Genomic DNA, 115,343 nt, shown 5'->3' on the forward strand with positions numbered 1-115,343 from the left:
TTGAGTTTGCGGGCAGCGCCATTGCCTCGCTCTCTATGGAAGGCCGCATGACCGTTTGTAATATGGCCATTGAAGCGGGTGCCCGGGTGGGTTTGATTGCCGTAGACGATACCACGATTGATTACCTTGGCCAGCGCCCCTTTGCCCCTACCGCGGAGCAGTGGGAAGCGGCCGTGTCTGACTGGCGCCAGTTGGTGTCCGATAAAGATGCCGCATTTGATAAAGTCGTTACTCTGAAAGCTGAAGAGATTGAACCCCAGGTGAGCTGGGGCACCAGCCCTGAGATGGTCACCGGTATTTCTGGCCAGGTGCCTGACCCGTTCGCCGCGCAAGATGAAACCGTTCAACGTAGCCACACTCGCGCGCTGGAGTACATGGGGCTGCACGCCAACCAGAAAATCACCGATATCAAGCTGGATAAAATCTTTATTGGTTCCTGCACTAACTCGCGTATTGAAGATCTGCGTGAGGCCGCCAAGGTTGCCCAGGGCAAGAAAGTGGCTAGCTCGATTAAGCTTGCTATGGTCGTGCCGGGCTCTGGTTTGGTAAAGCGTCAGGCAGAAGCCGAAGGCTTGGATAAAATCTTTATTGAAGCCGGTTTTGAGTGGCGCGAACCGGGTTGCTCTATGTGTTTGGCCATGAATGCGGATAAGTTGGGTGCTGGGGAACACTGTGCATCAACGTCTAACCGCAACTTTGAAGGCCGCCAGGGCTACGGTGGCCGCACTCACTTGGTCAGCCCCGCTATGGCCGCTGCAGCGGCCATAGCGGGTCATTTTGTTGACGTGCGCACCTTGCCAGCCAATGACGCCACTCACGCTCAGGAGGCCTAAGCCATGAAAAAGTTTACCCGTTTTGAAGGTGTGGTCGCGCCGCTTGATCGCGCTAACGTCGACACCGATTTGATTATTCCAAAGCAATTTTTGAAATCGATTAAACGCACCGGCTTTGGCGTTAACCTGTTTGATGAATTGCGTTATCTAGATGAGGGGCAGCCAGGGCAGGACTGTTCGCAGCGCCCGCTGAACCCTGATTTTGTGCTGAATCAACCACGCTTTAAAGGCGCTGAAGTGCTGCTGGCACGGCGCAATTTCGGCTGCGGCAGTTCTCGCGAGCATGCGCCTTGGGCGCTGGAAGATTTTGGTTTTAAAGTGGTGATTGCGCCCAGCTTTGCCGATATCTTTTATAACAACTCGTTCAAGAATGGCATTTTGCTGATCACCTTCCAAGAAGATGTGGTAGACCGTCTGTTTGCCGAGCTGGACGCCAATGAAGGCTATCAGTTGGATGTAGATTTAGAAAACCAGCGTGTCGTTACGCCCAGCGGCGAGGTTCTAGCGTTTGAAGTGGATGATTTCCGCAAACACTGCCTGTTGGAAGGATTGGACGATATTGGCCTGACGCTAAAAGACGAAGATGCTATTCGCGCCTTTGAGCAAAAACATAGGGCTGCGCGGCCCTGGTTATTCCGTGATACCGCCTAAGCCTGACGTTTATCGATTTTATTGTTAAGGAATCTGCATGACACATAAGGTCTTGTTGTTACCGGGAGATGGTATTGGTCCCGAGATTGCTGCCCAGGCGGCGCGCCTATTAAAAGCGTGCCAAGAAGCAGGTTTGGATATTGAAGTAGAAGAGGGTTTAGTGGGCGGTTCTGCCTACGACGTTCACGGCGACCCGCTGCCCGCGGAAACGCTGGCTAAAGCCAAAGCGGCCAGCGCTATCCTGCTAGCCGCAGTGGGCGGCCCTAAGTGGGATAAAATTGAAGATCTCTCTAAGCGTCCTGAAAAAGGCTTACTGGGGCTGCGTAAAAACCTTGGTTTGTTCGGCAACCTGCGCCCAGCCATGCTTTATCCGCAGCTAGCCAGCGCCTCTAGCCTGAAGCCTGAGCTGGTAGCTGGGCTTGATATTATGATTGTGCGCGAGCTCACCGGCGGTATTTACTTTGGCCAGCCTCGTGGCATTGAAGTGCGCAACGGCGAACGCGTGGGCTTTAATACCTATATTTATTCTGAAAGCGAGATTGAGCGTATCGGTCGCGTGGCATTTAAAATGGCCCAAAAGCGTGGCAAGAAGCTGTGCTCGGTCGATAAAGCCAATGTGCTGGAAGTGACGATTTTATGGCGCGAAGTGATGGAGCGCCTGGCACCGGAATATCCGGACGTTGAGCTTTCGCACATGTACGTCGACAACGCAGCCATGCAGCTGGTCCGCGCGCCCAAGCAGTTTGACGTTGTTGTTACCGGCAATATGTTTGGCGATATTCTTTCTGACGCCGCCGCGATGCTGACCGGCTCTATCGGCATGCTCCCTTCGGCGTCGTTAAATGAGAGCGGGCAGGGCATGTTTGAGCCTTGCCACGGCAGCGCGCCAGATATCGCTGGGCAGAATATTGCTAACCCGCTGGCGATGATGCTGTCGGTTGCCATGATGCTGCGCTATTCGCTCGATGAGACCGCGATGGCAGAGCGCATAGAAGCCGCCGTAGGCAGCGTGCTGGATGATGGCTGGCGCACTGCGGATATTGCTTCTGACGGCATGCAAACCATTGGCACCGAGGCAATGGGTGATGCGGTACTCGCCGCGTTTGCCAAGCAGTAAAGTAGCGACTGCCTTAAGGGCGCCTGGGACAAGCCGTAGAGGGGGTCATTTGCCATGGATGGCCAATGTAGCGCCCAGGGACGGGTTTACAGCGCCCCCTCGAAGGCTTGTCGCAGGGACACCCCTTAACCTCCCTGCTGGTTCCAAAATTACCCTAACGATTTGTGTATAATACAAGGACTCATTCTTTGCAGGAGGACTTCATATGTTGAAAGTCGGTTTCGTGGGATGGCGCGGCATGGTTGGCTCGGTGCTGATGCAACGCATGCAAGAAGATGGTGATTTTAACGGCATAGAGCCGGTTTTCTTTACCACTTCCCAGGTTGGCCAGCCCGGCCCCGACATCGGTGTAGAGGTACCTTCGCTGAAAGATGCCTTTGATATCGAGGCGCTTAAAGCGCTGGATGTCATTGTGACGTGCCAGGGCGGTGATTACACCAAGCCTGTCTATAAAGATCTACGTAGCGCTGGCTGGAAAGGCTACTGGATTGATGCCGCTAGCACGCTACGCATGGAAGACGAAGCAACAATCGTACTGGATCCGGTTAACCGCAAGGTGATCGATGACCAGCTCGCCAAAGGTGCTAAAACCTTTGTTGGCGGTAACTGCACCGTCAGCCTCATGCTTATGGGATTGGGTGGTTTGTTTGAAGCCGATATGGTCGAGTGGATGACGTCCATGACGTACCAGGCCGCTTCAGGCTCCGGTGCTAAGCACATGCGCGAGTTGCTCAATCAAATGGGACAGCTTCATTCAAGCGTTGGCGATGAGCTGAAGAATACCTCAAGTGCGATTCTAGATATCGACCGTAAAGTAACGGCTGCTATGCGCAGCGGCGATTTTCCGACCGATAACTTTGGCGCACCGCTAGCGGGCAGCCTGTTGCCGTGGATCGACACTAAGTTAGATAACGGACAGAGTCGTGAGGAGTGGAAGGGCAGCGTTGAGACCAACAAGATTTTGGGCCTCGACAACAACCCGATTCCCATTGACGGCCTGTGTGTGCGTATTGGCGCGATGCGCTCCCATAGTCAGGCGTTCACGATCAAGCTTAAGCATGATGTGCCGCTAGATGAGATTGAAGACCGCATTGCTAAGCACAATGAATGGGTCAAATTGATTCCTAATGATAAAGACGCCACCATCGCTGGGCTAACGCCTGCTGCCGCTACCGGCACGCTGCAAGTGCCGGTAGGGCGCCTTCGTAAGCTACAAATGGGCGGTGAGTATCTGTCTGCGTTCAGCGTTGGCGATCAACTGCTTTGGGGCGCCGCAGAGCCGCTTAAGCGCATGCTTAAGATTTTACGCGAGCAGTAATTGACGGCGGTTGTACATCAGTCTAAACGGGAAGCTGTTCGCAGCTTCCCGTTTTTTTTCGTGGCAACAACGCTCACGAATGGGAAATAAGCCAATATTTAGTTAAGTTATGGGGAGGGAAGTAACGCCGCCAAGTTTAGCCGGTGGGAGAAATAAAGTAATACGCTAGGGAGCTTTATGAAACCAATACGCGCATGGGCTGTGTGTGTCTCACTGAGCTTGGTGAGTCCTCTCGCCATTGCCGTTGAGCTGGGGTACGCGAACGTCAGTTCTTATTTAAATGAGCCGTTGAAGGCTTCTCTATCGCTGCTTGGAAACAGTGATTACCCGTTGGAAGATATTAGCGTTAGGGTTGCCAATCAGACCGATTTCGCTGCTGCAGGGCTTGAGTGGACGCCGTCAGCCGCTAGCGTGACTGCCCAGGTTAAGGAACGACAGGGCCGCCGCCAGGTATATTTAAGTTCACAGCAGACCATGCAGGAGCCTTGGCTTGAGCTGCTGCTGACTCTGGAGTACCCAGGCGGGTCGCAGACCCGCGATGTCACGCTACTCTTTGATCCGCATGATTACGCCCAGCGCGTGGCCTTAAATAATTTTCCTAACGATGACCAACAGCGCGCTTATATCAATCGTGGCGACACGCTATGGAGCGTTGCCGAGCGAACTAAGCCTGCAAAGGCTAGCGTTCAGCAGATGATGGCAGCGCTTGTTGACGCTAATCCTAATATTTTTCCGTCAGGTAATGCTAACGAGATCCGAGCAGGCCAAACGCTGCGCGTGCCGAATGAAGAGCGCGTAATGGCACGCTCAAGTGTGGACATGCCGAATGCCCCAGCAGACTCTACCCAAGCTCTGCAGACAAGCGAGACTGATCTTTCCAGCGGTGCTGCTAACGCTGATGCTTTGACAGTAGGCCGGCCCGCGGCGATTGAAGAGGACATTGAGCCGCCTGAGGCTTTACTTCCCGGCGGGCTGGCCGAGCAGCTGCGCTCAAACCAGGCGGCGCTTCAACAGGTGCGTGACGAGCGCGAACTAATGCGTACCGAGTTAAGTGAGCTGCGCAGCGATATTGCCTCACTGGCGGAGGCGCTCAGCGATGCGCTCTCTAGCCAAGCGGTTGCTGCGGAGCAATCTCCTGCGCGACCCGCTGCCAGTACGAGCGAGGGGCAGAGTGCGAACACTTTCATCGCGGATTACCAGTGGCCGCTTGGGCTAACGGCCATCGTTCTACTGGTTGTGTTATTGATCTGGCGGCGTAAGCATCAAGATGAGACCTGGGACGACGCAGCGATGGCGAAGGCCGTGATAAAGCCCTCTGCTTCACCCACGTTAACGCCCGGGCCGGATAAGAAGGTCGATGATGATCACAATAAACGCCCACTGGGAGAGGGTGAAAGGGATGAAAACCCCGACCACTGGCTGGTTGATTATCATCCGCCTAACGAACAGCTTGCTACGCATCGTGCAACTGGCGCTAATCGCGCCCCTGGCTCAATCGAGGCGTCGTGGGAAATTGAGGAGGTGGCATTCAAGCCGGTTGATAACCGGTGACGAGGGCGCTCAAGGCTTGATGTAGGGAACTGCCGTCGAAATACGGCGTCTGAAATTCGCATCTCGCTTGCAGCTAAGAGGTCTCGGATCGTAAATGCTGCGAATTGACTGTCTACATACAAAGGATAGGTGTTCATGGATCGTAGAAGTGTGCTCAAGAGCGCGTTGGCGCTAGCGGCCTGGTATGGCTTGCCTTCGGCACCTCTGTTCGCCGCGGCCAGTGCCTCTAGTCGTATCGCGGATGGCGATTCTCAAGCCTTCAGTTTCGACTGGCTTCAGGATTATGCCCGCGACCTCGCCGTCAAACCCTATCAGAGCACTGTCCAGCAGTTGCCGCCGACGCTGAGCAATCTCACGCCACAGCGCTACAACGAAATCGGCTACGATCCCAACCACTCTCTCTGGGATCAGTTGAATGGCCCGCTTGACGTACAGTTCTTCCACGTGGGGATGGCATTCGACCAGCCGGTGCGGATGTATTCGGTGGACCCTGAGACCAGCCAGGCGAGAGAGATTCACTTTCGTCCCGATCTGTTCAACTATTCGGGCGCTCACGTCGATGTCTCGCAGCTCGAAGGGCAGGGCGAACTTGGCTTTGCCGGTTTTCGGGTGTTTAAGGAGCCTTCACTGACCGAGCGCGATATCGTGTCTTTTCTCGGCGCCAGTTACTTCCGCGCGGTCGATGACACCTACCAGTACGGCATCTCCGCCCGCGGTATTGCCGTCAATACCTACACCGATGAAGCCAATGAGCAGTTTCCGGCGTTTACTCGCTTCTGGTTCGAAACACCGGAAGCCGGCGCCACGACCTTCGTGGCTCATGCGCTGCTTGACTCTCCGAGCCTAGCTGGCGCCTACCGCTTCGTCATCCATTGTGAAGATAACCGAGTGGTGATGGAGATCGACAAGCATCTCTTTCCGCGAGAATCGATTGCCCAGCTCGGGCTGTCGCCGATGACCAGCATGTTCAGCTGCGGTACCCAGCAGCGCGACATGTGCCTGACCTTCCACCCACAGATCCACGACTCCGATCGTCTCTCGATCTGGCGCGGCAACGGCGAGTGGATCTGCCGGCCCCTTAATAACCCGCCACGTTTGCAGTTCAACTCGTTCAGCGACAACAGCCCCAAGGGCTTTGGCTTGCTGCAAACTGACCACGAGTTCGACAGCTACGAAGATATCGTGGGCAACTATCACAACCGTCCTAGTCTCTGGGTTGAGCCTCTGGGCGACTGGGGGCGAGGTGAAATTCAGTTGCTTGAGATTCCCACCTCTGGTGAGACCATGGACAACATCGTGGCCTTCTGGAAGCCGGAAGCGGCGGTAGAGGCGGGGCAGGCACTGCACTACGCCTACAAGCTTCACTGGAGTGCTCTTCCGCCAGTGCAGAGCGACCTAGCGCGAGTCCGCAAGACGTTTACCGGTATCGGTGGTTTCCCCGAGGGCTGGGCGCCGGGTGAGCACTTTCCGGACGTCTGGGCTCAGCGCATCGCTATCGATTTTGTCGGTGGTGATGTTAAGCACTTCCACGACAATGAGATCGGGCTTCAGACCCACCTCGACGTGCCCGAAGGCGAGGTCAAGAATATTCAGATTTTTTGGGTAGATGACTTCGAGGGCTTCCGTATTCAGTTCGATTGGTATCCTACCAGCGACGCTTTAGACCCACTCGACATGCGCCTGACGCTAAGCGCCGAGGGCGTAACCATCAGTGAGACCTGGGTCTATCAATACTTCCCGCCGATGCCGGAAGACCGCCAGTTCCCGGAGAGAGTCCCAGCACGCTGAGGTTGAATTCCCCCCCGAGCGTCAGAACGGCAACAATAGTCCCTGCTAAAAAGCTGCGCAGGCAGGCTGAGGAAGAGTGAACAATTGAAGAGGTGGCATTCAAGCCGCGAGGCCGGGATAATAGCGAACCTTCAAAATCTTTAAAATGACGTGGCTTGATGACGCTGTCCTATCACTTCGATGAGAAAATTCCGCTTACTGGCCGTTTGGCAATGGGTATTGAATACGACGGTACCCATTACTGCGGTTTTCAGCGCCTAAAGCATGCAGCTTCCGTTCAGGCGTCGTTAGAAGTCGCGCTGAGCAAGGTGGCCAATGAGCCGATCCAGATTCACGCCAGCGGGCGCACCGACTCCGGGGTGCATGCCACGCGTCAAGTCGTGCATTTTGACCCGCCGGTCGGGCGTTCAGAAAAAGCCTGGATATTTGGTGTCAATACCCATTTGCCTCGAGATATTGCCGTGCGCTGGGTAAAACCTGTGGGGGATGACTTTCACTCGCGGCTATGCGCGCTTGGCCGTCGTTACCGCTACGTGTTGCTAAATCAAGTCAGCCGTCCGGTGCTAGAGCGGGCGAATGTGACCTGGTGCCGTGACGCGCTAGATGCAGACGCCATGCATCGTGCCGCCCAGTCGCTGGTGGGCGAACATGATTTTTCCAGCTTTCGTGCCGCTGGCTGCCAGTCTAAAACGCCCTGGCGGCATATGCATTTTGTTGATGTAAAACGCTATGGCCAGCTTGTGATGATCGATATTCAAGGCAACGCATTTTTGCATCATATGATTCGTAACATTGCCGGCGCGCTGGTTAGCGTTGGGCGTGGTGCGAAGAGCGAGGCCTATATTGGCGAACTGTTAGCGCTGCAGAATCGCCGTCAGGGCGACGTTACCGCGCCAGCCTGCGGGCTGCATTTTGTCGATTCCGTTTATGATGAGCGGTTTGACTTGCCTAAAGAACCGTTGGGGCCGCATCTTCTTTCGTTTACCGGCGAGTGGACCGGCGAGCGGGAGTTGCCGGATACGCCACGTGTTGCCTATCGCCGCAGCCGCTCGCTAAACGGTGCGGCTGGCTCTGAGCAGGAGACGTCGTTTTGAGTGCTGATCCATTAACGCGCACGCGCATCAAGTTTTGCGGTTTTACCCGTTCAGATGATATCGATAGCGCCGTCGCGGTCGGCGTAGATGCAGTAGGCTTCGTCATGTGGCCAAAAAGTAAGCGCGGTGTGAGTGTTGAGCAACTGGCCGAACTGTCTGCCCGCGTTCCTGCTTTTGTAACCCGCGTTGGGCTGTTTGTGGATCAGTCTACTGAGTTGATTGAGCAGTGTTTGCCGCATCTTGATTTGCTTCAGTTCCATGGTGACGAAATGCCTGAAGCGTGCCAGCAGTATGGGGTAGCGTGGATAAAAGCATTACGTATGCGTGATGAAATAGACTTGGCGCAACAGGCTGAACGCTACCACCAGGCACAGGCGCTGCTTTTAGATGCCTATCGTCCAGGGACGCCGGGCGGTACTGGAGAGACCTTCGATTGGTCGAGAATCCCCGCAAATCTTGCAAAACCTGTTATCCTCGCCGGTGGGCTGACGCCAGATAATATTGCCGAGGCTGTGCGTCAAGTTATGCCCTATGCAGTTGATGTGTCAGGGGGTATTGAAGCCGCCTACGGCTGTAAGGATGCTGCCAAAATGGCTGCTTTTGTTCGCCACGTGGCGTTAGCCGACACGCGCTAGCCTATGTTTATCGAGCTGCGTTTTACGTTGATCCATTTATTGTTTGCCTGTTCTGGCGATCTTGTGAGGTATCTCTGTGACCGTTTCTGCGACTGGTGTTTCTAAAGCTGTACTTGAAACGAAGTTCAGCGAGCTAACCCAAATGCCGGATGCCCGTGGTCATTTTGGCCCCTACGGCGGTCGGTTTGTGTCTGAAACCCTCAGCTTCGCGTTGGAAGAGTTGGAGAAAACGTACTTAAGCTTACGTGACGACCCCGACTTCCAAGCTGAATTTGACTATGACCTTGCTCATTACGTTGGCCGTCCTTCACCGCTTTATCATGCCAAGCGCTGGTCGGAGAGTCTGGGCGGTGCGCAAATTTGGTTGAAGCGGGAAGACCTGAATCACACCGGTGCTCACAAGGTCAATAATACGATTGGCCAGGCGCTGTTGGCTAAGAAAACTGGCAAGCCGCGTATTATCGCCGAAACGGGAGCCGGCCAGCATGGTGTTGCTTCTGCTACCGTGGCTGCTCGCTTAGGGCTTGAGTGCGATGTTTATATGGGCGCTGAAGACGTAGAGCGCCAGAAGTTGAACGTTTACCGCATGCGCCTGCTGGGTGCCCGCGTGATTCCTGTAGAGTCCGGCACTCGCACGCTTAAAGATGCTATGAACGAAGCGCTGCGCGACTGGGTAACTAACGTCGATAACACCTTCTATATCATCGGCACCGTGGCAGGCCCGCACCCGTATCCACTGCTGGTGCGTGATTTCAATTCGGTAGTAGGGCGCGAGGCGCGCCGCCAGTCCCTTGAGCAGATTGGCCGCCTACCTGATGCCTTGATTGCCTGTGTTGGCGGTGGTTCTAACGCTATGGGGCTTTTCTACCCGTTTGTGGAAGACGACGCGGTGGCTATGTATGGCGTTGAAGCCGGTGGGGATGGCGTTGAAACTGGTCGCCATGCGGCGCCCCTCACGACGAACGCGCCACGGGGCGTCCTGCACGGCAACCGTACTTATTTAATGTCCGATGAAGCAGGCCAAGTGTCCGACACCCACTCTATTTCGGCGGGCCTTGATTACCCCGGAGTAGGCCCTGAACACGCGCTATGGAAGGACGTCGGGCGCGTTAGCTACGTGGCGGCCAATGATAAAGAGGTGCTGGAAGCATTTCGCGAGCTAACGCATATGGAAGGTATTATGCCCGCCCTTGAGTCGGCACATGCACTGGCCCATGCAAAAGTTTTGGCACCGACCATGCGTCCTGACCAGCATATTATCGTTAATCTTTCCGGTCGCGGCGACAAAGACATCATGACGGTGGCCAAGATTGATGGCATAGAGTTTTAAGAATCAGTCATTTTAAGCGCAGCTTTTTTAAGGGTAAGCATGAACCGTATTGATCAGCGTTTCAGTGAACTTAAACAGCAGGGCCGTAAGGCTCTAATCCCTTACATTACCGCCGGGGATCCAGCGCCGCAGTATACCGTGGGCTTTATGCATGCACTGGTGGATGCGGGCGCCGATATTATTGAACTTGGCGTACCATTTTCTGATCCTATGGCCGACGGCCCTGTGATTCAAAAAGCCTGTGAACGTGCATTGAAGCAAGGTACGCGGCTGGTTGATCTAATGCAGATGGTCAAAGAGTTTCGCCAAGCGGATACCACCACACCGGTGGTGCTGATGGGCTATTTAAACCCTATCGAGCGCATTGGCTATGAGAGTTTTGCCGATCAAGCCGCTGATGTTGGCGTAGACGGCGTTCTGATTGTCGATATGCCGCCTGAAGAAGCGGATGAAATTGGGCCGTTGCTAAAGGCTCGTGATTTAGCCGCGATTTTTCTCGTTGCGCCTACCACTTCTAACGAGCGTGCCGCTACAATATGCGCCCATGGTAATGGCTACTTGTACTATGTTTCGCTGAAAGGCGTGACAGGCGCGGCCACCCTGAACGCAGACGATGTAGCTGAGCATTTGGCGCCGCTGCGGGGGATGACCGATTTGCCACTATGCGTTGGCTTTGGTATTCGTGATGGCGCGACCGCATCCGAAGTGGCTAAAGTGGCTGATGGTGTGATTGTTGGTAGCGCCTTGGTTAACCGTATTGCTGAAAGCCTGGATGCCCCGGAAACTATCGCGGGCCAGTTGAAAAGTGTATTAGCAGAAATGCGCACGGCGATGGATGCCTAAAGAAAAATGCTTTATCGCCTATACTGAATAGATTAATGACACTCATCAAGCTTGGTTTTGCCAAGCGTTGACGTAAAACGGAAGCCTTTTTGATATGAGCTGGTTAGACAAGATCGTTCCCTCAATGGGTCGTATCCAGCGTAAAGACCGTCGCGCTAGCGTGCCCGACGGCCTCTGGCGTAAATGTCCCAAATGCGAAGCAGTTCTCTATCTCCCTGAGTTAGAGAAACACAATAGCGTTTGTCCCAAGTGCGATCACCATTTGCGCTTAACGGCACGCAAGCGCTTGGACTGGTTCTTGGATAAAGACGGGCGCGAAGAGGTTGCCGCCGATCTTGAGCCAAATGATCGGCTGAAGTTTCGCGACTCTAAAAAGTACAAGGATCGCCTGACCGCAGCGCAAAAAGACACCGGTGAGAAAGATGCCCTGGTGGCGATGCGCGGTGAGTTAGACGGCCTGCCGGTGATTGCCGTCGCGTTCGAGTTTACCTTTATGGGTGGCTCGATGGGGGCGGTAGTCGGCGAGAAGTTTGTGCGTGCTGCTACGTTAGCGCTTAACGAGAATATTCCGCTGGTATGTTTTGCGGCCTCCGGTGGTGCGCGCATGCAGGAAGCGCTCTTTTCACTGATGCAGATGGCAAAAACATCGGCGGCGCTTGAAAGGCTTAAACAGGCGGGCGTGCCGTATATCTCGGTACTGACAGATCCCGTGTTTGGTGGTGTTTCGGCGTCTCTCGCGATGCTGGGTGATTTGAATATTGCTGAACCCAATGCCCTTATTGGCTTTGCGGGGCCTCGCGTTATCGAACAGACGGTGCGCGAAACGCTGCCGGAAGGTTTCCAGCGCAGCGAGTTTTTACTCGACCACGGTACGGTAGATATGATTGTCCATCGTCATGAGATGCGCGCACGCGTGGGCAGCGTTTTGCGTAAGCTAACGCATCACGATGCAGCGCCAGTAACTTTCGATGTAGACGATGAGGCGGATGTTTCTGAGCCAATCGTTGAGGAAGCTGTTTTGGCGGACGATGCAGAAGCAACGTTGACTAAGCTCGATACGGCTAAGAGTGACGACCATTCGCGCAATGCCTGATTCTGACGCTGTGTCGCCATTGGCTTCAGAGCGACCGTCTTTAGAGCAGTTGTCTTTAAAACGGTGGTCTTTAGACCAGTGGCTTCAGCATCTGGAAACGCTGCATCCGGTCGGCATTGATATGGGCCTGAAGCGGGTGTCGCAGGTAGCTAATCGTATGGGGCTGCTTTCTCGTCCCATTGCCTCCTGCGTTATTACCGTCGCAGGCACGAATGGCAAGGGGTCAACCCTGGCCATGATCGATAGCGTAGCCCGTGCTCACGGTCAGCGGGTGGGTACTTATACCTCGCCCCACTTACTGCGCTATAACGAACGCGTCAAAATCGCCGGCCAGGAGGCCGATGATCAGCTGCTGCTAGAGGGTTTTGAGCACGTTGAACGTGCGCGCTTACAAGAGCCTGAAATAAGCCTGACGTATTTTGAAGCGGGCACGCTATGTGGGTTGTGGTGTTTGGCCCGTGCAGAGCTTGATCTCGCCGTGCTGGAAGTGGGGCTGGGTGGCCGGCTTGATGCGATCAATATTATTGATGCGGATGTGGCAGTTGTGACCACAATCGCCCAGGATCATGCTAATTTTCTAGGTACAGACATAGCTCAGATTGGACGTGAAAAGGCCGGTATCTTTCGTGCCGGGCATCCTGCAGTGCTTGGTAGCTTAATATTGCCCGAAAGCGTTGCTGAATACGCGCACACGCTGGGAGCTCCCGTATTTCGATTAGGCCAACATTTTCAGCATGACGCCTTTTCCAATGGGCTTAAAACGTGGCGCTGGCAGGGCCAGCAAGCAGATGAGACGGGCATCGTGCTGGATCGATTGCCTGATCCCGGGCTGCCGATTGATAATGCCGCCACGGCTCTGCAGGCACTTGCACTCACTGGACTCACGCTTGAACAAGGTCGCGTGCAAAAGGCGCTGAGTAGCGTCATTCTAGCAGGGCGCATGCAGTGGGTGGGTCAGTGGTGCTTGGATGTCGGGCATAACCCTCACGCTGCGGAATATATCGCTAACTACTTGCCGCTTCCGCCGGGCAATGGCCGGCAGTGGGGCCTTATTGGCATGTTGAATGATAAAGATATCGACGGTGTCATACAGGCATTGTCGGCCCGTATAACTGACTGGGTGTGTGTGACCCTAACGGGAGAGCGTGGCTGCCAAGCTCAAGCGTTGTCTCAACGAATAATTGCACAGGGAGGGCGGGTACACTTTTGCGCTGACACGCCGCAAGCAGGCGCTGATTGGTTGGCGAAGGTGTTAACGCTCAATGATCGTGTCTTGGCCACCGGGTCGTTCTTTACTGTAGCGGCTTTGTTAGCTAGGCCACTGCCAACAGGCGCAGTGTCGCTTGATGGAGACGAAAATGAAATACGGTAAAACGGAACGTATCAGCGGAATTGTGATTTTACTCGCGCTGCTGGCGATTTTTGTGCCATGGCTAATGAGTGACCCCGCGCCCAGGGAAGAACGCCCGCAGCCGAGCTTTGTGATTGAAAAGCCGACTGAAGTAGAGCGTCGCGATGTGCCTGCGCCTGAGCGACCTTCAACCGTTAACGAGCCTTCATTATCGTCAACGCCTAGCAGTGCGAATAGTGACGGCTATATACCCATTGATGTCAGTCCTCGCACGCCACAGACCGATCAAGCCCAGCGGCCTGCGGCCAGCGGCTCTGATGCGGCTACGTCCGATAACGACCCTATCGCTGATTTAATGGCTACTAATAACAGCGGCAGTAATTCCGGCAGTGGTAGTAATAGTACTAGCAATACCGCTTCACAGAACTCATCCAGCCCATCCGCTAGCCCTCAAGGGCAGTGGGCGGTGCAAGTTGGCAGCTTTGGAGAAGCGGCAAATGCCCGGCGCTTGGGTGAGCAGCTTTCCGGCGAAGGTTTTACCGTCTATCAGCGTGAGCGGGATAACAACATGACGACCGTGTTTGTGGGGCCTTATGCGACATCGGAAGATGGTGATGCTGCCATGACATCGATTAAAGAGCGCGCTAATGTCCAAGGGCTGCTTGTGCGAGTAAGAGATTAACGATGGCATTAACATGGATTGATGCCGTTTTCCTGGCCGTGCTAGCGCTTTCGATGCTGGCCGGTTTTGTAAGAGGATTTGTTCGTGAAGCGCTAGGCTTGGCCGCTTGGGTTGTGGCCCTGATGGTGGCAAGAGTGCTGGCCGAGCCGGTTGCCGAGCTAATGAGCGGATTTATTGAAAGCTTTGACGCGCGCTTGGTTCTGGCCTTTGCGTTAGTGATCTTCGCGGTTATTTTGCTTTGCGGCATTGTTATTCGCTTGGTGCATGCTGCGGTTGAGTGGGTTGGCATGGGCTTGTTAAACCGCGTCGCGGGCGCCGCTTTTGGCGTGGCTCGCGGGGCGGTTATCCTGCTGGTCGCGACGGTACTGATCACGCTAACTCCGCTTGCAGAGTTGCAGGCCTGGCAACAGGCTGAGCTGCGCCCGACCTTTATCCAGCTGCGCGACTGGGCGGTTAGCCAATTAGATCAGTGGGACCGCGAATTGCCTGAAGCGCCAGCGTCGTTACGCGATATTTCTTTACCCGACCTACGCCCCCGCGAAGGCGTTTGAAGGTCTAAGCTCGTCGCGAGCGCTAAGTAGTTAAGTTATTCCGACAGGTGATTGACCTGTTACTGAAGTCGATTCTTCGAACGTACGGGCTTGCCTAGGTAAGTGACTTAGGTGAAGCCATGGCATTAAGCGAGGTAACGTGAATGTGCGGTATAGTGGGCCTTCTGGGCAAGCAGGCGGTAAATCAGGGAATCTACGATGCCCTGACCGTACTTCAGCATCGTGGCCAAGACGCTGCCGGCATGATGACGTGGAACGAAGGACGCTTCTTGCTGCGCAAGAGTAATGGTTTGGTACGTGATGTATTTCATACCCGCCATATGGCTCGTTTAAAAGGTAACCTGGGCATTGGCCACGTACGTTACCCAACTGCCGGCTCCTCGAGTGAAGCGGAGTCTCAGCCGTTTTATGTTAACTCACCCTACGGTATCGCCCTAGCGCATAACGGTAACTTGACCAACTCAGAGCAGTTGAAGCAAGAGCTGTTTTCCACGGATCTTCGCCACATTAACACCAGTTCTGATTCCGAAGTACTGCTCAACGTGTTTGCCCATGAGCTGGGTAAGCAGGGCCTGCATCTGGAAGCGGAAGACATCTTTGATGCCGTGCGTAGAGTTCATCGTCGTTGCAAAGGTGGCTACGCGGCGGTGGCAATTATTAACGGCTTTGGGATGGTGGCTTTCCGCGATCCCTTCGGGATTCGTCCGGTTGTGTTTGGCACCCGTGAAGAAGAGAACGGCCAAGCGGTCATGATCGCCTCTGAATCCGTAGCGCTAGATGTAGGTGGTTTTGAACTTGAACGTGATCTATCGCCTGGTGAGGCCATTTTTGTCGATATCGAAGGCAATATTCATACTCAGGTATGTGCCGATCGCCCGCAGCTTCGCTCGTGTATCTTTGAACATGTCTATTTAGCGCGCCCAGATTCGCTGCTTGACGGTGCCTATGTCTACGGAACCCGCATGCAGATGGGGCGTAAACTGGGTGACCGTATTTTAAATGAGTGGCCGGATCACGATATCGACGTGGTGATTCCTATCCCTGACACGTCGCGAACCTCCGCGCTTGAAATGGCGCAGCACCTAGGAGTGACCTACCGCGAAGGGTTTATGAAAAACCGCTATATTGGGCGCACTTTCATTATGCCGGGGCAGGTTCAGCGTAAAAAGTCGGTTCGCCAAAAGCTCAATGCCATTGACGTTGAGTTTAACGGCAAGAATGTACTGCTTGTCGATGATTCGATCGTACGCGGCACTACCTGTAAGCAAATTATTCAAATGGCCCGCGACGCGGGAGCACGTAAGGTCTATTTTGCCTCGGCGGCACCGCCGGTACGTTTTCCTAATGTTTACGGGATTGATATGCCTGCCGCTTCTGAGCTCATTGCCCACGGGCGGACCGAAGAGGAAGTCGGTGAGCTGATTGGCGCTGATCGCATTTTCTATCAAAATCTAGACGATCTAAAAGCGGCCTGTCGCGAAGTGAATCCTGAAATGGAGGCCTTCGACTGCTCGGTGTTTGACGGTAACTACGTAACCGGTGATATTGACGACGCCTATTTGGCGGCGTTGGAAGCCAGTCGCAACGATTCCGCGAAAGACCAGAGCGCGGGTGATCATGCTCTGGTCGGCATGCACAATCAGGACGATGACCTGGACGATTAATGACCTGGACGATTAAGAGGTAAGCCCTATGCATGACGATAATCACCAGGACGAGTGGTCATTGGAGACGCTGGCGATCCGGGCAGGTCATCAGCGCACCTTTGAGCAGGAGCACTCTGAGCCTATTTTTCCAACGTCCAGCTTTGTCTACGAAAGTGCTGCGGAAGCCGCGCGTAAATTCGGTGGACAAGAGCCTGGTAACGTTTATTCGCGCTTCACCAACCCCACGGTGCATACGTTTGAACGGCGTCTAGCGGCACTTGAAGGTGGCGAGCGCTGTGTGGCGACAAGCTCCGGTATGTCAGCGATTCTATCTACCGCGCTGGCGCTACTCTCTGCCGGTGATGAAATTGTTGCTTCTCGGTCGCTGTTTGGTTCCACGGTGAGTCTGTTCGATAAATACCTAGGAAAACTAGGTATCAAGACACGCTATGTAGAGCTTTCCAATCTCTCTGCCTGGGAAGCTGCAATTACGCCAAAGACGCGGTTATTGTTTGCTGAAACGCCGTCTAATCCGCTTTCTGAGATCGCCGATATCTCGGCCCTAGCCGCGTTAGCTAAGCAGCATGATGCGCTGTTAGCGATTGATAACTGCTTTCTTACTCCGGCACTTCAGCAGCCGCTGGCGCTTGGCGCGGATTTAGTCATTCACTCAGCAACCAAGTACTTGGATGGTCAAGGCCGCGCAATTGGCGGCGCCGTGGTAGGTAGCCATACGTTGCTTGAAGAAGTGTTTGGCGTAGTGCGTACGTGCGGCCCATGCTTGAGTCCTTTCAATGCGTGGATTTTTACCAAAGGTTTAGAAACCTTGTCACTGCGTATGAAGGCACATTGTGAAAACGCCTTGATACTTGCACGCTGGTTACACGCCCACCCGGCGGTGACTAAGGTGTATTACAGCGGTTTGGAAGAACATCCACAGCATGCGTTGGCCAAGCAGCAGCAAAAAGGCTTTGGCGCAGTGCTAGGTTTTGAAGTGCAGGGTGGTCAAGAGGGCGCTTGGCAGGTTATTGATGCGACTCGAATGCTTTCTATTACGGGTAATTTAGGGGATGTTAAAACCACTATTACGCATCCAGCTACGACCACACATGGGCGTCTTTCTGATGCTCAAAAAGCCTCAGCGGGAATTACGCCGGGACTCATTCGCGTTGCGGTTGGGCTTGAGAGCCAAGCGGACATTCAGCGCGATTTAGCTCGCGGTTTAGATGCACTAATGGCCAAAACAGTCTAAAAGACCGATGACCTACCTAAGTGTTTTGAAACGACTCAACCCCACCAGAAGTGGGGTTGTTTGTTTTCCAGCGGCACTGGCATGATTTACGAAGCGCCACTGGATATCGGCTTGGATAAGAACCGACAGCGATCTCTATTACGAATTTCTAGACGTCAATTCAGTAAGGGCGATGTCTTTTCCGCCATTACCTTGATATTGAGCCGTTGATTTTGGGTGGCTAACCGCATTTTTTGCACCACCGCCATTCACGGCAGTTAAATCGCTTGGCGTCATGTTGCGCTCGGTAATTGTTTGGTGCTGAACCTGGGAAGTAGCGTGAGCGACTTCATTGAATTCATCCGAGCCTCTTTCTGCCAGTGCGGCACCAGAGAAAAGCGTTAGAGCGATGGCGGCGGCTGCGGTAAATTTGTTCATGATAGTTAACCTCATTGGCGTGCTTTAATATGTAATGGTGGCGATTTCGCCATGTTCGTTTTCGAACATGTTACCATTGTAAGCCTGCTAATAAAATATAAAAATTGATTTAAATTGCATTTATCATTCTATATTTTAGAATGAATTGAGTCATGGTTCTTACGATTAAGCTTTATGTCCACCCAGGTCAATGTGGCCACTGTGTTGCTGATAGCTATTGCTAGCGAGCTAATCAATGATTTTTACGAATGGTTTTTGCTGGTTTTTTCAGCAGATTCCACTAGCGCTAATGGGTATGCTAACTGCTGATAAATGATTAGCCTTCAGTAGGCACCAGTCGTCACAGTAGACAGTTGTCAATAAAGTGAGGAATAACCAATGTGGCGTAACACGCAGCGCGGCTGGGGTATTGTAAGTATTTTGCTTCACTGGTTAAGTGCTTTGGCCATTATTGGTTTATTTGCACTAGGCTGGTGGATGACGGGGTTGGGCTATTATGATTCTTGGTATAATCAAGGCCCATGGATACACCGCTCAATTGGTATTTTGCTCTTGTTCGCCACTTTAGGGCGCTTAGTGTGGCGTTTATTCCAGCCCACACCCCGGCTAGAAGGTCGTCGCTTAGAAGTGATTGCTGCCCACTTAGGGCATATCGGGCTATATGCGGCTGTGCTATTGGTCATGGTCAGTGGCTACTTAATTTCTACCGCCAATGGTCGCGGCGTCAGCGTCTTTGGTTGGTTTGAAGTGCCTGCGTTACTGCAAAATTTTCCCAATCAGGCAAGCCTTGCAGGCGACGTGCACTGGTATAGCGCCCTAACGCTGATGCTTTTAGCAGCGGGCCATACGCTTGCCGCGCTAAAACACCACTGGTTTGACCGTAATAAGACTCTGGTGCGTATGATGAATCCTGTTCACGCCCAGCGCAGCGCTCGCGGCGTAAACTGATTTGATACATTTTGGGCTGCTGGCACTCAGAAAAAAGCGCTGCCGGTTGCTATGTTCTCTAAATAATATACGTTTTTTGTAAACACGCGACGGCCTTGAGCCAACGCAGTGACTTTCCAATAAGTAGTGACTTTTCAATAAAGAGAGGAATTATCAATGATGTTTAAAAAGACCGCATTTGCATCTGCTATTGCCGCGCTCGCACTGGTGCCATTGAGCCAAGCGCAGGCTGCTGATTACCAGCTTGATACAGAAGGTCAGCATGCGTTTGTGCAGTTTAAAATTAGCCACCTGGGTTTTTCTTATCTTTTAGGTAGTTTTGAAAAATTTGACGGTCAGTTTTCTTACGATTCTGAAGACCTTGATGCATCCTCTGCTGAAATCGAAGTTCAGGTTGATAGCTTGAACAGCAATCACGCTGAGCGTGATCGTCATATCTTGAGCGGCGACTTTCTGAACGCAAGCGAGTTTCCGACGGCTACTTTCACCTCGACAGGGTTTGAGTCAACGGGTGAAGACGAAGGCGTGCTAACGGGTGACCTAACGCTGCATGGTGAAACTCAAGAAATCGAAATGCCGGTGACGCTACTGGGTGAAGGCGATGACCCGTGGGGCAATTCTCGCGCCGGCTTTGAAGGCACCACCACGTTGTTGCTGAGCGATTACGGCATCGACATGAGCGATTTCCCTGAAGCGATGCATGAAGTTGAGCTCTATGTGACTTTCGAAGGCATTCGTCAGTAATTAAGTACTGTAGTACTTGCGCCATCGCCCCTTAAAAGGGCGGTGGCGTTTTACGTTAAGTCAATGATGTATTAACGCCTGTATGTATTAACCCTCGTATATATTAACCCCTGTAGTAAGAGTAAGGAGAGACTGCTTGGTAGCCGTTATGCATCAAAAAGAGTTGGCCACAACCCTATGGCGCCAAACGTGGCCTATGGCCATTGGCGTGCTGGCGCTATTGGGTTTTCAACTGGTTGATAGCGCGTTCATTGCTCGTTTGGGAACCGCGCCATTGGCAGCTCAGTCGTTTACCTTTCCGCTGTCATTTTTGATTATTGGTATTCAGGTAGGAATGGGTATCGCTATTGCCGCGCTTATATCCCGGGCGCTGGGCTCTGGAGAAGAAGAGCGTGCCAGGCGCCTAAGCAGCCTAGTGTTGATGGCCGGCGGTGGAGTAATTGGCTTATTGGCAATCATTTTGTGGCTATTTCATGTGCCTATTTTTCAACTGCTGGGAGCGGATGAAACGACGCTATCCTATATCCGTGTCTACTGGGGGCCTCAGCTGCTATCTACATGGTTAGGTGCGCTGCTGTATTTTAGCTATAGCGTATTTCGCGCCCATGGAGACACTCGGTTACCGGGTAAAATGATGGTGCTCAGCAGTCTTATCAACCTGGTTCTTGATCCTTTGTTTATTTTTGGTGTAGGTGATTGGCAGGGCTGGGGGTTGCCAGGCGCTGCTTGGGCTACCGCGATTGCTTTCTCGGTAGGGCTGGCGATCACAGGTTTGAAACTGGCCCGCCGCCAGTGGGCATCCTCAGAAGGATTGTGGCTAGAGACAAAACAGTCATGGCGGCCGTTTACTGGGATCGCCGCTCCGGCCATGGTCAGCCAACTGATGCCACCCTTAGCGGCCATGTTGGCTATCTCTGTGGTTGCAGGCCTGGGTGAAAGCGAAGTAGCCGCCTGGGGGCTGGCGAGCCGTTTGGAAACGCTTTCGCTAATGGTGATTTTGGCAATGACAATGTCACTGCCACCGTGGCTAGGGCGCTGCTATGGAGCGAACGACTGGGGGCAAATACACCAACTGATGAAATTAGCTATCAAAGTGGCGCTGTTTTGGCAGCTAGGCCTTGGCGTGGTGCTGGCGCTTGGCGCTCCTTGGCTGGCCATGGCGTTAGCAGGCAATCCAGATGTACAAAGTGAGCTGACGCTGTTGATCCGCTTCCTACTGCCTAGCTATGCCGCTCTTGGCGTCTGCATGTTAGTGGTATCTGCCGGTAATGCCCTGGGTTGGCCGTTGCGCGCGATGCTTTTGTCCAGTGCGCGACTATTTGTTTGCTACCTACCTTGCCTATGGGTGGGGTCTCAGCTCTTCGGCTGGTGGGGGCTAGCGGCCGGTGGGGCAGTGGGAAATCTGCTGGCAGGTTTAATGGCTTGGCGAGTGCTAACGCGTATTTTATCCCGCCCACACCGGCAGGCGGGATTCGTCAATTAGCGTTTTCGAACTGACTCTTGAAACGAAAAATATAAAAATAGTAACGCCATAGCTAAGTAGCCCATTACAAATTCGGGTGCGGCGTTAAAGGTGAGTTTAGGCGCATGCATTAAGCCGATAAACGAAAAGCCTGCTGCAATAGCCGCAAAGACTGCCGCGCGTTTGAACTGATGATCGATGACTGACACCGTCATGGCGCCCAGCAAGATTGCCATAAACATAGCGCCTTGACCCATGACCACAATGGCGCTGGAAATGTCGCTAACCACTTCGCCAGCGCCACGGTTGAAGCGTGTCATCACATAGTTTGCGAAGTAGGGCAGCATGGCTAACGCAACAGCAGGATAGTAGCGTGTATCGTTGGCCTGAAACGCCGTCGCAATCATCGACATGCCCACAAAGACTAAAATAGGCGCGACCACCGAAACGGGAATAATCGCTGCCAGCGCGGCAATTAATCCAAACATAGTTGCAAGCGCATAGACGGCTCCATTGAGCAGGCTATAGCCTCGCCCTGCGCCCATCCACTTGGCGCCCACCGTTGCAATGTATACCGTGGTCGGGAACACGCCGCCAAATAGTGCTCCAATCATGGTGCCTACACCGTCCACTGCCTGGCACTCGCGTACATCATATTTGTCGCCGGCCGCTTCCATTGCCTCTACGTTATTCATTGTTTCAATAGCGTTATAGAGCGTGATGGGCAGCACTACCGTTAGTATGGCGAGCATGCTCGTTAGCAACAGCCCCAACCCTTCAAACCATGCCAAGTTAGGCAATAATGGGTAGAACCCTAGGTGAGTGAAAGCATCGCTAAAGCGCTCTGTGTCCGCATCGCCAATTAAATAGGCCATGGTCGTGCCGACGATAATCGCAAACAGGGATGCGGGCAGCTTGAAAGGCATGCTGACCCGCGCGACTAGGCCGACGATGATGATCGCTAACACCAGCAGGCCTATGATCGGCATTTCAAGCGTCTTAAATAGCATTTCACCGGCGATGAATGTGAGTGCGACACCCGCAACGGCTCCAAGCATGGCGGCACGAGGCAGGTGATGCTGCACCCAACGGCCGATAATGCTAATGGCAGCTTCGATGCCACCACTGATAAAACAGGCGGCCACGGCGACTTTCCAGGCCATTTCCGCATCGCCGGTAAGCTGCTTAGCGGGCAGTAAAACACCGAATAAAAACACGAACATAACGGGGGTTGATATGCCGTAAGACAGCGCCGTCACATCAGCGCGGTTTTCTTTATGCGCCAGCCTTGTCGCACTCCAGGCATAGTAAAAATTTCCCACCATCACGGCGACTGCGGCGCCAGGCAATACCTGTCCATAAACAATGGAGGAGGGGAATCCCATGCCTAGCATCGTAATGGCGATGATAACGAAATTGGCAATATTGTTTTGAAACAGCGCGAAGAACGCGTCGGTATCTTCTTTTTTATACCAAGGATAGTGGGTGCTAGCAGCCGCCATGATAGGCCTCTAAAGTGTGATGATTGTTTACAAGGCTTCGCTGAGTGTGCCGAGGAATTGACTAATCGGTCAGGCGTTGCGTTGCAATGAGCGCCGCACGGGCGCCCCAGGCTCTGGCGGCAAGCGCGTAATTGTACACAAGTCGATATGGCATCCCAAGATACAAAAATGCCCAGGCATTGCCTGAGCATTTAGCGCATTACAAAACGTAATGCTAGTCGTTGACGGCAGCAATAGCTTTGGCAAGGTAGGGCAGGTTCTCATTAGAAAACCCCGCTACGTTGGCACGGCCTGAACGCACCATGTAAATGCCAAATTCATCGCGTAGGCGATCGACCTGTTCCGGCGTTAGGCCAGTGTAGGAGAACATGCCGCGCTGTTCAGCAACGCACGCATATTTCTGGTCCAGCCCGTAAGGCTTCAGTGCTTCAACAAAATCGCGGCGCAGGGTATTGATGCGGTCGCGCATTTCGGTCAGCTCTTCACGCCACATCGCGGTAAGCTCTGCGTCATGTAGAATTTCGCTGACAATAGAGCCGCCGTGAGCCGGTGGGTTGGAATAGTTTTCCCGAGCAACGATTGCCGCCTGTGAGCGGATGTTGCCCATCTGCTCGCTATCTTTAGCCACCATGATCAAGCAGCCGGTGCGCTCACAGTAAATGCCGAAGTTTTTCGAGCAAGAACTGGTAATAATGACTTCATCAAGATTTTCAGCCAGCAAGCGAACGCCGTAAGCGTCTTCTTCTAAACCTTCGCCAAACCCTTGGTAAGCAAAATCGATTAGCGGTAGTAGCTTACGCTCGCGAACAATCTCTAATACTTCCTGCCACTGATCATGGGAAAGATCAAAGCCAGTCGGGTTATGGCAGCAGGCGTGCAGGACAACGACATCGCCCTGTGGAATGCTTTTTAGCGCAGCGCGCATACCGTCAAAATCCAGACGGTTATCGGGATCCACATAGGGATACTTGTGAAGCTCAATACCCGCGGCGGTGAAAATGCCGTGGTGGTTTGGCCACGTGGGGTCGCTGACCCAAATGCCTTTGCCTGGCAGCTGCGATGCGATGAAGTCAGCCGCTAGGCGCAGTGCGCCGGTACCACCCGGTGACTGGGTAGCGCTGGCACGATTGGCTTTTAATACGGAGGAGTCAGCGCCAAATACCATGGGCAGCACTACTTCGCCATAGCTTGGGGCACCGTGAGAGCCAATATACGTTTTCGTCGTTTCATTCTTGAGCAGGCGAGCTTCTGCTTCCTTCACGGCACGCATTACCGGTGTATTGCCCTGAGTGTCGCGGTAAACACCAACACCTAAATCCACTTTTTGTGGATTGGTATCTTTTTTGAAAGCTTCGATCAGCCCGAGAATGGCGTCTCCTGGGACTCGCTCAATATGCTCAAACATTTAATCGGCTACCTCGTCAGTTCTGGCGGCAAGAATGAAGTCATTTAGTTGCAGGCCTTTAATAGTATGGGTCCACCATGTAACGGTGGTTTTGGCCCACTCCGTGATAATAACGGGATGATGGCCAGCCTGCTCTGCAATATCGCCAACGCGCTGAGTGAATGCCAGGGCGCTAGCAAAATCGCGAAACTTAAAGCATCGCGACAGCTTCATGATGCCATCGTGCTCGACAATCTGCCACTGGCTAAGGCTTTTTAGCCGTGTGAATGCCTCTTTTGGACTCAGCGGTGGCACATTCTTACTGCATGGTTCACAGATTAGGCTGGCGAGCTTTTCCATGATGGAGCTCCTGCTGCTGTGAGGAAATGATGAGCGATAAGACGGCTTATTTAGCGAACTATTAGTGTCACTATCAGCGTAGAAGACGAACGCAGTCGCGGCCTACGCTTTTTGCGCTATACAGCGCCTGATCGGCTCGCTCAATGAGGCTCGTTAAAGGCTCGCCGCAGCGGTACTCGGCAACCCCTATGCTCAGCGTTACATGGCCTGCCCCATAGCAAAGTCATGCGCACTAATTTATTCGAGGCGTTATCGGTATTTAATGATAAAATTAATTACTTTTTAATATATAGAATCTAATTTTTATTCCTCGAGGTGGTTTCTTGGAAGCAGGACGACAGCACGGTGATCAGCCATATGGCTGGGTGAGTTTGGTCGGAGCCGGCCCTGGTGACCCAGAATTACTGACGCTCAAGGCCTATAAACGCCTGCAAGCGGCCGAAGTGGTGCTCTATGACCGCTTAGTTAGTGATGAAATTCTGGCGTTTATACCTAGCGAAGCGCAGCGCTACTATGTTGGCAAGGCTCGTTCGCTGCATAGCGTGCCTCAAAATGAGATTAATCAAGCGTTGGTGGCATGGGCTCATCAAGGAAAGCGCGTCGTACGCCTCAAAGGCGGTGACCCATTTATATTTGGCCGAGGAGGCGAGGAGCTAGAAGCGCTGCGGGCCGCCAAGGTTAGCGTGGAAGTTATTCCTGGCGTCACGGCAGCCTCAGGCTGCGCCGCTTATGCGGGTATTCCGCTTACCCATCGGGACCATGCGCAGTCGGTTCGGTTTGTTACCGGACACTTGCAACAGGGGGAGTGCGAGCTTGACTGGGATGCACTTGCCCGACCCGCGCAAACGCTTGTGTTCTATATGGGGTTAGGCAGCGTTAGAGTCATTAGTCAGGCGCTGATAGAGCACGGACTGCCACCAGAAACGCCGCTTGCGCTTATCGAGCAAGGCACTACGCGTCAGCAGCGCACGCACGTGGGAACCCTTTCATCGCTGCCCGATGCTTTCTTGGCGGGCGACATAAAACCACCTACGCTGCTTATAGTCGGCAGCGTGGTGTCATTACACACGACCCTTGCATGGTTTGACGTGCTGGAGGGACAGGCGTCAGGCTTTCATGAAGGTAAACATTCACCTTAGTCAGCAGCATTAGCTTTTAAGCTAAGCGGTAGCCCGGCTGTCGCATGGCTATAAGAGTTTACTAACAGACTGGCTAGATGCAGTGAGCTGTGTATGCTGAAAGGGTAGTCGTCCGCCGCTAGGGAATCACTGTTGCTAGAGCATTTCTTCAGTTTGGACACACCTTGGCTTGCCAATCTAAGCGTAGATCATAGAGGAACGCATAATGTCAGAAGACAATCATTCAGATAACCATTCAGACAATCTGCCGCCAGCCAACAAGCCGGAGCCGGAGCCGGTCAAACAAGCGGATATGAAAGCGCTCTTTCAAGACAATCGAGTAAAAGCCATTGCAGGCATCGCGGCAATCGCGGTTATTTGGGCAATCATGGCGCAGTCTAATGCGAGCACACGTCAAGATCGTGTCGATAGCCTTGAAGAGCAACTAGCAAGTGCTGAGCAAGAAAACAGTCAGATGAAACAGCGCGTTAGCGAAATTGATGAAGCCGAAACGAATCTCGCTACGTTGCAGGAAGAGCGGGATTCCTTGCAGGCACAGCAGGATGAGGCTAACGCTGCGCTCCAGAGTGCTCAGGGTGACGTCAGCGAGGTTCAGACGCGCTTAGAAGAGCTTGAAGCTGAGCGGGATAAGTTGCAAGAAGAGATTTCAGCATTGAATGAGCAGTTAGAAAATGCTGAAAACGATATGACGGGACTGCGCGAAGAGCGAGACGAAATCGCCAACACCCGTGACGAAGCAGAAAGTAATTTGCAGCAGGTTGAGGAAGCTCGCCAGAGCGCTGAGGATGCCCGTCAAGAGGCCGAAGCTGCACGCCAGCAGGCTGAAGAGCAGCGTCAGCAAGCGGTAGACGATTTAAGTGCTAAGGAAGAAGAGCTGTCTGCACTGGAAGAGCAGATTAGCCAAACGACCGAGCAGCAAACTAGCCTAAATGAGGACGTTTCCACTGCTCAGGGTGAGCTTGACGATTTGATGACGGCTCTAGACGCTGGACGCGAAGAAGTGGCGAGTGTCGAGAGTAATCTTGAGGAGCGTGAAAGTCAGCTGCAGCGTTTAGAGAGCCAGCTAGGTGAATGGCGTGATGAGCTTTCCACACTAGACAGCCGCTTAGCGGATGCAGAAAACTCAGTCAGCGAAGCCGCAGCAACTTCGCAAGACAGCTCTGATGAAGAGAATACGCCTGACAATAGCGATGAAAGCGCCAACGATAGCGACGGCGGCAGTCAAGAATCAGAGCAGAATGCTGGCTGAAACGTGACTAAGCGCTTACCCTTTATCGCTAAGCGCTGATGCTGAAAATAAGAGCGGATGCCGGGCAACCGGCGTCCGCTTTTTGCTTGTTGGTTTATGATTGTTGCGCTGAGGAGTATCATTCACTCAACGATTAATCTAAGGGGCTATTTTAATTAAGCGCCTAACAATGAAAGGAGTGCCATTGGATGGATGGGGTTAAGCATATTATTGCAGTGGCATCAGGCAAAGGCGGCGTGGGTAAATCTACCGTCACCGTTAATTTGGCGCTGGCGTTAGCCGCACAGAATTATCGCGTGGGCGTTCTTGATGCTGATATTTACGGACCCAGCCAAGCACAAATGCTCGGTGTTAAAGAGGGCGTACGCCCACAGGCCGCGGCCAATAATAAATTCCTACCGCTTGAGGCCCATGGTATTCAAGCCATGTCGATGGCTTTTATGGTTAACACCCGTGAGCCAATGGTATGGCGTGGACCGATGGTGGTGGGTGCCTTTCAGCAGATGTTGACGCAAACCCAATGGGATAACCTAGATTTTCTGCTGATTGACATGCCCCCAGGCACCGGTGATATCCAGCTAACGCTGGCGCAAAAAGTGCCGGTAGCAGGCGCCGTGATCGTCACAACGCCGCAAGATATTGCTCTATTAGATGCCCGTAAAGGGATTGAAATGTTCCGCAAAGTTAACGTGCCGGTGTTGGGCGTTGTTGAGAACATGAGTCTTTACCACTGTGAAAATTGTGGCCATGAAGCAGCTATTTTTGGTACCGGAGGCGGTGATAGCATTGCCCAAGAGTACGATACCCAAGTGCTTGGACGGCTGCCATTAACGCTTTCTATCCGTGAGTTAACGGATTCAGGCAGGCCGAGCGTCGTATCTGAGCCAGAAGGTACGGTGAGCCAAACCTTTGCAGCGATTGCCAAAAAAGTAGCCGAAGCGGTAAACATGAGCCAAAACGAAGGCCCTACCATTTCCTTTAGCGAGTGATAACGTACTAGATGAGTATCAAATCTGATAACTGGATTCGTCGCATGGCCAAAAGCGATGCAATGATCGAGCCGTTCGAGGCTGAACAGGTGCGCTATGTGAACGATCAGCGCGTCATTTCCTATGGCACATCAAGCTACGGATACGACGTTCGCTGTGCTGATGAATTCAAAGTGTTTACTAATATTCACTCGGCGATTGTCGATCCTAAAGCCTTTGACGCGAAAAGCTTCGTCGATATTAAAGGCGACGTTTGTGTTATTCCGCCAAACTCATTCGCATTAGCGCGTACGGTAGAATACTTTCGCATTCCGCGTAATGTACTCACTATTTGCTTAGGTAAATCTACCTACGCGCGCTGTGGCATTATTGTTAACGTCACGCCGCTTGAGCCTGAGTGGGAAGGCCATGTAACGCTTGAGTTCTCTAATACGACGAATTTGCCTGCGAAAATCTATGCTCATGAAGGCGTTGCGCAGATGCTATTCTTAGAGTCCGATGAAGTATGCGCTACTTCGTATAAAGATCGTGGTGGCAAGTACATGGGCCAGCGGGGGGTTACGTTGCCGCGCACTTAAGGCTCGCTATGAAAAACGCCTGACGGAATATCAATCTCCGTCAGGCGTTTTTTGTTTCAATTTTTTCAACTCAGTCCTGGCGCGTTTGCTGAACGCTATTACAGGTGCGATTCGTCGTCAGGCTCCTCATCAAGCTCTTCCGCCGCATCGGCATGGGAGAGGCGCATTCCGTATTCGGGTAGCAGCTGTCCGTCCATTTTGGCGCCATCTGCACTGAACTGCAGCCTGCCTTCTAAGAACCACTGTACCGCAATCGGATAAAGCAGATGTTCGCGCGAGCGTACCTTCTCTTGAAGCGTTTCTACCGTGTCATCAGTACTTACCTGTAGCTCGGCTTGTAATACCACCGGGCCGCCGTCTAGCTCTTCGGTCACAAAGTGGACACTGCAGCCGTGGCTTTCCACGCTGTCGGCCAGAGCCCGCGCGTGGGTATTAAGCCCCGGGTAGTTGGGCAGCAGCGACGGGTGGATGTTGAGCATACGTCCCAGGAAACGTTGCACAAAGCGAGGCGTTAAAATACGCATAAAGCCTGCCAGAATGATGAGATCCGGCTCGTGGCGTTCAATGACTTTAATCAATGCGCCATCATAGGCTTCGCGGCTGTCATATTCGCGATGGGGCAGCGCGACCGCTTCAATACCTGCTTCATGGGCTCGCTTTAAGCCGTAGGCATCAGCGATATTGGATATGACCGCAACGATTTCACCACCGCCTAAGCGGTCATGTGACTGAGCATCAATCAGCGCCTGCAGATTGCTGCCATTGCCAGAAACCAGTACAACGATACGTCGAGCACCGACAGGTTCTGGCGTTACGTCTTTAATGGTGTCGCTTTGGTAGTCCGTATTGGTCATGCCGAGAGGCTCTCCAGAATGACGGCTTCCTCTTGGCGTTTAACGATCTTGCCCAGGCGGTACACGGTTTCGCCCTGCGTTTCTAAGTAAGCGACTGCCTCATCCGCTTGTTGCTGTGAGACCACCACCACCATGCCAATGCCGCAGTTGAGGACGCGATGCATTTCGGTTTCGTTGACATTGCCGTGTGCCTGTAACCAATCAAACACGGCGGGGCGTGTCCAGCTATTAATATCAATGTGGGCAGCCAGGTCATCAGGCAGAATGCGGGGAATATTTTCCAGCAGCCCGCCACCGGTGATGTGCGATAGCGCGTGCACGGCGATATCACTTTCGCGCATTAAAGACAGCAGTGATTTAACATAGATGCGGGTAGGCGCCATCAGCGCATCGCCTAGGGTCGTACCGTCAATGTCGGTGTCGAGCGAGGCATTGCTAACATCAAGAATTTTGCGGATCAGCGAGTAGCCGTTGGAGTGCGGACCTGATGACGCAAGGCCCAACACAACGTCGTTTTCAGAGACTTTGCTGCCATCCAAAATGTCTGCTTTTTCAACGACGCCGACGCAAAAGCCTGCTAAATCATAGTCGCTACCTTCATACATCCCCGGCATTTCGGCGGTTTCGCCACCGACTAACGCGCAACCCGCCAGTTCGCAGCCAGCGCCAATTCCGGTGACAACGTCGGCAGCAATATCCACATCGAGCTTACCCGTGGCATAGTAGTCAAGAAATAGCAGTGGCTCGGCGCCGGCGACGATCAAGTCGTTGACACACATCGCGACTAAATCAATCCCAATGGTGTCGTGTTTGCCAAGATCCATGGCTAGGCGCAGCTTGGTACCGACTCCATCGGTGCCTGAGACAAGAACGGGCTGCCGATAGCCTGCCGGTATTTCGCACAGTGCGCCAAAGCCGCCAAGTCCACCCATTACTTCTGGGCGAGTAGTGCGCTTGGCAACGTGTTTAATGCGGTCAACCAGGGCGTTACCGGCATCAATATCGACGCCTGCGTCCTTGTAGCTGAGGGAAGGAGTAGCCGAAGAAGAAGAGGTCTCGGTCATGACAGATCCTGTGAAGCAAATAGCGGTGCTGGTAGTGCTGGCGACATGGCCAGTGCTGGACGATAACTGAAGCGGATTGTAACACTCAGTGGCGCAGGCCGCACCGCTGTGAAACATGTTGAAAAGCTTACGAGCAGGTTTTGCTGATATACGGCATAGTAACGCTTAGTGAAAATGATCGATTTAAATCCATATTTGAGAGGGAAGCATGCGCAATTCTTGGTGGGGTGTCCTGTTTTTGGTAGTGATAGGCGGTTCTATATATTTGCTAGATTCAGTGCTGATGCCTTTTATTGCTGGGATGATTCTCGCTTATTTGGCCGACCCGCTGGCTAATCGCTTCCAGCGCTGGGGTATGAATCGGCCCCTGGCGGTGAGTAGTGTGTTTTTAGTCCTGCTCATCATTCTAGTGGTGAGTTTGCTGATATTGATACCGCTGGTTGTTCAGCAACTTAAGCAGTTGGGAGAAGCTATTCCGAGTATTTTCAACTGGGTCGAAAACATACTGGCTCCCCAGGTGCAGGAATGGACAGGTTATGACTTGACCGCAGAGTTAACCAATGCCCGTGAAACGCTTGCTGAGAACTGGCGCGATGCGGGTGGTTATTTAGCGCAGGCACTGGGCCAGATTGGTCGTTCGGGGATGGCGTTTGCGTCCTGGGTGACTTACGTTGCATTGATTCCCGTGGTGACTTTTTATCTACTTTTAGACTGGAATCGGTTGCTCGACAATATTGCTAATTTAATCCCCCGTCAGTGGGCTGATGATACCTTTCGCTTAGCGCGCCGCTGCGATGATGTACTTTCCTCATTTTTACGCGGACAGCTGCTGGTCATGCTCTGCTTAGGGATTATTTATGCAGTAGGTTTGACGCTGATGGGGCTTAACTTCGGCCTGCTGATCGGCTTTGTGTCTGGGCTGGTGAGCATCGTACCGTTCTTGGGTTTTATTGTCGGCTTGGTGATCGCGCTTGTGGTGGCGCTCTTTCAATACGCCACGTGGTGGGCTGTGGTGGGCGTGATTTTAGTCTTCAGCATTGGTCAAATGGCTGAGAGCGTGGTACTTCAACCTAAGCTGTTGGGCGATAAAATTGGCCTACATCCGGTAGCGGTTATCTTTGCCGTGTTGGCGGGTGGAAAGCTGTTTGGTTTAACCGGGGTATTGTTGGCACTACCGGTGGCTGCGGTGATTTTGGTGCTGCTTAAAGAAGTCAAAGTACGCTATCAGCACAGCGAGCTGTACGACGATAAAAATACCGACGATCAGCCAAAAATTATCGAGGTAAGTTCGTCATATCATGATGAGTTGAGTCGTGATGATAAACGGGAGTCACCATGAGCCGAACACCGGCACAGCTTCCTCTGGGCATTGGTTTACGTGATGATGCCACGTTTAATAACTACTATGCGGGGCGTGCGAACGCTTCGCTAGTAGAGCATGTCACCCAGCAGCTAACGGTAGAGGGTGAGCAGTTTCTATACCTGTGGGGGGCGCCTGGCGTAGGGCGCAGTCACCTGCTTCAAGCGGCCTGTCACGCAGCGTCAGATGCAGATAAGCGCGCGCTGTATTTGCCGCTGGGCGACTTAGGCCACTTTCCGCCGCTGATGCTGGAAGATATCGAGCGGCTGGATCTTGTGGCTATCGATGATTTGGAGTGCGTAATCGGGCGCAAGCGCTGGGAAGAGGCCCTGTTTCACGCTTTTAATCGGCTGCGGGACGCAGGTAAAAGGCTATTGATTGTTGCTAATGCCTCTCCACGCCAATTAAATGTGCAGTTGCCTGATCTCGCTTCGCGGTTAACCTGGGGGGTTACTTTTCACGTTCATCCGCTAGATGACGACAGCGAGCGTTTGGCTGCTCTAAAGCTACGTGCCAGCGTGAGAGGCATACAGCTACCCGACGACGTGGGTCGCTATATTCTACATCGAGGCCCGCGTGAGCTAGGTGAGCTTTGTCGTGCGGTTGAAACGCTTGATAAGGCGTCGCTGACGGCTCAGCGTAAACTGACGATACCGTTTGTAAAGTCTGCCCTGGGTTGGTAAGGACTGGTTTATCAATAGGGGTAAAAAATGATTCGACAACCACTAAAACGCCACCGTAGGCAGGGCCTGCGGTGGCGTTTTAACGAGCTGGTTCACCCGCTTATAATATGGGTAAAGCGTTAAGCGGTTTTGCTCATTTTGCTAGCGGCGGTTTGCGCTTGCTTGACATTGTCTTCAGTCAATTTTTGGCTTTTCTGAATAAAATCCTGCTGCAATGACACTACTTTATCTGCATCGCCCTTAGCGCGCTCGGCCAATTCTTTAGCAACGTTTTGCTGGCTTTCCATATAGCTACGCAGGCCTTCCGCGTCTTTTACGTTCATCATCTGACGCATCTGCGCGATGCCTGTGTCTGTATAGGCTTTGCTGGCATCCATCTGAGCATTGATCATTTTTTCAGCGTAATCAACGCTTAATGTCATAAAAGCACGTGCAGGCGCCATAAACATATTGTCAAACTGCTGGGTCATTTCATTCGTATTAACAGTATTCATATCCATTCCCTCTAGGGTTGCAACAGCACGGCCAGAGACAGCACTGCTAAAATAGATTGCCAGAAACAGCCATCCAGAGGTGGGTACTGCTTACGTACTGGCATCTATACGCGTTATCTTGCCATGCAGCATAGCAAAGACTTTTGTGCGGTGCAACATTGGCTTTAAACGCATGTGCTGAGCAGTTCGTTAAGACTTTATTGAAGACGTCTTTTTTTGAAGCAGGCTTTATTTGATAAGCGTTTGGCAACCCTTGGCGAACGATATCACGGCTTTGCGCTCAGACCAGGAGGAGTCGTCATATTCATAGGAGGACCAGCAATGGCAACACGTATTGAACGCGATAGCATGGGTGAGTTGGAAGTGCCCGCAGATGCCCTTTACGGTGCGCAAACGCAGCGAGCAATTAATAACTTTCCGGTTTCTCACACGCCCATGCCCCCGGCCTTTATTCATGCGGTTGTTCGCATCAAATTAGCCGCAGCACGTGTCAATCAAGCATCGGGGGAGCTTGATAATGAGCGGGGAGAAGCGATCCAGAAAGCTGCGCGTGAAGTGCTAACCGGTATTCATGATCAGCATTTTCCCATTGATGTGTTTCAAACCGGCTCAGGTACCTCCTCTAACATGAACGTCAATGAGGTGTTGGCCAACCTGGCGTCCCGAGAGGGTGTCGACGTCACTCCCAATGATCACGTCAATATGGGGCAGTCGAGCAACGATGTGATTCCAACCGCTATTCATCTCTCGGCCGCCATTGGTGTGCATGAAACTCTCCGGCCCGCGCTGGTACATTTGCGTGACACGATTGACCGCCGTGCTAGTGAGCTAAGCCATATCGTTAAAACGGGCCGCACCCATTTAATGGATGCTATGCCGCTACGCATGGATCAAGAGCTAGGCGCTTGGTCAAGCCAGCTCAATCAAGCCATCGAGCGGTTTGATAGCGCAATGCAAAGGCTTTGCCGTTTAGCGCAGGGTGGCACTGCGGTGGGCACTGGCATCAATGCCCCTGATGGATTCGCTGAGCAGGTTGCTCAGGAACTCAGTGAGCAGACGGGGTTAATGTTTGCTCCTAACGATAGTTTTTTTGCCAGTCTCTCGTCACAAGATGCGGCGGTAGAGCTGTCAGGGCAGTTAAAAGGTCTGGCCTGTGTGATTATGAAAATTGCCAATGATCTGCGCTGGATGAATTCAGGACCGCTGGCTGGGCTGGGTGAAATTGAGCTTGAGGCGCTGCAGCCCGGCAGCTCAATCATGCCGGGTAAAGTAAACCCTGTGATTCCCGAGTCAGCCGCTCAGGCCGCTGCACAGGTTATTGGCTTAGACGCGGCGATTACCGTTGCGGGACAAAGCGGTAACTTCCAATTGAATGTCATGCTGCCGCTAGTGGCTTCCAATTTGCTCACTTCAATTAACTTGATGAGCAATACTTCTCGACTGCTCGCTGATCGCGCAATTGCGACCTTTAAGGTGCGTGAAGAGAATCTGAAAGCGCCCCTGGCACGCAACCCTATTCTGGTAACGGCGTTAAATGGTGTGATTGGCTATAACGCAGCGGCCGCTATTGCCAAAAAGGCCTACCAGGCGGGTAGGCCGATCATTGATGTTGCTGAGGAGAATACAGACCTGGATAGGGAAACGCTTGAGCGCCTGTTAGATCCGGCCGTATTGACGCAAGGCGGTATTCCCGAGTAACCCGGCCTTTGGGGGGCGTCAGCAATTAGGTTTCTTGATGTTCGGTTTTGCCTTCTTGAATCGTTTCGCTGGCCTCTTCCTGTTCCTCTGCGCTGGCTTCGGGCGTTTCATGCTCGTCTTTGCGCGAGGGGCGATAGCAAAAGGTCGCGAGGATAGGGTAGTGATCTGAGCCGAAGTAGCTTAGGCGCGGCATGCCTACCAAGGTGAAGTGCTCGGTCACGAAAATATGGTCCAGAGGCCAGCGTAACATTGGATATTTAGCGTGGAAGGTGCTGAATAACCCGCGGCCTCGGCGTGGGTCGAGCATGCCGCCAACGCGACAAAAGAGCCGTGTTGTCCGTGACCACGCTACGTCATTAAGATCGCCAGCTACTAGCGTCGGCTGTGGGTTGTCATAAATCTTCTTGCCGACGAGTAACAGCTCCGCGTCGCGCCACAAAGATTTCTCACTCTCGCTGGGCGCAGGCGGGCGTGGGTGCAGTGCGTAGAGGCAAAGCTTATCGCCGTTTTCTAACGTGACGGTAGTATGAATAGACGGAATATCGTCTTGGATCAGCCACTCTATGGAAGTATTGGTTAGCTCCAAATGCGAGTAGAGGTGCATGCCGTAAAGATTGTCGAGCGGGATTTTAACGCTATTGGGCCAGTTTTCTTTCAATGCGGGGTCTAGCTGGTCTTCCCACCACTGATCAGACTCAAGCGTCAGTACGATGTCAGGCTGATGCTTGTTTATCATGTCGATAAGCGATTGGGCCTGCCGATTTGGCGTTAAAACGTTAGCGATTAGCAGCGTAATGGTGCGGCCTTTATCTGGACTTTCTGCCGCTTGAACCTGCACAGGCCAAAGCGGTGTCCATGGCAAGATGTAATAGGCCTGAACCAAAAAGGTAATGCCTGATGCGCCTAGTGCAATCCACTGCCAGCGTCCTGAATCAACAAAGTTAGCCGCCAGTATAAAGTCCGCGAGCGCTACGCATGCAATCTGTAAGCGTGGAAATTCAAAACTGCGAATCCACCACCAGTGCAATTCGATGCGCGCAATGAGCGTGGCTAATAACAGCGCGATGGCGATGCTTCCTAGTAAAATACCGAGCATGGCTTACCTCCCTATAGATAATGGCCATCATACTAAAATACTTAGCCTGCGATGTAATAATATAAGTGCACGGGTTAGACGATAATTTGTTATCGAGTGAGTCGTGCAAAGAAGCGAAGCAGAGCAGGGAAAAAGCTTGCAATTCAGTGGTAAGGACGTACAATTCGCATCCGTTGCTTGGCACGATTGTGTCTGCGAGCAGTGCCAGTAGGACCATAGCTCAGTTGGTTAGAGCGCCACGTTGACATCGTGGAGGTCGGCGGTTCAAATCCGCCTGGTCCTACCAAATTTTACAAGCATCAATTTTAGGACCATAGCTCAGTTGGTTAGAGCGCCACGTTGACATCGTGGAGGTCGGCGGTTCAAATCCGCCTGGTCCTACCAATTATCTCAAAACACCTCGTGCAATAACGCATGAGGTGTTTTTGTATGTGTGCTAGTTAGCTTCGGCGGTGAAATTGGGTAAATCAGTTTGCTGAATAAAGATGGCAACAAGCGCTTCAATGCCAGCTTGATCTTGCTGCGTGAAGCGCCCGTGCCGTGGGCTATCTAAATCTAGTACGCCCCAGAGGTGGCCATTGACAACGATAGGAACCACGAGCTCGGAGCGTGAGTTGGCATCGCAGGCAATATGATCTTCAACTGCATGTACGTCGTCGATTCGCTGAGTGGTTTGCTGGCGCGCAGCGGCACCGCAGACACCTTTGCTGAAGGGGATCGGATGGCATGCAGGATGGCCTTGGAAGGGCCCCAGGCTGAGTACGTCAGATTGACGCTGAAGGTAAAAACCTACCCAGTTTAAATCGCTAAGCTGTTGAGCGATAAACGCGCCTGTCTGTGCGCTGTTGGTTAGCCAGTCCCGTGTGTCCAGCAGCGCTTCCAGCTGGCGGTTAAGCATCGAGAAATCGACTGTGGTTTGCATGTGGCTTCCTTGTTTAGAAACCGGATAAGACCGGTGTTTTTTTCAAAGCGCACAAAGCCGGCGCAGGGCCGGCTTAGCATATCTTTTTACTGCGAAGGAAACAGTCCTGGGCGTTACTTAGTCCAGCCGGGAACGGCCGCGCCTTTGAATAACTCTTCCGCTTTTTCAATGACTTCATCACGCTGATAGGCATCGACCAGTTGGCGAATCTCTTCGCGCTCTTCATCACCCGCACGCACGGCGATCAGGTTGACGTAAGGCGACTCAGGGCCTTCTTTAATCAGGGCGTCATCAAGGCTTAAGCCCGCTGGCTGTGCAAAGGTATTGTTGATGAACGCCATGTCGACATCGGGCAGTACGCGCGGTAGCTGAGCTGCTTCAATTTCACGGAAGCGGAAGTTGCGCGGGTTTTCAGCAATATCAATAGGCGTTGCTTCAAGGAATTCCGGGTCGTTAAGGGTGATCAGGCCTTCATTGTGCATCAAGATCAGCGCACGACCTTCGTTGGTCGGATCATTGGGTAGAGCAATTTGTGCGCCGTCAGGCAAGTCATCAATGCTGTCGTATTTCTCCGAGTAAGCGCCAATCGGATAAACGAAAGTGTAGCCTGCCACCGCGAGCTCGTAACCACGGTCGTTAATCATGGTGTCTAGGTAGGGTTCGTGCTGGTAGGCATTAGCATCTAAGCTGCCATCCGCGAGCGCAACGTTAGGTGTGACGAAGTCAGTAAATTCAATGATTTCGACATCAAGGTCGTATTCTTCTTTAGCGATGCGTGCCGCTACTTCCATTACTTCTGTTTCAGGGCCCGCAACGGTACCCATTTTGATGCTGCGAGTCTCTGCGTTGGCGACATTCACCGCAAGGGCTAGGACTGTCAGGCTACCGATAATGAGCTTTTGCATGGCGTTTCTCCAATCACGTTGTAGATAATGCCGCAATGATGCGGGAATAAAAACTCTGTGTCTAATTCGTTTTGGTTATATGGGGCCGAGTAATTATAATGAGCCAAATAAATAGCTACTTGCGATCACTTTTACGAACCAGGTAGTCGCCTAGGCTCTGGAAGCCTTGCACCATGATGACCAGAATCACGACCGTAATGAGCATAATGGTCGGGTTGAAGCGGTTATAGCCATAGCGTATGCCTAAATCGCCTAGGCCACCGCCACCGACTGCACCTGCCATGGCCGAGTAGCTCACCAGCGTTACGACGGTAATCGTTAAGCCCGTCATGATGCCGCCGCGAGCCTCTGGAATGAGTACTTTGCAAATGATCTGCCAGGGGGTGGCGCCCATTGCTTGTGCGGCTTCAATGAGTCCCGGTGAAAGCTCATTGAGCGCCGCTTCAACCAAGCGTGCAATAAACGGAATGGCGGCAATCGTTAGCGGCACCGAAGCCGCATTGATGCCAATCGACGTACCAACAAGCATGCGCGTAAAAGGAATGATGGCCACCATCAAAATGATAAAAGGGATTGAACGGCCAATGTTAGTAATGACGCTAAGCGCTTGGTTAAGCACAGGCTTTGCTAATATTTGGCGGGGGCGCGTGACGTAAAGCAATACGCCTAGCGGTAGGCCAACCAGCGTTGAAATCAGCCCCGATATGGCCACCATGTAAAGAGTGTCCAGCGTGGCCTGTAAAATAAGATCAATCATTGCGCTGGACATAGCCAAGTACCTCTACCTGCAATTGATGAGATTCAAGATACGCCATGGCCTGCTGAGTTTGCGCCGCCGTACCTAATAGCTCTGCAATCATTAAGCCCAGGGTGCGTTCCTGAATAGATTCTACTTTAGCCTGCAAAATGCTGACGTCGACACCGCATTCACGGGCAAGGCGCGAAATGAGCGGCGTTGAGACCGCGTCGCCCGAGAAGGTGAGACGGACTACAGGGTGAGTATTATGGCCGGGCGCGTCCATGAGTCGTTCAATCAGCTCTTTAGGCGGCGTTAGCTGCAGGAAATCATTGAGGAATTCTCGGCCCAGCTGAGTGCGCGGCGCGGTGAAAAAGTCGCCCACTTCAGCGTCTTCAACCAGTTTGCCGTCAGAAATCAGGCTCACTCGATGGCAAATCGATTTCACCACCTCCATTTCATGAGTAATCAATAAGATGGTAATGCCAAGCTGACGATTAATGTCACGCAGCAGCTCCAGAATTGAGCTGGTAGTTTGCGGGTCGAGTGCCGAGGTCGCTTCATCGCAAAGTAGAACCTGCGGCTTGCTAGCCAGGGCACGGGCAATGGCAACGCGCTGTTTTTGTCCGCCAGAAAGCTGAGCAGGGTATTGATCGGCTTTGTCCGCCAGGCCAACCATTTCCAGTAGCGGAATAACGCGCTCAAGCACGGCGTGACGTTTTTGGCCCATTAGTTCAAGGGGAAGCGCGACGTTGTCGAATACTGTACGTGTGGTGAGCAAATTGAAGTGCTGAAAGATCATCCCAATTCGGTGGCGTGCACGATTAAGCTCTGCGTTGCTTAGGCGCGTCATTTCTTGACCATCTACCGTAACGCTGCCACTCGTGGGCCGCTCAAGTAGATTGACGCAGCGAATTAGCGTGGACTTGCCTGCGCCGGAAAGCCCAATGACGCCATGAATTGCGCCTTTCGGAACGCTGAGGCTGGCATTTTTGAGTGCATGGACAGCGTTTTTGTCGTTGCCCTTTCTTTTGCCGACAGAGGTGTTGCTGAAGTAGGTTTTACTGACGTTGCTAAGTTCAATCATAGCGTCTGCCTTAACGGTAGGCCGAAGACGGGTGCGGGGGTGCAAATTTCAAGTGGCCAAGGGGAGGGCTGAAAATAAAAAAAGCCACCCGCCTGGGTGACCATCAGCGCTGGACACACCCTATTAGCTGCACTTCACCTAACAATGGCTTGGCCAATAAGTAGGTGGACGCCCGCAATATGGGTACAAATCGGCGTCATTAAATTTGCGACCAAAGTTTAAATATGCCGACATGCCTTGTCAATCACATCCGTCTGATTGTATGTTTTAAGCTGGAAAAATAGCGATATTTCCTGACATTGGTCACTTTTTTCGTATTTTTCACTAATCAATATGCTTGGTCATATGTTTGGCTTGACTGGGTGAGAGGTTGCTTAGCCATTCAGCATTATCGGGTTAGCAGGCAATATATTGGAGAAGAGTGCGCAAGAGCGAGGCACCAGTAGTAAGCTTGTGCCCAGAATTCCGCTAGCGCTGAAATTTAGGAGATAAGAGCTTTATGTTTACTGGCATTGTGCAAGGGGTTGCGAAGGTAGTGGCAGTGCGTGAACTGGATGAGTTTCGCGTGCACATAGTTGAAATGCCTCTCTCAATGCGAGCGGGCCTTGAGATCGGCGCATCGGTTGCCCATAACGGAGTTTGTTTGACGGTAACGTCGATCGAGGGTGATAACGTAAGCTTTGATTTAATGCGCGAAACGCTGCGTTTGACCAATCTTGGTGCCATTACGCCAGGGCAGTGCGTCAATATAGAGCGGGCGGCGCGCTTTGGTGATGAAATTGGCGGGCACTCGATGTCGGGTCATATTATTTCTATGGCAGACGTGGTGGCGATTGAAGAGGCACCTAATAATCGTCGCCTGTGGTTTGCTCTTCCCGAACGGCTTGGCCGCTTCGTATTTGAGAAGGGCTATATCGGTGTCGACGGCATTAGCTTGACGATAGGCGACGTGCGCCAAACAGAGGCCGGCGCTGAGTTTAGCGTTAATTTAATTCCTGAAACGCTGGCACGCACTACTCTTCAAGGCCGGGCGCCTGGAGATCAGGTCAATATTGAAATCGATCCACAAACGCAGGTCATCGTTGAAACTGTAGAGCGTATTCTGGCTACGCAGCCGCGGGTTTAACAGGTAGGCCTCCCATAGTAAGGCCTATAGCAGCGGTGATTATTATATTGGTGCGTTATGGAATTGACCAATTGGTTAGCCCATGGCCTGAAGATTGCTTGGCATTAAGCCGCGGGACTTTCTCGCGATTAGGGGCCGCTATGCTGGGGCGCTCGCATCACGTGGAGCGTTTCGGTAGTATGTGCGGCTTTTCTGGGCACCGGAACGCATGCTGATGCGGCGTTAGCGCTAAGGACAACAATATTCATGAAACGTCTGGATAACTACTTCAAGCTCTCCGAGCACAAAACCAATGTAAAGACAGAAGTTATCGCCGGGATCACCACGTTCCTGACGATGGCTTACATTATTTTTGTCAACCCAAGCATCCTTTCTGAAGCGGGGATGGATTACGGCGCAGTGTTTGTGGCCACCTGCTTAGCGGCGGCTATTGGTTGTTTCGTGATGGGGCTGTGGGCTAATTACCCCATCGCCCAGGCGCCTGGTATGGGATTGAACGCTTTCTTTACCTATGGCGTAGTGCTAGGGATGGGCTACACCTGGGAAGCAGCGTTGGGAGCGGTGTTCTTTTCTGGTCTGACGTTCTTTTTACTCAGTATTTTCAGAATTCGCGAATGGATTATTAATGCCATTCCGATGTCGTTGCGGCTGGGGATTGCGGCCGGTATCGGGCTGTTCCTGGCGATGATTGCGCTTAAAAACGCAGGGATTGTCGTTGCTAATCCTGCCACCTTCGTTTCGCTGGGAGATCTCTCTCAGCCGCCGGCTATTTATGCCTTGCTGGGCTTCTTTGTTATTACCGCTCTCTCTTACCTGCGGGTAACCGGCGCAGTAATGATCGGTATTTTGGGCATCACCGTACTGGCGATGCTGCTTGGGCATAACCAGTACGGTGGATTAATGTCGATGCCGCCTTCCATTGCACCTACCTTTATGGCGATGGATTTGATGGGTGCGTTAGATGTAGCGATGCTCAGCGTGATTTTCGCTTTCTTGTTTGTGGACCTATTTGATACTTCGGGCACCTTAGTGGGCGTTGCTCATCGGGGTAAGCTGCTAGATAAAGACGGCAAGCTGCCCCGCATTGGTCGCGCCATGATGGCCGACAGTACCGCGTCTATGGCGGGTGCTGCGTTGGGTACTTCAACCACGACGAGCTATATTGAATCAACCGCGGGTATTGCCTCGGGCGGCCGTACCGGTTTGACCGCAGTAGTGGTTGGCGTGATGTTCCTTATCAGCCTGTTTTTTGCACCGCTAGCCGGCTCTATTCCTGCCTACGCCACCGCCGGTGCGCTGCTATACGTTGCGGTATTGATGGCGGGTAGCTTGGCGCATGCCAACTGGGATGACCCTACCGATGCCGCGCCGGTTTTGATTGCAGCCCTGGCGATGCCACTGACGTTCTCCATTGCTGAGGGGATTGCGCTGGGCTTTATTAGCTATGTTGCCATCAAAACATTGTCGGGCCGTTTCAGCGATCTGAATCCAGCTGTCATTATTTTGTCGCTGCTGTTTGCCGCGAGATATCTATTCATGGGGTGATGACCCCCTGATTTTGACTCTTTTCTACTGTTTTTTTACTACTTTTTCTACTAATCGATGAGAGGCGCGATGAGTATCTACGGCGACTACATTAAGTCCGTCATTCGCACGGTTCCTGACTGGCCTGAGCAGGGCGTAAATTTTCGTGATATCACTCCTTTGTTACAAAATAGCGCGGCTTTTCGCAAGCTGATTGATAGCTTTGTTCATCGTTATCAAGAAATGAACCTGGATGCCATCGCGGCCATCGATGCTCGTGGGTTTATCATTGGCGCACCGCTGGCATATGAATTGGGTTGCAGCTTTGTCCCGGTGCGTAAGAAGGGCAAGCTGCCGTTCAAAACCATCAGTGAAACGTACACGCTTGAGTACGGCCACTCGGAGGTCGAGCTACATTCCGATGCTTTCCAAAAGGATGACCGCATTCTGTTGATGGATGACCTGATAGCGACCGGTGGCACGATGATGGCAGCGGCAAATCTCATTCAACGCAGCGGTGGCAACGTCGTTGAGACAGCCACTATTATTGATCTGCCTGAGCTGGGTGGTTCACAGAAAATTCGCGATGCCGGTTACAGCGTATTCGCAGTTTGTTCTTTCAACGAAGACGAGTAATCCCCATGAGCAGCGACCGTTATCACCAACACTTCACTGTTTCCTGGGATCAGCTGCACCGCGATGTGCGTGCGCTTTGTCACCAGATGATCGAGCGTGATTTTAAAGGCATCGTGGCGATTACGCGTGGCGGTTTAATTCCTGCTGCATTAATTGCGCGGGAATTGGATATCCGGCTGATCGATACCGTGTGCATTAAAAGCTATGACCATATGGATCAGGGCGGTCTGGATATTATGAAGGGCGTCGAGCACGACGGCGACGGATGGCTACTGGTTGATGACTTAGTCGACACCGGTAAAACGGCGCGGGCAGTGCGTAAAATGCTACCCAAGGCGCACTTTGTCACTATTTATGCCAAGCCGGACGGCCGCCCCTTAGTCGATCAATATCTGACAGAAGTGGCTCAGCAGTGTTGGATCCAGTTTCCCTGGGACATGGGCGTCGCTTACGTTGAGCCGCTTGTTGATCAACTGAAGAGGTAAGTATGGCCAATCCACTTCCCAACGATTGGAGTCAGTGGCTGGGTAATGAGTTTGAGGCAGATTACATGCTGGCGCTAAAGGCATTTTTAGCACAGCAAAAGTCGGCCAAAAAAGTTATCTACCCGCACTCTACGCAGTGGTTTCGTGCTTTCGAACTGACCCCGTTAAGCGAAGTGAAAGTGGTCATTCTAGGCCAAGATCCTTACCACGGCCCCCATCAGGCGCACGGCCTGTGTTTCTCTGTGCAGGCCGGTATTCCCGTGCCGCCGTCGCTGGTTAATATCTATAAAGAGTTGGCCACTGATGTCGGCTTTACGCCGGTGCGCCACGGTCATCTGGAAGCGTGGGCGAGACAGGGCGTGCTGTTATTGAATACTTCGCTCACCGTTGAGCAGGGTAATGCGGCATCCCATCGAGGAAAAGGATGGGAGCCGTTTACCGATCGCGCTATCGAGACGGTTAGCCAGCATTCGCCTCCCTGTGTATTTCTCCTTTGGGGGGGGCATGCACGCCAGAAGATCGCGTTAATTGATCAAAGCCGGCATTTAATACTCGAAGCACCTCACCCTTCACCGCTTTCAGCGTACCGAGGTTTCTTCGGTACACGGCATTTTTCACAAGCAAATCAGTTCCTGCAAGCGCAGGGGCGAGCGCCTATTGAGTGGCAATTACCGGAAACCCCTTAACCTAGAAACGGGTTGCGGTTAGAATGTGCGCAATTTTGCGCCTAATGAAAGATCTCAGGTTGCCATTCTGAATCCCCTGCAGTGAGGAAGTCCCATGAGTGTTTACGCTATTAACCATCCGCTTGTTCAACATAAATTGGGGCTGATGCGTGAAGTTGATCTGAGCACTAAGAGCTTTCGTGAACTAGCAGGTGAAGTCGCCAAACTGTTGACCTATGAAGCAACCAAAGGTCTGGAACTTGAAGACCATGAGATTCAGGGCTGGAACGGCGAGCCGATCGCCACGCGTCGGTTAAAGGGTAAAAAAGTCACCGTTGTGCCCATTTTACGTGCCGGACTTGGCATGTTGGAAGGCGTAACGGACCTTATCCCCAGTGCGCGGGTCAGCGTCGTAGGGCTTTACCGCGATGAAGAATCGCTGCAACCAGTGCCTTATTTCGCCAAGTTTGCCAACGATATTGAAGAACGCATGGCGATTGTGATTGATCCGATGCTGGCAACAGGCGGTTCTATGGTCGCCACGTTAGATATGCTGCGCGAGCGCGGTTGTGAACACATGAAAGTGATTGTGCTAGTCGCCGCACCGGAAGGCATTAAGCGAGTGCAGGAAGCCTACCCTGATATCGAAATCTATACCGCTTCCGTTGATGACCGATTGGATGAAAATGGCTATATCGTCCCAGGGCTAGGCGACGCTGGCGATAAGATTTTCGGAACGCGCTAAGCGTCCTTTTTCAGACTGCCCCTTACGTTCTGCGTTAGGGGCATTTTTTTGCACATTACAATTTAATCATCTCTAGGATATCACCGATGCGTGACGTTGCTGGCCAAACTGAGTCGTGGGCAAAAGTGCTCTTAACCGGTACGCAAATGCTCTTTGTAGCATTTGGTGCCTTGGTATTAGTGCCTCTTTTAACCGGGCTTGATCCAAGTGTCGCACTGTTTACAGCTGGTGTGGGCACACTGGTGTTCCATTCAGTCACTAGCCAAAGCGTACCGGTGTTTTTAGCCTCATCGTTTGCCTTTATTGCGCCTATTCAAGGCTCGGTAGCCAGCTTTGGTATTCCAGCTACGATGGGTGGGCTAATGGCGTCTGGTCTGGTGTATGTGGTTATTTCACAAGCCGTGCGCTTAAAAGGTACCGCTTGGCTGCACCGGCTACTGCCTGCGGTCGTGGTCGGGCCAGTCATTATGGTAATTGGTCTTGCGCTGGCGCCCGTCGCTGTGAGTATGGCCACAGGTGAAACTAGCGATAACATTGGCTATGGTGCCGCCATTTTCTTATCAATGACCAGCTTGCTGGTGACGCTGCTGCTCGCCGTTTTTGGGCGTGGGCTGCTAAGACTATTGCCGATTATTGGCGGGATTTTTACGGGCTATGTGCTAGCGCTACTAATGGGTGTGGTCGACTTTACGCCGATTCATGAGGCCGCATGGCTATCGATGCCCAGCTTTACAGCACCAAGTTTTCATTGGGCCGCTATCCTGTTCATGATCCCCGTTGCTATTGCCCCGGCGGTTGAACACATTGGTGATATGGTGGCTATTGGATCGGTGACGCGCAAAAACTATCTTGAAAAGCCGGGTCTGCATCGCACTTTACTCGGCGATGGATTAGCAACAACGGTAGCTGCTTTATTTGGTGGGCCGCCCAATACAACCTATTCAGAAGTAACGGGGGCAGTGACTCTCACGCGAGCATTTAACCCAAAGTACATGATAGTCGCCGCGATCGTCGCCATTATATTAGCCTTTGTTGCTAAGCTAGGCGCATTTTTGCAAACCATTCCGGGCCCTGTGATGGGCGGCATTATGACGCTGTTGTTTGGTTCTATCGCAGTGGTAGGAATGAATACACTTGTACGTGCTGGGCAATCGCTAACGGCACCCCGCAATCTAGTAGTGGTCTCATTGATACTGGTGTTTGGAATTGGTGGTATGCAGTTTGGGGATGGCCAGTTTACGCTGCAGGGCGTCAGCTTAGCTGCGCTAGTGGGTATTGTGCTGAACTGGCTATTACCCCAAGAGCAAGAGGGCGAATAACATTAGCGTTTTGAACACCGCGTGCATCGCTTGGATGACAGCGCGCCAGTGGTAACCAGGAGCGTCGGCAGCATGAAAAATGAACTAGCGGCACCCTTTCCCATTTTGGGCATAGCTGCTTGGAGTGGCACCGGTAAAACGACGCTATTAGAAAAGCTATTGCCACAGTTGAATGAGCATGGCCTACAAGTGGCCGTGATTAAGCATGCCCATCACTCGTTTGATGTAGATCAGCCCGGCAAGGACAGTCATAAGCTACGCTGCGCCGGTGCGGCTCCGGTGCTGGTGGCTTCACATCAGCGGTTTGCACTGATGCAGGAAACGCCCGGGCAGGCTGAGCCTGACTTGGCTAAGTTGATCGCCATGCTGGTGCCGCATCACCCCGACCTTGTGATTGTCGAAGGTTTTAAAACCTGGCCAATACCTAAGCTGGTACTGTACCGGGATGGCATTGGCGATGCGTCAATTTTGACGGGGACATGGGTGGCGGCGATAGCAGCGAACCAGCCGCCTTCAATTGATGTGACTGACGGTGTGCCCCGGCTAGATCTTGATGATATTGATGCTATCGCGCGCTGGATCGTGACCTGGGTAGATGCAAAAAATAAGGCGCTGCCTTCAGCATCCGATTCTTCAATGACCCAACCTTCAATGCCCCAATCCTCAACGACGTGGCCTTCACAAAAGCAAAGGTGATTACTATGCATCTAACCCACCTCAACACCCGTGGTGAAGCCAATATGGTAGACGTTGGCGATAAGCAAGAAACCCGCCGCGAAGCCGTTGCCTCAGGGCGTATTGTGATGCAGCCCGAAACATTAACTCTACTCAGTGACGGACAATTGCCCAAGGGTGATGTTCTGGCAACTGCGCGTATCGCTGGTATTCAGGCAGCGAAGAGAACCCATGAGCTAATACCTCTCTGCCATGCTTTAGCGCTCTCTAAGGTATCGGTTGAGTTTGAAATTGATGTGGCACAATCTTGTGTTCACGTCACATCGCTGTGTCGCTTAAATGGCCGTACAGGAGTTGAAATGGAGGCGCTGACGGCTGTCTCCGTCGCCTGTTTGACCCTTTACGATATGTGCAAAGCGGTCGATAAAAATATGCGTATCGATGCCATTCAGCTCGATAGCAAGCAGGGCGGGCAACGCGGTAATTACCAGCGTTTAAGCGAGCAGGCACCCATTGTCACCGGCGAGGGCTCTGCAGGTGAAGTCAGCGTGAGTGAGCGCTGTCCTTCGCCGTGCGTGTGCGTTAAGTTTTTAGCCGAGCTACGCGAGCGCGTCGGCGAGAGCGAGACCTTCGTGGGGCTGGATACACTTTCCAGCCGTGATATTCGCGGATTAAAAGCGACACTGGCTGCACGCGATTCGCGATACAACCTATTGGCCGATCAGCGTACGCTATGCGCGATCAATCAAGTGATGGCGAATGATGATGCGTTGGTGACCGATAACGATGAAGTAGCATTTTTTCCGCCGGTCACGGGGGGCTAAGCGTGGATATTAAGGTTGCCATTCAAGCAGCGCCTTTCTCGATGGCCTACGCATATGATGAGGTATTATCAGAGCGCACCGATATTGGTGCGGTGGTGAGCTTCACGGGCCTGGTGCGTGATTTCAATGAAACGCCCGATGTCACCGGTTTAACACTTGAGCACTATCCTGGCATGACTGAGCGAACGCTCGAGGCGATCGGTGAGCAGGCCGGGCAGCGCTGGGCGCTAAACGCTGTGCGCATTATTCATCGCGTAGGACATATGCAGCCAGGCGATGCAATTGTGCGGGTGCTTGTAGCCAGCGCTCATCGCCGTGAAGCATTCGAAGCCTGTGATTTTATTATGGACTATCTAAAAACTCAGGCTCCTTTCTGGAAGAAAGAGCATTCCGCACAGGGCGAGTATTGGGTCGCAGAGCGTCACTCTGATCAACAGGATGTGGCGCGTTGGAAAAACATCTAGCTACCCAGAAAAAAATCTAACGATTAAGAACGCTGGTCTGCTAGGACGTCTCTTGCATTTCAGCCGCGGTAATTTGCAGGTGCACGTCAGGCATGTGCTGCATATGATCTGCCAGCCAATGAATCAAGCGTGGCTGCAGCGCCTGTCGCAGATCTGCGAGTGTGTCGGCGGCAATCTGATCAAGCTGCTCATCAAGCCAATCAATAAAGCTGTCTTCATCCAGCGGGCTGGCATTTGTTGCATCTAGCATTAAGCGGCCAATACGCGCCCAGCCGTGATCGCTAATGGTCACGGGCAGTGCTAAATATAGGCTACCGCGTCGAGCCGTGGAAATGGCCGCATCTAATCCGGGGTGTGGAACAACGCTGTTCTGATTAACAATGCAGGGTGGCTGCACATGGTGTGCTTCACAGTGAAGGCCGTAGTTGTCAAAGCGTAATAAATCACCGTTGACCGGCGTTAGCGGTGCGCTAATACCCAACTGCTCAGCGATTGTCTGATGCGCCTGCTGGTGTCTTGCTTCGCCGTGAACAGGCATCAAGTGTTTAGGCTTCAGCCACTGGTAGAGCTTAATTAACTCTTCTTGAGCAGGGTGGCCGGTCGCATGCAGCTCAGGGTGATTCACCTCGTCGTAAATACGTACACCCAGCTGGGTTAAGCGCTTTTTAAGCTGATCAATAGGGCGCTCGTTACCGGGTATGACCTTGGCCGAAAAAATAACGTTATCGCCGGGCTGTAAGTCGACAGAAGGGTGGCGGCCCTGAGCCAGCCTCTGCAGCGCTGCCCGGGACTCACCTTGGCTGCCTGTCGCAATAATGACGACTTCATCGGGCGGCAGGTAGCCCAAGTCGTGATTGGGCACCAGGGGCGGTAAGTCATCCATGTATCCCAGCCCGCGCGCTACGCTGACCATGCGCTCCATCGAGCGGCCCATTAAGCTGATACGCCGGCCACACTGGTGTGCGGCGCGGCCTATAGCAAGCACGCGGGCCAAGTTGCTTGCAAAGCACGAGACCACGACGCGGCCTTCGCAGCGGCTGAGCGTTTTTGCTAACGCCCGAGCGACGTCCCCCTCGCTGCCTGAGTGACCGGGCATAGGGGCGTTGGTTGAGTCGCCGACGACTAAATCGATGGGGGCAAGTGCTTTAAATTGAGCGGCACTGATGGGCGTGCCAATCAGCGGCTCGGGATCAAGTTTCCAGTCGCCGGTATGTAAAACGCGGTAGCCACCGGCCAGCATCATCAGGGCACAGCTTTCGGGAATGGAATGCGTTAAAAGCAAATAACGTAGAGTGAATGGGCCGCTTTCTAGAGCTTCGCCAGGCTCAATGACGTGTATCGCCGCACTGCTAAGCTGATGTTCGGCGAATTTTAATCTGAGTAGCCCTGCTGCCAGCGGCGTGGCATAAATAGGGCAGTTCCACATGGGCCAGAGCCAAGCGACTGCGCCAATGTGGTCTTCATGACCATGGGTGATAAACAGTGCTTTGGGTACGATCCCCAGCGCCTTCGGCGTATCTACGTTGGGTACTTGAAGCGGTGAGTTAGGAAGATCCTGGCGAATCATCATGCCGCAATCAACGGCAATCCAGTGATTGTCATAGCCGTATAGCGTTAGATTCATTCCGATCTCACCACATCCCCCCAGCGGCAATATGCGCAGCGGTGGACGACGACGGGGACGAATTTGAACGCGTGAAGAATGCATCAGTTATGAAAAGCCTAAAAAGTAGTGACTTAACTATACGGGAAGGCAGGGGCGGCTAACAATCATCGTTGTCCTTCCGATACACTATGCAGCGTCGTTAACATGCCAAGGTGATGGTTTGTTAAGCCGGTTTATCCGGTTAGTTTTTCATTAGTGATGTTTGAAATAGGTCAAGAGTAGCCCACATGTCGCATTATTATCGTTTAGTTGTTTCTTGCCCTGATCGGGTGGGTATTGTTGCACGCGTGTCGAGCTTTATTGCTCAGCAAGGCGGGTCGATTACTGAAGCCAGCCAGCATTCGGACCTAGAGACCGGCCGCTTTTTTATGCGTTATGAAATCTTGGCAGACTCAGTAGGCATCTCGGTAGAAGCGCTGCGTGCCGCCTTTGAACCGGTAGCCCGCGAATTCAGCATGCAATGGGCATTGGTTGATACTCAAAAGCGTCGGCGCGTAGTGCTGATGGTGTCGCGAGAATCGCACTGCTTAGTAGACCTTCTTTATCGCTGGCAGTCGGGGGAGTTGGATTGCGATATTGTCGGCGTTATTTCCAATCATGACGACTTGCGTTCGCTGACACAGTGGTACGGAATTCCTTACCACCACGTGCCGGTAGACCCTGACGATAAACAGGCATCATTTACTAAGGTACAGGCTGAAATCGATAGCGCGCAGGCGGACTGCATCGTACTCGCACGCTATATGCAAATCCTACCGCCCGAACTGTGCGCGCGTTATTCAGGCAAAGTGATCAATATTCACCACAGCTTTTTGCCCTCATTTGCGGGAGCAAAACCTTATCACCAGGCCTACCAGCGGGGCGTTAAGCTGATTGGCGCTACCTGCCATTATGTCACCGAGGAGCTTGATGCAGGCCCCATTATTGAGCAGGATATCCACCGTGTCAGCCACTGCCATACGCCTACTGATTTAGTGCGCTTTGGGCGTGATGTTGAGAAAGCGGTACTGGCACGCGGTTTACGCTGGCACTTAGAAGACCGCGTGCTGATCCATGGCAATAAAACGGTGGTATTTAGCTAAGCGGCTTATCAATAAGGCTACTTTATCGCTATGAGGTGGCCGCTTTTGCGACCACCTCTATTAGGTCTGATGAAGGCATTGATAAATGACGTTATGCCTGGCTTAACCTAACGCCTGGCCATTGCCGCCGCGAATCACGCCAACGCCAACGCCTTCTATATCGAGCGACTGGGAACGTAGATCGATTTCAATCGGCGCAAAGTCGGCGTTCTCTGCGAACAGCGTGACCTGATGGCCTTGGCGCTTAAAGCGTTTAACCGTGACTTCATCATCTAAGCGGGCAACGACTATCTGACCGTCGCGGACACGCTCAGTACGGTGCACGGCCAGCAGGTCACCCTCTAAAATACCGATATCTTTCATGGATAAGCCACGTACGCGCAGCAAGTAATCCGCTTTGGGGGTGAAGTACTCAGCAGGCAGCGGGCAGTAGCGGTCGATATGCTCGGCAGCCAAAATAGGACTGCCGGCGGCAACTTCACCAATGACCGGCAGGCCCGCCTGAGCAGGCTCGATCGTGGCAGACAGCGTACTGACAGACGTGTCCAATACGTCTTGAGGCTCTTGGTTAGGCAAGCGTATACCGCGTGACGTGTTGCGAATGATGCGGATCACACCCTTGCGTTCAAGTGCGCGTAGATGCTCCTCAGCGGCGTTAGGTGAGCGAAAGCCGAGTGCTTTAGCGATCTCAGCGCGCGTCGGAGGGTAGCCAAATTCGCCCATGGTTTTAACAATAAAATCAAATACGTGCTGTTGGCGAGCGGTTAGTGGACGCGACATACCAAGCTCCAGAATTGTGAATAGACAGTCATAAAATGAAGGTAACTTAAACAGTAAGTGTTTAAGTATACAGTATGTGTCTCTGTCCAGTATATGGCCTTGTCAATACCAATATTTACCGCTCTGGGAGCTTCAATGATTTGAAACTAAGCTTTTTCTTATGCAGCTTTTCCTTATAAGTGCCGAGGCATTGTGGTGACAAATCAAGCGTTGAGACTACCCAGGTTATGGCATAGTATTTTGCGATGTTTTAAACACCTGTTTCTCTGGAGAGCATCATGGCTCAATCTGATACGGTGACCCGTATACTTGATACCGCTGAAGTGCTGTTTGCAGAGCGTGGTTTTGCTGAAACCTCGCTGCGCAACATCACTAGCAAGGCGCGCGTCAATCTTGCTGCTGTGAATTATCATTTTGGCTCCAAAAAAGCCTTAATTCAGGCTGTTTTTTCCCGCTATCTGGATCCTTTTACGCTGCGTTTTCACACTGCGCTTGATGAGCTTGAGGCTCAGCATGATGGGCAGGTGATACCGCTGGAAACGCTGCTTGAAACTATGGCAACGACGGTTCTTGCGGTGCCCGCTGAGCGTAATAGCTTGAAGGTCTTTATGCGCCTGCTAGGCTTAGCCTACAGTCAGGCTCAAGGGCATTTAAGGCGACATATACAGCAAGAATATGGGGATGTGTTTACGCGCTTCACTGAGCTAGTGCGCCAAGCAACCCCTGAACTGCCCGATGCAGAGCGCTTTTGGCGGCTACACTTCATGCTAGGCACTGTTATCTTCACCCTGTCAGGCCTTGATGCCCTGCGTGATATTGCGGAAAAGGATTACCACGAGCAGGTATCAGTGCGGGACTTAATCCGGCGCTTGCGCCCGGTAGTCGTGGCTGCGATGAATGCGCCACTACCCCCAACTTTAGAAGAAGGACACCATGCGAACGCCAAGGTTAGCTGAGCTACCCCCAACCGAGAACATCTGGCTTGAGATAGATACTACCGAGCAGCTGCTGCGCTGTTGGCGGGGGCCTAAAGTGCTGCATGAGTGCGCTATTTCTTCTGGCGTTGCCGGTGTTGGTGAGCATAATGGCAGCGGTAAGACGCCGCATGGCTGGCACTATGTGCGCGCCGCGATTGGCAGTGGCTTGCCCGAGAATGCGGTATTTCGTGGCCGCCGCTGGACTGAGGAAGTATTCTCGCCAGCGTTAGGCGAAGCCTACCCGCAGCGTGACTGGATTTTGACGCGGATTCTGTGGCTTTGTGGGTTAGAAAGAGGCGTGAATCGTGGCGGTCAGGTTGATTCGCAGCGGCGCTATATCTATCTGCACGGTACGCCTACCGATCAGCCGATGGGCGTCGCCGCCTCGCACGGATGCATTCGGCTACGCAATAGCGATTTGCTACATATCTTTGCATTGTCGTTGCCCGGCACCCCCGTTTGGTTGCACGGAGAAAGGCAGTGCTTTGACTAAACGATGCTTTGGCTAAACGACGCTGAGCGGTATTGGGGGCGGGCTTCAAATGCCCCCATCTTTGACACTGATAAACGATCGTCTAAAATCATTGCCCCTCTTATTGGACTTCTCACGATGACTCAACCTCTAGGCCCGGTCATGCTTGACCTTGAAGGCCCAGCATTAACTCGCGATGAAAAGCACTTGCTGCTTGAACCCACGGTAGGGGGCGTCATTTTATTTGCCCGTAACGTCGAAAGCGCCTACCAGGTGCGCAAGCTCTGTAGTGATATTCGCCGCGTGCGGGGGGATTTATTGATCGCGGTTGATCAGGAGGGCGGGCGCGTTCAGCGCATTAAAGAGGGTTTGACACGCCTTCCTGCCATGGCGCGCATTGGCGAGTGCTATAGCGCTAACGCAGAAGACGGCCTCGCGTTGGCAAAAGATGCTGGTTGGCTGCTGGGTATGGAAATGGCCGCCTGTGGCTTGGACTTAAGCTTTGCCCCGGTGCTTGATGTTGAAAGCGGTATATCAAGCGTGATTGGCGATCGCAGTTTCAGCCATGATCCGCAGCAAGTGGCCGTGCTTGGCGGTGCTTTTGTGCAAGGTCTTCATGAGGCGGGGATGGCCGCTGTCGGTAAGCACTTCCCAGGTCATGGCAGTGTCGCTGCCGACTCTCACGTCGCGCTGCCGGTGGATGATCGGCCGCTTGATGTGATTAAACAGCATGACTTAGTGCCCTTTTATCACCTGGCAGGTCAGCTAGAAGGGATTATGCCCGCCCACGTTATTTACAGCGCGTTTGATTCCCGACCCGCTGGTTTTTCGCCTAGCTGGTTAGGCATGCTGCGTGAGTCGATGGGCTTTAAGGGCTGCGTCTTTTCTGATGATTTAAGCATGGCGGGTGCCCACGAAGCCGGTGAACCCAAGGATCGCGCCCGGGCAGCCTTAGCCGCAGGCTGCGACATGCTGCTGGTATGCAATGACCGCGTCGCGGCACTTGAGGTAATGAACGCCTGCCAAGATATCGACGCTAAGCGTGCCGCCAAGCTTCGTTACAGCCGTGCACGACCAGATTTAGATGCACTCAGCGCGTTAGGGCGCTGGCGTCGCACCCACGCTAAATTAGAAGCGCTGGCCAACCAGTCGAATGCCAGTACTCTTTAAGCGCACTTGCTAACCTATATGACGATTTTTAAACCGCCGCGGAGTTGTTAGATGTCGAAGTTGGATAAAGAAGCGTTGGAGTCACTGGACTCAATGCGTGAGTTAATGGATAACGCCGACTGCTTAATCTCTCAGCAAGAGGTAGAGCGGGCGCTTGATCGTATGGCGGAAGCGATCACCCGAGATTTAGGCGATAAGCTACCTGTTTTTTACTGCGTAATGAATGGTGGTTTGATTACCACCGGCCACCTGCTAACCCGGTTGGGGTTCCCCCTAGAAGTGGATTACCTGCATGCCACCCGTTATCGCAATGAGCTGCGCGGCGGCGAGCTTTTTTGGCGCGTCTCGCCGGAAGTCCCTATGGCCGGACGCCATGTCGTTATTGTCGATGACATTTTAGATGAAGGCGCAACGTTAGCCGGTATCTTGGCCTACTGCCAAGAAGCGAAGGCCGCCAGCGTTACGACGGCTGTACTGGTCGATAAACAGCACAATCGCAAAGCGGTGCCCGGCTTAAAGGCCGACTACTGCAGCTTGGAAGTGGCCGACCGCTATGTGTTTGGTTTTGGAATGGACTATAAAGGCTACTGGCGCAACGCTCCGGGTATTTTTGCACCCAAAGGCATGTGACCATTCGCCATTCAATATTAGCGGGGTGAAAAGCGCCTCGCTAACCCAGTTTCGGCAATCATGCGTGTCGAAATCTCTTCAACTGAGAAGCGTGTCGCATCAATAAAAGGGATATGCATCGTGCGATATAGCGACTCCGCTTGATCTACCTCCTGCAAACATTGATCGATTGAACTATAGCGACTGTTAGGGCGCCTTTCATTGCGAATGGCGGCCAAACGACGTGGATCAATGGTCAGCCCAAACAGTTTTTGTCGATGGGGCGCGAGCGCCTTGGGAAGTTTTAGCATGCCGTCTTCATCCAGATCATCCTCGGTCAGCGGGTAGTTCGCGGCCCGAATGCCAAACTGCAGCGCTAAGTAGAGCGAGGTCGGCGTTTTACCACAGCGTGAAACCCCCACCAGAATGATGTCTGCCTTGTCGTATTGATGGGTTCGTGCGCCATCGTCGTTGTCCAGCGCGAAGTGCACCGAGTGAATGCGATCCATATACACATCGTCACTACCAATCGAGTGCGTTCGGCCAACGCTATACGATGAGTGGGTGTCCAGCTCTTGTTCTAAAGGCTCTAAAAACGTTGAAAAAATATCCACTTTAAAGCCCGACGCCTGACGAATAACGTTGCGAATTTGTTGATCAACAATGGTGTCAATGATGATAGGTCGCTGACCGTCACGACTGGCCGTTGCTTCAATAATCTCTGCCAGCGCCTGTGCTTTTTCTAGCGTATCGATATAGGGCTTTGTCAGCATGTTGATGTCAACATCGCTGAACTGGGCTAGCAGGCTGCGCCCTAAACTTTCCGCCGTAATGCCGGTGCCATCAGAAATAAAAAAAGCCGTGCGCTTCATAATAAAATCCGCCTGTGAGTGATTCACCTATTGTGGGCTGACCGGTTTAACAGCACAACGTGCGCAATGCTCCTGTCTAAAATGGCCCTGTCTAAAATCGCCCTGCAAAAAAAAGTCTGCCAAAAATAGCGCTGACTACAGAATTGGCCTAAAACGGCTTGCTGTTGTAAAAATCCTCCACTGCCTTCGCTATTAGACCAATGGCGAATGCGTGAGCGCGGTGCTACGGTGTCTCAGTCAATAATTCATGGTCCGTGGTTTTCGTGACTGTATCAGTGGTCATGTCGACGTCTAAGAGCGAGGGGGTTACGTGGAAGAGTACATTCTGTGGTTCGATCAGCTGGGTATGACGGACGTCGAGCGCGTGGGTGGTAAAAATGCCTCGCTAGGTGAAATGATTTCTAATTTGTCAGGTGCTGGCGTCACCGTGCCCGGCGGCTTTGCCACTACTGCCCACGCATATCGTGAATTTCTCTCTCACGAAGGGCTGAATGAACGCATTAATGCAACGCTTGCTCGCTTAGACGTAGACGATATTAAGGCCCTGTCCGAAGCGGGTAGCAATATCCGTCAGTGGATCATTGATACGCCGCTGCCCCCAGCGTTTGAAGCAGCGCTGCGTGATGCTTACGTTCAGCTGCAGGCGCAACATTCTCAGCTAAAAGTAGCCGTGCGCAGCTCGGCGACAGCCGAAGATTTACCGGATGCCTCCTTCGCCGGTCAGCAGGAAACTTTCCTGAATATTGAAGGCTTCGACAATGTTAAGCGCGCGGTGCATGAAGTCTTTGCCTCTTTATTCAATGATCGCGCGATTTCCTATCGAGTGCATCGCGGCTACGCTCATGAGAACGTTGCGCTGTCTGCCGGCGTGCAGAAAATGGTGCGTTCTGAAACCGGCGCAGCTGGCGTCATGTTTACTCTTGACACTGAATCTGGCTTTCGCGATGCCGTGTTTGTAACGGCCTCATGGGGCTTGGGCGAAACGGTCGTGCAGGGTGCGGTTAACCCGGATGAGTTCTATGTGCATAAAGCGACGTTAGCAGCAGGTCGCCCCGCAGTCCTGCGCCGCAATTTGGGCTCAAAGCTGATTAAGATGGTTTACGGAAAAGAAACCAGTGCCGGCAAGTCGGTAGAAACTATCGATGTTCCGCACAAAGATCGTGGGCGTTTTTGTCTAAATGATCAGCAGGTAATGGATTTAGCGCGTCAGGCAATGACGATAGAGCAGCACTACCAGCGCCCAATGGATATTGAATGGGCACTGGATGGCGATGATGGTGAGCTGTATATCGTTCAGGCCCGCCCTGAAACGGTGGTTTCCCAGCAGGAGGGCGGCAAGCTTGAGCGCTTTCAACTGCGAGAGAAAGGCCGCACGCTGATCACCGGACGGGCGATTGGGCAGCGCATTGGACGCGGTGCCGTTAAAGTCATTTTAAGCCCAGATGACATGGACAAGATTAACGATGGTGACGTGTTAGTCACGGACATGACGGATCCAGACTGGGAGCCGATCATGAAGCGTGCGTCGGCTATCGTCACTAATCGTGGCGGGCGTACCTGCCACGCCGCCATTATTGCCCGTGAGCTAGGTATTCCTGCGGTGGTTGGCTGTGGCGATGCCACGACTCAGTTGCGAGAGGGTATTGATGTCACCGTGTCGTGCTCGGAAGGTGACACCGGTAATGTCTATGCTGGGCTGCTGGATTTTGACTGCAAAATTTCCAGCGTCGATGCCATGCCGGAAATTCCCTTTAAAATTATGATGAACGTCGGTAATCCGGATCGTGCCTTTGGGTTTGCAAGTTTGCCTCACGCGGGTGTTGGCTTAGCGCGTTTGGAGTTCATTATTAACCGTATGATCGGTGTCCATCCTAAGGCGCTACTTGAGTACGACACGCTACCTGTGGATTTGCAGCAGGTTATCGATCTGCGTACGGCAGGCTATGCGGACCCTGTCAGTTTTTACGTCGACAAGCTGGTCGAAGGGATTTCAACGCTCGCCGCTGCGTTTTACCCTCAGCGCGTGATCGTGAGGCTGTCCGACTTTAAATCCAATGAATATGAGAATCTGATCGGCGGAAAGTTGTATGAGCCTGGCGAAGAAAATCCGATGTTGGGCTTTCGTGGCGCCTCACGTTACATTTCAGAGGCCTTCCGCCCCTGCTTTGAGCTTGAGTGCCGTGCGCTGAAGCGGGTGCGTGACGAGATGGGCTTTGAAAATGTCGAAATTATGGTGCCCTTTGTACGTACCACAGATGAGGCGCGTAACGTCGTTGAACTGCTGGCGGCTAATGGCTTGAAGCGCGGCGGGCCTTCCGACCTGAAAGTCATCATGATGTGTGAGCTGCCGGCAAATGCGCTACTCGCGGATGAGTTTCTTGAGTATTTTGACGGCTTCTCGATTGGCTCCAATGACCTCACTCAGCTAACACTGGGGCTAGATCGTGATTCGGGCATTGTGGCTCATCTCTTTGATGAGCGAAATGAAGCGGTTAAAAAACTACTCGCCATGGCGATTCAGGCGTGTAAAGCCAAGGGCAAGTACGTGGGCATTTGCGGCCAAGGACCTTCTGATCATCCTGATTTAGCTAAATGGCTGATGGAGCAAGGTATTGACTCTGTATCGCTCAATCCAGATGCGGTATTGGAAACATGGTTTATGCTGGCAGGTCAAAAAATCGATTAATACACAAATGCTTGTCTTTCTGTTGCGCCCGGCCAGTGTGTCGGGCGTTAATGTTTCCATAAGCTATCCTGATAGGGGTAGTTTTTGCCGTTGACTGGTAGTCTCTTTCAAAAGATCGCTATCATCAGTGATTTTTATAAGTAGCTTTTATAGATACTGTTATCGCCAGTTTGATCATTTCAAAAAAACGCGGGAGGGCGTTGTGATGTCCCCAAAACAGATGAAATTTGCACTGCCAAGTTTGCTGGTAGTGCCGATATATGGCTGGGGTTTTAGCTATGAAGCACCTTCAATCTCGCCTGAAGTCGAGTCGGGCTATGAAGAAAAGCCGGGTTGGTCCGCCGACTCATTTGCAGTCGCTGCAGCTAACCCGTTGGCGACCGACGCGGGCTACCAGATTTTAAAAGCTGGTGGTAACGCGATAGATGCCGCCATCGCAGTGCAGATGGTATTAAATTTGGTTGAGCCTCAATCCAGCGGGATTGGCGGCGGTGCTTTTTTGATGTATTACGATGGCGCAGACATTCGCGCTTACGATGGCCGCGAGACGGCGCCACAAGGCGTAACCGGTGAGCTATTCATGGAAGACGGCGAGCCCATAGCATTTATGGACGCGGTGGCCAGCGGGCTTTCAGTGGGTGTGCCGGGTACGCTTCGAATGCTTGAAAAAGCACATGCTGAACATGGTGAGCTGGCTTGGGAAGAACTATTTAAGCCCGCCATTACGCTAGCAGAGGAAGGGTTTGCTGTTAGCAATCGTCTGCATACTACCCTTGCTAGCGATGAATACCTGCGTCAAGACGCTCTAGCCAGCCAATTTTATTATGATGAGGAAGGCGAGCCCATCGCCGTGGGTGAAACGCTTAAAAACCCAGCCTTAGCAGAAATTTTCCGACGCGTAGCTGCCCAAGGCAGCGATGCTTTAAATGAAGGCGCGGTGGCAGAGGATATCGTAGCGCTGGTTCAGAGCCATCCTGAGCGTCCCGGCACCCTGACTCTGGAGGATATGAGCGGCTATGAAGCCGTTGACCGCGAGCCGCTGTGCACACCGTGGCAGCAGTGGGAAGTGTGTGGTTTTCCACCGCCGTCGTCTGGCCATCTAACCGTCATGCAGATTCTAGGCATGCTCGACCAGCAGCCGTTGCTTGAAGCGCCGTTAAATAATGGTGCTTCTAGCAGTGGGTGGTTGCATCAGTTCTTAGAAGCCTCGCGTTTAGCATTTGCGGACCGCGGTCGTTATATTGCGGACCCCGACTTTGTAGACGCACCCGGTGGCGATTGGTCGTTGATGCTGGCACCAAGCTATCTTCAGCAGCGCAGCGCGCTGATTGGCGAGATGAGCATGGGCGACAGCGCCGAGCCAGGTAATCCTGGTGAACTGGCGATAACCTGGGCTTCTCAGCCAGACCAGCCTGAATATGGTACTAGCCATATTAGTATTATCGACGAAGACGGCAATGCCGTAGCCATGACCACCACCATTGAACAAGCGTTTGGCTCACGAATTTTGTCCGACGGTGGTACAGGCTTAGCCGGTGGTTTCTTCCTCAATAATGAGCTGACCGATTTCTCATTTGAACCTGAGGTGGATGGTGAGCCGGTGGCCAATCGCGTAGAGCCGGGCAAGCGGCCGCGCTCTAGCATGAGCCCAACGCTAGTGTTTGACCAAGAAAGCGGCGAGCTAGTGGCAAGCTTAGGCTCGCCAGGTGGCGCAGCGATTATTCACTACACGGCCCGTACATTGGTTGCGCTGCGCGACTGGGGGCTCAATGCGCAAGAAGCACTGAATCTACCTCATGCGATTACCTTGGGCGGTGATGTGTTTGTTGAGGAGGGACGTTTTTCTGAAGCCACGATAGATGCGCTGCGCGAGCGCGGACACACCGTCAGCGAACGTGAGCTGACTAGCGGGCTGCAGGCCATTATGCGTCGTAAGGACGGCACGCTGTTTGGTGGTGCTGACCCGCGCCGTGAAGGCGTCGTTATGGGTGATTAGCGGTTTATTGGCGTAGCCAGTTACGCAATTTCACCAGCATTAGCGCACCGTCGCTTAACTCGCGGCGGTCGTGAATAAGCGCCGTTAAACGATCTGGGTAGTCGGTGATAATGGCATCGACACCCAGGTCGATTAAGGTCGACATTCGGGCACTGCTGTTAACCGTCCAGGCGTGTATCTCGTAACCATATAGCCTCGCTAAACGAATTTCCCCTTCAGTGATACGGTTGTGTCTTAACCCGAGCGCATCAAACTCGCGCCTATCTAGCGTTCCAGGAAGAATTAGCTGTGCCAGCAGCGTGACGCGCAGGGCTGGCGCTCGTTCATGAATATGCGTGAGTAAGGACGGCGACATGGTGGCAACGCGCGTAGCTAAAAGCGCATTGGGAAAACCGCACGCAGTGTATCCATCGAAGGCGCTTTGTTGGGTTGCCCAGCAGCGGTAGCGCAGATCACTCTCGGCATTTAAAGTATCTATCACGGCATCGGCTAATGCCTGTTCCTGACCAGGTGACGGCTTCATATCGATCATTAAGCCTGCCTTACCGCGCACAAGGCTGAGTGCTTCATCTAAGCCCGGTATGGTCTCGTTTTGAAAAGCATCGCCAAACCAGCTGCCAATATCATATTGGCTAAGCTGTTCTCGGGTTAAATCATCAAACTCACGGTTATCACCGGTTAATCTTGCCAAGCTTCGGTCATGGTAAAGCATAACCTGTTGATCTGTGCTCAAGCGGACGTCAATTTCGACATAGTCAGCGCCATCGATTAGCGCCTGATCGACGGCTGCCAGGGTATTTTCAGGCGCCACTATAGAGCTGCCGCGATGAGCAATGACGGCAACATTGTCTCGTATCTCAAAGCTATTGAGTATCCACCAGGCCTGCAGACCCGCAAAAATAAACACGCTAAGCTCAACTGCCCAGGCAAGCTTGCCTGCATTGGCATCTGTCGCTGGGGGCGCGGGACGAGGCTCATGATGAGCCAGCTGCATATAGAGGCATGCAGAAAGCAGCGCATTAGTCGCAATGCCGACAAAGGTAATGGTGAGCGTGAGTAGTACATAGCCAATTAAATACGCCAACATGGCGGGAATAAGTACTGCGCTGTGCTCGGGAAGCCACCACAACATTGGCGTGAAAAGACGGTCGAACAGCAAAGTAGCCAGGAAAGGTAGGCTAATAATAATCACTAACAGTAGAAGTACAGCCGCACCAATAGAGCGCCGCCAGCCTTGCGTTAGGCTAACACTACGCTTTAATGCCAGCCAAGGGGGACAATTTTCCAGCGCCACTAATGGAAGGGCCAGCAGCCAGCGTAGATAGAGCCACGATGCTGCCCATATCCAAACGGCGATTAGCGGCAGGGCGCATGCAATGAAATACCATAGTGCGGGTGGACGCACACGCTGTAAATAGTAGGGATCTATGCCGCTTAGCCACACGCTATAGAGCCAAGCAAGGGCTGCCATAAAGGGCGCTAGCAGAAGTAGATGCGTACCGACCTGGAGAAAGACCAGGCCCGCTAGGGCAGGCAGCCGGCGGGTGCTTAGCCAGAGTGCCTCAAGCGCGAGACGATAATGGTTGTCTCGCGGCCTGACCGCTACTTGTAGCATGCCGGCTTGCTGCCAGTAAATAATTAGAAACGTGAACCCAAGCCCAACCAGCATGCCGATAAGCCCCAGCGGGCTAAACAGCAGAGCGATCAGTTCATCGTTGGTCACTACGGTGCGATTTAGCTGGGCAAGCAAGCCACGTATCACCCAGGTAATAGCGGGCAGCAGCAGGGCCGAAGCGAGCAGAGTGAAAAATAAATGATAGGCGATCAATGGACGCAGATGATCGCGCAATGTGCGTAGTAAGGCAGAGCCAAGGTGGGTCAACGGCTGCATTGTCATTAAATGTTTAGAATGAATTACCAGAGTGGCAGCAACTGCCACGCCTGGCAAGAGGATCGTAGAAGAGCAACGTGGTTAAGCAAGCATTGGTCCGTTATGGCAAAATTCGCTTAAGATGGCGGCAGCTCGCGCTCAGCAAGGATGATGCCATTGTTATCTGCATACAGCCACTGGCCGGGTTTAAGCGTGACCCCAGCAAACACCACTGGCTCATCGCGCTGGCCTTCACCGTGTTTATTGCTTCTACGCGGATGGCTGCCTAGTGCTTGAACGCCGAGTGGAAGGTTGGCAAGAATATCAACATCGCGTACGCAGCCGTACATCACCACGCCCGCCCAGCCGTTTGCTACCGCTTGTTCTGCTAGCATATCGCCCAGCATGGCGCAGCGATATGATCCACCTGCGTCTACTACTAATACGGCACCGTTGCCGGGTTCGGTAACAGCTTGCTTAACCAGTGAGTTGTCTTCAAAACATTTGATGGTGCGGATAGGGCCATAAAAAGCGTCGAGACCACCAAAATTGGCAAACATGGGGTCAAGCACCGCAACGTCAGGATGTGCGTCGCATAGGTCCGGTGTCACGATTTGAATGGAATGGGGCATCATGCGCTCCTTATGCAAAAGAAAAAAACGCCCCGCTCTGTTACACAGTGGCGGGGCGTTCGGTCATCGACTCAGCCTGTGTGATAAGTCACGCTGGCTGTGATGGTGCGAGCATCGGCGATGGGGCGGTCAGGCTTCTTGCGAGACCGGAATCACGTTTGAGGCGATCTTCTGATACTCCTCAATTTCGTGAAAATTCATGTAACGATAAATCTCGCCAGCCATGGCGTCAAATTCACCCATATAACGTTGGTACTCTTCAACGCTGGGTAGGCGTCCTTCTACTGCGGCAACGGCAGCCAGCTCCGCAGAGGCGAGGTACACGTTAGCACCATCGCCAAGTCGGTTCGGGAAGTTACGTGTAGACGTGGACACCACGGTGCTCTTGGCAGCAACGCGGGCCTGGTTACCCATACACAGTGAACAGCCCGGCATTTCCATCCGCGCACCGGCGCGGCCGTAGATACCGTAGTAGCCTTCTTCGGTCAGCTGATGCTGATCCATTTTAGTCGGTGGTGCCAGCCAAAGGCGAGTTTTTAAACTACCTGCCGGCTGCTTTTCAAGCAATTTTCCGGCCGCACGGAAGTGACCGATATTAGTCATGCATGAGCCGATAAAGACCTCATCGATTTTCTGGCCCGCTACGTCAGATAGCAGGCGCGCATCGTCTGGATCATTCGGCGCACATAGAACCGGCTCTTTAATTTCAGCCAGATCAATTTCGATAATTTCAGCGTACTCGGCGTCTTTGTCAGCCCGCATCAGGCTTGGATTGGCAAGCCATGCTTCCATGCCTTCAATACGGCGACTAATCGTGCGCTCATCGCCATAGCCGTTGCCCATCATCCACTTCAGCAGCGTAATGTTGGACTTCAGATATTGTGTGACGCTCTCATCCGAAAGCGTAATCGAACAGCCGGCCGCTGAGCGCTCGGCAGATGCATCGGAAAGCTCAAACGCTTGCTCAACGGTCAAGTCTTCAAGGCCTTCGATTTCTAGCACACGGCCAGAGAAAGCGTTGATCTTATTCGACTTGTCGACGGTCAACAAGCCTTGTTTGATGGCGTAAAGCGGAATGGCGTGAACCAAATCGCGCAGCGTAACGCCTCGCTGGCGCTGGCCTTTAAAGCGAACCAGTACCGATTCCGGCATATCCAGCGGCATAACGCCCGTCGCCGCGGCAAAGGCTACCAAGCCTGAGCCTGCAGGGAAGGAAATGCCGAGCGGGAAGCGCGTATGTGAATCGCCACCGGTGCCGACAGTGTCAGGCAGCAGCATGCGGTTCAGCCAGCTGTGGATAATGCCATCGCCAGGACGCAGCGATACGCCGCCACGGTTCATAATGAAGTCGGGAAGAGTGTGGTGAGTGCCTACATCGACCGGCTTAGGATACGCGGCGGTGTGGCAGAAAGACTGCATGACCAAATCAGCTTGGAAGCCAAGACAAGCAAGATCTTTCAGCTCATCGCGGGTCATCGGGCCAGTCGTATCCTGTGAGCCAACGGTGGTCATCTTCGGCTCGCAATACATGCCCGGACGAACACCTTCCAGACCACACGCTTTACCCACCATTTTCTGCGCTAAGGTAAAGCCTTTGCCAGTATCTTTAGGCTGGTCGGGTAGGCGGAAAACCTCTGATGTTGGCAGCCCCAGTGATTCACGAGCTTTGCCTGTCAAGCCACGGCCAATGATCAGCGGAATACGACCGCCTGCGCGTACTTCGTCAAGAATCAACTGCGTTTTAAGCTCAAACGTGGTGACGACGTCGTCGGTACCGTGCTTGCACACTTTTCCCTGGTAGGGATAAATGTCGATAACATCGTTCATGTGCAGATTGGCTACGTCCATTTCAACCGGCAGAGCACCGGAATCTTCCATCGTATTGAAGAAGATAGGCGCGATTTTATTGCCAAAGCAGAAGCCGCCAGCGCGCTTATTCGGTGCGTAAGGAATATCGTCACCGAAGAACCATAAAACGGAGTTGGTGGCTGATTTACGTGAAGAGCCGGTGCCTACAACGTCGCCCACGTATACGACAGGAAAGCCCTGAGCTTTAACGTCTTCAATCTGCTTCAGCGGGCCCGTTGTGCCAGGCACTGCTGGCTCAATGCCATCACGCTCGTTTTTGAGCATCGCATTGGCGTGTAGCGGAATGTCGGGGCGTGACCAGGCATCTGGAGCCGGTGACAGATCATCCGTGTTCGTCTCACCCGGCACTTTAAACACGCTGAGGGTGATTTTCTCTGCTAGTGCAGGTTTAGACAGGAACCATTCAGCCTCTGCCCAGGATTCAATAACGTCTTTTGCAACGCTGTTGCCATTTTTGGCCCGCGCTTCAACATCGTGAAAGGCGTCGAACATAAGCAGCGTGTGCTTAAGCTGCTCGCCAGCTTCACGGGCTAGCTCTTCATTATCGAGCAGCTCAACCATCGAAACGATGTTGTAGCCGCCCTGCATGGTGCCGAGTAATTTGACAGCATGCACTTTATCGATCAGCGGAGACGTTGCTTCACCTTTAGCGATAGCGGTTAAAAAGCCCGCTTTGACATAGGCGGCTTCATCAACGCCTGGCGGTACCCGATTGGTGATCAGCTCGAGGATGAATTCCTCTTCGCCAGCCGGCGGTGTTTTCAGTAGCTCAACTAGTGAAGCGACTTGTTCGGCGTTTAGGGGCTTGGGCGGGACGCCCTCAGCGGCACGTTCCTCGGCATGCTGGCGGTAAGCTTCAATCACGTTGGGGCCCTCTCATTTGCTTTTTTCATTTTCATGGTAACGGTCTGCACGTTGCACGGTGTTAACTGCGCAGTGTTAAAAAGTGTGGCCGATCGCATGTAGTACACGCTTGACAAACAGCGTCTGGATGGATGGCTGAGATTCTACGACAAACTGTCGACAATGTTAAGCTGGCAAGCAGAACAGACACTTGTACTTTGTGCTGATGTTGCGGCGGCAACCCACTAAAAACATGTTTAATTAATCTTTTTAGTCTTAAATGGAGCACTTTTTTGCATTTTTTGGTGACAGCCTAGGCGTTTGGCGGGTGTGATTGTGGTTACAGCGCGTTACCATGGGTTGAGCTGCTACAGGCTATTGATGTGTTAATAAAAGACCTGGAGGCTTTTTAAGCTCTTCACTATATTAGTCATGCAAGTAAGCGTGCTAAGTAAATATCTGAGAACTAAGCGCCAAGCGCTTATGTGCTATACCATAATGATACGTGGGGTCGGTGGTTGTGTTATGTCGATACAGTTAAGTGCTTTGCAGGCCGCCTCTCATGGGCTTAGAGCCGATGATCTTCTGCCTGAAAGCCTCAATCAGTTCCTAGCCTGCGCTACGCCTGTCGCATGGCTGCAATGGGCGATCGAACATCCTGAAACGCTCTTAATTGACCATGCGCAGTGTGAAAAGAAAGCCGCATCGACGGCAATGAGCCTGCTCTATCGCTACGTCGATCAACCGCTGCTGCTGAGCAAAATGTCGCAGTTAGCGCGAGAAGAGCTGCTGCATTTTGAGCAAGTGATTTCGCTGATGGAGTCGAGAGGAGTGGCGTATCAGCATTTAACGGCTTCCCGCTACGCTGAGGGGCTTCGGCGGCATTTGCGCAGCAATGACCCTGAGCGTTTGATCGATATATTAATTATCGGGGCATTGATTGAAGCACGTAGCTGCGAGCGCTTTGCTTGCTTAATTCCCTATTTAGATGAAGAGCTCGCCAAGTTTTATCGCACGCTGGTGAAGTCTGAAGGTCGTCATTTTGAAGATTACCTAATGCTGGCTCGCCAGCAAACATCGAATGCAATCGATGATCGAATCGCTTTTTTTGTGGCGCGTGAAGCGGAGCTGATTACTTCGCCCGATACGGCTTTTCGTTTTCATAGCGGTGTGCCCGCTTAAGCCGCTACTAGCCTAGGCAGGATGTCTATCATGCGCGATGCTCGTGAGACTGATCAATTAACTCTTTTCGGCCATTTTTCGCTCACTCAAGGCGAGGATGCGCTAACTCATTTCAGCTACGACAAAGTCAAAGCCTTGCTCGTTTATCTGCTGCTGCATCGCCAGCCGGTTAATCGGGCGGCGCTAGCAGAGCTTTTGTGGCCCGACCAAGGGCTGTCCTCCGGTAGAACCAATTTGCGTCATGCGCTGCACTGTTTGCGCCAGTCGCTTGGTGAGAGCGCTGATCAGGTGCTAAGCGTGTCTCGTCAAACGATTGCCTTTCAACTGCCGGCAAACTGGCAGGTGGATTTGCATACCCTGCAGCAGCTGCTTGAGGGTCCGAGAGATTTAGACACCCTTGAGGCACTGATGTGTTGCTATCAAGGCGATCTGATTGAAGAGCTGCAGCTGTCCAGCTGTAGTGAGTTTCAGCGCTGGTTAGTGCAGGTACGTAATGAATGGCGCCAGCGCGTGGTTCGCTTTGCTGAGCAAGTGCTGGAGGCCCACGCTGACTTGCCGGGCGCTATTTTAGAAGCACTGGTGAGCCGGTTTTCCGGCTACGGTCCGTTTCACGAACGTTTGGTTCGCCAGTTGGCTGAGCAGAACAAAATGGCCGCTGCTCATGAGCACTACAATAGCTATTTACAGCTATTGGCGCTGTCAGGGCAGCAGCCGGAACCCAGCTTTGTGCAGTTGGCCAGCTTTTGGTCTGACGGCCATCACGACTCGCGCTTGATGAGTCCTCAGGGCGCTTTTTCTCGCGCACTGGCGGTTGATAGCAAACCACTGCGTGAAGATGAAATAGAGCTTCGCCAGCTTTCGGTCATGGCTATTCGGCTGCGCTTAAAAGGGGATTGGCAAGACCGTGCGGCGATGCGTAACTGCCTTGCGCTACAGCTAGAGCTATTGCGCTGGCTGGAGCAGCAGTGCCGCCACTTAGGCGGTTTCTGGCTGCCTGGCGCGACCGGTGGTTTAGGGTTAGCCTGCTTTGGCACCCATGGGCCTGCACACCAGCTTGCTGAATTAGTCGCGCTTTATGAGCATTGTCGTCAGGCGCTGCCGTTAGAAATCGTTCGTCACTGGGCGGGCGAAGGCAGTGTACCGCAATTTGAACTGGCCGCTGGTTTGCACAGCGGGCGAGTGGTGTATCTACCAGAGCGCCAATTGGCTGACCCGCTGGGCCAAGTCACGCAAACGTCGCTGGAATTGATGAGTGCGGCTGAAGGCAGTGAACTGGTTATTTCTCAAGAAGCGAGCCAGCACATGCCGCCAGCACTCGACCTTCAGCCACGATTAGTATCTCGTTTGATGGCCAGTGATGGCCGTGTGCGATTACGCGCACTGGTGCTGGGGCAAAATGAAGGCGGCCGCGATGCGCTACCGCCCAGCTTAGTCGGTCGCGAAACCGCACTGCGCACCCTGCGCGATGCGCTAGCCCGGGCCGGTATTGGCCTGCGTCAAAGCGTGCTGGTTCGCGGGCCCTCGGGCATGGGTAAATCTGCGCTCATGGTGGGTTTTCGCCAACTGGAGCTTAGCCGCGATGCGGCTATCTGCTGGCAGCCTACGACGCGTATGTCAGCACTTGATGCCTATGGCGTCGCCCGTACGCTGGTTAGCTGGTATCTAAAGCAGCCGTTAAGTGTAGAGATCATCCAGGCGCTACAAATAACGCTAGAATTAGAGCCTCTCGATCCTGATCGTCAGCATTTGTTGGAAGAGGCGCTGGGCGTACATAAAGTGCAAGAGATTACTCAGCTGGCGCAAAGCGGTGAAGCCGTAGAGCTAGTTGTCATGCTGCTGCATCGCTTAATTGAGCGCCAGGCAGAAACGCGCACGCTGGTGCTGATGATCGATGATCTTCAGTGGCTAGATGAACCTTCTTTTAAAGTGCTCTCCGGGTTGCAGGCACGTCTGCCTATCAATACCGCTTTTATGCTGGTTGCTAGTCACCATGGGCGTGATGCTCTACCGGTGAAGCTGCATTGGGATCAGAAAATTAGCTTGGGCAATCTTGATGCGCTGCAATCATCGCGGCTGCTGTCACAGCTTTCACGTCGCTACCGAATCCACCTAAGCCCGCGGCTGCGTAATCAAATTATAGAGCGCTGCGATGGCGTGCCGCTTTATATGCAGGAGATTTGTCGTCGCCTAGATATGGACCGTCGAGAAGGGCGCAGCGTCCATTTTGATGAGCTTCCCAAAGGGTTGTTGGGGCTGCTGGCTAGCCGGATTGATCAGCTAGAAGGTGATCGCGAAATTGCCCATGTCTCTGCCGTGCTTGGCAAGCGCTTCAGGCTGGACTTTCTGCTTGAGTGCAGCGGTTGGGATCAAGCGCGCCTTGGCCAGGCGCTTGAGCATATGCGGCTACTAGAAATTGTCGAACCGGTCGAGAATGACAGCGGTGTGCACGAGTATCAGTTTAGCCATCAGCTGCTTCAGGAGGCGGCCTATCTCTCTTGTCCGCGTGATGTGCGTGTCAAGCTACACCAACAGGTAGTCACTTTAATTGAGGAACGCTTTCCGGTGTGGATTAGTCGTCATCCAGGCGATTTTGCAACGCACCTCCGGCGTAGCGGTCACTATGCCCGTGGCGCACGCTATTTTGAATTGGCGTCTCGGGAAGCGCTTAAAGTGAGTGCTAATCGTACTGCGCTGCGTATGGCCGATGCTGGCTTGGCCAGTTTACGCCACGTAGATCACGAAATTGAGCGTGAAGTGAGCCTACTAACCGTGCGTGGCCAAGCGGCGTTTTCATTAGAAGGCCATGGTTCGCCTATCGCCCATGAGAGCTTTGTGCGCGCCCGTGAGCTGCTGCGCGAATCAGGCATTGATAGCTTGGAAGATCCAGAAGACTTAGAGCAGGTATTTTTAGTGAAGTGGGGGCTGTGGGTAGGGCGAAGCCAACGATATGCTCATGCGGACGCGTTTGCATTGGCTTCAACGCTTACTGATATTGCCGCACGCCTTGAAGACCCACGTTATCGTCGTTTGGCGGACTATGCGCGCGCTAACTGTGAGTATTGGGCAGGATGTATTCAGCAGGCGCACGATCATTTAGATGAAATTGATCCCCTCAATGCGCAGATGATGATTGAGTGGCTGCCTTTCTCTGATCATCCGCAGGTGTCGGCTGCCTGCTTTCAAGGCTGGGCGCTTTGTTTGCGCGGCGATTATCAACGCGCCGAGCGCCAAGTGTCTGCCGCCATTCGCTTGGCTGAAAAGATTGCTCATCCGGGTACGTTGGCAATGGCTCTACTCGTCGCCGCGGCGCTTTACCGTCAAATAGGTCATGTGCATTTAGCCGCGCGTCACGCCGAGCGGGCAGCGGCCATGACGGCCACCCCAGACCTGCAGCTGTGGCAAATTTCCGCACAGAGCATTCTTGGCTGGCAGCGAGCGCTGGTGGGAGACGCAGCAGGCTTAGTGCATATTCGCGACAGTTTGGACCAAATGGCTGAGCTTAATGGGCGCGACCGCTATCAGCGGCCGGCATTCTGGTATTCTGACGCCTGTATTGAGCTAGGCGAATTAAGCGCTGCAGACGATTATCTTGAGCAGTGCTTGGTGATTGCCCGTGAGCGTACGACGCTCTTTTTACCTGAGCTTGCCACCCAGCTGGCAAAAGTTCGCGGCTTGCTTGGCTACCCGGCTCATGAGGTGAAGGCGCTTGCACAAATGGCTATTTATCAGTCTCGAGAGCACGGCAATCGTCATCAGGAACTAGCGGCCTTAGAGCTATGGCTGACGCACATTGAACCTAATGATCAGCAGGCTAAAGACAGCTTTAGACGGTTATTGAGCGAGGTCAGCCACAGCGATGCGCCAGTGCTGACGCGCTGGGTCAGCTTATTAGACCGCCGTACGGCTATTCCGGTGGGTGCGGAAGGTTAGTGGCGAGCTTCGCCGCTTTAGCAGGTACTTTGTTCTAACCAGGTCAGTGTGGCGAGTGCCTCATCGCGGTGCTCGCCACAGACGCTGGGGTCAAAGTTAAAGCGCGTGCAAACGCTTGGGCGGCTAGGATCGCCAAATAGGCGACACAGGTTATGCTCATCCAACTGCACGCATCTTACGCCCGCCGGTTTGCCTGCCGGCATGCCGGGAATATAAGAGCTAATTGAAGGCGCGATGCAGCACGCGCCGCACCCCGCACGGCATCCTTCACTCATGGCGTAACACTGGGACTGGGCGTAGACATAGCAATAGCGCCTTTGTTAATACCTTCAAATGCCTGGATTCGCGTTGCTTGTCCGCTTTGCGTGGCAACTTGTTTCGCTAGCCAAACCGCTATATTTTCCACCGTGGTAGGGCCCGGCAATATCGTGCACTGCTGCTGAGGCAGGGTAATGACAAAATCGCCTTGAGCTGCCTGATAGCGGCAGGTAAGGCGCTCGTTATCCTGGGCGGCGATATCAGCCTCTTCGAGTAAGTAGCGGTTATTCAGCCACTCCGACCATTGCTGTTCAAGCTGTGGCTGACGTGCATTTTGCTGCCATATATACAGCCTGGAACGATGCCCGTGAGCAATGCGCTGACAGTTGCCGATATGGCGTTTGAGGCCGTGGCTATAGCCATACGAGGCACCTTCAGTGGCCTCTTCGCTTAGCGTTAGCGTAACGCTATGGACATTATCAGGCCGACGTTCGGTAAGTATCTGGCTTAAGTGCTCGGCTATACGGGGGGCGGTGATGGCAGGCCAGGGCAGTAAAGTAAATGCTTCCTTAGGGCCGCGGACTTCCATCGTGTAAGGCGCGGTAGCATTAACGCAGATACCTTCCGCGCAGTCCGTAATGCTTACGCCGGGTGCAAGCGTCGGCACTAGCAGAGTGTGATCTAACCCGCTGTCCAGCGTGCGCTTAATCCACGGTTTTACTTCACCAAAGTCAAACAGCATGCCGTCTTCGCCGAGCTCGCCATCGAGTATGGCGTCTACTTGCCAGCTGCAGCCCACCAAACCTTGCGTGGGGCACCAAAGAGAGACGTCGATATGCGTCAGTTGTTGAACGAATAAGGACATTAATCAAAACCTGCTAATTTGTGTATTTGCAGCGATAGGCGCCACTGGGGGTTGGCCATGCAATAGGCCGTCGCTTGGGCAACGGTAGACGCAGTTTTATTCAGTGGCGCAAGGTCCATGGGCTGTAGGTAGAAGTGAGTAAAGCTAAAGCCGCTAAACTGTTCTGGAGGTGCATCCGTCTGAGGGAAAACCAGCTTTAACTCATCCCCTTGCGTAACGGCTAGCGGATTGTTGCCTTTTGGGCTAACGCATAGCCAGTCGATACCAGCCGGTGGCGCTAGAGTGCCGTTGGTTTCTACCGCCACTTCAAAGCGGTGGCTGTGTAGGGCCTCTATGAGCGCCTCATCAAGCTGTAATAACGGCTCTCCACCGGTGAATACCACGTAGGGAGTCGCCTTATTATTTATCTCGGGCCACAGCGATACAATGTGTTCAGCGAGGGCGTTGGCGTCTGCAAACTTACCGCCATTTAGGCCGTTAGTACCGATAAAATCGGTATCGCAGAACGTGCATTTCGCCGTTGCGCGATCGGCCTCTCGGCCTGACCACAGATTACATCCGCTAAAGCGACAAAATACGCTCGCTCTGCCCGCCTGAGCGCCTTCTCCCTGGAGAGTGTAAAAGGCTTCTTTGACGTGATACATCAGCGCTGACCTGCTGCGACATCTGCGCTGTAGGGTAGTGGGTCCGTCACGCCATTAGCGGCAAAGGCCGTGAGTCGTTCAGTGCAGCTGCCGCAAACGCCACAGGCCTGTTCTCTACCTTCATAGCATGTCCAGGTATGGCGATAATCTAAGCCCATGGCCAAACCGTCGCGCAGAATATCTGCCTTGCTGGCAGAAAGGTAAGGAGCGTGCAGCTTTACAGGTTCGAAATTGGCAATGCCCGCTACGTGGTTCATAGCGTCAACAAATTCAGGGCGGCAGTCGGGGTAAAGAATATGATCGCCACCATGGGCGCCATAGTCGACTCGCCCAGCGCCAATATTAACCGCCTTGGCAATCGCCAACGATATCAAAATCATATTACGATTGGGCACGACGGTGGAGCGAAGATTGTTTTCGGCGTAGTCGCCCTGAGGCATGGCCTGGTGTGGATTAGTAAGCGCTGAATTATCGATCAAACCATGAATGGCGCGAATATCGACAACTTGATGAGGTAGCCCAAGCGCGTTACAAACTTGTCGGGCCGTATCTAGCTCGCGGGCATGGCGCTGACCGTAGTCGAAAGACAGCGCATGGACATTGAGCCCTTCACGCAGCGCGCGATGAAGCACGGTGTAAGAATCCATTCCGCCGGAATAGATAACAACGGTCGTGGTGCTGTCAGCAGCCACTGAGGGTGTTGATGACATAAGAAATACTCTTTGTCGGAGAATTTATTGATCGCGGGCCGTGATTAACGGCTGCGGCGTTCCGGGGTCCGGTCCGGAAGGGCAGCATTTTACGCAATCACCGCTAAACTGACCAGTTTTAGCGCATAATTATGCGAAATGCAGGGTTGGCGGGCAGCATTAATACCAACATGCTACGCTAATCGTCCATGCTGTTAGAGGGCAACCAATGGCTACCATTGAGCACAGTGAAATCGTTAATGCATCACCAGAGCGTGTGTTTGAACTGCTGCGCCGTGTGGAAGACTTTGCTGATTATTCAGATTTAATTCGCTCTATAGATACGCTGGGTGAGAACCGCTATCGGTGGCACGTTCGCGCTGTAGGTATGGATTGGGCATTTGATGTGCAGGTCACTGACATTCAGCCCCCGCATGTTCTCGCTTGGGAGTCGTTGGACGGCGTTAAGAATCAGGGCCGCTACCAGCTTAGAGGCGTGCCTGAAGGTACTGAAGTAGCGCTGACGCTGAGCTATGAAATTCGCAATCGGTTAATGGAAAGAGCCGTTAATAAAGCCGCTAAGCCGCTGGTCGGAAAAGTAAGCCGGCAGATTCTTGAGCGCGTAGAGGCAAGGCTGAATGAATAAAGCGCCGAGACATCCGTGGCGATGGGCGCTTGGCTTTGCATGCTGTGCCATGCTGGCTTATGTGTGGTTATGGTATTCGCCTGATTTGATGGCGATTAAGCAGTGGGCATCACAAGCATCGCATCACCCGGCGGTGATCGTTTCAGTGATGCTGATTATGGCAGCGACCTTAGCGATAGGGTTGCCCGGCAGTATCGGCCTATGGCTGATTGCGCCCTTTTACCCGCCGTTAATGGCCACTATGATGTTGACGCTAAGTAGCGTTGTGGGTGCATTGGGCGCTTATAAAATAGCGGCGAGGGCAGGCAAGCGCTGGAACCCCGGCGGTCTGACGTTAAAAGTCATGCACACGCTAGAGCAACGCAGTGATTTGATGACTCAGACGGCGCTGAGATTATTGCCAGGATTTCCACACTCGGTGATTAATTTTGCAGCCGGGTTGCGAGGCATTTCGCTAAAAACGTTTCTACTGGCGGCGGGGCTAGGCTTATCCGTGAAATGGAGTGTTTACAGTAGCGCCATTTACGGCGCGTTAGAGGCTATTGAAGAAGAAAATGCGCTGCAGTTTGATGTCGTGCTGCCGCTCATCGCCTTAGCATTATTGCTGCTAATAGGGGCTTGGTTCAGGCGTCGAATCGAAGCAGCGCAAGTTAATCGTTAGACAATACGTCAATGGGATTTGTGCAAAGAGGCGTCCAAGTGGTCAACCACCTCAGCCCAGTCGGCATCCTCAGCGACCGCTTCTTGCAGAAACTCTGCTTGCCCTTCATTCCAGCAGGGCGCTTCGGCAAGGGGCATTGTGCCGGGCAGCGGCGCATTACGCTGAATAAAGCGTTCGATTGAATCGGCATCAGATGCAAGGCCTAGCTGCTCGAAGAGCTCGCTGAAATGGTGAACCGGCTTTTCCATGATCTATTGCTCCTGCAAAGGGGACGTTACTCTACACCATAGCGTGAATCTCATCTTAAGCCAGTGTGCAAAGCGATCAGTGCGCTATCGTTCACCGACGAGGGGCGTCAAAAAGCGCTGGCGTTGATCGTCTAGAGATAGTGGCTGCGCTAGCAGATGCGCAAGCTTAGTGAACGCCGCTTCGGGCGTCATGTCATCGCCTGAAAGGATGCCTGCATCGCTAAGCCCATGCCCGGCCGCGTAAGCACCCAGGTGGATGCTACCTTGCTGGCACTGGCTAATCGCGGCTAATAGTTTGCCTTCGCCGCTGGCTTTGGCGAGCACGTTCAGCAAGCTAGGGTCGTCAGGCAGATTGCCAGCGCCCCATAGCTCCAGTAGCGCGCCCTTAACTCGCGAATCGCTTAGCCATGCGCCGAGTTGCCAGGCTGAAATGCCTGGCCAAAGCGTAATTCGTACGATTTCTCCACGGTCGACCAAACGGTAATCGGGTAATTCAAACCGAGGAGCGCCGCGCTGCTGCAGGCCAAGCCCGCGGCTAGGGTAATAAACGAAATCGTCGCCCACGCGCTCACCAAGTAGTGGATAGTTTGGGCTCGCAAACGCCTTCAGTGCTTGGCTGTGGTGCTTAATGGTGCGGGTGCCGCGCAAAAGCTGTCCCGCAAAGTAAATAGCCACTTCTTGTAATGCGGGATTGGCGGCGAACTGCAACGCACCGTGTAAATTATCCAGTGCGTCACTGCCGGGTGCTTCTAGTGGCAGCATAGAGCCGGTGAGAACCACGGGTCGATCCAAACCTAGGAGCTGATAAGCAAGGCCAGCAGCTGTCCAGCTCAGCGTATCGGTACCGTGAATAATCACAAAACCTGAGTAGGCCATCAGCCGCTCATTGATATCACTGGCTAGCTGTTGCCAGGTAAGCGGCGTTGCCGCACTTGAGTCAATCAAGGTAGCGTAGCTAATGACCTCATAAGACGGTAGGGCTTGGCGCTGTGCCAGAGATAGTCGGGCCAAGGCTGAGTCCATGCGGGAGGCGAAATCGCCGCTGGGTGCAAGCCCTTGCGCCTCTTGGCGCATGCCTATGGTTCCGCCGGTGTAGATAACTAAAATGCGTTCTTGACGGGGAATGTTGTCTGCAAGACGGGAGTAGGTGGCCATAGCCATCTCCTGTGGCTTTGTAGGAAATCGACGATCAGCCGGTGCGACCAACGCCCTGTGTTAGCAGTTCGCCGGTTTGATCGTCTAAGCGATGGTTGCGACCTGCCAGCAGGGCAAAACCGCAGCAAACGCCGATGAGTCCAATCAACAGCCAGGCGATGGTCGATGTGTCGGCACCGGCTTGAAGCAATACTCCGACGCCGAAAGGGCCTAAAGCTGCCAAGGTGTAACCGCCGCCCTGGACGAGGCCCGAAAGCTGCCCGGCTAGACGCGAGTTGGCGGTTCTTAACACTAATAGGCTTAGTGCAAGGCTAAAGCTGCCGCCTTGCCCAATGCCTAATATTGCCGCGCCAGGCCATTTCCACATTAACGGTGCAACCAGTAACATCCATAGGCCGACACCCGTGCACAGCAGGACCAGCAGCAGCGCAGGGCGTTGGTCGCGGCCCATTCGTGCAATCCATGGTGCGCCCAAAGCAGAGGCAAGCTGACACATAATCGAAACGGCCATTGTCCAGCCCGCATCGGCTTCGTTATAGCCGCGATCAACTAGCAGCGTCGGCAGCCAGCCAAAAACAATGTAGGCCATGGAGGACTGTAATCCCATAAACAGCATAACGTGCCAAGTGAGCGGCTGTTTAAGCAGGCGTAATGTGCCACTTTTTGAGCGAGTGGGGGAGGCTGTCAGCGCAGAGCGGGGCATTTGAAAATGCCATAAAGCGAGCGCAAAGAGTGCCAGTAGCGACCAGCTCATTAAACTTGCCTGCCAACTGCCAAGCAGCTGCGTTAGCGGTACGCTAAGCCCGGCCCCTAAGGCTCCCCCTAGGCACAGCGCCATGGTGTATAAGCCGGTGAGCAGATCTGCGCTATCGGGAAGTTCCCGCTTAACCAACGCAGGAAGTAGCGTGCCGCCAATGCCGATTGCGCTGCCAGCCATTGCCGAGCCGATAAAAAGCGCACCGGGAACGGGTAAGCCGCGCAAAATCAGTCCTGCAGCAAGTAATAGCAGCGCGGCACTAAGCGTACGTTCGCTGCCAATGCGTTTAGCTAGCAAAGGGGCAAGCGGGGCGGACAGGCCTAGGCATAGCACTGGAAGCGTTGTCAGCAACCCCGCGGCAGTAGCAGAAAGCCCTGCACTTTCTTGCAGGCGAGTTAATAACGGGGCAACCGATGACATGGCGGGGCGTAAATTCAGCCCCACCGCTACCATCAGTAAAATAAACGTAATCGAACGACGATTAGCCATTGACGAGTTACTTGAGGTGAGGGCGCAAGTCCCCGCGAACCGCATCAAGTAACGTAATGAAGTGATAGTCCTGTGCGGTATCCAGGCTGTCCACTTTAACGCTAGTGCGCATACCCTTATCCATGTGCAGCTGATCAAATATTTCTAAGGTCAGCTTGCGTGCAGGCTTATCACCGGGCGCCATAATGCCATCTTCAAGAGTGAAGGTTTCCAGCAGAGTGACCCGAACGCGAGTGCTGTTGCCTTCGCTCAGCACGCGCCGCACGAACAGCCAGCCTTCGCAAGGCAGAGCATGATCATCGTCACGCTGACGTAAAAACAGTGTGCGGTAGCAGGCACCTTCAACGGATGCCTTTTCAGCCATGCTGCGATAGGCCTGCATCACTTGCTTTGCGGAGGCCCGCGCATCTTCGAGACGCTGCACAATGCCTTGATGTTCACGGCTGAGCTGTTCTTGACGTTGAAAGGTCAGCCATTGGCGGTAGTCGGCCATAAGGTGGGATGACGCCATAATCACTCCATGAAAAATTGTTCACGCCAAAAGGCTGGAAAGAGATGCTAAAACAGCTGTTTGGAATATGCAAAGGGTTGCCCTTTACATATTCCGACAGTATCAATTAACGACGAGCGCGCCGTTTACGTTCACCGCCACCGGCATTGGCACTTTGGCCTTCGGGTTTACGTTTAGCTCGCGGCTGCCGCTGGTTACGACGGCCGTTTTCGATCGGCTCAGCCTTGATGCTAGGGTCAGGCTCAAATCCGGGTTCAATATGCTTTGGCAGCGTCTGTTTGATCAGGCGTTCGATGCTGCCCAGCAATGCGTCTTCGTCGACACATACCAGCGAAATAGCTTCGCCATTGCTGCCAGCGCGCCCCGTACGGCCAATACGGTGGACGTAATCTTCAGCCACGTTGGGTAGGTCAAAATTGACCACGTGAGGCAGTTCGTTAATATCCAGGCCGCGCGCAGCAATATCGGTCGCTACCAACACCTGCAGGTCGCCGCTCTTAAACGCCGTTAGTGCGCGAGTGCGGGCACCTTGGCTTTTATTGCCATGGATAGCCATAGCAGGAATATCTTGTTTGGAGAGCTGCTCGGCTAGGCGGTTAGCGCCATGCTTGGTACGTGTGAAAACAAGTACTTGGAACCAGCCGTTCTGCTGGATTAAATGGGCTAGCAGCTCGCGTTTTTTCTCACGATCGACGCGATAGATAGCTTGCTCAATTTTTTCGGCAGTCGTATTGCGCGGTGCCACTTCAATCAGCGCAGGGTTGTCCAGAAGCTGCTGAGCAAGCGTTTGAATCTCATTAGAAAATGTTGCCGAGAAAAGTAAATTTTGACGTTTTTTAGGCACTAAGCGTAATAGGCGCTTAATGTCGTGAATAAAGCCCATGTCGAGCATACGGTCGGCTTCATCAAGCACTAAAATTTCAACCGCGGACAGGTCAACGTGCCCCTGCTGGTGTAAGTCGAGCAGGCGGCCGGGCGTTGCGATGAGCACATCCAAACCGGCTTTAAGCGCATCGATTTGAGGCTGCTGGCCAACGCCACCAAAGATAATGTGTGAGCGCAGCGAGAGATGCTGGCCGTAGGTGGAAACACTTTCACCTACTTGAGCGGCAAGCTCGCGTGTCGGTGTCAGCACTAGCGCACGCACCTGACGTTTTGCCGGACGTTTGCCGTCGTTAAGTCGTTGCAGCATGGGAAGTGTAAAACCAGCTGTTTTGCCAGTGCCCGTTTGGGCACTGGCTAACATGTCACGACCTTCTAGTACGACAGGGATAGCCTGTCGTTGAATCGGAGTAGGTTCGGTGTAACCTTGCGCTGTGACAGCGCGTAACAAATCGGCGTGCAGGCCAAGATCAGAAAAGCTCATGCGTTCTCCGCAGCCACCTAGTGAGTCAGTACTGGTAAGTAGTGGGTGCCACTAGATGTAATGTTCAAAAAGCGAGGTTGATTCACCAGCGCGGCAGCGAAGTGTGTCAGATAATTCACTGGGCAGCGATGGTCGTTGGTTAGCCGTGTGTGACCGTGACAGGTGACATGAAAGCGACAGCGCTGAGAAGCGCTGCGGATTGATGTGCACGGACACATCAGAAAACTTACGTGTCGGTAATAAGCCGGGCAGTGTAACACGGTTATAACTAGGCAGCTTGTTTAGCTGCCTAGTATCCGTGATGACCTGATGTCACAGGTCAGTCGACGTAACCGCCTTGACGTATCTCCTGGGCGATAAGCTCAGCGGCTTGATCCCAGCTACTGCCTAGGGCGCGCACCAGCGCGGGATAGCCGTCTTCCTCAAGCCTTGTTTGTGCATAGAAGTTTTCCATTACCAGCAGCTCACCCTGGCTATCCAGCAGTTGCCACTGGCCACTCGTCACGGCAAAACCATCGAAGCGGCCTTGGAACTGATCAATATCTAGGCGTAGCGTGAGGGCATCTGACTGTGAGCCTTCGGCACGGACTACCCTGACCGTCGGCAGTGCTTGAGTTAAGCGAGCGCGCAGCCCGCGTTCAAGCTGCCTACCCAGACCCTCAGCCCACTGATGCTCACGCGCGGCGTTCAGCGTAATGTCGTCCAGCTGCATTACGATGCCGTCGACATCTAGGTAATGGGCGAGTCGTGGAGCGCTCAGCCGCAGTGTATTGCTGGGCTGGCCTGATGCAATAACCGCCTGATCGCTCGGCAGCATATAGCGGGCCGGTGGCGAAACGCTACTGGCGCACGCTGACACCAAAAGGCAAATCAGCAGTGCCGGTAGGCACCTCAGCCACGTCAACCAACTTGTCCCTATCAACATATTTGTCTCCTTTAGTCGCGTGGTGCGCGCGGAATGGGATCTTGGGTATCTAAATTATCAAACAGAAGCGCCCTTGGGTTATCGCTCAACGTGCGTGTCAATGGCTGTAAATCACGCATCAAGCGGTCGAGGCGTTCAATAGCCGCCGTAAGATCCTGATAAGCGGGTGAAGACGGGGACAATCCTTGCAGTGTGCTACGCAGCTCTTCAAGAGTGGCGTTGAGGTTGCCGCCTACGGCTTGAGTTTCAGGGTTGCTAAGCAGCTGATTGATAGAGGCACTAACGTCACGCACTTCGTTGAGAACGCTTTCAGAGGCCTGCAGATTACGATCTAGGCCGGTCAACAGGGGCTCTACTTCCAGCGAGTTGAGCTTGTCGAGTAAGTCGGTCACCTGCGCCTGTATTTGTGCAAAGCCACCAGCCACCGTTGGAAATACTTTTCGGCCAGAGAACTCTTCGCTCACATAGCTTTCGTTAAGGTCACGCTGGAAGTTTAAGTCGACAAAAAGCGCGCCGGTCAGGAGGCTGCCGCTTTTAAGCGAAGCGCGCAGGCCTAGTGAAAACATGCGATTAAAGCGTCCCTCCCATTCTGCCAAATCAATATCATTATTCTCAATACCCATGCGCTGAGGCTCAATTCTTATCAGCACAGGAATGGCAAAGCGCGACCGTGAATCTGGCTGAGGGGCGGTAAAGTTCCAAGGCACGGCTGCAACGGTACCCATGCGGACACCGCGAAACTCCACCGGTGCTCCCTTCGAAAGGCCGCGTACGGTTTCGTCTACCAGCAGTACATACTCTAAGTAGCGGTTAAACGTGCCTTCTCGTGCGGTGTCTTCATCGGCATACAAAATGAAGTGTGCGTCGGCTTCAACCGGCTGCCCCATGGGAAGCTCTTCGGGGACGCCAAAGGTCACACCTCCGCCAAGTAGCGCTTCAATGGACTCAACGTTAATGCGCACGCCATCGGCGCCTAAGCGAAAATCTACGCCGCTCGTTGTCCAAAAACGCGTGCTGTCGGTGACTAGCTGTGTGTAGGGCTCTTCGATAAATACCTTGTGCTGCATCGTGCGTGACTCAGGCTCAAAGCGATTTTCCTCGATACGGCCGACGGTATAACCCTGGTAAGACACAGGGTCGCCTACTCTCAGTGAGTTGCCTAGCTGGCTAGTGAGGCTAAGACGTAGGCCCGCTTGGCCGGCAGGTGCGACGGGGGGGATATCACTCACGGGGAATTCGCGACGCGGCGCTTCATCGGTGCCGGGCTCAAGCTGAATGTAGGCGCCCGACAGCACGGTGCCTAGGCCACTGATGCCTTCACGGCCAATACGCGGTTTGACCACCCAAAAGCGGCTATCTTGGCGTAGCATGTCTTCAACTTCAGGCTGAATGCGTGCGGTCATCACTGCATGTGAAAGGTCGTCGGATAGCCTTACGCTCTGCACGCGCCCAATTTCAACATTGCGGCTGCGAATCAGCGTATTGCCTGCTTCGATGCCCTCAGCGCTGTCCATGGTAAGCGTTACCAGGGTGCCGCGACTGGAATAATTGTCGTAAACCAGCCACATACCAATAGCAATAGCGACAATGGGCACGACCCAAATTGGCGATAGTCGCGTTTGGCGCGATGTCTTCGCCTTGTTTAAATCCGTGCCGTCGCTTGGGTCGGTACTTTTTTGGTCGGTATTTGTCGGTGTTTCATTAGCCATCAACAGGTTCCTTGGTGGCCGTTTTACGGCGTAAAAGAGAGCGGCGAGCTGGGAGGGGGGTATCCCAAATTAAGCGTGGATCAAATGTCATGGCGGCCAGCATGGTTAGTACTACTACCGAGCCAAAAGCGAGTGATGCGGGGCCTGGTGTAATCGACATTAAAGATCCTGCGCGGATTAGAGCAACTAAAATAGCCACAACAAAGACGTCGACCATCGACCATCGACCAATAAATTCGGTTAGCCGATAAAGCCGAGTCCGGCTTTGGGCATTCAGCGCATTGCTTCGTTTAACGACCAGACAAAGCCACGTTAACGCACCCAGCTTGCCCATAGGGACAATGACGCTGGCAATAAAGATCACCATAGCGATAGGCCATGAGCCCATTTGGATAAGCTGAACGACCCCGCCAATAATAGTTGAAGGCGTTGAATTGCCTAAACTCGTGGTCGTCATTATGGGGTAGATGTTGGCGGGAATATACATAATGGCTGATGCGCCAAGTAAAGCCCAAGTGCGCTGCAAGCTATGAGGCAGGCGCTGGTGCAGCTTCTCATGGCAGCGGGTACAGTGCCCTCGACCACGCCCTGAAAGTCTGTTGATAAGCCCGCAGGTTGGGCAGCCGGTTAATGCTTGGCCAGCGGCGGGCATACCTGTTTGCGTACCGTCGGGAGAGAGCGGCTCACCTTCTAGAGAAAACCACATCCAGTCGGCGTCGATGGATTGCGTGGTCATTAATAATAGCAGCGCAAATGCGCAAAACGCCCAAAACGAAATGCCCAGAGAAACATCGGCTAAGCCAGCTATCTTTATCAGGCTTACCAGGGCGCCAATAATAAATACATCGGCCATCATCCAGGGCGTTAGATGCGATAGTGAGCGTGCAATATCACGGCTAAAGGGTAGGGGGTGGTCGCGTAATAGACCAAACTGAAGCCACAGCACCCCAAGTAAATAAACGGCGGGCAGCACGACAATGGTCATGATGACGGCAATAGCGACTACGGGTTGATGAAAGCTAATAAGCGTAGTCGCGGTTTGCGATAGTTCAATGCGGTTGCTAACGCCGCTGACGCTGAAACTAATAAAGGGAAATGACACCGCTAGAATAAGAGCGGTGAGTGCTGCTAAGGCTAATGCCATGCTGCGCTGTGCTGGGTAGCGATGGCGTTTAACAAGCACGTGCGAACAGCGTGGGCAGGTGGCTTTTTCACCTGAGCTTAATGGCGGCAGTGCCGACACCCAGTCGCACTCATGACAGGCACGCAGACGTCGACGCTGAGTTCTAGTCTCAGGCGGTAAAAGGTCAACAAGTGGTGTGTTAACCGGTAACGAGCGGCGTTTAATGAAGCGTTGTGAGGGCAAAAGCCAAAACTCTCAGTGCGTATTCGTAGCAAAGCTACTAGGATGTGGCGCATTAGGCGGTCAAGCACTTATTTTAGCAATGTCGTTTGGCTAAAATGTCGTCTAAAAAGCGCAAAGAAAAAGCCTTTGATCAGAGCCTCGACGAGTGTCTCGATTGCTTCGCGATGGATCATCGACGACGTAAACAGTGGATGCGCACTGCCTAATGCATTCCAGCTTCATACAATGTCTGTCTGGGTCTGCGTATCTAAACGTAAAACTCATGAAATAGCATTTGAACATGATGCTAGTAAATCGCACTTTGTCATAGCACTTTATAGTAGTGCGTTGATAGAGCAATGCGTTGATAGAAAGCTTAGCCATATTGCCTGAAAATAGCGCCTGAAACTGAACTTGAAAATAGCACCTGAAAAGTGTGCCTGTCATTACGCCCATAAGGAAATGAAATGTTGCTACCAGTGTTAGCGGTTGCGTTCGGATTGGCGTTGCTAGTTTGGAGTGCCGAGAAATTTGTTGAAGGCGCCGCGGCAACGTCGCGCTGGCTCGGGCTTTCGCCTTTGTTGATCGGCATGCTGGTTATAGGCTTTGGTACCTCAGCACCTGAAATGATGGTGTCGGTGCTGGCCGCGATGCAAGGTAATCCAGGCTTGGCGGTGGGCAATGCCTACGGCTCGAATATCGCCAACATTGGCTTGGTGCTGGGCTCTGTGGCACTTATTGCGCCGCTGGCAGTGCACTCCAGCGTTATTCGTAAAGAAATGCCGCTGCTAATGTTATGTACTTTAGTCACTGGATGGATGTTGTTAGACGGCATAGTGACGCGCTGGGAAGCGCTATGCCTGCTGTTAGTACTGGTTGTGTTCATTGTTGTCAGCATCATTCGTTCGCGTAATCAGTCCAATGATGCGCTTGTCGCTGAGGTGACAGAAACCCTTGAAAACAAGCCCATGTCCCGCGGCAAGTCCATCATGTGGACGCTGTTAGGCTTGATTTTGTTGGTGGCAAGCTCGCGATTGCTAGTGTGGGGTGCGGTTGAAATTGCCGTGCGCTTTGGCGTCAGTGACTTGATTATTGGGTTGACCGTTGTGGCCGTCGGCACGTCTTTGCCAGAGCTTGCATCCTCTATTAGTGCTTTGCGCCGCAAAGAGCACGATATGGTGCTGGGTAACATCGTGGGCTCTAACCTGTTTAATAGCTTGGCAGTGGTCGGGATTGCTGGCTTGATCGCGCCCATTGAAACAGGGCGTGAGGTGTTGGTGCGCGATTGGAGCGTTATGACGTGTATGACGCTGCTTATGATTTTATTTGCATTCTCGTGGCGGGGGCGCCCGCGTCGAATTAATCGTTTAGAAGGCGGTATCTTGCTGGCGCTCTTTGTGGCTTACACCGGGTATATGGTGAGTATTGTGGTGATGTCTAGGTAAGGGAACATTGATATAACAGAAAAAAGGCGGTGCTATGCTGTCCGGTGCGTCAATGCGACTCATCTTGGCCGCGTAGCACCTGTTATATAATGTTTGCCTAAGAGGGCGCTTGAGAAAGGCCATATTAGTGACTAAATAAGCTTAGTGAGTATAGCTAGAAGCCTTTTATCGACTAAGCTTTAGCTAGGCTTGTGTTAGCCCATTAACGGGATGCCGATTCAGGTTTTGGGGGAGTGACATGGAACTAGATCCACTATTGTTATCACGATTGCAGTTTGCGTTTGTGATCTGTTTCCACACTATCTTCCCGGTGTTTACCATCGGCCTCGCTTCCTACATTGCGTTGCTTCAGGGGCTGTTTTTCAAAACGCATAATCCTGCCTGGGATCGTTTGGCTCTGTTCTGGACGAAAGTCTTTGCTGTCGTTTTCGGCATGGGCGTAGTGTCGGGCATCGTAATGTCGTTTCAGTTCGGTACGAACTGGAGTAATTTCTCGATGGCGGCCTCTAACTTTTTAGGCCCCATGCTCAGTTATGAAGTCGTGACAGCCTTTTTCCTAGAAGCTGCTTTCCTGGGGATATTGCTTTTTGGGCGCGGCAAAGTTCCTCAAGGAGTTCACTTGTTTGCGGCCATCATGGTTGCGGTGGGCACCTTTATATCCGCTTTCTGGATACTGTCAGCCAACAGCTGGATGCATACGCCGGCTGGCGTAGAGTTGATTGACAACAGATTTCACATCACTTCCTGGTCTGAGGCAATTTTTAATCCCTCTTTTCCGTACCGCTTTGTCCATATGGCCCTGGCGTCGTTTATTACCGGTGGGTTTGTCGTTGCCGGCGTGAGCGCTTGGTTTTTAGTGCGTGGTCGCGACCCCGAGGCCAATCGTCGTGCGCTATCTATGTGCCTCTGGTTACTGCTGTTTTTAACCCCAGCGCAGGCGGTGGTGGGTGATTTCCACGGTTTAAATACCCTAGAGCACCAGCCGGCTAAAGTCGCCGCTATGGAAGGTCATTGGGAGACTTCCACTAACGTCCCGCTGCTGTTGTTCGCTATTCCTGACCAAGAGGCGCAAGCCAATAATTTTGAGCTCGGTATTCCTAACCTGGCCAGCATTATTTTGACGCACTCGCCTGACGGGGAAATACCCGGCCTCAATGAAGTGGCTGTCGAAGAGCAGCCGCCAGTGATTATTGTGTTCTGGGCTTTCCGGGTCATGGTCGGCATTGGGCTATTAATGATTGGTGTATCGCTGATAGGACTGATGTTGCGTCGCAACGAGCGTATTTATCACCAACGATTATTTTTAAAGGCCTTAACCGGCATGATTTCCCTGCCTTTTATCGCGGTGCTGGCGGGCTGGATAGTGACAGAGTCTGGTCGTGCGCCGTGGTTGGTTTACGGCATGATGACGCATGCAGAGGGTTTAACGCCGTCGCTCACCGGCTCCATGGCATTGTTTTCACTGATTGGTTATATCCTGGTATACGCCGTGGTGTTCTATGCAGGGATTTATTATCTCACGCGGGTCGTTCGCAACGGTATGTTGCCGGAAGACGATCGTGAAACGACAGATATGAATGTCCATCGTCCTATGCGGCCACTATCTGCTGCGAATACCCCTTTTGACGATGATGTTGACCCGGTGAGGAACTGAGCATGGAAATGTTTGATCTGACGTTAATCTGGGCCTTCATCATTGGTTTCGGCATCATGATGTATGTGCTGATGGATGGGTTTGATTTAGGGTTGGGGATTCTCTACCCCTTTGCGCCCGATGAAGATGCTCGCGATGTAATGATGAATTCGGTCGCGCCGATATGGGATGGCAACGAAACGTGGCTAGTGCTGGGTGGTGCTGGCCTGCTAGGCGCATTCCCGTTGGTTTATTCAGTTTTCTTGCCAGCGCTTTATATCGGCGTTTTCTTGATGCTGGCTGGTTTGATATTTCGCGGCATTGCGTTTGAGTTTCGCTTCAAGTCACGGCGTAACCGGCATTGGTGGAACCGTGCTTTTTGCTGGGGATCGGCCATTGCGGCCTTTGCTCAGGGCGCCGTGGTCGGTGCCTATATTCAAGGCTTTCCGGTTGAAGATTTCGTCTATGTTGGCGGTGCATTTGATTGGCTGACGCCTTTCTCTGTGTTGACTGGCCTTGGCTTAATGGCAGGCTATGCATTGCTAGGCGCCACTTGGCTGATACTCAAATCTGAAGGCCACGTTCAAGACTGGGCGTATAAAATCACCCCTATGTTACTCGCGCTAGTGCTGTTCGTATTTGCGGTGATTAGCCTTTGGACACCCTTTGTAAATCCACGTGTTTGGGAGCGTTGGTTTGGTAATATTCAGCTAATTTGGATATTTCCGGCGATGGCGCTGGTGTGTTCCTTTATTGTTTATCGCACGGTGCAAAAGCGTCGCGAACTTGCCCCTTTTCTCGCCACGATTGGTATCTACTTTTTTACTTACTTAGGCCTTATTGTCAGCAAATGGCCGGTTATCGTGCCGCCCAATTACACGCTGTGGGACGCCGCATCCGCTCCAGAGTCTCAGCTGTTCCTGCTGGTAGGGATGGTGTTTGTTATTCCTGTCATCTTGGCTTATACCGCCTGGACGTACTGGGTGTTCCGCGGCAAAGTACGTGTAGGTGAGGGATATCACTGAGCACATGGTAACGAAAGTGGCAGTCTTAACGCCGCGTAGTTGGCTGAAAGAATTGGCTTTAACGCAACGCAACCGCTTGCTCGGTGCGGCGCTTTGCGGAGTGCTGGCGGGTAGCCAAACTATTGTTTTAGTCGTGGGGCTTGCATGGCTTATCGAGCAGTTGGTAGTGCAGGATCGCTCGCCGTTAACACTACTGCCCGTGTTTGGTTTGCTAGCTGGCTGTGTAATGCTGCGAGCCTTGTGCCAGTGGTGCTATGAAACGCTGAGTTTGGAAGCCGGTCTGCGTATTCGTCAGCTAGCCAGAGCGCAGCTATTGGACAAGCTTTCTGCACTAGGCCCTGTATGGCTAACTAGTCAGCATAGCGGTTCTCTAGCCAATCAGGTGGTTGAGCATATCGATGCCCTGGAAGGCTATTTCGCCCGATTTTATCCTCAACTGCTAATTACCCTCTTTCTACCTCTCGTAATATTGATAGTAGTGGGGTGGCTGGATTATTTAGTGGCCATTTTTCTACTTCTCTCAGCGCCGTTAATTCCTCTTTTTATGGCGCTTGTGGGTATGGGGGCTGAGCGTCTTAATCGCGACCAGTTTGTCGCCGTATCCCGACTATCTGCCTATTTTATTGACCGCGTGCGCGGCATGACAACGCTACAGCTATTTGGTCGTACGGGTGCCGTGCAGCAGGATGTTTGGTATGCCACCGACGATTATCGGCGCCTGAGTATGCGCACTTTACGCCTTGCCTTTCTCTCTTCAGCGGTACTTGAATTCTTTGCTTCCGTCGCGATTGCTGTTGTGGCTATGTACGTGGGGTTCGGGCTGCTGGGCTACATTGAATATGGGCCTTCACCATCTTTGACGCTTTTTACGGGCCTAGCCGTACTGTTGTTAGCACCTGAGTTTTTCCAGCCCTTGCGTACGCTTTCACAGCATTACCATGACCGCGCAGCGGCTCTTGGCGCCGCTGAAAGCGTAGTGAATATATTTAATGTACCCGACATGGTGAGTGCCAACGAACATGCGAGGCCATTATCAGGCGCATCGGCTATCGAGCTAACGGCTGCTTGTGCTGCTTATCCCGGGCGTGGCCAGGTAGTAGGGCCTATCGATCTAACCATTCAGCAGGGCGATGCGGTGGTTATTAGCGGCGCATCGGGAAGCGGCAAGTCGACGCTATTAGCTTTGCTCGCAGGCTTTGTTGCACCGAGTGCGGGTACGGTGCGCTGGCAGAGTGCCCGTTATGCCTGGTTGGATCAGCAGCCATGCTTGTTGTACGGCAGCCTGGAGGATAACTTGCGTTTAGCGGCGCCAGACGCTTCCCGTGACGAGATGTTGGCCGCGCTGCAGCGTGCAGGCTTAGGCTCTCTCTTAACTCAGTTGCCTAAAGGCCTGGACACGCTGATTGGCGAGCGTGGAGTGGGCCTGTCAGGCGGGCAGGCGCAGCGCCTGGCTCTCGCTCGTGTATACCTCAGTAATGCCCCGCTAGTGTTATTAGATGAGCCCACGACGAGTTTAGATGTAGAGACCGAGCAGTTTGTATTGACAGCATTGCTAGCGCTAGCCAAAGAGGGGCGTACGCTGGTGATCGCGACCCATCATGCGGCGGTGATTGCATCTGCTCAGCGACATTTTGTGTTTAAAGAGGGCCTGTTGGAAAAGGTCCGCTCATGATTAATATTTATCGTGATTTCCGCCCCTGGTTGCAGCTTTTAATACAGCGACGTCGGCGTTTTTTAGTCGGCTCTCTTCTTGTCTGGATTACTTTAATGGCTGGGCTGGCGCTACTGGGGCTCTCCGGTTGGTTTATTACCGCGAGTGCATTGACCGGTATCGCCTTTGCGTTGGGTATTCCCGCGCGCCTAGACGTTTATGTGCCTGGTGGAGGCATTCGGTTTTTTGCTCTTGTGCGCACCGTTGCCCGTTATGTTGAGAGGCTCTATAACCACAATACGGTACTAACGCTGCTGGCTGATCTGCGTTATCGCGTATTCGGCTATTTAACAGGGTTTGACGATGCTCGCCTGCGCGCAGAGCGGGCGAGTGATTGGCTGAGTCGCTTAACGGCTGATATCGACACCTTGGATAATTTTTATTTACGCATTCTGGTGCCCCCTGTCGTGGCGTTGCTTAGCGTATTGGCGGTGTCGTTGTTCGTGGCTATATGGTTGCCAAGCGTTGCGTTGCTAATGGCGATAACGTTGGGTTTGCTTTGGCTGGTAGTGACATTTTTTGCGGCTACCTGGGGTTTTTCGCAAAGCTATCAGCAGGTCGTTGATCAGCAGCTTCTTCGTCGCTTGACTGTCGATCAGGTGCAGGCCTGCGCAGAGTTAATTAGTTATCAAAGTTCACAATGGCATCGGTCGCTTATTGCCCGTCAGGAGCAGCAGGCATTAAGTAATCAGCGTTCCTTAGGCCGCAGGACAGCTTTGATTAACTGCCTTGTAGGTGCCGTTAGTGGATTAATGGTGATAGGCGTTTTGTGGCTCGCAAGTGTGGCATTTCATCAGCAGTGGGTGACAGGCCCCATTTTAGTTATGGCTGTGCTGATTGCGCTCGGTGCTAATGAGGCGTTTATTGCTTTGCCCGCAAGCTTTATGAAACTCGGTGCTAGCTACGCCGCAGTGCGCCGGCTAAATAAATTAACGGCTGGTCGCGAGCCAATGGGTTCACCCGTTACGCTACCCGTAGGCGTAGGTTTTGCCATCACTGCTTATCAGCTTTCTCTGACCTATGCGCAGTCATTTGTCCCGGCGTTAAGCGATATTAGCTTTGAATTGCCTGCTGGAAAGCGTGCCGTGATTACCGGAAGCTCCGGAGCGGGAAAGTCCTCACTGGCCAGCCTGCTGATGGGGCGCCTAAGAGCGACGCAGGGTGACATTATGATTGCCGGTGTGCATGCGTGGCATCTATCGCCAGCGAGCCGTGCAAGCAAATTGGCTATGCTCACGCAGCAAGTAGATTTATTTGATGCCTCATTAGCAGAAAATCTGCGTATTGCTAGCCCCGACGCGAGCGATGCAATGCTTCATGAGGTATTAAAGGCTGTTGCTCTGAGCGATTGGGTGAGCCAACTTCCTGATGGTCTAGATACTGCGGTAGGTGAAAGAGGTCAGCAGCTTTCCGGTGGGCAGGCGCGACGCGTAGCATTAGCGCGCTTGATGCTACGCGATCCTAGCGTGGTCATCCTTGACGAGCCTTTCGCTGGCCTCGATGCACCCACTGCGCAACATGTTGCTTTCTCGTTGGACCTGTGGCTGGTCAATCGAAGCGCCATCTTTTTTATTCATCAGATTGGCTCGTTGGATCTGCTGCCCCGCGTTGAGTACCACTGGCATCTTGACGCCGGTAAGCTGCTTGAAATGGATGAACGCAGTACCTAACACGCGCAATAGTAAGGAGCCCGCAATGCATGATTTTTTACGTGACCTTCCTAAAGTAGAGCTCCACCTGCACATTGAGGGCTCGCTTGAGCCGGAGCTAATGTTTGCTTTGGCGCAGCGTAATGGCATTGATTTGCCTTATGCGACAGTGCAGGAGGCTAAAAATGCTTATCTTTTTAGCAACCTGCAGGAGTTCTTGGCTCTCTATTTTCAGGGTATGAACGTGCTCCGCAAAGAGGAGGACTTTTACGACCTGGCCATGGACTATTTTAAGCGTGCGCGAGGCGAGGGCGTTGTCCATATTGATATGCATTTTGACCCTCAGGCACATCTTCAGCGCGGCGTGCCGTTAGACGTCGTGATGAGTGGGCTGTTAAAGGCCAAGCAAGTGGCAGCAGAAACGCTGGATCTTACGATAGGTTTGATCATGGCTTTTCTGCGTGATCGCCCTGCAGAAGAGGCGCTTCATGTGCTGGAGCAAGCGGCGCCTTATTGGAAAATGCTGGATGCCATTGGTTTAGATAGTGCTGAGCAAAACAATCCGCCGGCAAAGTTCGTCGATCTATTTAACCGCGCTAAACAGTTAGGCCTTGTGCGCGTGGCGCATGCGGGTGAGGAGGGGCCGGCTGAATATATCAATGAGGCATTGGATATTCTTGATGTTCAGCGCATAGACCATGGAGTGCGTTGCTTAGAAAGCGATGAGGTGGTGGCGCGTTTGCGTCGCGAACAGATTGTTCTTACTGTTTGCCCACTTTCCAATGTCAGTTTGAAAGTGGTTGAAAATCTACGTGATCACCCGCTTCCGAAACTTCTGGCGGAAGGGCTTAAGGTTACTATTAGTTCAGATGATCCTGCCTATTTTGGTGGCGGCATGCTGTCGAATCATATGGCTTGCGCCGAAGCATTCGGGTGGGATAAGTCCGTGTTTCGGCAATTGACCTTTAATGCTATTGATGAAGCCTTCGTTACTAATGATCGGCGTGAGGAATTGCGTGCACGCTTAGCAGCCCTGTAGGTTTGTCTCTTTTAAAACATTTAGGCACTGGCCGCTGACATAGGTGCTGTTGAGTCCAATGTGAGGTTTTTGCTAATAAATATGTGTTTCACTGTTGACCCCGATAGGAAATCGGGTAGTATACGCCACACGTCAACGGGGCACGGCCTCGGCGACCAGCTCTTTAACAATTTGATCAGGTAATTCATGTGGGCGCTTGCTGATGTTGGTGACAAATCACCAAATATCAAGGCAAGCGACTCAAGCAATAAGGTTTTAAAGGCATTGCCTTTTTAATCTGTTTTGAATGAATTCGTTTGAACCTTGAGCCAAGTTTGATTCGCTTTTGTGTTTTCCTCGGAAGACACGAGTAAGGATCACAATGATTGTAAACTGAAGAGTTTGATCATGGCTCAGATTGAACGCTGGCGGCAGGCCTAACACATGCAAGTCGAGCGGTAACAGATCTAGCTTGCTAGATGCTGACGAGCGGCGGACGGGTGAGTAATGCATAGGAATCTGCCCGATAGTGGGGGATAACCTGGGGAAACCCAGGCTAATACCGCATACGTCCTACGGGAGAAAGGGGGCTTCGGCTCCCGCTATTGGATGAGCCTATGTCGGATTAGCTAGTTGGTGAGGTAATGGCTCACCAAGGCAACGATCCGTAGCTGGTCTGAGAGGATGATCAGCCACATCGGGACTGAGACACGGCCCGAACTCCTACGGGAGGCAGCAGTGGGGAATATTGGACAATGGGGGCAACCCTGATCCAGCCATGCCGCGTGTGTGAAGAAGGCCTTAGGGTTGTAAAGCACTTTCAGCGAGGAAGAACGCCTAGTGGTTAATACCCATTAGGAAAGACATCACTCGCAGAAGAAGCACCGGCTAACTCCGTGCCAGCAGCCGCGGTAATACGGAGGGTGCAAGCGTTAATCGGAATTACTGGGCGTAAAGCGCGCGTAGGTGGCTTTATAAGCCGGTTGTGAAAGCCCCGGGCTCAACCTGGGAACGGCATCCGGAACTGTGAGGCTAGAGTACAGGAGAGGAAGGTAGAATTCCCGGTGTAGCGGTGAAATGCGTAGAGATCGGGAGGAATACCAGTGGCGAAGGCGGCCTTCTGGACTGATACTGACACTGAGGTGCGAAAGCGTGGGTAGCAAACAGGATTAGATACCCTGGTAGTCCACGCCGTAAACGATGTCGACCAGCCGTTGGGTGCCTAGAGCACTTTGTGGCGAAGTTAACGCGATAAGTCGACCGCCTGGGGAGTACGGCCGCAAGGTTAAAACTCAAATGAATTGACGGGGGCCCGCACAAGCGGTGGAGCATGTGGTTTAATTCGATGCAACGCGAAGAACCTTACCTACCCTTGACATCTATAGAAGATTGCAGAGATGCGATTGTGCCTTCGGGAACTATAAGACAGGTGCTGCATGGCTGTCGTCAGCTCGTGTTGTGAAATGTTGGGTTAAGTCCCGTAACGAGCGCAACCCTTGTCCTTATTTGCCAGCGAGTAATGTCGGGAACTCTAAGGAGACTGCCGGTGACAAACCGGAGGAAGGTGGGGACGACGTCAAGTCATCATGGCCCTTACGGGTAGGGCTACACACGTGCTACAATGGCCGGTACAAAGGGCTGCGAGCTCGCGAGAGTCAGCGAATCCCTTAAAGCCGGTCTCAGTCCGGATCGGAGTCTGCAACTCGACTCCGTGAAGTCGGAATCGCTAGTAATCGTGAATCAGAATGTCACGGTGAATACGTTCCCGGGCCTTGTACACACCGCCCGTCACACCATGGGAGTGGACTGCACCAGAAGTGGTTAGCCTAACGCAAGAGGGCGATCACCACGGTGTGGTTCATGACTGGGGTGAAGTCGTAACAAGGTAGCCGTAGGGGAACCTGCGGCTGGATCACCTCCTTAAACGATGCGTCACAGTTAGTAAGCGTCCACAATGAATTACCTGATCAAGTGATAGAGCAAACGGTAGTTAATTTAGTTGCTACAGGTTCCCAAGATCTGTAATGGCTGAATAGCCGGGTCTGTAGCTCAGTTGGTTAGAGCGCACCCCTGATAAGGGTGAGGTCGGCAGTTCAAGTCTGCCCAGACCCACCAAATTTTATCCAGCACTGCGTTATTTTATGACTCGCATAGCAGGCTATGCTTCGTCATAAAATGCCTTGTTCTGAATAAAATTACCCGGATGTAGTTTTAATAGTCGTTAGCTAGATGGGGCCATAGCTCAGCTGGGAGAGCGCCTGCCTTGCACGCAGGAGGTCAGCGGTTCGATCCCGCTTGGCTCCACCATTTATTTAACGGTGTTTTAAATTAGCACTTTAATTTAGTACCTTAACGACCGTTTGTTAATGTTTTGTGACCACTGATAAGTCACTGTGCTGTCGTTTAAAGCACGTTGCTTTATCACTGTTCATTGAACAGCCGCTCTTTAACAATGTATATCATGCTGACAAGAACACACCGCAAGGTGGGTTCTTAAATTGTGATACGTTTTATACGTATCCGGCAAATGAACGTTATCATTGCGAGACACCAGACTCCTTCGGGTTATAGGGTCAAGCAATGAAGCGCACACGGTGGATGCCTAGGCAGTCAGAGGCGATGAAAGACGTGGTAGCCTGCGATAAGGTTCGGTGAGGTGGCAACAACCTGTGACCCGGACATCTCTGAATGGGGAAACCCACTGACCATAAGGTCAGTATCTTACACTGAATACATAGGTGTAAGAGGCGAACCAGGGGAACTGAAACATCTAAGTACCCTGAGGAAAAGAAATCAACCGAGATTCCCCTAGTAGCGGCGAGCGAACGGGGACCAGCCCTTAAGCATGTGAATGATTAGGCGAACAGATTGGGAAGTCTGGCCGTAGCAGGTGATAGCCCTGTAGTCGAAAATCTGATCATGTGAAATCGAGTAGGTCGGGGCACGAGAAACCTTGACTGAAGACGGGGGGACCATCCTCCAAGGCTAAATACTCCTGACTGACCGATAGTGAACCAGTACCGTGAGGGAAAGGCGAAAAGAACCCCGGATAGGGGAGTGAAATAGATCCTGAAACCGTGTGCGTACAAGCAGTAGGAGCAGACTTGTTCTGTGACTGCGTACCTTTTGTATAATGGGTCAGCGACTTATATTCAGTGGCGAGGTTAACCGTATAGGGGAGCCGTAGGGAAACCGAGTCTTAACTGGGCGACACAGTCGCTGGATATAGACCCGAAACCGAGCGATCTATCCATGAGCAGGGTGAAGGTTGAGTAACATCAACTGGAGGCCCGAACCAGGATCTGTTGAAAAAGATTTGGATGACTTGTGGATCGGAGTGAAAGGCTAATCAAGCTCGGAGATAGCTGGTTCTCCTCGAAAGCTATTTAGGTAGCGCCTCACGTATTACCGCCGGGGGTAGAGCACTGTTTCGGCTAGGGGGTCATCCCGACTTACCAACCCGAGGCAAACTCCGAATACCGGTGAGTACAGCGTGGGAGACACACGGCGGGTGCTAACGTCCGTCGTGAAAAGGGAAACAACCCAGACCGTCAGCTAAGGTCCCGAAATCCTGGTTAAGTGGGAAACGATGTGGGAAGGCTTAGACAGCTAGGAGGTTGGCTTAGAAGCAGCCATCCTTTAAAGAAAGCGTAATAGCTCACTAGTCGAGTCGGCCTGCGCGGAAGATGTAACGGGGCTAAACCAGGTACCGAAGCTACGGGTGCGTCATTATTTCGATAATGATGCGCGGTAGAGGAGCGTCGTGTAAGCCAATGAAGGTGGATTGAGAAGTCTGCTGGAGGTATCACGAGTGCGAATGCTGACATGAGTAACGATAAAGGGAGTGAAAAACTCCCTCGCCGGAAGACCAAGGTTTTCTGTTCGATGCTAATCAGAGCAGAGTGAGTCGGCCCCTAAGGCGAGGCCGAAAGGCGTAGTCGATGGAAAACGGGCTAATATTCCCGTACCGGACATGGTTGCGATGGGGGGACGAAGAAGGCTAGGTGAGCCAGGCGTTGGTTGTCCTGGTGAAAGTGAGTAGGCCGAGATCTTAGGAAAATCCGGGATCTTAAAGCCGAGACACGAGATGAACTGACTACGGTCAGGAAGTCACTGATGCCACGCTTCCAGGAAAAGCCTCTAAGCTTCAGATCATGTGCGACCGTACCCCAAACCGACACAGGTGGTCAGGGAGAGAATCCCAAGGCGCTTGAGAGAACTCGGGTGAAGGAACTAGGCAAAATGGTGCCGTAACTTCGGGAGAAGGCACGCCGGCGTAGGGTGAAGAGACTTGCTCTCCTAGCCCGAACCGGTCGAAGATACCAGGTGGCTGCAACTGTTTATTAAAAACACAGCACTCTGCTAACTCGTAAGAGGACGTATAGGGTGTGACGCCTGCCCGGTGCCGGAAGGTTAAATGATGGTGTTAGCCGCAAGGCGAAGCTCTTGATTGAAGCCCCGGTAAACGGCGGCCGTAACTATAACGGTCCTAAGGTAGCGAAATTCCTTGTCGGGTAAGTTCCGACCTGCACGAATGGCGTAATGATGGCCACGCTGTCTCCACCCGAGACTCAGTGAAATTGAAATCGCCGTGAAGATGCGGTGTACCCGCGGCTAGACGGAAAGACCCCGTGAACCTTTACTATAGCTTCACACTGGACGCTGATGTTGCCTGTGTAGGATAGCTGGGAGGCTTTGAACTTTGGACGCCAGTTCGAAGGGAGCCAACCTTGAAATACCAGCCTGGCATCATTGGCGTTCTCACTCAGGTCCGTTATCCGGATCGAGGACAGTGTGTGGTGGGTAGTTTGACTGGGGCGGTCTCCTCCTAAAGAGTAACGGAGGAGCACGAAGGTACCCTCAGCACGGTCGGACATCGTGCATTGAGTGCAAGAGCATAAGGGTGCTTGACTGCGAGACAGACACGTCGAGCAGGTGCGAAAGCAGGTTCTAGTGATCCGGTGGTTCTGTATGGAAGGGCCATCGCTCAACGGATAAAAGGTACTCCGGGGATAACAGGCTGATACCGCCCAAGAGTTCACATCGACGGCGGTGTTTGGCACCTCGATGTCGGCTCATCACATCCTGGGGCTGAAGTCGGTCCCAAGGGTATGGCTGTTCGCCATTTAAAGTGGTACGCGAGCTGGGTTTAGAACGTCGTGAGACAGTTCGGTCCCTATCTGCCGTGGGCGTTGGATGTTTGAGAAGGGCTGCTCCTAGTACGAGAGGACCGGAGTGGACGACCCTCTGGTGTTCCGGTTGTCACGCCAGTGGCATTGCCGGGTAGCTATGGTCGGACGGGATAACCGCTGAAAGCATCTAAGCGGGAAGCCCCCTTCAAGATGAGACATCCCTGAGGCCTAGAGCCTCCTGAAGGGCCCAGCGAGACCAGCTGGTTGATAGGCACGGTGTGGAAGCGCTGCAAGGCGTTGAGCTAACGTGTACTAATGGCCCGTGAGGCTTGACTCTATAACACCCAAGGGGTCTGGTCGCAGTGATAACGTTATGATGTTAACGCATCAAAAAAAAGCCGGATACGCAGCGTGTGGCCCAGCCCACTCATCAAGAGTGAACAAGCAGGCGGCACGACAGCAAGAAACGATCACATCAGCATGATATACGACCAGTTACGCCTGACGACCATAGCACGCGTGAACCACCTGATCCCTTGCCGAACTCAGAAGTGAAACCGCTTAGCGCCGATGGTAGTGTGGGGTCTCCCCATGCGAGAGTAGGTCATCGTCAGGCACTTATACGAAAAATCCCCCGAGGCTAACGCCCCGGGGGATTTTTTTTTGCATCTTTTTTAATTTTAGAGATACATTTGCGAGATACACAAAGTCTTAAAGCCGCTTATGAAGCGGCTTTAAGCATGCTGTTATAGGTCTCTGCGATGCTGGCATTGACCACCGGCCCAGGTTTCATAAATAGCTCGATCATCGGCCAGCATCATCAAGGCAAAAAGCCGCTCCCCAAGCGTTGTGCAATGGCTTACTCGTCGAGACAGTAATGGTGTCGCCCGAGTGTCGATGACGATGAAGTCGGCCTCCAGAGTAGGAGCCAGACGCCCAATATAGCTGTCCAGAGAGAGAGCTTTAGCGTTACCCAACGTTAAGCCATAAAATCCTTGCCATGCGGTAAGTGGTTGCCCGCCTAGTTGGCCCACCTGGTAGGCAGCTTTGAGCGTTGCAAAGCCTGATAGATCCGTTCCTGCGCCGATGTCACTGGCAAATGTAAATGCCATACCTGTTTGGTCGGCTGCTTCTCGGTCAAATAAACCGCTGCCAAGGAAAAGGTTGGAGCTAGGGCAAAAAGCAACGTTAGCGCCTCTATCCGCTAAGCGTTGACGCATGCCGTTAGTCAGATGAATGCCGTGTGCAAAAGTACTGCGAGGGCCTACTAAGCCTGCCTCTTCATAAACTGCTAGGTAGTCACGGCTGCCTGGGAAAAGTTCAGCTACCCAATCTAGTTCACCGCTATTTTCGGCTAAGTGTGTTTGTAGCCAAAGGCTTGAATCATTGCGTAGAAGAGCGCCGGCAGCATCCATTTGTGTCTTGGTCGATGTCGGCGCAAAACGTGGTGTTACGCTGTATCCCAACCGGCCATTGCCGTGCCAATCTTCAATGAGGCGCTCGCTATCTGCAATGCCAGATGCGCCGTCCATCAGCGCCTCTGGGCCATTGCGATCCATCAGCACCTTGCCAACGAGCATACGCAGCTGTCGTTTTTGGCAGGCTGTGAAAAAGGCATCTACCGAGCCAGGATGGCTAGAGCCAAAGACTTGGGCTGATGTAGTACCTGCTCGCAGCATTTCATCTAAAAACGCATTAGATAAAGCTTCAGCATGCGCATGATTGGCAAAGCGACACTCTTCCGGAAATGTGTAATCGTTTAGCCAGTCCAGTAGCTGTCGACCATATGATGCCATAATGTCGAGCTGGACATAGTGCACATGGGTGTCAATAAACCCAGGCATGATTAATTTATCGCGATAGTCCAGCACATGGCTACCCTCTGGCAGCGAGGGTGCTATCTCCGAAAAATGTCCTACGGCATGAATATGCTGGCCTTTTAACCAAAGTAATCCATCGCCATAGTGCTCGAGGCTACCCGGTTGTGGTGTGTCGCCGTTTCCAGGATCGCGTGCAAAGCTAATCAATTCGGCGCGAATAAGCGTATCGGTAGAGGAAATCATATCAACTCGTGGTAGTAGAGGATTCGTCAAATAGTGCTCGCAGCGCCTGAGGATCGAGGCCACGAGTGTCCTGTGGGGCAGGCGTGTCAGCCAGCCAGAGCAGCTCAGTGATCACAGTCAAAGCAATCGCATAGGGCGTCTTATTGCTCAACTTTTTACCATGAAGACAGCCGATGGGGCTGCGTACCCGCTGAATTTGTTCAGCGGTGTAATCATCACGTTGAAGGCGCCCACGGAAGCTTGCCCATTTGCTTTCAGAGCCAATTAACCCAATGGAACCTAGGTCATCTCGCTGAATAAGCGCTGCAATCAGTGCGTAATCTTCATCATGTTGATGCGTGAGTACCAGCGCATGTGCGCATGACGGCAGTTCGGCCACGCATTGCTGAGCATCATGTAGCGCTTGATAGGTCAGGCGAGGGTGACGTTGTGTGTTTTCACAAATATTATCAAAGGCATCACTGCGGCTGTCGTACCAATATAGCTGCCAAGGTAAGGGGGCGCTTAGCTTAACGATTTCACGGCCAACATGGCCTGCACCAAACACGGCAAGCATTGCTGATGACCCTGAAAAGGCTTCTAACAGTATGTTGACGAAACCGCCGCAGCACTGGCCGCTGCGTCCGCCTAATGAAAAGGCTTCTAAGCTGAGTCCGTAACACTGTTCTGCCAAGCGCGCACGTGCGGCAGCAATGGTTTGCCACTCAAACGTACCGCCGCCTAGCGTATCGAAGATAGCATCTTCGGTAATGATCATTCGAGCGCCAGGCTCACGGGGAGTCGATCCTGCACTGGTGATCTGGGTCGCGAGAACATGTGGTGTGCCTGTGCGCTGAAAGTAATCAAGCGCCGCATGCCATGTGTTGGCGATTTGTAGAGTCACAGCGCTTTCTTCCTAATCAAATTTGCCGCGAGCATGACGCGTTCAGGGGTTGCTGGAGTATCTAAATGAGGCGATAACTGGTAGTCCGTTAAGCTAGAAAGCGCATCACGCAGCGCCGACCATACACAAATACCCAGCATAAAAGGGGGCTCACCGACGGCTTTGGAACGATAAAGGCTTGCCATGGAGTTAGGGTGGCCTTCCAGCAGGGCAACGTTAAAAACAGCGGGTAGGTCGCCAAAGGTAGGGATTTTATAGGTCGCAGGGCCATCTGTAACGAGCACACCTTTGTCGTTCCATTTTAGCTCTTCACTGGTTAGCCAGCCCATCCCTTGTATAAAGCCACCCTCTACTTGCCCCATATCAATAGCTGGATTCAGTGCTTCGCCCACGTCATGCAAGATGTCGACACGATCGATCTGATACTCGCCGCTGAGCGTATCCACGCTGACTTCGGCTACCGCCGCGCCAAACGCATAGTAGTAAAAGGGGCGACCCTGGCCGACTGAGCGATCATAGTGAATCAGCGGAGTGGCATAGAAGCCTTTTTCTGATAGTGAAATGCGATGGAGATAAGCCGTTTGAATCAGTTCACCCCATGGAATGCTGCGCTTACTTTTCCCGAAACCCGCGATCAGCATACCATCTGCCAGACGCATGCCTTCACGGTCTAGTCCCTCAGAAAAGTGCTCGGTCGCAAAGTCAAAAAGGCGTTCACGCAGCTTGCTCGCCGCATCGCGTGCCGCCATGCCATTCAAATCAGCGCCGCTAGACGCAGCGGTGGGTGAGGTGTTGGGTACCTTGTCGGTACGTGTTGCGCTAATGCGCACATTGTCTAAATCAAGGCCCAGTTCCCGGGCGACCACTTGGCAGATTTTAGTATGCAGTCCCTGGCCCATTTCGGTGCCGCCATGATTAATCATGACGCTACCGTCGGTGTATACGTGTAGTAGTGCACCGGCCTGGTTGAGATGCTGGGCAGTGAATGAAATGCCAAACTTAACCGGAGTGAGCGCGAGGCCCTTTTTAATCACTGGGCTATTAACATTAAATGCGCTAATCGCTTTTCGGCGTGCCCAGTAGTCGCTGTCTTTTTCCAGCGTCTCGACCAGCGTATGCAAAAGCTGCTGCTGGTCGACTTGCTGGCCATAGTGGGTAACGTCACGACCTTCACGATAAAAATTGCGCTTGCGGATAGTTAGAGGGTCTTCGCCCACTTGGCGAGCGATATCATCCATGGCTGCTTCAATGATCATCATGCCTTGGGGGCCACCAAAGCCTCGAAACGCCGTGTTGGATGCCGTATGTGTTTTGGCGCGGTGTCCGGTTACTTTCACATCGCCAAGCGAGTAGGCATTGTCAGCATGAAACATCGCACGATCAACGATAGCGTCGGAAAGATCCGGTGAATACCCGCAGTCGCCAATAACGGTAATTTCACCGCCTTGGATAACCCCTTGCGCGTCAATCGCAAGCTTATAGCGATTATGGAAGGGGTGGCGTTTTCCCGTGGCGTGCATATCCTCGCGACGGGGCAGCCGTAAGCGAGTTGCTTTGCCAGTACGACGGGCGATGATGGCGGCAATGCAAGCCCATGGTGATGCCTGGGTTTCTTTTCCTCCAAAGCCCCCACCCATGCGGCGAACTTCGACCGTTACCGCATGAAAGGGAATGCCAAGCACTTCCGCAACGAGCTTTTGTGTTTCACTCGGGTGCTGGTTAGAAGTCTGGACAATCACGCCCTCATCTTCGGTTGGCAGCACAACGCAAGCTTGCCCTTCCAAATAAAAGTGCTCTTGCCCGCCGATGAACAGGTTGCCTTCGATGAGTTGCTCGGCATGATGTAAGGCTTGCTGCCAGTCCCCGCGCTCTTGTACGTGGGTTGGGCGCACAAATTCTTCGCGCTCGGTAGCCTCGACCGGATCTAGACGGGCAGGTTGTTCGTCAATATCAATCTTTGCGAGGATTACCGCTCGTCGGGCTGCTTGTAGTGACGTCGCTGCAACGGCAAACAGGCATTGGCCTGCGTAGCTAATGTTGGTATCAACAAAAATGGGGTCGCCAGGAAATACTGGCCCTATGTCAGTATGGCCAGGTACGTCGTGGAAGGTAATGACATCAATAACGCCTGCCGCTTGCTTTACTGCGTCGAGATTTAGCTTGGTCAAAGTACCGTGCGCAATGGGGGACAAACCAAGAGCAATATGCAGCGCATCGGCAGGCGTTTTTAAGTCGTCGATATACGCCGCTTTTCCAGTCACGTGCTTCTCGGCACTTTCATGATAGCTAGCGTTGCCCGCTTGGCGTGAGCTCGTGTTGTCAACGGCATGGTTCTCAATGGTATGGCGGGCTAGCGGACCCGACCCTTGAATGTGGTCATGCAGTTCGCGGCGGGCGCGGCTGCTATCGCCATCCAGTTTAGTGAGCGTACGCATGGAGCATGACCTCCTGGTTGGGCGCTGAAAGCGTCAGGTAGAGCCGTTCCAGCAGGTTGGCAGCGGCCTGTTGACGGTAATGTTCGCTGCCGCGCACATCTCCCATCGGTTGAAAGTCGCTGGCGAGGGCTTGCTGGGCCGCTCTAAAGCCGTCTGGTGAAAGCGTTTGACCTTCTAATGCCGCTTCGCTGTTCAAGGCTCTCTTGGGCGTTGCGGCCATACCGCCAAAGGCAATGCGCACATCTCGCATAACGTCCTGTTCCAAGCGGTAGCTAAAAGCGCCAAGTACTGCAGATATATCATCTTCGCGGCGTTTGGATAGCTTCCACACCCGTAGTTGTTGGTTTTTAGCAGGTTGGGGAATGAAAATACGAGAGATAATTTCATCTGTGGCTAATGCGGTTTTTTTATAGTCGAGAAAGAAATTCTCTAACGACAGACAGCGATGCCTTTTTGTACTGGCGAGCTCTACCTGGGCGCCTAATACCAGCAATACTGGCGGTGTATCGCCGATGGGCGAGGCATTAGCAATGTTGCCACCGAGGGTTCCTCGGTTGCGAATCTGCTCAGAACCCAGCCGGTGTAGAAGATGAGCAAAGGCGGGGAAGTACTCTTTAAATAACGGATAAAGTCTGGAATAAGTGACCCCTGCGCCTATCCACCAACCGGGCTGGCCCTCAAACGTTGTCTCTTCAATGATGAGAAGCTCGCTAACCCGGGAAATATCGATTAATTGATTAAGAGTTGCCAAGCGTTGAGTGGTTTCCAGCCACAGATCGGTGCCACCCGCCACAAGACGTGCGTCAGGTGCTCGATGCCGTAGTTGTGTTAGTTCGGCAAGAGACTCTGGCTGGGCAAAAAAAGAAGCGTTACCTTCTGAATCTATTGATAGCGTTTCACCTTTTTCTACAGGCAGCGCCGCGTCAAACCATTGGGGACGCTCATAGGGTATGTCATTCATACGTAACGCCGCATCGCGGATAGGGCGATAGCCTGTGCAGCGGCACAAATTGCCACCCAGCGTTGCTTCAAGGCGCTCTTGAGATAGTTCTTGAGATAGTTCTTGAGATCGTCCTTGTGCTCGCTCAGATGCTCGCGGAGCACAGCGTTGGCGAATATCGTCATGCAGGGTAAAAAGAGACATGACAATGCCCGGCGTACAAAAACCACATTGGCTGCCATGGCACTCAATCATTGCTTGTTGCGCTGGGTGTAAGTGCTTCTCTTTCGTCAACCCTTCAACGGTCACTAAATGCCGCCCCTGTAGTTGATGGGCTGGTGTAATACATGCATTAGCGCTACTAAACGTTTGCGTTCCCGTCGTTGATTCACCGATTGCTACGGTACAGGCACCACAATCGCCCGATGCACAGCCTTCTTTAGTGCCTGTTTGAGCCAAATGCTCGCGTAATAAGGTTAAAATACTCGTATCGGGTGAAACGTCACACCGCTGAAGGGTGCCATTGAGTAGGAACGCAATCGATGCCATGACAAACTCCACTGTGATCGTATAGACCAGGATTGTGCTGACCGATCGGTCAATATGCATTGAGCTTGGGATAAAACATCTCACCTTGCAAGTGTTTGCTCACCGCACCACCTTGGGGCAGGCTTGTGTAAGATGTGACGTTTAAGTGCAGCCAATAACCCTGCCGAACAATGTGTTCCAGGTACGTTAGGCAATCATTTAAGGAACACGTTTGATGACCGCTGTATCTACCAGCTATGAAACTCCGAGTCGTGAAAAAATAGAGGCCAGTATTCTTACTGCCGCTGAGCTGGTCTTTTCTCAACACGGCTTTCGTGGCGCGAGTTTGCAAGTAATTGCTGATCAAGCCGGGCTTCCTAAAGCGAATGTCTTGTACTACATGGGAAGTAAGCAGGCACTTTATATGCGATTGCTTGACCGCATGATGCGCCGCTGGAACGAAGTCCTTGAAGACATTACTCCGGATAGTGATCCATCAGCGGTACTCAGTGACTTTATTCGTACAAAAATGATACTTGGTCAGCGCTATCCAGCGGGATCAAAATTATTTGCGGCGGAAATTTTAGCGGGCGCGCCTTTTCTAAGTGATTATTTAGCCGGCGAGTTACGCGATTGGGTTGAGGCGCGCGCTGCTATCATTCGTCAGTGGTCTGCGCAGGGTAAAATGGATGCTGTGGATCCCCGGTGGTTAATTTTCTTAATCTGGTCAGCTACTCAGCACTACACTGAATATAGCGCTCAAGTTAGCGGCATTCTAGGGCGAGATGCGTTGACACAGGAGGACCTTGAGTCTATCTCCTGCTTTCTTGAGCACGTTATCTTAAAAGGGTGCGGCGTTATGCAGGCCGGCTCTGGCGTGTCTTTGGTGGATAAGTGAACCTACCATGAGCGCCTTACCCATTGATCAGCATCTGGATTCTATTAAAGCTGTTTTAGCCTCCAGCAATAGGCTGATGCTGATTGCTCAGCCGGGAGCGGGCAAAACAACGCGCGTTCCATTATCGCTGCTAACGGTTGACTGGGCGAAAGGTCAGAAGCTGCTTTTGTTAGAGCCGCGACGTGTTGCCGCTCGTTTAGCCGCTAGCTTTATGTCTCAGCAGCTGGGTGAGCCGGTTGGGCAAACGGTAGGCTATCGCATGCGTGGCGACAGCTGTGTTAGCGCGCAAACTCGTTTAGAGGTAGTGACTCAGGGCGTGCTCACTCGAATGCTCCAGGATGATCCGCTGCTTGAAGGCGTTGCTGGTATCATCTTTGATGAATTTCATGAGCGCAGCGTCGATGCCGATGTTGGGCTGGCGCTGGCATTGGATGTTCAGGCCAGCATTCGTGACGATCTACGTCTGCTGGTGATGTCGGCAACGCTGGATGTTGATGCTCTTAAGCGAATTCTGGGTGATCAGGTTCCTGTCATAGAGTGTCACGGTCGCCAGTATCCGGTAGTAACCGCTTATCGTCCTGGGCTGAGCGGTGAGAGTGATGCCAATCATACGCTGCGTGTGGTCAACGAAGCGCTTGCAATGCCAGGCACGCAAGATGTGCTGGTGATTTTGCCCGGCGTGGCGGAGATCAATCGCGTCGTTGCTGCTCTGAACAGCGCTATGCCTCTTATGGCGGTACGGCCGCTGCACGGAAGGATGAGTATTGCTGAGCAGCAGGCGGCCTTGGCACCGAGTGCATCGCAGCAGCGCATTATTGTTTCTACTGCCATTACTGAATCGAGTATTACCGTTGATGGAATGAACGTCGTCATCGACGGTGGCTTAGAGCGGGTACCTCTTTTTCATCCACGAAGCGGATTAACCCGACTCACGACGCGGCGCATTAACCGAGCGAGCGCTGATCAGCGCAGGGGGCGGGCTGGGCGGCAGCGTGAAGGGGCGTGTTTTCGGCTTTGGGCTCAAGAGCAGACGCTGGCGCCATACGGCGAGCCGGAAATCCAGCAAGCGGATCTTTCAGCCGTTGTGCTTGAGCTGGCCTGTTGGGGAGTCTCGTCGTCAGAGGATTTGCGTTGGGTCACACCGCCACCAAAAGGCGCTTGGTCTAGTGGTCAGGCGCTGCTGATACAGCTAGGCGTATTAGATCAATATCATAAGCTAACGCCGCTAGGTGCCCGTTGTGCCAAGTGGCCGGTAGCTCCCCGAATAGCCGCAATGCTAGAGCGCGCCGGTGATTTAAAAGCGCTGCCGCTGGCCTGTGGCTTGGCCGCACTGTTGGAGGGGCGTGAAACAGCGCAGAGTTCTCTGGCCGATGAATTAGCACAGCGGCTTCGCCATCCGAAGCGTTTCCCAAACTGGCAGCGTGAGGCGCTAAGGCTGGCTAAAAAAGCAGGCGTGCGCATTAGCGATGCGGTGCTAGAGCCCCTAGGGCCTCTTTTAGCGTTGGCCTATCCTGAGCGCATTGGCCAACAGCTAAGTCCTGGCCAATTTCGACTCGCCAATGGCAAAACGGCCACGCTGTCATTAAGTAATACCTTGGCGCATCAGGCATATATAGTGGCGATCGCGATCAATAGCGCGGCAAATGGTCCGGTGCGGATAGTAACCGGCGAGTCGTTGGCGCTAGCGTCACTGTGCTCCCTATATCCTGGCATTAGCCAGTGGCAGTCACGCGTGGAATGGTCGCAAGAGCAGGGCCGCTTAGTTGGTGAGGAAGTGCAGGCGCACGGTAGCCTTGTGATTGCCCGGCGGCCTCTAGCCCGCTTGCCCGAAGAGGCCGTGAAACAAGCGCTGTTGGGCGCGCTTCGACAGCAGCCCGGGTGGTTGCTAGGCGATCAGCTGCAGCAGCTGCGTGGGAGGATGTCACTACTGAGCGACAATATTGGAGCAGCGTGGCCGGATTGGTCGGAGGAGGCACTACTGGCATCGCTAGAAAGCTGGCTGGCTCCCTACTTGATCGGTATAAATCGGCTGAGTCAAATTGAAAAACTTCCGCTAGGGCGCTATTTGCTCAATACATTGACGTGGGAGCAGCAGCTTGAGTTTGAACAGCTAGCGCCGTTAGCACTCGATGTGCCCAGTGGTAAACATATTGGTTTGGATTATGCGCCTTGCCTTTCACAGCGCCCGCCAGTACTGGCTTTAAAGTTGCAAGAAGCGTTTGGTTGGCGGATAACGCCGACGGTGGCGAATGGAGCCGTTGCAGTGATGATTCATTTGCTTTCGCCTGCGCGTAGGCCAGTGCAAGTCACCCAGGATTTAATCAGCTTCTGGCAAAATGGTTATCCAGATGTACGCAAGGAAATGCGCGGCCGATATCCCAAACACCCATGGCCTGAAGACCCGCTAGCGGCACTTGCGACGTCGTATACTAAAAAACGAGGTCAGCCGTGAGCAGACCTCATTTATATTAGCCAAACTATGTTTATTCACTGCATATTTATTCACTGCGGGTGTCAGGGATTTCATCGGGAATGCGATAGCGTACGCCATCAGCTTGTTGCTCTTCATAGCGTTGATTTTCATCATCGGGTACCACACCAATGACGGTTTTCTTTGAGCCATCCGGCCAAGTATAAGTAGTGCAACCTGCCAACAATAAAAGCGGTGCAAGAGCTAAGCCGCTCTTAATACGCAGGGTAGGGCGACGCTTGATCATAAGGCACTCCATCGGGTGGCGCGATTCGTATAAGTTAGCGTCGATTATTACATATTTGAAGCTATAGATTGGCATCTGTCTGCATGTAAATGCACAGATTTCTTCCCTGATCTGCAGATTATCCGCCTTGTTTGACTGTGATGCTGGCAGTCGGACATTCTGGCGTAGCGTAAGGGTTTTTATAAGCCTGTCTGTGGCCTGCCGGTGAGACTTATGGTGCCGTTAATATTCATCATTATATGCTATTAGCTTATTGGGGGTATAAGGGTGTACAATTTTCGTCAAGAAATTTACACGCTTAATGAGAGGTTTTATGAGCTCAACGGGGGCGTTAATTTTATTTGTGATGGCGCTTGCTGTCGTTATCGGTCTGTGCCTGTATGCATGGCGCTTGCGCAAAGAGGTTGGTCGCAGAGAAGCGTATCGACGCGATGAAGATAGCCGTGCGCTTCAGAACAGCTTAGAAAATCTCGACTATGTGGCGAGTGCATTAGTTCAGCAGCAAGTCGATATCACTGAGGGTGCATGGCGTTGTAAGGTACTACTAGAGATTGTTGACTCTAGCTTGGCTGAAAGGCCGGCATTTCAAGCGTTTAGTGAGCACTTTAATCGCACGCGACATTTGAACACTCACTCGGCTCGTCAGCAGCTGACAGCCCGTGAACGTATGCAAGAAGATAAAGAAAGATTAGCAGCAGAAGATGATATGCGAGAAGCAGTAGTGGCGGCGGCTAAAGCTGTATTAGAATGGCGGGCCAAAGGTGCAGATGTATTGCATTGAGATTATATTAAGAAGTATCAGTTTTGTGCGGCATGAGCCGCCAAAAGGCATCGCAAACTTTTTAGTGCCCATTGTGGCAATTTTGCTATGCTGAATGATGTCGGTATTGGCAAGAAGTTGATATCTTGGCATTGTTGCCTTCTTGCGCTTAAGCGTTAATGATAGGCACACCGTTTCGTTATGATTGAGTGCGCTGTACTTAGTAATGCGAAACAGGCGAAAAATGGATGCTCTCGCAAATAAGAAGCATTGGATAGATTTGGTCACTTAAGACCATTTCAGCATTGGATCAAGAAGGAGTTTTACATGAAAAAATCAACGACTGGCTTGCTAATCGGTTCCGCACTGGTAGTGGGTCTATCTGGCTGTGCCAGCTCGGCCTCTCAGTCTTCCGGCCAATCAAGCGCTAGCAGTGACAGCAGCTGGTACAACCACCCGTTTGTTTGCGGTTTGGCAGGCAGTGTTATCGCTGGCAGCATTGGCTATGCAGTTAGCGGCGATTCTGACGAAGAAAGTGGTGCCGCTACAGGCGCTGTTGTTGGTGGCGCTATTGGTGGTCTGCTGTGTGCTGATCGTACGCCTGAGCCTGTCGCTCCTCAGTGCCCTAGCTTCGGTGAAGTGCCTGCTGGCGTTGCAGTTGACGCACAGGGCTGCCCGCTAGATTCTGATGGTGATGGCGTGCCTGATTTCCGTGATCAGTGCCCAGGCACACCTGCTGGCGTAGAAGTTAACGCAAGCGGTTGCCCGCTTGATTCCGACAACGACGGTGTGCCTGACTACCGTGACCAGTGCCCGAACACCCCAGCAGGCGTAGAAGTTAATGCGCTGGGTTGCCCGGACAGCGTTGTACTCCAAGACGTTAACTTTGAATTCGACTCTGCAGAGTTGACTTCTAATGCACGTAACGTACTTAACGGTGTTGCTGAGCGTCTAGTAAACAACACCGACGTACGTGTAAGCATCGAAGGCCACACAGATTCTCGCGGCCCTGATGCGTACAACAAAAACTTGTCACAAGAACGTGCTGAGTCTGTTGCGCGCTACCTAGCTAGCCGCGGCGTAGCTTCTAACCGCATGCAGTCTGTAGGTTTCGGTGAAGAGCAGCCAGTAGCCTCTAATGAAACTGAAGAAGGTCGCTTCCAGAACCGTCGCGTAGAATTGGACGAGTGGAAGTAATCACACCTATTTTTGCTGGTTTTGCTAATCGTAGATAGCGATTAGTCAGCAAGAGTTTGGTAAAGAAGCGGGAGGCCTTGGCCTCCCGTTTTTATTTTGAGGCAGCGCTCAGTCTGCTAGGCTGGCCGCTGTTTATATTGTTAAGCTAAGTGCCTCCCAAGACCATTGATAGCGATATGTGATCCTTGGTATGGATCACCACTGCGCTCAAGGAACCTGAATGCCTATTGTGACCCTGCCTGATGGCAGTCAAAAAACGTTTGAAGCGCCGCTAACCATTATGCAGCTTGCAGAATCCATTGGCCCTGGTTTGGCTAAGGCCTGCATTGCTGGAAAGATTGATGGTGTGCTGGTCGATGCTGCTGATTTGATTGAGCAAGATGCCCGCGTTTCTATTATTACTGCGCGGGATGATGAAGGCGTAGAAATAATCCGCCACTCCTGTGCCCACTTGATTGGTCATGCGGTTAAACAGATGTACCCGGCCGCCAAAATGGCCATTGGGCCGGTCATTGATGACGGTTTTTACTACGATATTGAGTTTGGTCAATCCATCACGCCAGATGACCTAGAAGCTATCGAAGCGCGCATGCAGTCTCTGATTGAGCGCGAGTACGATGTGGTGCGCGAATACGTAGATCGCGATCAGGCTATGCAGACATTTGTACAGCGTGATGAACCCTATAAGCAGGATATTATCAGCGCTATTCCCGATGACGCCTCCATTCGCCTTTATCATCATGAAGAATATACCGACATGTGCCGCGGTCCGCACGTGCCGAATACTCGCCATTTAAAGGCCTTTAAGCTAACAAAGCTTGCGGGTGCCTATTGGCGCGGTGACTCTGATAACACCATGCTTACACGTATCTATGGCACTGCGTGGGGCGATAAAAAACAGCTTAAAGCGTACATTAAGCGCCTCGAAGAAGCCGAAAAGCGTGACCACCGCAAGCTAGCCCGTCGACTTGACCTCTTCCATATGCAAGAAGAAGCGCCGGGCATGGTGTTCTGGCACCCCAATGGGTGGGCGCTATGGCAGCAGGTCGAGCAGTATATGCGTAATGTCTATAAAGAAGGTGGTTATCAAGAAATTCGCTGTCCTCAGATTATGGATGTATCGCTTTGGAAGAAATCAGGCCATTGGGACAATTACGCGGACGGTATGTTTTTTACCGAGTCTGAAAAGCGTGAGTATGCTCTTAAGCCGATGAATTGTCCTGGCCACGTTCAGGTGTTTAATTCCGGCTTGCGTAGCTATCGTGAATTACCCGTTCGTTTTGGTGAATTTGGTGGGTGTCATCGCAACGAACCCTCAGGTGCTTTGCACGGCATTATGCGTGTACGGGCCTTTACTCAAGACGATGGCCATGTTTTTTGTACCGAGGCTCAGGTTGAGCCCGAAGTCACTAACTTTCATCGTCAGGCGCTCAAGGTATATAGCGATTTCGGTTTTGAAGATATCGCGATTAAGATTGCGCTTCGCCCAGAAAAGCGTATTGGTAATGATGACGTTTGGGATCGTGCAGAAGATGCACTGCGTAGTGCGCTGAAAGCTTGCGATGTTGAGTGGCAAGAGCTACCGGGTGAGGGTGCCTTCTATGGCCCCAAGATTGAATACCATATGAAAGACTGCTTGGGTCGTGAGTGGCAGGTGGGTACCATGCAGGTTGACTTCATGATGCCCGAGCGCCTCGGTGCCCAGTATGTGACCGAAGAAGGGCAGCGAAAGTCGCCAGTCATGCTGCACCGTGCTATCGTAGGCTCCATGGAGCGTTTCATTGGCATCCTGATTGAACATTATGCGGGGGCTATGCCATTATGGCTGGCTCCACAGCAGGCTGTCGTCATGATTATTACCGATTCACAGCGTGAATATGCGTTAGAATTGGAGAAACGCCTGCAAAAAAGTGGCTTACGTGTAAAAGCGGACTTGAGGAACGAGAAGATCGGCTTTAAAATCCGTGAGCATACGTTACAGAAAGTTCCTTACCTCCTTGTGGTAGGAGATAAGGAAGTCGAAGCTGACTCAGTGGCCGTACGAACACGTAGCGGCGAAAATCTCGGTACAATGACGGTCGATGAGTTTATTGAGCGCCACACCGCCGAGAGAGCAGCCCTGGCGACATCGTCAATTGCCTAAGGAGACGGAGCGATCAAGCGAAGCAACCAGCGAGGGCGTCCAGCAGATAAACGCCCACCAATGAACGAGCGAATCGTTGAAGAAGAAGTACGTCTTATCGGTAGCGACGGTGAGCAGTTAGGCGTAGTGCCTACCACCGAAGCGTTAGAGCGTGCTGAATCCGAAAGCTTAGATCTCGTGCAAATTTCAAATGCCGATCCCATTGTCTGTAAGATAATGGATTACGGTAAGTTCGTTTTTGAGAGCAAGAAGCAGAAAGCGGCTCAAAAGAAGAAGCAAAAGCAAATCCAGGTTAAGGAAGTTAAATTCCGTCCTGGCACCGATGAAGGCGATTATCAGGTCAAGCTGAAAAACCTGACGCGCTTTCTTGAAGGTGGTGATAAGGGCAAAGTCACATTGCGCTTCCGTGGTCGTGAAATGGCGCACCAAGACATCGGGCGTAAGCTGATGGAAAGGATTGCGGCTGACCTGGAAGAGATCGGTTTGGTAGAGTCTTTCCCGAAAATGGAAGGGCGCCAGATGATCATGATTATTGCCCCGAAAAAGAAGTGATCCAACGGCGATGCCAACGGGCCACCGGTAACACGGTGGTCGGCCCTGGATTTTCTAAAAAATATCGAGCGGAGTATTCCTCATGCCGAAAATCAAAAGCAACAGCGGCGCTGCGAAGCGCTTTAAAAAGACCGCTAATGGCTTTAAGCATAAGCAGTCTTTTCGTAGCCACATCTTGACCAAGAAATCGACTAAGCGTAAGCGTCAACTGCGTGGTATGAAGCAGATTCACGCATCCGACAAAGCGCTTATCCAGCGTATGCTGCCGAATTTATAATTCGGGTTTTCGTTTTTCTGAGTGCACAATTTTTTTGCCTCAGCCTTAAAGTCAGGAGTGTGTTATGACTCGAGTTAAACGTGGCGTAGTAGCGCGTCGTCGCCATAAAAAAGTATTGAAACTTGCTAAAGGTTACTACGGTGCCCGTTCGCGTGTATTCCGCGTTGCCAAGCAAGCCGTTATCAAAGCTGGTCAGTACGCTTACCGTGACCGTCGTAACCGTAAGCGTCAGTTCCGCGCACTGTGGATCCAGCGTATTAACGCCGGTGCTCGCATCAACGGTATGTCTTATAGCCGCTTTGTTGGTGGCCTTAAGAAAGCTGGGATCGAAATCGACCGTAAAGTATTGGCCGATTTGGCAGTACACGAAAAGGCTGCATTTGCTGCCATCGTGGAAAAAGCCAAGGCTGCCCAATAAGGTAAATTGCACTGGGCACTTGCCCGTGTAACGTGCCTGAGGTCATTTCAGAGTGACCCATCCAGGGGAAGAGCAGCCGCTCTTCCCCTGTTTTTTTGCCACCTTCAACGTGCTACGCCATCTTCAGAGATGGACATCGCTTAATTCGGAGTGAAACGGATGGATCACCTTCCTACTCTGGTATCTGAGGCTCGCGACGCCATTCAGGCCGCGCAGAGTGTCGCTGCACTAGACGAGTTACGAGTAAGCTACTTAGGTAAAAAAGGTGAGGTAACTGCCTTACTGAAAGGCCTGGGAAAGCTGTCAGCAGAAGAGCGACCTGCTGCGGGTGAGCGTATTAACCAGGCTAAGCAAACGCTTGCCAGCGAAATTGATGCTAAACGCCAGCAGCTTGACAGTGCTGCGTTAAATGCGCGTTTGGCTGCGGAGAGCATCGATGTCACGTTGCCAGGGCGCAATCAGTCCCAGGGCGGTTTGCATCCGGTTACTCAAACGCTTGAGCGTATTGAAGGACTGTTTACACGCATCGGCTACGATGTGGCGATTGGGCCTGAAATTGAAGATGATTATCACAATTTTGAAGCCCTTAATATTCCGGCGCACCATCCTGCTCGTGGTATGGCCGACACCTTTTATTTTGATGCTACGCGGTTACTGCGTACTCACACTTCGCCAGTGCAAGTCCGTACGATGAAAGATTGCGAGCCACCCATTCGTATCGTCTGCCCGGGCCGTGTTTATCGCAGCGATTCAGACTTGACCCACACGCCAATGTTCCACCAGGTGGAAGGTTTGCTGGTCGACGAAGGGGTTAGCTTTGCAGATCTAAAAGGTACCATCGAAGATTTTCTGCAAGCATTTTTTGAGCGCGACGATCTCTCTGTACGTTTCCGTCCTTCGTACTTTCCATTCACTGAGCCTTCTGCCGAAGTGGATATTCAGTGCGTGATGTGTAGTGGTTCGGGCTGCCGCGTGTGTTCTCATAGCGGCTGGTTAGAGGTGATGGGATGCGGCATGGTGCATCCTGAGGTTTTCCGTCACGCAGGTATCGATGCTGAGCGCTACACCGGCTTTGCCTTCGGAATGGGGGCTGAACGTTTAGCGATGCTGCGCTATGGCGTTAATGACTTACGCCTGTTTTTTGAAAACGATCTGCGCTTTCTACGCCAATTCGCTTAAGACCGCTGCCGAATACAGGAAAAACCATGAAATTTTCAGAACAGTGGCTGCGTGAGTGGGTATCGCCGCAGCTTGATACGCAGACAATCGCTGATCAAATCACCATGGCCGGCTTGGAAGTCGACGCTATTGGAGCTGTGGCCGCTGCTTTTAGTGGCGTGGTGGTGGCAACGGTGTTGAGTAAAGAGAAACACCCTGATGCGGATAAGCTAAATGTGTGCACCGTTGACGATGGCTCCGGCGATCCTGTTCAGGTAGTTTGTGGTGCCGCCAATGTTGATGTAAACCAGAAAATTGCCTTTGCTCAGGTGGGTGGTGTGCTGCCGGGCGACTTTAAAATCAAAAAAGCGAAACTGCGTGGCGTTGAGTCGCGCGGGATGATTTGTTCAGCCTCGGAGCTGGGGCTTGAAGAAGATACGTCGTCTGGCATCCTGGTGCTGTCGGCATCAGCGCCCGTGGGTGCCGATTTTAGAGAGTATATGCACCTCAATGATATGACTATTGAGGTTGATCTGACGCCCAACCGAGGTGACTGCTTAAGTATTAAGGGGTTGGCGCGCGAAGTGGGTGTACTTAACCGTTTGGCGGTTAATGGGCCAGAAATCACGCCGGTGGCTGCCGATATTGACGATAATTTTGCTATCAGTGTCGAGGCGCCAGAGCAGTGTCCGCGCTATATTGGTCGCGTTATTAAAGGCATCAACGTGCAGGCTGAAACGCCGCTCTGGATGGTCGAGCGTTTACGTCGTAGCGGCGTGCGCTCCATAGATCCCGTGGTCGACATCACTAACTACGTGATGCTGGAGTTGGGGCAGCCGCTGCACGCTTTTGATCATGATAACCTGCAAGGCGGCATCGTTGTGCGTATGGCCAAGCCTGGCGAGCGTTTAACGCTGCTTGATGGCAGTGACGTGGCGCTGCGGTCTGAAACGCTAGTGATTGCTGATCATTCCGGTCCGTTAGCGATGGCAGGTGTGATGGGCGGAGAAAACTCTGGCGTTAATGAAAATACGCATACTATTTTCCTTGAGTCTGCTTTTTTTACACCGCTTGCTATTGCTGGCCAAGCGCGTTCTTACGGGATGCACACCGATGCGTCACATCGCTTTGAGCGCGGCGTCGATCCGCAGTTAGCGCCGCTAGCCGTTGAGCGGGCAACCCGGCTGCTTATTGATATCTGTGGTGGTCAGGCCGGGCCGGCGATTGACGTGCAAAGTGCTGGCAATATGCCTGAACAGCGATCGATAGTGTTGCGCAGTGCTCGTTTGGAAATGGCGCTTTCCAAGTCGCTTGATCGCGATGACGTGACCGATATTTTGCAGCGTTTAGGGCTAAGTGTCAGTCTGGATGAGGGGAACTGGAACGTGGTTGCGCCCAGTTGGCGCTTTGATGTTGCCATCGAAGAGGACCTTATTGAAGAAGTTGCGCGAATTCACGGCTACAACAATCTGCCGGTACGTCGTCCTGCGGCACGCTTAGCTTTGCGTTCTGCTGATGAGGCCACGCTCACCACATCACAGTTACGCCGCCAGATGGTTGCTCGGGGCTTCCAAGAGGCGATCACCTATAGTTTTGTTGCCCCTGAGCTGCAGGCCGCTATTTTGCCTGACGCTGTTTCTCCTGTGCTCGCTAATCCTATCTCGGCTGATTTGTCGGTAATGCGCGCGAGCTTGTTCCCAGGTTTAGTGCGTGCCATGGAATACAACCTTAACCGCCAGCAATCGCGGGTGCGTCTTTTTGAAACCGGTCTAGTATTTAACGGTGAGCTGGATGCATTGTCGCAAGTGCCGATGCTAGGTGCATTGGTCTGTGGTGCGCGAGAACCAGAGGGCTGGAGCGGTGCTAAAGCGCGTGTTGATTTTTACGATTTGAAAGGCGATTTGGAAAGTTTGCTGGCATTGGGCGGTGAGTCAGGCGCTTGGCGGTTTGAGCCTGCAGAGCATCCTGCACTTCATCCAGGGCAAAGC

98 protein-coding genes, 4 tRNA genes, 3 rRNA genes and 1 pseudogene (2 of these 106 running past the window's edge) are annotated in these 115,343 nt (G+C 52.7%); 70 read left to right on the plus strand and 36 right to left on the minus strand.

The annotated features are described in order from the left end of the window. The 16 genes from leuC to CIK78_RS10220 form a co-directional block, all read left to right on the plus strand. On the plus strand, window positions 1-833 hold the 3' portion of the coding sequence (leuC, locus tag CIK78_RS10145; RefSeq protein ID WP_096279658.1) for a 3-isopropylmalate dehydratase large subunit. Its footprint begins 619 nt before the window's first position; only the last 833 of its 1,452 coding nucleotides appear in the window; its start codon lies off the left edge, out of view; its stop codon occupies window positions 831-833. A gap of 3 nt (window positions 834-836) precedes the next feature. Next, entirely contained in the window at window positions 837-1,484 is a 648-nt protein-coding gene (leuD, locus tag CIK78_RS10150) for a 3-isopropylmalate dehydratase small subunit (protein WP_096279660.1), read from the plus strand. A gap of 37 nt (window positions 1,485-1,521) precedes the next feature. Then, window positions 1,522-2,601, plus strand: coding sequence for a 3-isopropylmalate dehydrogenase (gene leuB, locus CIK78_RS10155; protein WP_096279662.1), 1,080 nt, complete (start codon window positions 1,522-1,524; stop codon window positions 2,599-2,601). 205 nt (window positions 2,602-2,806) lie between these two features. Further along, complete coding sequence (asd, locus tag CIK78_RS10160) at window positions 2,807-3,919, plus strand: aspartate-semialdehyde dehydrogenase (RefSeq protein ID WP_096279665.1); 1,113 nt, start codon at window positions 2,807-2,809, stop codon at window positions 3,917-3,919. Between the two features lie 177 nt (window positions 3,920-4,096). Then, window positions 4,097-5,470: a FimV/HubP family polar landmark protein gene (locus CIK78_RS10165; RefSeq protein ID WP_096279667.1), complete on the plus strand. Its 1,374-nt coding sequence runs from the start codon at window positions 4,097-4,099 to the stop codon at window positions 5,468-5,470. A 135-nt stretch (window positions 5,471-5,605) separates the two neighbouring features. Next, window positions 5,606-7,258, plus strand: a complete 1,653-nt coding sequence (locus CIK78_RS10170; RefSeq protein WP_096279669.1) for a glucan biosynthesis protein D — start codon at window positions 5,606-5,608, stop codon at window positions 7,256-7,258. Between the two features lie 158 nt (window positions 7,259-7,416). Beyond that, entirely contained in the window at window positions 7,417-8,352 is a 936-nt protein-coding gene (truA, locus tag CIK78_RS10175) for a tRNA pseudouridine(38-40) synthase TruA (RefSeq protein ID WP_096279671.1), read from the plus strand. Beyond that, window positions 8,349-8,987 carry a phosphoribosylanthranilate isomerase gene (locus CIK78_RS10180; RefSeq protein WP_096279673.1) on the plus strand — a complete coding sequence of 213 codons (639 nt, stop codon included), beginning with the start codon at window positions 8,349-8,351 and terminating at the stop codon, window positions 8,985-8,987. Before truA ends, CIK78_RS10180 begins: the two co-directional genes overlap by 4 nt. A gap of 142 nt (window positions 8,988-9,129) precedes the next feature. Next, window positions 9,130-10,317, plus strand: coding sequence for a tryptophan synthase subunit beta (gene trpB, locus CIK78_RS10185; protein WP_096282347.1), 1,188 nt, complete (start codon window positions 9,130-9,132; stop codon window positions 10,315-10,317). A gap of 39 nt (window positions 10,318-10,356) precedes the next feature. Further along, window positions 10,357-11,160 (plus strand): tryptophan synthase subunit alpha, encoded by an 804-nt coding sequence (gene trpA, locus CIK78_RS10190; RefSeq protein ID WP_096279675.1) that lies wholly within the window; start codon window positions 10,357-10,359, stop codon window positions 11,158-11,160. 94 nt (window positions 11,161-11,254) lie between these two features. Continuing rightward, window positions 11,255-12,253, plus strand: a complete 999-nt coding sequence (gene accD / locus CIK78_RS10195; RefSeq protein ID WP_096279677.1) for an acetyl-CoA carboxylase, carboxyltransferase subunit beta — start codon at window positions 11,255-11,257, stop codon at window positions 12,251-12,253. Further along, window positions 12,246-13,625: a bifunctional tetrahydrofolate synthase/dihydrofolate synthase gene (gene folC / locus CIK78_RS10200; protein WP_096279679.1), complete on the plus strand. Its 1,380-nt coding sequence runs from the start codon at window positions 12,246-12,248 to the stop codon at window positions 13,623-13,625. Before accD ends, folC begins: the two co-directional genes overlap by 8 nt. Beyond that, a complete protein-coding gene (locus CIK78_RS10205; RefSeq protein WP_096279681.1) occupies window positions 13,612-14,286 on the plus strand; it encodes an SPOR domain-containing protein in 675 nt (224 codons plus the stop codon). Before folC ends, CIK78_RS10205 begins: the two co-directional genes overlap by 14 nt. A gap of 2 nt (window positions 14,287-14,288) precedes the next feature. Next, window positions 14,289-14,837: a CvpA family protein gene (locus CIK78_RS10210; protein ID WP_096279683.1), complete on the plus strand. Its 549-nt coding sequence runs from the start codon at window positions 14,289-14,291 to the stop codon at window positions 14,835-14,837. A 143-nt stretch (window positions 14,838-14,980) separates the two neighbouring features. Next, window positions 14,981-16,501: an amidophosphoribosyltransferase gene (purF, locus tag CIK78_RS10215; RefSeq protein ID WP_096279685.1), complete on the plus strand. Its 1,521-nt coding sequence runs from the start codon at window positions 14,981-14,983 to the stop codon at window positions 16,499-16,501. Between the two features lie 28 nt (window positions 16,502-16,529). After that, window positions 16,530-17,735, plus strand: a complete 1,206-nt coding sequence (locus CIK78_RS10220) for an O-succinylhomoserine sulfhydrylase (protein ID WP_096279687.1) — start codon at window positions 16,530-16,532, stop codon at window positions 17,733-17,735. Window positions 17,736-17,873: 138 nt separating this feature from the next. Here CIK78_RS10220 and CIK78_RS10225 read toward each other — a convergent pair whose 3' ends face one another. Beyond that, window positions 17,874-18,152, minus strand: coding sequence for a hypothetical protein (locus CIK78_RS10225; RefSeq protein WP_096279689.1), 279 nt, complete (start codon window positions 18,150-18,152; stop codon window positions 17,874-17,876). Between the two features lie 378 nt (window positions 18,153-18,530). Between CIK78_RS10225 and CIK78_RS10230 the strand changes: the two genes are divergently transcribed. From CIK78_RS10230 to CIK78_RS10240, 3 genes are all read left to right on the plus strand, one after another. Beyond that, window positions 18,531-19,100: a cytochrome b gene (locus CIK78_RS10230; RefSeq protein WP_096279691.1), complete on the plus strand. Its 570-nt coding sequence runs from the start codon at window positions 18,531-18,533 to the stop codon at window positions 19,098-19,100. Window positions 19,101-19,259: 159 nt separating this feature from the next. Next, window positions 19,260-19,844 carry a YceI family protein gene (locus CIK78_RS10235; protein ID WP_096282348.1) on the plus strand — a complete coding sequence of 195 codons (585 nt, stop codon included), beginning with the start codon at window positions 19,260-19,262 and terminating at the stop codon, window positions 19,842-19,844. 148 nt (window positions 19,845-19,992) lie between these two features. Continuing rightward, window positions 19,993-21,327, plus strand: a complete 1,335-nt coding sequence (locus CIK78_RS10240; RefSeq protein ID WP_096282349.1) for an MATE family efflux transporter — start codon at window positions 19,993-19,995, stop codon at window positions 21,325-21,327. On the opposite strand, the gene CIK78_RS10245 is transcribed toward CIK78_RS10240, so the two are convergent. The 4 genes and pseudogenes from CIK78_RS10245 to CIK78_RS10260 form a co-directional block, all read right to left on the minus strand. Next, window positions 21,324-22,808 (minus strand): uracil permease, encoded by a 1,485-nt coding sequence (locus CIK78_RS10245; RefSeq protein ID WP_096279693.1) that lies wholly within the window; start codon window positions 22,806-22,808, stop codon window positions 21,324-21,326. The genes CIK78_RS10240 and CIK78_RS10245 overlap by 4 nt on opposite strands. Window positions 22,809-23,022: 214 nt before the next feature. After that, complete coding sequence (locus tag CIK78_RS10250) at window positions 23,023-24,213, minus strand: amino acid aminotransferase (RefSeq protein ID WP_096279695.1); 1,191 nt, start codon at window positions 24,211-24,213, stop codon at window positions 23,023-23,025. Further along, window positions 24,214-24,552, minus strand: a complete 339-nt coding sequence (locus CIK78_RS10255; RefSeq protein ID WP_096279697.1) for a 4a-hydroxytetrahydrobiopterin dehydratase — start codon at window positions 24,550-24,552, stop codon at window positions 24,214-24,216. A 73-nt stretch (window positions 24,553-24,625) separates the two neighbouring features. After that, a pseudogene (locus CIK78_RS10260) lies at window positions 24,626-24,766 on the minus strand (diguanylate cyclase); the annotation flags it as partial. Between the two features lie 109 nt (window positions 24,767-24,875). Between CIK78_RS10260 and cobA the strand changes: the two are divergent. The 4 genes from cobA (at window position 24,876) to dcd (ending at window position 28,507) form a co-directional block, all read left to right on the plus strand. After that, window positions 24,876-25,691 (plus strand): uroporphyrinogen-III C-methyltransferase, encoded by an 816-nt coding sequence (gene cobA / locus CIK78_RS10265; RefSeq protein WP_225734427.1) that lies wholly within the window; start codon window positions 24,876-24,878, stop codon window positions 25,689-25,691. Between the two features lie 205 nt (window positions 25,692-25,896). Beyond that, the gene (locus tag CIK78_RS10270; protein ID WP_096279699.1) at window positions 25,897-26,940 is read left to right on the plus strand and encodes a kinesin; all 1,044 of its coding nucleotides are present in this window, start codon (window positions 25,897-25,899) and stop codon (window positions 26,938-26,940) included. Window positions 26,941-27,128: 188 nt separating this feature from the next. Continuing rightward, a complete protein-coding gene (gene apbC / locus CIK78_RS10275) occupies window positions 27,129-27,929 on the plus strand; it encodes an iron-sulfur cluster carrier protein ApbC (protein ID WP_096279701.1) in 801 nt (266 codons plus the stop codon). 11 nt (window positions 27,930-27,940) lie between these two features. Then, window positions 27,941-28,507 carry a dCTP deaminase gene (gene dcd, locus CIK78_RS10280; RefSeq protein WP_096279703.1) on the plus strand — a complete coding sequence of 189 codons (567 nt, stop codon included), beginning with the start codon at window positions 27,941-27,943 and terminating at the stop codon, window positions 28,505-28,507. A 98-nt stretch (window positions 28,508-28,605) separates the two neighbouring features. Here dcd and purN read toward each other — a convergent pair whose 3' ends face one another. After that, complete coding sequence (gene purN, locus CIK78_RS10285; protein WP_096279705.1) at window positions 28,606-29,361, minus strand: phosphoribosylglycinamide formyltransferase; 756 nt, start codon at window positions 29,359-29,361, stop codon at window positions 28,606-28,608. Beyond that, entirely contained in the window at window positions 29,358-30,425 is a 1,068-nt protein-coding gene (gene purM / locus CIK78_RS10290) for a phosphoribosylformylglycinamidine cyclo-ligase (protein WP_096279707.1), read from the minus strand. Before purM ends, purN begins: the two co-directional genes overlap by 4 nt. A 208-nt stretch (window positions 30,426-30,633) precedes the next feature. On the opposite strand from purM, the gene CIK78_RS10295 reads away from it, so the two are divergent. Both CIK78_RS10295 and hda read left to right on the plus strand, forming a co-directional pair. Then, window positions 30,634-31,764, plus strand: coding sequence for an AI-2E family transporter (locus tag CIK78_RS10295; RefSeq protein ID WP_096279709.1), 1,131 nt, complete (start codon window positions 30,634-30,636; stop codon window positions 31,762-31,764). After that, the gene (gene hda / locus CIK78_RS10300) at window positions 31,761-32,468 is read left to right on the plus strand and encodes a DnaA regulatory inactivator Hda (RefSeq protein WP_096279711.1); all 708 of its coding nucleotides are present in this window, start codon (window positions 31,761-31,763) and stop codon (window positions 32,466-32,468) included. The genes CIK78_RS10295 and hda overlap by 4 nt, the downstream gene beginning before the upstream one ends. A gap of 119 nt (window positions 32,469-32,587) precedes the next feature. Here hda and CIK78_RS10305 read toward each other — a convergent pair whose 3' ends face one another. After that, on the minus strand, window positions 32,588-32,962 hold the full coding sequence (locus CIK78_RS10305) for a phasin family protein (RefSeq protein ID WP_096279713.1): 375 nt from the start codon (window positions 32,960-32,962) through the stop codon (window positions 32,588-32,590). Between the two features lie 321 nt (window positions 32,963-33,283). Here CIK78_RS10305 and CIK78_RS10310 point away from each other — a divergent pair, with 321 nt between their 5' ends. Continuing rightward, window positions 33,284-34,660: a class II fumarate hydratase gene (locus CIK78_RS10310; RefSeq protein WP_096279715.1), complete on the plus strand. Its 1,377-nt coding sequence runs from the start codon at window positions 33,284-33,286 to the stop codon at window positions 34,658-34,660. A 25-nt stretch (window positions 34,661-34,685) separates the two neighbouring features. Here CIK78_RS10310 and CIK78_RS10315 read toward each other — a convergent pair whose 3' ends face one another. Continuing rightward, window positions 34,686-35,756: an endonuclease/exonuclease/phosphatase family protein gene (locus CIK78_RS10315; RefSeq protein WP_096279717.1), complete on the minus strand. Its 1,071-nt coding sequence runs from the start codon at window positions 35,754-35,756 to the stop codon at window positions 34,686-34,688. Window positions 35,757-35,965: 209 nt separating this feature from the next. Here CIK78_RS10315 and CIK78_RS10320 point away from each other — a divergent pair. Both CIK78_RS10320 and CIK78_RS10325 read left to right on the plus strand, forming a co-directional pair. Further along, window positions 35,966-36,042, plus strand: a tRNA-Val gene (locus CIK78_RS10320). 21 nt (window positions 36,043-36,063) lie between these two features. Then, a tRNA-Val gene (locus tag CIK78_RS10325) sits at window positions 36,064-36,140 on the plus strand. A gap of 52 nt (window positions 36,141-36,192) precedes the next feature. Here the strand turns inward: CIK78_RS10325 and CIK78_RS10330 are convergent. From CIK78_RS10330 to CIK78_RS10345, 4 genes are all read right to left on the minus strand, one after another. Continuing rightward, complete coding sequence (locus CIK78_RS10330; protein WP_096279719.1) at window positions 36,193-36,678, minus strand: GAF domain-containing protein; 486 nt, start codon at window positions 36,676-36,678, stop codon at window positions 36,193-36,195. 113 nt (window positions 36,679-36,791) lie between these two features. Beyond that, entirely contained in the window at window positions 36,792-37,583 is a 792-nt protein-coding gene (locus CIK78_RS10335) for a MetQ/NlpA family ABC transporter substrate-binding protein (RefSeq protein ID WP_096279721.1), read from the minus strand. A gap of 115 nt (window positions 37,584-37,698) precedes the next feature. Beyond that, entirely contained in the window at window positions 37,699-38,352 is a 654-nt protein-coding gene (locus CIK78_RS10340; RefSeq protein ID WP_096279723.1) for a methionine ABC transporter permease, read from the minus strand. After that, the gene (locus CIK78_RS10345) at window positions 38,333-39,406 is read right to left on the minus strand and encodes a methionine ABC transporter ATP-binding protein (protein ID WP_096279725.1); all 1,074 of its coding nucleotides are present in this window, start codon (window positions 39,404-39,406) and stop codon (window positions 38,333-38,335) included. Before CIK78_RS10345 ends, CIK78_RS10340 begins: the two co-directional genes overlap by 20 nt. Before the next feature lie 499 nt (window positions 39,407-39,905). On the opposite strand from CIK78_RS10345, the gene CIK78_RS10350 reads away from it, so the two are divergent. The 10 genes from CIK78_RS10350 to moaE all read left to right on the plus strand — a co-directional run bounded on the left by CIK78_RS10350 (window position 39,906) and on the right by moaE (window position 47,869). After that, on the plus strand, window positions 39,906-40,532 hold the full coding sequence (locus tag CIK78_RS10350; protein WP_096279727.1) for a riboflavin synthase subunit alpha: 627 nt from the start codon (window positions 39,906-39,908) through the stop codon (window positions 40,530-40,532). A gap of 246 nt (window positions 40,533-40,778) precedes the next feature. After that, window positions 40,779-42,077 (plus strand): NCS2 family permease, encoded by a 1,299-nt coding sequence (locus CIK78_RS10355; RefSeq protein ID WP_096279729.1) that lies wholly within the window; start codon window positions 40,779-40,781, stop codon window positions 42,075-42,077. A gap of 69 nt (window positions 42,078-42,146) precedes the next feature. Further along, window positions 42,147-42,692 carry an adenine phosphoribosyltransferase gene (locus tag CIK78_RS10360; RefSeq protein ID WP_096279731.1) on the plus strand — a complete coding sequence of 182 codons (546 nt, stop codon included), beginning with the start codon at window positions 42,147-42,149 and terminating at the stop codon, window positions 42,690-42,692. A gap of 5 nt (window positions 42,693-42,697) precedes the next feature. Then, window positions 42,698-43,177 carry a xanthine phosphoribosyltransferase gene (gene gpt / locus CIK78_RS10365; protein ID WP_096279733.1) on the plus strand — a complete coding sequence of 160 codons (480 nt, stop codon included), beginning with the start codon at window positions 42,698-42,700 and terminating at the stop codon, window positions 43,175-43,177. Between the two features lie 2 nt (window positions 43,178-43,179). Next, a complete protein-coding gene (ung, locus tag CIK78_RS10370) occupies window positions 43,180-43,863 on the plus strand; it encodes a uracil-DNA glycosylase (RefSeq protein ID WP_096279735.1) in 684 nt (227 codons plus the stop codon). 94 nt (window positions 43,864-43,957) lie between these two features. Further along, window positions 43,958-44,587 (plus strand): uracil phosphoribosyltransferase, encoded by a 630-nt coding sequence (gene upp, locus CIK78_RS10375; RefSeq protein WP_096279737.1) that lies wholly within the window; start codon window positions 43,958-43,960, stop codon window positions 44,585-44,587. A gap of 86 nt (window positions 44,588-44,673) precedes the next feature. Continuing rightward, entirely contained in the window at window positions 44,674-45,906 is a 1,233-nt protein-coding gene (locus CIK78_RS10380; protein ID WP_096279739.1) for a uracil-xanthine permease family protein, read from the plus strand. Between the two features lie 72 nt (window positions 45,907-45,978). Beyond that, window positions 45,979-46,602 carry a molybdopterin-guanine dinucleotide biosynthesis protein B gene (mobB, locus tag CIK78_RS10385; RefSeq protein ID WP_096279741.1) on the plus strand — a complete coding sequence of 208 codons (624 nt, stop codon included), beginning with the start codon at window positions 45,979-45,981 and terminating at the stop codon, window positions 46,600-46,602. Window positions 46,603-46,607: 5 nt separating this feature from the next. After that, the gene (moaC, locus tag CIK78_RS10390; protein ID WP_096279743.1) at window positions 46,608-47,405 is read left to right on the plus strand and encodes a cyclic pyranopterin monophosphate synthase MoaC; all 798 of its coding nucleotides are present in this window, start codon (window positions 46,608-46,610) and stop codon (window positions 47,403-47,405) included. Window positions 47,406-47,407: 2 nt separating this feature from the next. Further along, window positions 47,408-47,869: a molybdopterin synthase catalytic subunit MoaE gene (gene moaE, locus CIK78_RS10395; RefSeq protein WP_096279745.1), complete on the plus strand. Its 462-nt coding sequence runs from the start codon at window positions 47,408-47,410 to the stop codon at window positions 47,867-47,869. A gap of 40 nt (window positions 47,870-47,909) precedes the next feature. Here the strand turns inward: moaE and CIK78_RS10400 are convergent, their stop codons facing one another. Continuing rightward, entirely contained in the window at window positions 47,910-49,493 is a 1,584-nt protein-coding gene (locus CIK78_RS10400; protein WP_096279747.1) for a ribonuclease J, read from the minus strand. 269 nt (window positions 49,494-49,762) lie between these two features. On the opposite strand from CIK78_RS10400, the gene purU reads away from it, so the two are divergent. Further along, a complete protein-coding gene (gene purU / locus CIK78_RS10405) occupies window positions 49,763-50,617 on the plus strand; it encodes a formyltetrahydrofolate deformylase (protein ID WP_096279749.1) in 855 nt (284 codons plus the stop codon). A gap of 102 nt (window positions 50,618-50,719) precedes the next feature. Here the strand turns inward: purU and lexA are convergent, their stop codons facing one another. Next, window positions 50,720-51,397, minus strand: a complete 678-nt coding sequence (lexA, locus tag CIK78_RS10410) for a transcriptional repressor LexA (protein ID WP_096279751.1) — start codon at window positions 51,395-51,397, stop codon at window positions 50,720-50,722. Window positions 51,398-51,675: 278 nt separating this feature from the next. Between lexA and CIK78_RS10415 the strand changes: the two genes are divergently transcribed. The 4 genes from CIK78_RS10415 (at window position 51,676) to CIK78_RS10430 (ending at window position 54,646) form a co-directional block, all read left to right on the plus strand. Continuing rightward, window positions 51,676-52,353 (plus strand): TetR/AcrR family transcriptional regulator, encoded by a 678-nt coding sequence (locus CIK78_RS10415; protein ID WP_096279753.1) that lies wholly within the window; start codon window positions 51,676-51,678, stop codon window positions 52,351-52,353. Further along, complete coding sequence (locus CIK78_RS10420; RefSeq protein ID WP_096279755.1) at window positions 52,331-52,867, plus strand: L,D-transpeptidase; 537 nt, start codon at window positions 52,331-52,333, stop codon at window positions 52,865-52,867. Before CIK78_RS10415 ends, CIK78_RS10420 begins: the two co-directional genes overlap by 23 nt. Window positions 52,868-52,984: 117 nt before the next feature. Then, window positions 52,985-54,016 (plus strand): beta-N-acetylhexosaminidase, encoded by a 1,032-nt coding sequence (nagZ, locus tag CIK78_RS10425; RefSeq protein WP_096279757.1) that lies wholly within the window; start codon window positions 52,985-52,987, stop codon window positions 54,014-54,016. A gap of 51 nt (window positions 54,017-54,067) precedes the next feature. Then, entirely contained in the window at window positions 54,068-54,646 is a 579-nt protein-coding gene (locus CIK78_RS10430) for a hypoxanthine-guanine phosphoribosyltransferase (protein ID WP_096279759.1), read from the plus strand. Window positions 54,647-54,663: 17 nt separating this feature from the next. On the opposite strand, the gene CIK78_RS10435 is transcribed toward CIK78_RS10430, so the two are convergent. Beyond that, window positions 54,664-55,497 carry a pyruvate, water dikinase regulatory protein gene (locus tag CIK78_RS10435; RefSeq protein WP_096279762.1) on the minus strand — a complete coding sequence of 278 codons (834 nt, stop codon included), beginning with the start codon at window positions 55,495-55,497 and terminating at the stop codon, window positions 54,664-54,666. Between the two features lie 310 nt (window positions 55,498-55,807). Between CIK78_RS10435 and ppsA the strand changes: the two genes are divergently transcribed. Both ppsA and ggt read left to right on the plus strand, forming a co-directional pair. Next, complete coding sequence (gene ppsA, locus CIK78_RS10440; protein WP_096279764.1) at window positions 55,808-58,183, plus strand: phosphoenolpyruvate synthase; 2,376 nt, start codon at window positions 55,808-55,810, stop codon at window positions 58,181-58,183. Window positions 58,184-58,388: 205 nt separating this feature from the next. Further along, complete coding sequence (gene ggt / locus CIK78_RS10445) at window positions 58,389-60,179, plus strand: gamma-glutamyltransferase (RefSeq protein ID WP_096279766.1); 1,791 nt, start codon at window positions 58,389-58,391, stop codon at window positions 60,177-60,179. A 4-nt stretch (window positions 60,180-60,183) separates the two neighbouring features. Here the strand turns inward: ggt and CIK78_RS10450 are convergent, their stop codons facing one another. The 3 genes from CIK78_RS10450 to acnB form a co-directional block, all read right to left on the minus strand. Next, window positions 60,184-62,070, minus strand: a complete 1,887-nt coding sequence (locus tag CIK78_RS10450; RefSeq protein WP_225734426.1) for a glycerophosphodiester phosphodiesterase family protein — start codon at window positions 62,068-62,070, stop codon at window positions 60,184-60,186. 116 nt (window positions 62,071-62,186) lie between these two features. Beyond that, window positions 62,187-62,684: a ribonuclease E activity regulator RraA gene (gene rraA / locus CIK78_RS10455; RefSeq protein ID WP_096279770.1), complete on the minus strand. Its 498-nt coding sequence runs from the start codon at window positions 62,682-62,684 to the stop codon at window positions 62,187-62,189. A 126-nt stretch (window positions 62,685-62,810) separates the two neighbouring features. After that, a complete protein-coding gene (acnB, locus tag CIK78_RS10460) occupies window positions 62,811-65,414 on the minus strand; it encodes a bifunctional aconitate hydratase 2/2-methylisocitrate dehydratase (RefSeq protein ID WP_096279772.1) in 2,604 nt (867 codons plus the stop codon). A gap of 504 nt (window positions 65,415-65,918) precedes the next feature. Between acnB and CIK78_RS10465 the strand changes: the two genes are divergently transcribed. After that, on the plus strand, window positions 65,919-66,575 hold the full coding sequence (locus CIK78_RS10465; RefSeq protein WP_096279775.1) for a tRNA-(ms[2]io[6]A)-hydroxylase: 657 nt from the start codon (window positions 65,919-65,921) through the stop codon (window positions 66,573-66,575). A gap of 30 nt (window positions 66,576-66,605) precedes the next feature. Next, window positions 66,606-70,505: an AAA family ATPase gene (locus CIK78_RS10470; RefSeq protein ID WP_096279777.1), complete on the plus strand. Its 3,900-nt coding sequence runs from the start codon at window positions 66,606-66,608 to the stop codon at window positions 70,503-70,505. A gap of 17 nt (window positions 70,506-70,522) precedes the next feature. Here CIK78_RS10470 and CIK78_RS10475 read toward each other — a convergent pair whose 3' ends face one another. From CIK78_RS10475 to queC, 4 genes are read right to left on the minus strand one after another with little or no spacing between them, the layout of a single operon-like run. Continuing rightward, window positions 70,523-70,780, minus strand: coding sequence for a YkgJ family cysteine cluster protein (locus CIK78_RS10475; protein WP_096279779.1), 258 nt, complete (start codon window positions 70,778-70,780; stop codon window positions 70,523-70,525). Next, window positions 70,777-71,628, minus strand: a complete 852-nt coding sequence (locus tag CIK78_RS10480) for a 6-carboxytetrahydropterin synthase (RefSeq protein ID WP_096279781.1) — start codon at window positions 71,626-71,628, stop codon at window positions 70,777-70,779. Before CIK78_RS10480 ends, CIK78_RS10475 begins: the two co-directional genes overlap by 4 nt. Continuing rightward, window positions 71,628-72,272, minus strand: coding sequence for a 7-carboxy-7-deazaguanine synthase (gene queE, locus CIK78_RS10485; protein WP_096279783.1), 645 nt, complete (start codon window positions 72,270-72,272; stop codon window positions 71,628-71,630). Before queE ends, CIK78_RS10480 begins: the two co-directional genes overlap by 1 nt. Beyond that, complete coding sequence (queC, locus tag CIK78_RS10490) at window positions 72,272-72,982, minus strand: 7-cyano-7-deazaguanine synthase QueC (protein ID WP_096279785.1); 711 nt, start codon at window positions 72,980-72,982, stop codon at window positions 72,272-72,274. The genes queE and queC overlap by 1 nt, the downstream gene beginning before the upstream one ends. 208 nt (window positions 72,983-73,190) lie before the next feature. Between queC and CIK78_RS10495 the strand changes: the two genes are divergently transcribed. Both CIK78_RS10495 and CIK78_RS10500 read left to right on the plus strand, forming a co-directional pair. Further along, window positions 73,191-73,607, plus strand: a complete 417-nt coding sequence (locus CIK78_RS10495; protein WP_096279787.1) for an SRPBCC family protein — start codon at window positions 73,191-73,193, stop codon at window positions 73,605-73,607. Further along, window positions 73,600-74,268 (plus strand): VTT domain-containing protein, encoded by a 669-nt coding sequence (locus CIK78_RS10500; RefSeq protein ID WP_176483391.1) that lies wholly within the window; start codon window positions 73,600-73,602, stop codon window positions 74,266-74,268. Before CIK78_RS10495 ends, CIK78_RS10500 begins: the two co-directional genes overlap by 8 nt. Window positions 74,269-74,276: 8 nt before the next feature. On the opposite strand, the gene CIK78_RS10505 is transcribed toward CIK78_RS10500, so the two are convergent. From CIK78_RS10505 to CIK78_RS10540, 8 genes are all read right to left on the minus strand, one after another. After that, a complete protein-coding gene (locus CIK78_RS10505) occupies window positions 74,277-74,516 on the minus strand; it encodes a DUF2789 domain-containing protein (protein ID WP_096279789.1) in 240 nt (79 codons plus the stop codon). 84 nt (window positions 74,517-74,600) lie between these two features. Further along, entirely contained in the window at window positions 74,601-75,677 is a 1,077-nt protein-coding gene (locus CIK78_RS10510; RefSeq protein WP_096279791.1) for an asparaginase, read from the minus strand. A gap of 28 nt (window positions 75,678-75,705) precedes the next feature. Next, a complete protein-coding gene (locus CIK78_RS10515; RefSeq protein WP_096279793.1) occupies window positions 75,706-76,917 on the minus strand; it encodes an MFS transporter in 1,212 nt (403 codons plus the stop codon). Window positions 76,918-76,924: 7 nt separating this feature from the next. Next, window positions 76,925-77,428, minus strand: coding sequence for a hypothetical protein (locus tag CIK78_RS10520; RefSeq protein WP_096279796.1), 504 nt, complete (start codon window positions 77,426-77,428; stop codon window positions 76,925-76,927). 106 nt (window positions 77,429-77,534) lie between these two features. Next, window positions 77,535-78,794, minus strand: coding sequence for a DEAD/DEAH box helicase (locus CIK78_RS10525; protein ID WP_096279798.1), 1,260 nt, complete (start codon window positions 78,792-78,794; stop codon window positions 77,535-77,537). Between the two features lie 319 nt (window positions 78,795-79,113). Continuing rightward, window positions 79,114-79,719 carry an ABC-type transport auxiliary lipoprotein family protein gene (locus CIK78_RS10530; RefSeq protein ID WP_096279800.1) on the minus strand — a complete coding sequence of 202 codons (606 nt, stop codon included), beginning with the start codon at window positions 79,717-79,719 and terminating at the stop codon, window positions 79,114-79,116. An 11-nt stretch (window positions 79,720-79,730) separates the two neighbouring features. Continuing rightward, the gene (gene pqiB, locus CIK78_RS10535) at window positions 79,731-81,428 is read right to left on the minus strand and encodes an intermembrane transport protein PqiB (protein WP_096279802.1); all 1,698 of its coding nucleotides are present in this window, start codon (window positions 81,426-81,428) and stop codon (window positions 79,731-79,733) included. Next, complete coding sequence (locus CIK78_RS10540; protein WP_096279804.1) at window positions 81,421-82,794, minus strand: paraquat-inducible protein A; 1,374 nt, start codon at window positions 82,792-82,794, stop codon at window positions 81,421-81,423. Before CIK78_RS10540 ends, pqiB begins: the two co-directional genes overlap by 8 nt. 446 nt (window positions 82,795-83,240) lie before the next feature. On the opposite strand from CIK78_RS10540, the gene CIK78_RS10545 reads away from it, so the two are divergent. The 11 genes from CIK78_RS10545 to rrf all read left to right on the plus strand — a co-directional run bounded on the left by CIK78_RS10545 (window position 83,241) and on the right by rrf (window position 97,002). Continuing rightward, a complete protein-coding gene (locus tag CIK78_RS10545; RefSeq protein ID WP_096279806.1) occupies window positions 83,241-84,218 on the plus strand; it encodes a calcium/sodium antiporter in 978 nt (325 codons plus the stop codon). 238 nt (window positions 84,219-84,456) lie between these two features. Beyond that, complete coding sequence (locus CIK78_RS10550) at window positions 84,457-85,872, plus strand: cytochrome ubiquinol oxidase subunit I (RefSeq protein WP_096279808.1); 1,416 nt, start codon at window positions 84,457-84,459, stop codon at window positions 85,870-85,872. A gap of 2 nt (window positions 85,873-85,874) precedes the next feature. After that, entirely contained in the window at window positions 85,875-86,876 is a 1,002-nt protein-coding gene (cydB, locus tag CIK78_RS10555) for a cytochrome d ubiquinol oxidase subunit II (protein WP_096279810.1), read from the plus strand. Window positions 86,877-86,880: 4 nt separating this feature from the next. Continuing rightward, window positions 86,881-88,548, plus strand: a complete 1,668-nt coding sequence (cydD, locus tag CIK78_RS10560) for a thiol reductant ABC exporter subunit CydD (RefSeq protein ID WP_096279813.1) — start codon at window positions 86,881-86,883, stop codon at window positions 88,546-88,548. Beyond that, a complete protein-coding gene (gene cydC / locus CIK78_RS10565) occupies window positions 88,545-90,257 on the plus strand; it encodes a thiol reductant ABC exporter subunit CydC (RefSeq protein ID WP_096279815.1) in 1,713 nt (570 codons plus the stop codon). The genes cydD and cydC overlap by 4 nt, the downstream gene beginning before the upstream one ends. A gap of 25 nt (window positions 90,258-90,282) precedes the next feature. Continuing rightward, the gene (locus CIK78_RS10570; protein WP_096279817.1) at window positions 90,283-91,275 is read left to right on the plus strand and encodes an adenosine deaminase; all 993 of its coding nucleotides are present in this window, start codon (window positions 90,283-90,285) and stop codon (window positions 91,273-91,275) included. A gap of 369 nt (window positions 91,276-91,644) precedes the next feature. After that, window positions 91,645-93,177: ribosomal RNA gene (locus CIK78_RS10575) — 16S ribosomal RNA — on the plus strand. Window positions 93,178-93,292: 115 nt separating this feature from the next. Beyond that, window positions 93,293-93,369 (plus strand) — tRNA-Ile (locus CIK78_RS10580). 116 nt (window positions 93,370-93,485) lie between these two features. Next, window positions 93,486-93,561, plus strand: a tRNA-Ala gene (locus CIK78_RS10585). 264 nt (window positions 93,562-93,825) lie between these two features. Further along, a 23S ribosomal RNA gene (locus CIK78_RS10590) occupies window positions 93,826-96,723 on the plus strand. A 163-nt stretch (window positions 96,724-96,886) separates the two neighbouring features. Next, a 5S ribosomal RNA gene (gene rrf, locus CIK78_RS10595) occupies window positions 96,887-97,002 on the plus strand. The 16S, 23S and 5S rRNA genes sit together here with 2 tRNA genes alongside, the layout of an rRNA operon. A gap of 130 nt (window positions 97,003-97,132) precedes the next feature. Here the strand turns inward: rrf and guaD are convergent. The 4 genes from guaD to xdhA are packed head-to-tail and all read right to left on the minus strand — an operon-like array spanning window position 97,133 to window position 103,256. Further along, complete coding sequence (gene guaD, locus CIK78_RS10600; RefSeq protein ID WP_096279819.1) at window positions 97,133-98,449, minus strand: guanine deaminase; 1,317 nt, start codon at window positions 98,447-98,449, stop codon at window positions 97,133-97,135. A 1-nt stretch (window position 98,450) separates the two neighbouring features. Next, a complete protein-coding gene (gene xdhC / locus CIK78_RS10605) occupies window positions 98,451-99,332 on the minus strand; it encodes a xanthine dehydrogenase accessory protein XdhC (RefSeq protein WP_096279821.1) in 882 nt (293 codons plus the stop codon). After that, a complete protein-coding gene (gene xdhB / locus CIK78_RS10610) occupies window positions 99,329-101,767 on the minus strand; it encodes a xanthine dehydrogenase molybdopterin binding subunit (protein WP_096279823.1) in 2,439 nt (812 codons plus the stop codon). Before xdhB ends, xdhC begins: the two co-directional genes overlap by 4 nt. Then, complete coding sequence (gene xdhA, locus CIK78_RS10615; RefSeq protein ID WP_096282352.1) at window positions 101,751-103,256, minus strand: xanthine dehydrogenase small subunit; 1,506 nt, start codon at window positions 103,254-103,256, stop codon at window positions 101,751-101,753. Before xdhA ends, xdhB begins: the two co-directional genes overlap by 17 nt. A 214-nt stretch (window positions 103,257-103,470) precedes the next feature. On the opposite strand from xdhA, the gene CIK78_RS10620 reads away from it, so the two are divergent. Together CIK78_RS10620 and hrpB are read left to right on the plus strand one after the other, a co-directional pair. Further along, a complete protein-coding gene (locus CIK78_RS10620) occupies window positions 103,471-104,133 on the plus strand; it encodes a TetR family transcriptional regulator C-terminal domain-containing protein (RefSeq protein WP_096279825.1) in 663 nt (220 codons plus the stop codon). 7 nt (window positions 104,134-104,140) lie between these two features. Further along, complete coding sequence (hrpB, locus tag CIK78_RS10625) at window positions 104,141-106,585, plus strand: ATP-dependent helicase HrpB (RefSeq protein ID WP_096279827.1); 2,445 nt, start codon at window positions 104,141-104,143, stop codon at window positions 106,583-106,585. A 46-nt stretch (window positions 106,586-106,631) separates the two neighbouring features. Here hrpB and CIK78_RS10630 read toward each other — a convergent pair whose 3' ends face one another. After that, window positions 106,632-106,850, minus strand: a complete 219-nt coding sequence (locus tag CIK78_RS10630; RefSeq protein ID WP_096279829.1) for a hypothetical protein — start codon at window positions 106,848-106,850, stop codon at window positions 106,632-106,634. Between the two features lie 313 nt (window positions 106,851-107,163). On the opposite strand from CIK78_RS10630, the gene CIK78_RS10635 reads away from it, so the two are divergent. The 8 genes from CIK78_RS10635 to pheT form a co-directional block, all read left to right on the plus strand. Beyond that, window positions 107,164-107,631: a DUF2489 domain-containing protein gene (locus tag CIK78_RS10635; RefSeq protein WP_096279831.1), complete on the plus strand. Its 468-nt coding sequence runs from the start codon at window positions 107,164-107,166 to the stop codon at window positions 107,629-107,631. Between the two features lie 306 nt (window positions 107,632-107,937). After that, on the plus strand, window positions 107,938-108,807 hold the full coding sequence (locus tag CIK78_RS10640; RefSeq protein ID WP_096279833.1) for an OmpA family protein: 870 nt from the start codon (window positions 107,938-107,940) through the stop codon (window positions 108,805-108,807). A 220-nt stretch (window positions 108,808-109,027) separates the two neighbouring features. Then, the gene (gene thrS / locus CIK78_RS10645; RefSeq protein ID WP_096279835.1) at window positions 109,028-110,950 is read left to right on the plus strand and encodes a threonine--tRNA ligase; all 1,923 of its coding nucleotides are present in this window, start codon (window positions 109,028-109,030) and stop codon (window positions 110,948-110,950) included. Window positions 110,951-111,010: 60 nt separating this feature from the next. Beyond that, the gene (gene infC, locus CIK78_RS10650; RefSeq protein WP_141393037.1) at window positions 111,011-111,502 is read left to right on the plus strand and encodes a translation initiation factor IF-3; all 492 of its coding nucleotides are present in this window, start codon (window positions 111,011-111,013) and stop codon (window positions 111,500-111,502) included. Between the two features lie 82 nt (window positions 111,503-111,584). Continuing rightward, complete coding sequence (gene rpmI / locus CIK78_RS10655) at window positions 111,585-111,779, plus strand: 50S ribosomal protein L35 (protein ID WP_009724291.1); 195 nt, start codon at window positions 111,585-111,587, stop codon at window positions 111,777-111,779. 64 nt (window positions 111,780-111,843) lie between these two features. After that, complete coding sequence (rplT, locus tag CIK78_RS10660; protein ID WP_078087679.1) at window positions 111,844-112,197, plus strand: 50S ribosomal protein L20; 354 nt, start codon at window positions 111,844-111,846, stop codon at window positions 112,195-112,197. 159 nt (window positions 112,198-112,356) lie between these two features. Continuing rightward, window positions 112,357-113,376, plus strand: a complete 1,020-nt coding sequence (pheS, locus tag CIK78_RS10665; protein ID WP_096279839.1) for a phenylalanine--tRNA ligase subunit alpha — start codon at window positions 112,357-112,359, stop codon at window positions 113,374-113,376. Window positions 113,377-113,402: 26 nt separating this feature from the next. Beyond that, window positions 113,403-115,343, plus strand: the 5' portion of a protein-coding gene (gene pheT / locus CIK78_RS10670) for a phenylalanine--tRNA ligase subunit beta (protein WP_096279842.1). It continues 441 nt past the right edge of the window; only the first 1,941 of its 2,382 coding nucleotides appear in the window; its start codon is at window positions 113,403-113,405; the stop codon falls past the right edge of the window.

It is taken from the genome of Halomonas sp. JB37 (assembly GCF_002332255.1).
Taxonomy (GTDB): Bacteria; Pseudomonadota; Gammaproteobacteria; order Pseudomonadales; family Halomonadaceae; genus Vreelandella; species Vreelandella casei.

Coding starts and splice junctions, on each gene's coding strand:
- xdhA (WP_096282352.1), bottom strand. CDS start 103,256: ATGGCATCGATTGCGTTCCTACTCAATGGCACCCTTCAGCGGTGTGAC.
- cydB (WP_096279810.1), top strand. CDS start 85,875: ATGGAAATGTTTGATCTGACGTTAATCTGGGCCTTCATCATTGGTTTC.
- CIK78_RS10240 (WP_096282349.1), top strand. CDS start 19,993: ATGCATCAAAAAGAGTTGGCCACAACCCTATGGCGCCAAACGTGGCCT.
- ggt (WP_096279766.1), top strand. CDS start 58,389: ATGTCCCCAAAACAGATGAAATTTGCACTGCCAAGTTTGCTGGTAGTG.
- CIK78_RS10245 (WP_096279693.1), bottom strand. CDS start 22,808: ATGGCGGCTGCTAGCACCCACTATCCTTGGTATAAAAAAGAAGATACC.
- CIK78_RS10305 (WP_096279713.1), bottom strand. CDS start 32,962: ATGAATACTGTTAATACGAATGAAATGACCCAGCAGTTTGACAATATG.
- purN (WP_096279705.1), bottom strand. CDS start 29,361: ATGACCAATACGGACTACCAAAGCGACACCATTAAAGACGTAACGCCA.
- trpB (WP_096282347.1), top strand. CDS start 9,130: ATGCCGGATGCCCGTGGTCATTTTGGCCCCTACGGCGGTCGGTTTGTG.
- pqiB (WP_096279802.1), bottom strand. CDS start 81,428: ATGGCTAATGAAACACCGACAAATACCGACCAAAAAAGTACCGACCCA.
- CIK78_RS10640 (WP_096279833.1), top strand. CDS start 107,938: ATGAAAAAATCAACGACTGGCTTGCTAATCGGTTCCGCACTGGTAGTG.
- CIK78_RS10415 (WP_096279753.1), top strand. CDS start 51,676: ATGGCTCAATCTGATACGGTGACCCGTATACTTGATACCGCTGAAGTG.
- pheS (WP_096279839.1), top strand. CDS start 112,357: ATGGATCACCTTCCTACTCTGGTATCTGAGGCTCGCGACGCCATTCAG.
- CIK78_RS10165 (WP_096279667.1), top strand. CDS start 4,097: ATGAAACCAATACGCGCATGGGCTGTGTGTGTCTCACTGAGCTTGGTG.
- rplT (WP_078087679.1), top strand. CDS start 111,844: ATGACTCGAGTTAAACGTGGCGTAGTAGCGCGTCGTCGCCATAAAAAA.
- CIK78_RS10545 (WP_096279806.1), top strand. CDS start 83,241: ATGTTGCTACCAGTGTTAGCGGTTGCGTTCGGATTGGCGTTGCTAGTT.
- CIK78_RS10450 (WP_225734426.1), bottom strand. CDS start 62,070: ATGCAGCCGTTGACCCACCTTGGCTCTGCCTTACTACGCACATTGCGC.
- queC (WP_096279785.1), bottom strand. CDS start 72,982: ATGTCATCAACACCCTCAGTGGCTGCTGACAGCACCACGACCGTTGTT.
- purF (WP_096279685.1), top strand. CDS start 14,981: ATGTGCGGTATAGTGGGCCTTCTGGGCAAGCAGGCGGTAAATCAGGGA.
- rpmI (WP_009724291.1), top strand. CDS start 111,585: ATGCCGAAAATCAAAAGCAACAGCGGCGCTGCGAAGCGCTTTAAAAAG.
- CIK78_RS10295 (WP_096279709.1), top strand. CDS start 30,634: ATGCGCAATTCTTGGTGGGGTGTCCTGTTTTTGGTAGTGATAGGCGGT.
- CIK78_RS10480 (WP_096279781.1), bottom strand. CDS start 71,628: ATGTCCTTATTCGTTCAACAACTGACGCATATCGACGTCTCTCTTTGG.
- CIK78_RS10330 (WP_096279719.1), bottom strand. CDS start 36,678: ATGCAAACCACAGTCGATTTCTCGATGCTTAACCGCCAGCTGGAAGCG.
- CIK78_RS10420 (WP_096279755.1), top strand. CDS start 52,331: ATGCGAACGCCAAGGTTAGCTGAGCTACCCCCAACCGAGAACATCTGG.
- CIK78_RS10340 (WP_096279723.1), bottom strand. CDS start 38,352: ATGTCCAGCGCAATGATTGATCTTATTTTACAGGCCACGCTGGACACT.
- CIK78_RS10400 (WP_096279747.1), bottom strand. CDS start 49,493: ATGAATCTAACGCTATACGGCTATGACAATCACTGGATTGCCGTTGAT.
- CIK78_RS10515 (WP_096279793.1), bottom strand. CDS start 76,917: ATGGCTAATCGTCGTTCGATTACGTTTATTTTACTGATGGTAGCGGTG.
- purM (WP_096279707.1), bottom strand. CDS start 30,425: ATGACCGAGACCTCTTCTTCTTCGGCTACTCCTTCCCTCAGCTACAAG.
- CIK78_RS10270 (WP_096279699.1), top strand. CDS start 25,897: ATGTCAGAAGACAATCATTCAGATAACCATTCAGACAATCTGCCGCCA.
- CIK78_RS10500 (WP_176483391.1), top strand. CDS start 73,600: ATGAATAAAGCGCCGAGACATCCGTGGCGATGGGCGCTTGGCTTTGCA.
- CIK78_RS10495 (WP_096279787.1), top strand. CDS start 73,191: ATGGCTACCATTGAGCACAGTGAAATCGTTAATGCATCACCAGAGCGT.
- CIK78_RS10470 (WP_096279777.1), top strand. CDS start 66,606: ATGCGCGATGCTCGTGAGACTGATCAATTAACTCTTTTCGGCCATTTT.
- infC (WP_141393037.1), top strand. CDS start 111,011: ATGAACGAGCGAATCGTTGAAGAAGAAGTACGTCTTATCGGTAGCGAC.
- upp (WP_096279737.1), top strand. CDS start 43,958: ATGAGTGTTTACGCTATTAACCATCCGCTTGTTCAACATAAATTGGGG.
- ung (WP_096279735.1), top strand. CDS start 43,180: ATGGCCAATCCACTTCCCAACGATTGGAGTCAGTGGCTGGGTAATGAG.
- CIK78_RS10355 (WP_096279729.1), top strand. CDS start 40,779: ATGAAACGTCTGGATAACTACTTCAAGCTCTCCGAGCACAAAACCAAT.
- queE (WP_096279783.1), bottom strand. CDS start 72,272: ATGTATCACGTCAAAGAAGCCTTTTACACTCTCCAGGGAGAAGGCGCT.
- trpA (WP_096279675.1), top strand. CDS start 10,357: ATGAACCGTATTGATCAGCGTTTCAGTGAACTTAAACAGCAGGGCCGT.
- lexA (WP_096279751.1), bottom strand. CDS start 51,397: ATGTCGCGTCCACTAACCGCTCGCCAACAGCACGTATTTGATTTTATT.
- CIK78_RS10550 (WP_096279808.1), top strand. CDS start 84,457: ATGGAACTAGATCCACTATTGTTATCACGATTGCAGTTTGCGTTTGTG.
- CIK78_RS10250 (WP_096279695.1), bottom strand. CDS start 24,213: ATGTTTGAGCATATTGAGCGAGTCCCAGGAGACGCCATTCTCGGGCTG.
- CIK78_RS10465 (WP_096279775.1), top strand. CDS start 65,919: ATGTCGATACAGTTAAGTGCTTTGCAGGCCGCCTCTCATGGGCTTAGA.
- folC (WP_096279679.1), top strand. CDS start 12,246: ATGCCTGATTCTGACGCTGTGTCGCCATTGGCTTCAGAGCGACCGTCT.
- guaD (WP_096279819.1), bottom strand. CDS start 98,449: ATGATTTCCTCTACCGATACGCTTATTCGCGCCGAATTGATTAGCTTT.
- CIK78_RS10345 (WP_096279725.1), bottom strand. CDS start 39,406: ATGATTGAACTTAGCAACGTCAGTAAAACCTACTTCAGCAACACCTCT.
- dcd (WP_096279703.1), top strand. CDS start 27,941: ATGAGTATCAAATCTGATAACTGGATTCGTCGCATGGCCAAAAGCGAT.
- CIK78_RS10630 (WP_096279829.1), bottom strand. CDS start 106,850: ATGATCAAGCGTCGCCCTACCCTGCGTATTAAGAGCGGCTTAGCTCTT.
- moaC (WP_096279743.1), top strand. CDS start 46,608: ATGCATCTAACCCACCTCAACACCCGTGGTGAAGCCAATATGGTAGAC.
- gpt (WP_096279733.1), top strand. CDS start 42,698: ATGAGCAGCGACCGTTATCACCAACACTTCACTGTTTCCTGGGATCAG.
- hda (WP_096279711.1), top strand. CDS start 31,761: ATGAGCCGAACACCGGCACAGCTTCCTCTGGGCATTGGTTTACGTGAT.
- CIK78_RS10170 (WP_096279669.1), top strand. CDS start 5,606: ATGGATCGTAGAAGTGTGCTCAAGAGCGCGTTGGCGCTAGCGGCCTGG.
- CIK78_RS10220 (WP_096279687.1), top strand. CDS start 16,530: ATGCATGACGATAATCACCAGGACGAGTGGTCATTGGAGACGCTGGCG.
- CIK78_RS10315 (WP_096279717.1), bottom strand. CDS start 35,756: ATGCTCGGTATTTTACTAGGAAGCATCGCCATCGCGCTGTTATTAGCC.
- asd (WP_096279665.1), top strand. CDS start 2,807: ATGTTGAAAGTCGGTTTCGTGGGATGGCGCGGCATGGTTGGCTCGGTG.
- apbC (WP_096279701.1), top strand. CDS start 27,129: ATGGATGGGGTTAAGCATATTATTGCAGTGGCATCAGGCAAAGGCGGC.
- CIK78_RS10235 (WP_096282348.1), top strand. CDS start 19,260: ATGTTTAAAAAGACCGCATTTGCATCTGCTATTGCCGCGCTCGCACTG.
- CIK78_RS10310 (WP_096279715.1), top strand. CDS start 33,284: ATGGCAACACGTATTGAACGCGATAGCATGGGTGAGTTGGAAGTGCCC.
- CIK78_RS10380 (WP_096279739.1), top strand. CDS start 44,674: ATGCGTGACGTTGCTGGCCAAACTGAGTCGTGGGCAAAAGTGCTCTTA.
- CIK78_RS10430 (WP_096279759.1), top strand. CDS start 54,068: ATGTCGAAGTTGGATAAAGAAGCGTTGGAGTCACTGGACTCAATGCGT.
- accD (WP_096279677.1), top strand. CDS start 11,255: ATGAGCTGGTTAGACAAGATCGTTCCCTCAATGGGTCGTATCCAGCGT.
- xdhB (WP_096279823.1), bottom strand. CDS start 101,767: ATGCGTACGCTCACTAAACTGGATGGCGATAGCAGCCGCGCCCGCCGC.
- purU (WP_096279749.1), top strand. CDS start 49,763: ATGTCGCATTATTATCGTTTAGTTGTTTCTTGCCCTGATCGGGTGGGT.
- rraA (WP_096279770.1), bottom strand. CDS start 62,684: ATGATGCCCCATTCCATTCAAATCGTGACACCGGACCTATGCGACGCA.
- CIK78_RS10525 (WP_096279798.1), bottom strand. CDS start 78,794: ATGAGCTTTTCTGATCTTGGCCTGCACGCCGATTTGTTACGCGCTGTC.
- CIK78_RS10210 (WP_096279683.1), top strand. CDS start 14,289: ATGGCATTAACATGGATTGATGCCGTTTTCCTGGCCGTGCTAGCGCTT.
- CIK78_RS10620 (WP_096279825.1), top strand. CDS start 103,471: ATGACCGCTGTATCTACCAGCTATGAAACTCCGAGTCGTGAAAAAATA.
- CIK78_RS10350 (WP_096279727.1), top strand. CDS start 39,906: ATGTTTACTGGCATTGTGCAAGGGGTTGCGAAGGTAGTGGCAGTGCGT.
- leuD (WP_096279660.1), top strand. CDS start 837: ATGAAAAAGTTTACCCGTTTTGAAGGTGTGGTCGCGCCGCTTGATCGC.
- CIK78_RS10510 (WP_096279791.1), bottom strand. CDS start 75,677: ATGGCTATGGCCACCTACTCCCGTCTTGCAGACAACATTCCCCGTCAA.
- CIK78_RS10360 (WP_096279731.1), top strand. CDS start 42,147: ATGAGTATCTACGGCGACTACATTAAGTCCGTCATTCGCACGGTTCCT.
- CIK78_RS10230 (WP_096279691.1), top strand. CDS start 18,531: ATGTGGCGTAACACGCAGCGCGGCTGGGGTATTGTAAGTATTTTGCTT.
- thrS (WP_096279835.1), top strand. CDS start 109,028: ATGCCTATTGTGACCCTGCCTGATGGCAGTCAAAAAACGTTTGAAGCG.
- CIK78_RS10635 (WP_096279831.1), top strand. CDS start 107,164: ATGAGCTCAACGGGGGCGTTAATTTTATTTGTGATGGCGCTTGCTGTC.
- CIK78_RS10520 (WP_096279796.1), bottom strand. CDS start 77,428: ATGGCGTCATCCCACCTTATGGCCGACTACCGCCAATGGCTGACCTTT.
- CIK78_RS10205 (WP_096279681.1), top strand. CDS start 13,612: ATGAAATACGGTAAAACGGAACGTATCAGCGGAATTGTGATTTTACTC.
- CIK78_RS10225 (WP_096279689.1), bottom strand. CDS start 18,152: ATGAACAAATTTACCGCAGCCGCCGCCATCGCTCTAACGCTTTTCTCT.
- CIK78_RS10435 (WP_096279762.1), bottom strand. CDS start 55,497: ATGAAGCGCACGGCTTTTTTTATTTCTGATGGCACCGGCATTACGGCG.
- hrpB (WP_096279827.1), top strand. CDS start 104,141: ATGAGCGCCTTACCCATTGATCAGCATCTGGATTCTATTAAAGCTGTT.
- nagZ (WP_096279757.1), top strand. CDS start 52,985: ATGACTCAACCTCTAGGCCCGGTCATGCTTGACCTTGAAGGCCCAGCA.
- truA (WP_096279671.1), top strand. CDS start 7,417: ATGACGCTGTCCTATCACTTCGATGAGAAAATTCCGCTTACTGGCCGT.
- cydC (WP_096279815.1), top strand. CDS start 88,545: ATGATTAATATTTATCGTGATTTCCGCCCCTGGTTGCAGCTTTTAATA.
- mobB (WP_096279741.1), top strand. CDS start 45,979: ATGAAAAATGAACTAGCGGCACCCTTTCCCATTTTGGGCATAGCTGCT.
- leuB (WP_096279662.1), top strand. CDS start 1,522: ATGACACATAAGGTCTTGTTGTTACCGGGAGATGGTATTGGTCCCGAG.
- CIK78_RS10570 (WP_096279817.1), top strand. CDS start 90,283: ATGCATGATTTTTTACGTGACCTTCCTAAAGTAGAGCTCCACCTGCAC.
- CIK78_RS10335 (WP_096279721.1), bottom strand. CDS start 37,583: ATGCAAAAGCTCATTATCGGTAGCCTGACAGTCCTAGCCCTTGCGGTG.
- CIK78_RS10255 (WP_096279697.1), bottom strand. CDS start 24,552: ATGGAAAAGCTCGCCAGCCTAATCTGTGAACCATGCAGTAAGAATGTG.
- CIK78_RS10505 (WP_096279789.1), bottom strand. CDS start 74,516: ATGGAAAAGCCGGTTCACCATTTCAGCGAGCTCTTCGAGCAGCTAGGC.
- cydD (WP_096279813.1), top strand. CDS start 86,881: ATGGTAACGAAAGTGGCAGTCTTAACGCCGCGTAGTTGGCTGAAAGAA.
- CIK78_RS10475 (WP_096279779.1), bottom strand. CDS start 70,780: ATGAGTGAAGGATGCCGTGCGGGGTGCGGCGCGTGCTGCATCGCGCCT.
- CIK78_RS10530 (WP_096279800.1), bottom strand. CDS start 79,719: ATGTTGATAGGGACAAGTTGGTTGACGTGGCTGAGGTGCCTACCGGCA.